Source organism: Nonomuraea sp. C10, assembly GCF_008017515.1.
Classification (GTDB): Bacteria; Actinomycetota; Actinomycetes; order Streptosporangiales; family Streptosporangiaceae; genus Nonomuraea; species Nonomuraea ferruginea.
In genome coordinates this window covers 3,284,742-3,400,084 of the sequence record NZ_VPFF01000001.1, presented here as the reverse complement: position 1 = coordinate 3,400,084, position 115,343 = coordinate 3,284,742, and the positions used below count along the sequence as shown (strand labels likewise).

Below are 115,343 nucleotides of genomic sequence, written 5' to 3'. Positions count from 1 at the left end.
ACCCATGACGTGCCCGTCGCCGACGGACGGCGAGGCGTCGCCTTCAGCCTCACCGACGCCGAGTCCCGCAGCTACCTCGTCCTGGACCCGGAGACCTACCGGTATCTGGGCACCAGCTCGACGCGGTTGAAGGACCGCACCTACGAGTGGTCCGACGGCACCGAGGAGACCTTCGAGGCGGGCACGGCGAGCCTGACCGCGCAGCTGGAGGCCGCGATCGTGGACCGGCCCGGCCTGCGTTCCTGATCGCGCGTCAGAGGACGACCGGCAGGGAGTCCGGCCGCCAGGTGCCGGGGTCGGGCATCCGCTCCGGCGCCTTGGCGGGCGCCAGGCCGGGGGATCGGCGCAGCGGGGCGGTCAGCGCGGTGCGGACCTGCAGCCGGGCCGGCCACGCGCCCAGGCAGAAGTGCGGGCCGTGCGCGTAACCCAGGTGGGCGGCCTCGTCGCGGGCCACGCCGCCGCCTCCCTCTGGATCGACCAGCCCGCCTGAGCCTCGGGACGGCCGGTCAGGCGCCTTCTCGCGAGGGTGGCGGCAGAGGGGCGGTGGCGGCTTGGGCGAAGCGGCGGGCCAGCTGGGCGAAGGCGTCCTTGAGCTCGGGCGGGCCGACGACCTCGATATCGGCGTCGAACCTGCCGACGCTCGCGGCGAGTCCGGCCCACGACCAGGAGCCCAGGACGAGCCGGCAGCGGTCCGTGCCGAGTTCCTCGACGACGCCGTCACGGAGATAGCGCGAGACGGTGGCGGCGGGCAGCCGGAGCACCACCTCACCACGGCAGGGCCAGTCACCGGAGCCACCCCCGCGGAACCGGCCCGCCACGAACGCGGCCACCTCGCCTCCGGGCACCTCACGCGGGGCGAAGCGGGGCCCGTTGGGCGTGCGCGGGCTGATGCGATCAACGCGAAAGGTCCGCCAGTCGTCGCGATCAAGATCCCAGGCGACGAGATACCACCGCCCACCCCAGGTGACAAGATGATGCGGCTCCACCCGGCGAGGCGACCGCATGCCGTCATCCGTCGGTGACGCGGGCACGTCGTCAGTCGGACACGCGGGAGCGCGATCGTCGGTCGGCGATGCGGGGGCGTACCGGCGGGGTGGGCGGATGTTGTCGTCAGTCGGAGACGCGGGTGCGTGATCGTCCGTTGGTGGCCGGGAGGCGGGGCTGATGATCAGGGAGGCGGGGGCGTAGTCGAAGCGGAGGACTTCGCGGGCGCGGACGGCGGCGCCTAGCGCAGCGAGTACGTCGCTGCCGACCTGTGGGAGCGGGTGGGGGGCGGGTCGCTCGACGGCGGTGATCTGGAGGGTGTCGATCCGGTGGCGCAGGCGGGCGGGCATGACCTGGCGGACGGTGGTCAGCGCGCGTGCCGCCGCTTCCCCGATGCCGGCGCCGCTGGCGGCGGCGGTCTGGAGCGCCACGGCCAGCGCGACGGCCTGCTCGTCGTCGAACAGCAACGGGGGCAGGTCGGCGCCGGCGTCGAGCCGGTACCCGCCGTCGGGACCTTTGGCGGCCACGATCGGGTAGCCGAGCTCGCGCAGGCGGTCGACGTCGCGGCGGACGGTGCGCGGGCTGACGTCCAGCCGCTCGGCCAGCACCGCTCCGGGCCAGTCGCGGCGCGCCTGGAGCAGCGAGAGCAACGCCAGCAGCCGTGCTGAGGTCTTCGGCATGTCCCCCATATTGCCGTGAATAGCGGCCACAACCTGACCGCTACCCCTGCGACTGTTGTCCCCGGAACACCACGAAACCCATGAAGAGGTCAGGAGCCGAAATGTCCGTCAAGTCCGTGACCCATCTGAACTTCCGCGGCGACGCCCGCCCGGCGCTCGAGTTCTACCGTTCCGTCTTCGGCGGTGAACTCACCGCCGTGACGTACGAGGACGCCGGGAACGTGCGGAACCCCGCCGAGGCGGACCAGGTGATGTGGGGCCAGGTGATCGCCGGCGACGGCTTCCACGTGATGGCCTACGACGTGCCCGCCGGGATGCCGTGGGACCGGGGTGAGAACTCGTTCTTCGTCTCACTCCGCGGTGAGACCGCCGAGGAGGTCACCACATATTGGGAGAAGCTCTCCGCCGGAGCGACCGTCGCGCGGCCGCTGGCGCCCGCGGAATGGGCGCCGCTCTACGGGATGCTCACGGACCGCTTCGGCGTCGTCTGGGTCCTGGACGTGGCGAGCGAATACAGCGGCTGAGCCACAGGCGCACGCCGCCCTCTCGCGACGACACCCCAGAATGACCACACCCCCCGGAAACGACCACATTCCCGGAAACGACGACGCCCCCGGAAGCACGACGAGGAAAGTGACCACCATGACGATGCGGCCCCCGGTGCGGACCGTTCTCGGTGAGCGGGCGCTGAACCGCGCGACGCTCGCCCGGCAGTTGCTGCTCGATCGCGCCGACCTGCCGGTCACCGGCGCCGTCGCGCACCTGTGCGGGCTGCAGGCGCAGGAGCCTCAGGAGCCGTTCGTCGGCCTCTGGTCGCGCCTGCGCGCGTTCGAACCGGCGGCGCTCTCCGGTCTGCTGGTCCGGCGGAGAGTGGTGCGGGTCCATCTGATGCGACGCACCGTCCACCTCGTCACCGCCGGTGACGTGCTGGCCTGGCGGGCGCGCCACGACGCCATGCTGCGCCAGCGCGTGCTCGGGGTCTACCGTCGCGAGCTCGCCGGGGTGGACCTGGACGAGTTGGCCGCGGCGGGCCGGGCGGTGATGGCCGACGGCGAGCCGCGTTCGATGGCCGAGGTCGTGGAGGCGCTCGCCGGGCGCTGGCCGGAGCCGGGACGGCGGGCCCTGGGCGAGATGGTGATCTCCGCCCTCGTCCCGGTGGCGCAGGCGCCCCCGCGCGGGCTCTGGCGCGCGAGGGCTGGGGTGCGCAACGTGCTGCTGTCGTCCTGGCTGGGGCGGGAGATCGACCCGCACGCCCCGGACGGCTCCGACCCGGTCGGCCAGGCGCTGGTGCGACGCTATCTCGCCGCGTTCGGCCCGGCCGCCACGGCCGATCTGCGCGCCTGGTCCGGCCTGGCCGGGCTGCCGGGTGCGGTGGCCGCGGTACGGGAGGAGCTGGTCTCCTTCCGTGACGAGCGGGGCCGGGAGCTGCTGGACCTGCCCGACGCGCCGCGCCCCGACCCCGACACGCCCGCCCCGGTGCGGTTCCTGCCGGCGTTCGACAACGCGATCCTGGGTTACCACGCCCGGGGCCGGATCATCGACGACGCGCACCGTGGCCTGTCGGTCGCCGGCGCCCGCGTCGTCCTGGTCGACGGCCGGGTCGCCGCGACCTGGACCGTCGAGTCGGGCACCGTGACGGTCACCCCGCTGCGCCGCCTCAGCCCGGCCGACCGGACAGCCGTGGCCGACCAGGGCCAGCAACTGGCGACGTTCCTGTCCGACGGCGACAGCGACGGCGTCCGGATCACCGCATCCCCCCACTGACCACCGGACGCCGTGGCGTCGGGTCTGGCGGTGCGGGCGGTCAGGTGCAGGCCGGAGACGTCATGGGGCGTTGGCGTTCAGGATCGGGATGAGGTTCTCCTCCTCGTAGTCCAGGTGTGCCTCCACCTGCGCGGTCAGCCGGTCCACCTCCGCCGACACCGCCGCCCGGTCGGTGTGCTCGCCCGCGACGAGCCGCTGCAGCTCCTCCAGGAGGCGGGCGATCTCCTCGTGCTCGCGGCGAAGCCGGGCCATGACGTCGGCGATCTCCGGGTACTGCTCGTCGAGGTGCGGGAACATGTGGGCGTCTTCCATCGTGTGGTGGTGGCTCAGCCCCTGGCAGACGGCCAGGCAGTTGATGCGCAGTTGCGCGCCCAGGCCGCCGCCGGACTCGGCGACCTCCTTGCGGACGATGGCCAGCTCCTTGCGGAAGGCGTCGTGGATGAGCTTGAGCCCGTCGCCCGGCCGCGCGGCGGCGGGGGCGGGCGGGCCCGCGGGGTCGAGTACCACCACGGGCAGGGTGCGGCCGGACGCGGTCTCGTACCGTGCCCATCCGGGGTCGGTCCCGGTGGCTCGGGCGAAGATCCGGTCGCGTTCGGCGCCTTCCAGGATGTGCGCGTCGGCCTCGTACGTGAACGCGCCGGTTTCGACGGTGACGCGCGGGTTCTTGCGGAGGTTGTGGAACCAGGCGGGGTGGCGGGGGGAGCCGCCGGCGGAGGCGATGACGTACAGCCGGCCCGGATCCTCGTCGAGCAGGTAGCCGAGCGGGGTGGTGTGGCGGGTGCCGGTCCTGGCGCCGGTGGTGGTCAGCAGGAGCAGGCGGGCGTCCTCGAAGGGCGGCCCGACCCGGCCCTGGCCGGCCCTGAACTGCTCGATGACGTGCTGGTTGAAGTCCATGGTCATGCGGTGCTTTCTCCGATCGGTGGGAAAGCCCGCACGCCGACCGCGCGGAAAAGCGCATAGCTGGCGGAGCTATGAAGCGAGAAAAGGGGAAGCGGGGACGGCGCGCAGGCGCGGTTCAGGTCAGGCGCGTCCGTGTGAAGTGGTCACGGTGTCGTCCCCTTGCGTCGCGGCCTCCATGCCGCCGCAGTCCTCCCATGCGGCGTCACGCGACCTGCCGATCATTCAACGCCGCCCGTTCGACGGCTGTCAAATCCCGTCCCGGTGTTTGCGGGCGGGGACGCGGCTCGGCTAATGTCGCCATCCCAGCGATGGACGAGGAGGTGAGACCGATTCCCGCACGTACCCGCCGGGTGCTCTCACCTCACGACATCTGCCCGGTCTAGCCGGCCGGGGGAGAGCGCCCGTGACATACCGAAAGGCGCTCATGTCCCTTGCCGCCATCGTCACCCGGCTCCGCGCCGCGGGCTGCGTCTTCGCCGAGGACGAGGCACGCCTGCTGGCCGCCGCCGCCCCCGATCCCGCCGAGCTGGCCCGCCTGGTGGAGCGCCGCGCCGCCGGCGAGCCGCTGGAGCACGTCCTGGGCTGGGCCCGTTTCCGCGGCCTGCGCGTCCAGGTCGATCCGGGCGTCTTCGTGCCGCGTCCCCGCACCGAGTTCCTGGCCGAGCAGGCGATCGCCGCCGCGCCCGGCCCGGCGGCGGTCGTGGTGGATCTGTGCTGCGGGTCCGGCGCGCTCGGCGCCGCCCTGGTGGCGGCGCTGGGCGAGGTCGAGTTGCACGCCTCCGACATCGACCCCGCCGCCGTCGCCTGCGCCCGCCGCAACCTGCCGGGCGCCCGGGTGTACGAGGGAGATCTGTTCGATCCGCTGCCCGCCGGGCTGCGCGGCCGGGTGGACCTGCTGCTGGCCAACGTCCCGTACGTGCCCACCGGCGAGATCCCGCTGCTGCCCGCGGAGGCCCGCCTGCACGAGGCCCGGGTGGCGCTGGACGGCGGCGGGGACGGGCTGGAGGTGCTGCGCCGGGTGGCCGCGTCCGCCGGGCGGTGGCTGGCCCCCGGCGGCCACCTCCTCTTCGAGACCGGCGGCCGGCAGGCGGCGCACGCGGTCGAGGCGATCGCCCGCCATGGCCTGACACCGCGCGTCGCCCACTCCGGCGACTGGGACGCCACCGTCCTCATCGCCACCCGGCAGGGCTGACCCCGATGAGTTTCCGGGCGGCCCGAGGTCTGCCCGGGGAAGTGACGGAAGGACGGGAGGCCCGCGATGGGCAAGCTGATCTACTCGATGATCACCTCGCTGGACGGCTACGTGAGCGACGAGAACGGCGACTACGGCTGGGGCGCGCCGGACGAGGAGTCGCACACGTTCGTCAACGAGCACATGCGGTCGATCGGCACCTACCTCTACGGCCGCCGGATGTACGAGACGATGGTCTTCTGGGAGACCGCGCACACGCTGCCGGACCAGCCGCCGTTCATCCTGGAGTGCGCGAAGGTCTGGCAGGCCGCCGACAAGGTCGTCTATTCGACGACGCTGGAGGAGGTGTCCAGCGGGCGGACCCGGATCGAGCGGGCTTTCGACCCGGAGCGGGTGCGTGAGCTGAAGGCGGCCTCCGACCGCGACCTCACCGTCGACGGGCCGAACCTGGCGGCGCAGGCGATCCGGGCGGGGCTGGTGGACGAGTTCCAGCTCTTCGTCGGGCCGGCGGTCGCCGGCGGCGGCGTCCCGTTCTTCCCTGCCGGGGTGCGCGCCGACCTGGAGTTGCTGGACGAGCGGCGCTTCGGCAACGGGGTGATCTTCCTGCGTTACGGGGTCGGGCGGTAGCCGCGGCCGTGTGGGGTAGGGGACGGCCATGGCATCGCTCATGGACCGGGTGCGCGCGTACATGCGCAGCCCGAAAGGCAGGCAGACGGTCGAATCGGCCAAGCGGATGGCCCGCGACCCCCGTAACCAACACAAGGCCAGGCACTTCCTGGACAAGTTCCGTTCCCGGCGGCACTGACGGCTCTTTCGTGACGGCGGCGCCCGGCGTGGCGCCGCCGTCGCCTTGCGCGGACACCCCAGGTATTTCACATTTGACTTATATAAGCGTTGCCTGAAACACTCTGTTCGTGCACGCGTTCGACATTCTCGGTGATCCGGTCCGGCGCCGGATCCTGGAGCTGCTCGCCGGCGGCGAGCTGAGCTCCGGTGAGGTCACCGCCGTCATCCAGCGTGAGCACGGCATCTCCCAGCCCGCGGTGTCGCAGCATCTGAAGGTGCTGCGCGACAACGGCTTCGCCACCGTGCGCGCCCAGGGCACCCGGCGTTTCTACGTCGTGAACCCGGCGCCCCTGCGCGAGGTCGACCAGTGGCTGGACCGCTTCCGCGGCTTCTGGGAGCAGCGCCTCGACGCGCTGTCCACGGAGATCGCCCGCGGCAAGCGGGAACGCCGTGCCCGCGACAGCCATCCGACAGAAAGCTGACTTCGATGGACATCATCGACGAGATCACCCGTACCCATCGCGAGGTGCGCGACACCGGCGAGGCCAAGGTCGTCGAGCTCACCCGCCACTACGACACCGGCCTGGAGGATCTCTGGGACGCCTGCACCAGCGCGGAGCGCATCTCGCGCTGGTTCCTGCCGATCACCGGCGACCTGCGGCTCGGCGGCAGCTACCAGCTGAAGGGCAACGCCGGCGGCGAGGTCCTGTCCTGCGAGCCGCCGAACCGGTTCAGGGTGTCGTGGGTGATGGGTGAGGCCCCGGCGTCGTACGTGGAGGTGCGCCTGGCGGCCGACGGCGACCGCACCCGCTTCGAGCTGCGCCACGAGGCCGTGGTGCCGCCCGAGTTCTGGGAGCAGTTCGGTCCCGGCTCGGTCGGCGTCGGCTGGGATCTCGGGCTGCTCGGCCTGGCGCTGCACCTGACCGGCGGCGAGAAGGTGGACGAGGAGCACTTCCACGAGACCGATGAGGGGCGGGAGTTCATCGTCCGCAGCAGCGGGTCCTGGGGCGAGGCGTTCCGGGCCTCCGGCGCCTCGCCCGAGCTGGCCGCCGCGGTGACCGCCGCGACCACCGCCTTCTACGCACCCCCCGCGGAGTGACGCGATGCCCAAGAAGATCACGCCGTTCCTCATGTTCGAGGGCAGGGCGCAGGAAGCGATCGACTTCTACCTGAAGGTGTTCGACGACGCGGAGGTGATCTCCGTGGTCCGCTACGGCCCTGGCGAGCCGGGGCCGGAGGGCAGCATCCAGCTCGCCCACCTGCGGGTCTGCGGCCAGGAGTTCCTCTGCAACGACAGCTATGTGTCGCACGCCTTCACGTTCACCCCGTCGCTGTCGCTGTTCGTGGAGTGCGAGTCGGAGGAGGAGATCGACCGGCTCTACCCGGTGCTGTCGGAGCAGGGCGGGGCGATGATGCCGCTCGGCCAGTACGGCTTCAGCGCCAAGTTCGCCTGGGTGGCCGACCGGTTCGGTGTCTCCTGGCAGCTCAACCTGCCCTGACGGTCAGCCGAGCAGCGCGGCCGGGTCGCGGGCGGGCGGGCCGGCGGGCCACCAGGTGTCGCCGCGCCGCTCGAAGGGGTACCACCGGCCGTCCCTGCCGTATCTGAGCTGGCGGTCGCCGATGGTCCAGCGGTTGCGGGCCGACTCCACCCCGGCGGGCGGCTCGCCCTCCCAGGCCGCGTCCAGCATGGCCTGGGCCCTGGCGAGGTCCGGCCGGGCGGGGGTCCACGCCGTCTCCAGCGCCTCCAGCCCGGCGGCGCCGCCGTGTCGCCAGGCCGCCACCTGGGCGTCGAGGCCGAGGTCGAGGCCGAACGCGGCGCTCATCCGTACCCGGTCCTGGTGTTCGGTCAGGGCCGGCAGGCGGCCGGAGACGAGCAGGTCGCGCGCCCGGGAGGCGGCGGAGGCGGCCAGCACCTCCAGCGCGGCCACGTCCACGCCGGGGGCGGGCTCCAGCCCGAGCGGCGCGTGGGGGGCGTCCAGAGGGGGCGGCTCGGGCAGCGGGGGCACCCCGCGCGCGAACGCCTCGCGCGCGGGCGTGCCCGGCAGCGTCCCGGCCCGCGCGCCCGCCGCGCCCTCAGCGCCCTCGGCGCTCTCGCTCCGCGCGCCGGTCGTGCCCGGGATGTCTCGTTGGTGGAGCGCCTCGATCAGCTCCTGCTCGCCCCGGCCGCGTAGCAGCAGCAGGACGAAGGGGTCGGCGTCGAGGAGCCAGGAGGCCTGGTAGCAGAGCGCGGCCGCGTGCCGGCACGCCCAGTCGGGGCACGAGCATTCCGGTTCCAGGTCGCCGACCGCGGGCAGCAGCGGCACGCCGGCGGCCTCGGCGGCCCGTACCAGGTCGTGGGGCATGTCGCGGTCGAGCAGGGCGGCGATGTGCCCGGCCTTGGCCGCCACCTGGTCCAGGAAGCGGTCCCATGCGGCGTCGGAGAGCTGCTCGACCCGCACGACCGTGTCGTGCTCGTGCTCGGCGACGGCGGCCAGCCGCCCGGGGCTGACGGTGATGGGGCCGAGCTGCCCGGTTTTGGCGTAGGCGCGGCCCCGCTGGAGGAGCCCTTGGTCGAGCGAGGTGTCGGCGAGGGCCTTGAGCCAGGCCTGGCCCCACCAGGTGGTGGCGAAGCGGGCGCCTGCGCGCTGGCGGGGGAAGGCGGGGAAGCCGCGGGCGGCGGTCATCTCAGCTCCACGAGGGTGGCGAGCTCGGCGTCGGTCAGTTCGGTCAGGGCCGCTTCGCCGGAGGCGAGCACGGCGTCGGCGAGTTCGCGTTTGGCGGCGAGCATCAGAGCGATCCGGTCCTCGATGGTGCCTTCGGTGATCAGCCGGTGGACCTGGACGGGCCGGGTCTGGCCGATGCGGTGGGCGCGGTCGGTGGCCTGGTCCTCGACGGCGGGGTTCCACCAGCGGTCGTAGTGGATGACGTGGTCGGCGCGGGTGAGGTTGAGCCCGGTGCCGGCGGCCTTGAGCGACAGCAGGAACACCGGCGTCTCGCCGTCCTGGAAGCGGCGGACCATCTCCTCGCGGCGGGCGACCGGGGTGCCGCCGTGCAGCAGCTGGTTGGGCACGCCGCGGGCGGTCAGGTGGTGGGCGATCAGCCTGGCCATGGTCACGTACTGGGTGAAGACCAGCACCGCGCCGTCCTCGGCGACGATGGTGTCGACCAGTTCGTCGAGCAGTTCGAGCTTGCCGGATCGGCCGGTCAGCCGGGGCGCGGTCTCGTGCAGGTACTGGGCGGGGTGGTTGCAGATCTGTTTGAGCCCGGTGAGCAGTTTGACGATCAGGCCGCGCCTGGCCATGCCGCCGGCGCCCTCGATCCGCGTCATCATCTCGCGTACGACGGCCTCGTACAGGCCGGCCTGCTCGGTGGTGAGGGCGACCGGCCGGTCGGTCTCGGTCTTGGGCGGCAGCTCGGGCGCGATGCCGGGGTCGGACTTGCGGCGGCGCAGCAGGAACGGCCGCACCAGCCGCGACAGCCGGTCGGCGGTCCCGGTGTCGCCGGACTCGATCGGCCCGGCCCAGCGGGCGCGGAACCGGGGCAGCGTGCCGAGCAAGCCGGGGGTGGTCCAGTCGAGGATGGCCCACAGCTCCGACAGGTTGTTCTCGACGGGGGTGCCGGTGAGGGCGACGCGGGCGGCGGCGGGGATCTCGCGCAGCGCGCCGGCGGTGCCGGAGGCGGGGTTCTTGACGTGCTGGGCCTCGTCGGCGACGACCAGGTCCCACGGGTGGGCGGCCAGGCGGGTGGCGTCGCGCCGCATGGTGGCGTACGTGGTGAGCACGAATCCCTCGTCGGCCAGGGTGCGGGCGGAGCCGTGGTAGCGGCGTACCGGCACGCCGGGGGCGAACCTGGTGATCTCCCGCTCCCAGTTGCCCAGCAGTGACGCCGGGCACACGACGAGTGTGGGCCCGCCGCCGCGGTGCAGATGGAGGGCGATGAGGGTGATGGTCTTGCCCAGACCCATGTCGTCGGCCAGGCAGGCGCCGAGCCCGAGTGAGGTCATCCTGGCCAGCCAGCGCAGGCCCTGCAGCTGGTAGTCGCGCAGCGTGGCGGCCAGGCCGGGCGGCGGGGCGAGGTCCTCCGGCTCGGCCAGCCGGTCGCGCAGCTCGCTCAGCCATGCGCCGGGTTCGACCGGCACCTGTTCGCCGTCGGCCTCGACGGTGCCGGTGAGCGCGGCGGCGAGCGCGTCCACGGGGGTGAGCGGCTTGAGCTCGCGCAGGCGTGCCTTGCGTGCCAGGTCGGGGTCGATGAGCACCCACTGGTCGCGCAGCCGTACGACGGGCCGGTGCGTCTCGGCGAGGTGGTCCATCTCTGCGGCGGTGAGCCGCTCGCCGCCGAGGGCGAGCTGCCAGTCGAAGGCGACCAGGTGGTGGCCGCCGAGGAACGAGGGCAGGTCGGACGGGGCCGCGTCGCGCTCGCCGATCGCGGCGCGGGCGCTCAGTCCGCGTACGAGGGAGCGCGGCCAGTGGACCTCGGCCCCGGCGGCGGTGAGCCGTTCGGCGGCTCCGGCCAGCAGGTCGCCGACGTCCTCGTCGGTCAGCGGCAGTTCGTCGGGGACGGGGCTGTCGAGCAGCGCCGCCAGGCGGGGCCAGGCGCGGGCGGCCCGGCGCAGGGCGATGGTCGTCTCGATCCTGGCCCGGCCGCCGAATCCGGGGTCGCGGCCCTGCCACAGGTCGGCGGCGTCCACCACGAGTGACGGGCCGGCCAGGCTGTGGATTTGCACCACGGCGCGGTACTCGCCCGCGGCCACGTCGTCGGCCTCGATCCGCAGCGACACCCGCACCCCGGCGTCGAGGTCGGCGGAGACGTCCTCGGCCCACCGGCGCAGCTTCGGCACCTTGACGGGGCGCACGGCGGCGAACGCGGTGGTGCCGGTCGCCTTGACGGCGCCGGGTGAGCGCGGCATGCCGTCGGCCACGGCGTCCAGGAACGCCCGCACCAGCGTCTCGGCGTCGGCCAGCACGGGTCCGGCGTCGCCGTGGTCCTCACCGAGGGGGACGGCGCGGGCCGAGGCCGGCATGGCGTCGGCGAGTTCGCGGATGCGCTGGACGTCGGCGGCGTCGAAAGGGCCGGCGCGCCAGGCGTCGTGGCCGGCCGCGGTCACCGTGGGGCGGATGCGGCCGCGGGTGACCAGCTGGAGCGCCACCAGCGCCGCCGCGCCCCAGAAGCGGGCCGCGGGGTGGGCCGAGGCGTCGGTGCGGGCTCTGGCCAGCGCGGCGACGGCCTCGGCCACGGGCGTCCTGGTGGCGGCCGCCTCGCGTACGCGGATGCCCTCGTCGTAGGGTTCGGCGACGGTGACGGTGTCCGCGCCCGCCGGTCCGAGGAAGGCCATGTGGCCCGCTCTGGGGGGTTCGCCGGGCTCGAAGACGACCGCGTTCCGTACCGATTCCTGTCCGCCTGTCACGACCGTACAGTGTACGGTACGCGGGGGTGTGGTTTCCCACACCTGAACACGGAAGCCCGCCTCATCAACGGGACCACCCGATCTTCCGTACCCTTGGCGCATGGTTGATTGGGTTGTGCAGTTGATGGAGCTCCTGGGCGCGCCGGGAGCCGGCATGGCGGTGGCGGCGGAGAACCTGTTCCCGCCGATTCCGAGTGAGGTGATCCTGCCGCTTGCGGGCTTCACGGCCAGCCGGGGCAACATGGGCCTGGTCGACGCTCTCGTCTGGACCACGGTCGGTTCGATCGTCGGCGCGCTGGCCCTCTACTGGGTGGGCGCGCTGCTCGGTCGCGAGCGGGTGCTGGCGATCGCCGCGAAGATGCCGCTGGTAAAGGTCTCCGACATCGAGAAGACGGAGTCGTGGTTCCTCAAGCACGGCAAGGCGACGGTGTTCTTCGGCCGGTTCATTCCGATCTTCCGCAGTCTGATCTCGGTGCCCGCCGGGGTGGAGCGGATGCCGGTGCTGCAGTTCACCCTGCTCACGGCGGCCGGCAGCGGCATCTGGAACACCACCTTCGTGCTGGCCGGCTACTACCTGGGCAAGCAGTGGCGTCTGGTCGAGACGTACATGGGGGTGGCCTCCAAGGTGGTGCTCGGCCTGGTCCTGCTCGCGGTGGTGGTCTTCGTGGTGGTGCGGCTGAGCGAGCGGCGCAAGGGACGCCATGCACTTCGCCGCTGAGGGGGCGCGGGTGCTCGGCGCGGTCGTGCTGGGTGCGCTGACCGCGCCGGTGGAGGCGGTGTTCCTGCTGGTGACGCTGCCGTTCGCCGGCGGCACGGCCGGGGCCGCGCGGTGGCTGGCCCGGTGGGAGGCGCGCCGCCTGCGGCTGGATCCCGCCGTCCTGGACCGCGCGAGCCTGGATCCCCCTGCCGGGGGCGGGGACGGCTCGCGGGCGCGGCTGTTCCTGGCCGCGCGGGTGCCGCTGGGGCTGCTCGGCGCGCTGGTGCTGGTGCTGCTGGTGTTCGGCGCCTGGCAGGCGGGCCGGCTGGTCTGGGCGTGGGTTCTGGACGAGGCGTACGACGGGATGTCGCGTTCGCTGCCGCTGGGGCTCTACATGTTCACGCTGGGCGGCGTGCTGCTGTTCCTGGCGCTGATGGGACTGGTGGGGGTGCGGACGCTGGAGCGGCGGCTGGCCGCGCGGATGCTGGGCCCCGACCGTACCGAGGCGCTGGAGCGCCGGATCGCCGAGCTGTCGGAGAGCCGGGCCGGCATCGTGGCGGCGGTCGACTCCGAGCGGCGCCGGATCGAGCGTGACCTGCACGACGGGCTGCAGCAGCGGCTGGTGGCGCTGTCGATGCTGATCGGCCGGGCGCGGCGCGGCCATCCGGATCTGATGGACCAGGCGCACGTCGAGGCGCAGCAGGCGCTGGGCGAGCTGCGCGAGGTGGCCTGGCGGGTGTATCCGAGCGGGCTGGACGCGCTCGGGCTGGACGAGGCGCTGGCCGGGGTGGCCGAGCGGTCCGAGGTGCCGGTCACCGTGTCGTGCGACCTGCCGGGGCGGCCGCCGCCCGCGGTGGAGACGGCGGCGTACTTCGTGGTGAGCGAGGCCGTCACGAACGCCAACAAGCACGCCGGGGCCGGTCGCGTCGAGGTCGCGGTGCGGATGGAGGATGCGACGCTGGTGGTGTCGGTGTGTGACGACGGGGTGGGCGGCGCGGGCGCGTCCGGTGGCGGGCTGTCGGGGCTGCGGCGCCGGGTGGCGGCGCTGGACGGCGGTTTTGCTGTGGACAGCCCGCCCGGCGGGCCGACGGTGATCAGGGCGGAGCTGCCGTGCGGGTGATCCTGGCGGAGGATTCGACGTTGCTGCGCGAAGGGCTGGTCCGGCTGCTGCTGGAGGAGGGGCACGAGGTGCCGGCGGCGGTGGGTGACGGTGAGGCGCTGGTGGCGGCGGTGGCCGCGCATCTGCCGGACGCGGTGGTGGTGGACGTGCGGATGCCGCCGACCCACACCGACGAGGGGCTGCGCGCGGCCCTGGAGATCAGGCGGCGCTGGCCGGGGGTGAAGGTGCTGGTGCTGTCGCAGTACGTGGAGAAGCGGTACGCGACCGAGCTGATGAGCTCGGACGTGTCGGGCGTCGGTTACCTGCTGAAGGACCGGGTGGCGCAGGTCGCCGACTTCCTGGACGCGCTGGAGCGGGTGGGCGCGGGCGGCGCGGCGTTCGATCCCGAGGTGGTGCGCCAGCTGCTGGCCCGCACCAGTCAGGTGGATCCGCTGGCCAGGCTGACGGCGCGGGAGCGCGAGGTGCTGGAGCTGATGGCGCAGGGGCTGACGAACGCCTCGATCGCGCAGGCGCTGCACGTGTCGCAGAGCGCGGTGGAGAAGCACGTGAACGCGCTGTTCGACAAGCTGGACCTGTCGCACGTCACCGGTTACAGCCGGCGGATGCTGGCGGTGCTCCGCTTCCTCGGTTCCTGATTTTTCTGGACGTATCACCTTCCTGTGGTGACCTGCGGCCCGCCTTGACAAATTTATTTGTCGGTGGGACGGTGGAGCCACACCCCGAAACGAGGAGTCAACGATGCGGAAGATCGTCGCAGGGCTGTTCATCTCGCTCGACGGCGTCGTGGAGTCGCCGGAGAAGTGGCATTTCCCGTACTACGACGAGGACATGGGCCGGTCGGTCGACACGCTCATGCGGCGCTGCGAGGCCATGCTGCTGGGCCGCAACACCTACGAGACGTTCGCCTCCCACTGGCCTCACCAGGATCCGGGCGACCCGCTGGCCGCCATGATGAACGGCCGCGCCAAGTACGTGGTCTCCTCCACGCTCACCGACCCCTCCTGGCAGAACACCACGGTGATCGCCGCCGGTGACGTGGCCGCGCTCAAGGAAGGGCCGGGCGGCGACCTGGGCATGAGCGGCAGCCCCACCCTGGTGGTGTCGCTGCTGCGGGAGGGCCTGCTGGACGAGCTGCACCTGCTGGTGCACCCGGTGGTCGTCGGCAGCGGGCAGCGGCTGTTCGAGGAGGGCGCGGGGCACATCCCGCTCGAGCTCACCAAGTCCGAGACGTTCGGCACCGGCGTGCTGGACCTGACCTACGGGAGGGCCTGACCATGGCCGCCAAGACCGTCGCCGAGAAGCTGCTCGTCAAGCCGGGCGGCACCGTGTGGATCTCCGCGGGGGAGCACCGGCCGCTCGTCGGCCCCCTGCCGGAGGGCGCGGACTACGTCGAGGACCTGGGCGAGGCTGCGGTGGGGGTGTTCTTCGCCGCCGACGCGGCCTCGGCCCGCGGCCTGCTGGACGGGCAGCGCGACCGGCTGACCGGCCCGCCGGTGCTCTGGGTCGCCTATCCGAAGGGCGGCAAGTCCGACGTCAACCGCGACACGCTCTGGCCCATCGTGGGCGAGTTCGGGCTGCGCCCGAACGGCCAGGTGGCGGTGGACGAGACGTGGTCGGCGCTGCGTTTCCGCCCGCTGAAGCAGGGCGAGCCGCCTTTCACCGGCGGCGCGTCCCGATAGACCGGGTCTCAACCGCCGGAAAGATACTCGTGCAGGCGTGCGGCGGCCGCCAGCATGGCGGTGGCGCGCTCGGTCAGCTCCTGGCGGCGGCGCGCGATGGCGGCGCGCAGGGCGTCGCTGCTGCCGGTGCGGCGCAGCCCGTCGAGGACGGGCCTGATCTGCGGGAACGGGTGGCGGGCCTGCCGCAGCATGAAGATCATCCGCGCGTCGCGTACGTCGGCCGGGCCGTAGAGTCGGTAGCCGGTGACGGGATCGCGGCGGGGCGCCAGCAGCCCCGCCGACTCCCACACGCGCAGGGCCGAGGTCCGCACCCCCAGCCGGGCGGCGACCTCGCCGATGCGCAGGCTGCCCCGGAAGGCGCCTTCCTCGTGGCCCGCCGTCTCCAGCGCCCGCCCTGCCGACTCCAGGGCCGCGCGCCGGCCGTGCAGCTCGGCGTGGCCGGCGTCGACGAGTTCGAGGGCGCGCGGCACGTCGCCGGCGTGCACGGCCCGCATGATCTGGCGGGCGGCGTCCCAGCCGTGGCCGGCGGCCAGCGCCCGGTAGGTGAGCAGCGCCTGCCGGTGGCGGGCGTCGAAGCGGCGGTAGCCGGCGGGCGTGCGCGGGGTGGGCGGCAGGACGCCGTCGTCGGCGTAGTTGCGGATCTGCTGGGTCGACAGGCCCGCGACGCGCGCCAGATCGATGGGCCGCACGGGCGCCCGCCTTCCAGGAACAGGGGTTACGTCGCACTTTAAGGTTAGCGACGCCTCCTCCAGGCCACGACCGCGAAACCTTACACTTGCAGCTTCAATGACAGACTTGATGGCATGACTACCGCCGACGATCTACGAAAGTCTGATTACCGCGCCGCCGACGGCCACGACCACATCCAGGTGCGCGGCGCCCGGGAGAACAACCTGGCCGGGATCTCCCTCGACATCCCGAAGCGGCGGCTCAGCGTGTTCACCGGGGTGTCCGGCTCCGGCAAGTCGTCGCTGGTCTTCGACACCATCGCCGCCGAGTCGCGGCGGCTGATCAACGAGACGTACACCGCGTTCATCCAGGGGTTCATGCCGCCGCTGAACCGGCCGGACGTGGACGCGCTGCACAACCTGAGCGCGGCGATCATCGTCGACCAGGAGCGGATGGGCGCCAACGCCCGCTCCACGGTCGGCACCGCGACCGACACGTACACGATGCTGCGGATCGTCTTCAGCCGGATCGGCACCCCGCACGTGGGCCCGGCCTACGCCTTCAGCTTCAACACCCCGCAGGGCATGTGCCCCGAGTGCGAGGGCCTGGGCCAGATCACCGACATCGACGTGGACGAGCTGGTGGACCGGGAGCTGTCGCTGAACGAGGGCGCGATCAAGGCGCCCGGGTTCCCGGTCGACTCCTGGTACTGGCAGGTGATGGCGAACTCGGGCTTCTACGACCCGGCGGTCAAGCTGAAGGACTTCACCCCCCAGCAGTGGCAGGACTTCCTGCACAAGCCGACCACCAAGGTGAAGGTCGGCTCCAGCAACCTCACCTACGAGGGGCTCGTGGTCCGGGTGCGCAAGCAGTACCTGGGCAAGGACCGCGAGTCGCTGAAGGGGCAGGCCCGCGCGTTCGCCGACCGGGCGGTCAAGCTGATGCGCTGCCAGGCCTGCGACGGCACCCGGATCAACGAGGCGGCCCGCTCGGCGCGGATCGGCGGGCGCAACATCGCCGAGTGCTCGGCCATGCAGATCAACGACCTGGCCGGCTTCCTGCGCGGCATCGGCGACCCCGCGGTGGGCCCGGTGCTGGACAACCTGCGGGCCACGCTCGACTCGCTGGTGGAGATCGGGCTTGGCTATCTGAGCCTGGACCGGGAGTCGGGCACGCTGTCCGGCGGCGAGGCGCAGCGGGTCAAGATGGTCCGCCACCTCAACTCCAGCCTGAGCGACGCCACCTACGTCTTCGACGAGCCGACCGCCGGGCTGCACCCGCACGACATCCAGCGGATGAACGAGCTGCTGATCAAACTGCGCGACAAGGGCAACACCGTGCTGGTGGTGGAGCACAAGCCGGAGATGATCGCCATCGCCGACTTCGTGGCAGACCTGGGGCCGGGCGCCGGCGCGCAGGGCGGCACGCTCTGCTACGCCGGCGACCTGGAAGGGCTGCGCGCCTCCGGCACCCTCACCGGCCGCTACCTGGACCACCGGGTGACGCTGCGGGAGAAGGTGCGCGAGCCGGCCGGGTGGCTGCCGATCCGCGGCGCGACCCTGCACAACCTGCAAGGTGTGGACGCCGACATCCCGCTGGGGGTGCTGACCGTGGTCACCGGGGTGGCCGGGTCGGGCAAGAGCTCGCTCATCCACGGCTACGTCGCCGGCCGCGAGGGCGTGGTGGTGGCCGACCAGTCGCCGATCCGCGGGTCGCGGCGGAGCAATCCGGCCACGTACACGGGGCTGCTCGACCCGATCCGGGCGGCGTTCGCCAAGGCCAACGGGGTCAAGCCGGCGCTGTTCTCGGCCAATTCCGAGGGCGCATGCCAGGCGTGCAAGGGCATCGGCCTGATCTACACCGACCTGGCGATGATGGCCGGGGTGGCGACGGTGTGCGAGGAGTGCGAGGGCAGGCGGTTCACGCCGCAGGTGCTGGCCTACCGGTTGCGCGGCAAGAACATCAGCGAGGTGCTGGAGATGCCGGTGGCCGAGGCGGCCGGGTTCTTCACCAGCGGCCCGGCCAAGGTCATCCTGGACCGGCTGGAGGCGGTCGGGCTGGGTTATCTGGGCCTGGGCCAGCCGCTGACGACGCTGTCGGGCGGTGAGCGGCAGCGCCTGAAGCTGGCGGTGCACATGGCCAGGAACGGCTCCACCTACGTGCTGGACGAGCCGACGACGGGCCTGCACCTGGCGGACGTCGACCATCTGCTGGGCCTGCTGGACCGGCTGGTGGACGACGGCAACACGGTGATCGTGATCGAGCACCACCAGGCGGTGATGGCGCACGCCGACTGGATCGTCGACCTGGGGCCGGGCGCCGGTCACGACGGCGGCCGGGTGGTCTTCGCGGGCACGCCCGCCGACCTGGTGGACTCGGGCGACACGCTGACGGCCCGCCACCTGCGCGCCTACGTGGGCCGGTAGCGCGTCACGTTCTCCCTCCGCGGCGTGTCATGGTGGTGACCGCATCAGGTGCCACATGTGACAGCAAAGGACTCGAGAATGCCTCGTACGCCGGCGGAACGGTTGAAGGACACCCTGTCCCGGCTGGAGAAGGACGTGGACGCGTGGGTGGCCACGGCGGGGGAGGGGCCGTGCATGGTGCCGCTGTCGTTCCTGTGGGACGGTGAGACGCTGCTGATCTCCACGGCGGCGAGGACTCCGACGGCGCGCAACCTGGTGGCCGACGGCCGGGTGCGCGTCGGCGTGGGGCTGACGCGTGACGTGGTGCTCATCGAGGGGACGGCCGCGGCGGTCCGGCCGCAGGAGCTGCCGGAGGCGACGGGTGACGCGTTCGCCGCCAAGACCGGCTTCGACCCGCGCGCGCTCTCGTCCCCGTACCTGTATTTCCGTATCCGCCCGGTCTGGGTGCAGGCGTGGCGGGAGGAGGACGAGCTGGCGGGCCGCGACCTCATGCGCGACGGCGAGTGGCTGGACGCCTAGCCGGTGTCACCGCGCGCGGAGCCGCGCCAGGTGGTAGTCGAGCAACGCGGTGACCTCTTCGGGGGTGTAGCGGCCGACCAGGGTGGCGTTCCGTGCAGGACTCTCGCCTCCTTGGCGGCGTCCAGCGTGAACGACCAGCCGTTCCGGGCCGCCGGGTGACGGCGCCGGGCGTGGCTCCGGCCGCGATCCCGTGGCGCCGCCTGACGCCCGCACGGCTGGCCGCCGCGCTCACCACCGCGGTCACCGACCGGGCCCATCGGCCCAGGCCCTGGCGGTCCGGGTCTCGGCGGAGGACGGCGCGGCGCCCGTCGTCGAGGGGGTGAACCGGCGCGGATGTTCGAGCCGGTGAGCGCGGGGCAGGACCTCTGAGGTGACCTGTCACGTGTACGCGGCCGCGCAGGTGTTCGTGCCGGCGCCGCCGGAGCGGGTGTTCGCGCTCGTGACGGACTGGCCGCGGCACCGGGAGTGGATGGTGCTGACGTCGGCGTGGGAGGCCGGCGACCGGGTGGAGGCGTTCACCGGAGTCGGCCGGCTGGGCTTCCTGGACGTGATGACGATCACCCGGTGGGAGCCGCCCCACGTGGTGGAGATGCGGCATGTGGGGCGGCTGGTGCGCGGCGACGGGGTGATCCGGGTGCGGGCGTGCGCGGGCGGCAGCCGGGTGATCTGGGCCGAGCGGCTGCGGCCGCCGCTGGGGCCGGTGGGGTGGCTGCTGTGGCCGGTGGCCCGGCCGGTGGTGAACGCGCTGGCCCGGTTGTCGCTGCGCCGGCTGGCCCGGCTGCTCACCTGACCACCCCGGCCCTGACGGCTCACCACCGGCCGGTGTTCAGGTGGCGGGCTCGCCGAACCAGCGGGACAGGTGGTCGTCCAGGTCCTGCTGGTCGTCGCCGATCCAGGCGACGTGGCCGTCGGGGCGTAGCAGGACGCACGGGACGTCCACGCCCGCGGAGGCGTCCGCGAGGTGATCGACCCGGTCCGCCCAGCCGCCGGCCATCAGGCGTCCGGTGCGGTCCAGCAGCAGGCCGCGGCCGTGATGCAGCAGAGCGTAGAGGCGGCCGTTCTTCACCTCGACGTCGGGCAGGCGGCGGCCGAGCAGGCCGGGCCCTTCGCCGAAGTCGTAGCGGACGCCGATCGCGGTGATCTTCTCGGTCAGATGGCGGTTCACCTCGTCGAAGTCCATCAGTTCGGTGAGCAGCCTGCGCACGGCCCGCGGGCCCGGTTCGGGGGACAGCAGTTCCATCTGGGCGCGGGTGTTGTCCAGCACGTCCGCGGCGACCGGGTGACGTTCGGCCTGGTAGGTGTCCAGCAGTGTCGCCGGGGCCCAGCCGCGGATCTGCGCGGCCAGTTTCCAGCCGAGGTTGAACGCGTCCTGGACGCCCAGGTTGAGGCCCTGCCCGCCGATGGGCGGATGGATGTGCGCGGCGTCGCCGGCCAGGAGCACCCGCCCGACGCGGTAGCGTTCGGCCAGCCGGGTGGCGTCCCCGAAGCGGGACATCCAGCGCGGGGAGTGCACGCCGAAGTCGGTTCCGGCGATGGCGCGCAACTGCTGCCGGAAATCCTCCAGGGTGGGAGGTTCCGCGCGGTCGCCGGCTCCCGCGGCGGGCACCACGACGCTGTAGACGGTTTCGCCGAAGGGCCGGAGCCAGAACGGCCGATGGGTCTGGCCGACTTCGGCCACCTTGGCGGCGATCTCCTCCCGCGGCACGCCCACTTCCATCTCGCCCATCAGCGTCTCGGTCCGCGAGGGCTCGCCGGGGAAGCCGACGCCGAGCAGTTTGCGCACCGTGCTGCGCGCGCCGTCACAGCCGACGAGGTAGCGCGAACGCAGCCGTTCCCCGCCGGCCAGCTCGACGGTCACGCCCTCGTCGTCCTGCTCGAATCCGGCCAGCGCGCGACCGCGCCGGACCTGCGCGCCCCGTTCGGCCGCGTGCTCCTCGAGCAGACGCTCGATGACCGGCTGCGGGATGCCCAGCAGATAGGCGTAGGCGGAATCCAGGCCCTGGGGCGGGGGTTTGGGGATGGCGGCGAAGAAGCCGCCGGCCGGACGCTGCCGCCCGTGCGGGAGGACGCGGTCCAGCAGTCCGCGCATCGCCATCAGTTCGAGACTGCGCATGTGCAGACCGACGACGCGGACGAACGACGCGGGCTCGGTCCTCTTGTCCAGGACGAGTACCCGTACGTCGTGCAGCCGCAGCTCGGCGGCCAGCATCGCGCCGGTCGGCCCGCACCCGGCGATGATCACATCGTGGGTGAGGGGCGCGCGCCCGGCGCCGGTGACCTGCTGAGAGTGCATAGGTGTCGCCTTTCGGGAGTGCCTTGTCAGCGAGGCGCTCCCGGCGGCCCCTACCTCGGTCGCCCGGCCGTGACGGGAAGGGGGAGCACCCACATCGCTACAGCGTTCATGGGTCTCACCTCCTCGGGCGGCGTCACGGTCAGCCGCAAACTACAAGCCCGGGCACCCTCCCGTCCAACCCTTTCCCCGATGGGCCGGAACTGTCGGCCGCGGTCCCTAGAGTCACTGTCCGCGGGCCCATCCCCGCGGGAAGCGGAGAGACCATGGCCATGACGCTGCGATCGTTCAGGGACACCGTGGACACCTATCACGGCGGTTTCCAGCTCGACGACCTGTACGGCGTCGTGGAAGGCCCGTCGCTGTCCGACGGCATCCTGGACACCGCGGGCGGCTGGATGCGCGTCGAGAGCGGCGTCCGCCACGGCAGAGCGGACGTCCGCCTGGAAATCTGGGACTCCGACCCGCCGCCCGCCCCCGCCCCGTGGACGGCGGCGGGGGAGAGCGCCTACCTGAGCGCCGGCGGCATCGTGACCATGGGCGACGACGAGGGCGAGCGTTCCCTCGGCGCGCTCGTGCTGGGCCCGCCCTGCTTCCTGTACGGTGTGCGCGCTCATCGCGTGCCCCCGGCCAGGGGCAGCGACGGCGACTTCTGGGAGGACCCCCGGCAGGCACACGTGCTGTTACGGTTCTGGCCGCTGCGCGACGTCTTCGACCCGGCACCGCACGCGCGCCCCGCGGGGCTGCGCGAGGACGCGGCGGCGCTGCCCTCCGGTTACGTCCCGTCGATGGACTGGCCCGTCCTGCGCGAGCGTACGGCCCCGCCGCCCCGGGACGGATCCGGGCCGGACGTGACCGGCGACCCCTACCCGTGGCGCACCCTCGCCCGGCACCGGTGCCGCACCCGGATCCGCCACGACCTCGACCCCGCGGGCGCGCCGGTCTCCACCGTCCGCAGGCAGGATCTGGCCGCCTCCCGGCCGCCGGACCCCGGGACGTCCCACCGTGTCACCGTTGCGGGCCGGGCGATCGTCACCGTCCTGGCCGCGGACGGCGATCTGCTCACCGTCCGCGACGCGACCCGCGCCGAGTCAGCCCGCGTCGTGGCCGCGGAGCGGGCCTGGCCGGCATGAGGGGCGACGACCGGAGGGTCAGGCGGCCCTGCTGTGGCGGTGGACGAAGCCGGTGATGAGGGCGGCGACCTCGGCGGGCCGTTCGGCGACCATGCCGTGCCCGGCGTCGATCTCGCGGACCTCGATGGTGGGCCGTTCGGCGGCCAGGGCGGCGAGGTCGCGGCGCAGCCCGGCCCGGTAGGCGTCCATGAGCGGGACCAGGGGCAGCGGGACGGGCGGGTTGCGGGTGGCGTTGACGATGAGGAACGGGCCGGTGAGGCGGCGGAAGACGGGCAGCGCGTCGGCGAACTCGGGCAGTTCGCGCAGCGCGGAGGTGACGCCGGGGCCGGGCCGCAGCAGGAAGCCGCCGTCGTGGGGGCGCAGGTTGCGCCGCACCGACTCCTCCCAGTCGTCGGGGTCGGCGTTCTGGGCGGCGGCGAAGGCGCGCTGCCCGTCGAGGAAGGCCTCGGCCTGCTCGGCGGTCATCGGCGAGGCCGCCGCCTCGGCCTGCCGGCTGAACATCTCGTGCAGCGTGGCCAGGCCGGCCGTCACCTGCCCGGCGTCCAGGCCGGCGTAGTTGGCGGGGTGGGTCTCGGCGGCGCGGTGGCCGTCGAGGCTGACGGCGGCGGGGCAGGCGGGGTGGCGGGCGGCCCACAGGCCGGCGAGCATGCCGCCCAGGCTGTGGCCCGCCACGGCGGGCTCGCCGAGGCCGAGCGCGGCCACGACGTGTTCCAGGTCGTCCAGGACGGCCTTCCACGTCCACGGGCCGTCGCCGGAGCGGCCGTGGCCGCGCAGGTCGACCGCCACCGCGCGCACCCCGCTCAGATGGGCGGCCACCTGCCGCCAGTTGAGCAGGTTGCCGCCGGCTCCGTGGAGCAGCAGCAGCGGCGGGCCGTCGCCGCCGTGGTCGTGGACGGCGATCGGGATGTCGCCGTCAAGGATGGTCTCCATGCGCCCCTCCGGGGTCGAGTCGTTCGCGGACCGAGCGCGTGGCGACACCCCCGTCCGGGTGCTGCTGGAGCTTCCCGCGCCGCACCAGGTCGTGGACGCCCTGGCGGGTGATGCCGAGCATCGCCCCGGCGACCGCGTACGGGACGCGGTCGGCGGAGGGATGGCCGACGCGCCGGGCGATCGCCCGGCCCAGAGGGGTGCGCCACCACTCGAGCGGCGGGTCGAAGGCGGCGTCGCCGGGGTAGAGGACCGCGATCAGCCGCGCGCCGATGTGGACGGCGCGCGGCCGGTCGGGCCCGAGCAGGTCGGCCGCCCAGGTGGCGGCGTCGTGCCGCGCCTTCGCGCGCAGCTCTTCCAGGGCCCCCGACGCGCCGTCGCCGAGCAGGATCTCCAGCGGGTCGAGCAGTCTGCTGCCGACCAGCCGGAGGATGTCCTGTTCGAGCGCGCCTTGCTCGTCGTGGGTCACGCCGCCTCCCGCCACTACTTGACGTACCATAGCAAGTACTTTACGCCCGACGTCAAGTAGTGGGGGTGTGCCAGTCCCCGACACCACCCGGCACCGGCGCCCCCGGATCGTACGGCTCACGCGTGAACACGAACGTGTTCAGATCCAGATGATCCGGCCCCACCCGCAACGTCTCGCCCGCGTAGTAACCGTCCAGCCCCAGCCACGTGCCGTCGTCCTGCGGCACGAACCGCGACGCCCGCCCGCCACCGGACACCGGCCCCAGCGCCAGCCCCCGATCGGGCAGCAGCCGCAGCGTGTACGGCGCCGGACCCCAGTGCCACAACCCGGTCAGCGCCAGCAGATCCGGGTCGGCGGCACCCGGCACCCACTCCCGCGGCATCCGCGGCTCATGCTCCTCCAGGATGTCGAGCAGATCGAACAGCAACGTCCGCCCCACCCCCGACGTGGCGTTGGCCAGGAACAGCACCCCCGTCGCGGCGGCCGGATCGGCCCACACCGTCGCCAGGAACCCCGGCATCGACCCGGTGTGCCCGGCCAACCGGCGCCCGGCATGCCGCGTCAGCTGCAGCCCGAGCCCGTAACCGCCGGTCCAGGCGTCACCGTCGTCGACCGTCGCCGGCTCCCGCATCTCCGCCAGCGTGCTCTCCGCCAGCACCCCGCCGGTGTCACCGGCCACGAACGCCGCCCACCGCGCCAGATCACCGGCCGTCGACCACAGCTGCCCCGCCGGCCCCATCGCCCCATGATCATGCTCCGGCTCGGCCAGCAGCACGTCGGCGTACGGATGGACGGCGTAACCGACGGCGTGCGGCGGCCGCGGCCGCGGCGTCGTGTCACCCATGCCGAGCGGCTCCAGCACCTCCTCCCGCACCGCCTCCAGCCACGGCACACCCCGCAACCGGGCGACCAGCTCGCCGAGCAGCCCGTAACCGAGATTGGAGTAGTGGTAGCGCCGCCCCGGCCGATGCTTGACATGCGCCGGCCCGAGCCTGCCCAGCAGCTCACCCGCCTCCACGCCCGGCGTGCGCTCCCACCAGTCGGTCGGCGGCTCGGCCGTCAGCCCGCCCGTGTGCGACAGCAGCTGCGCGACCGTGGCCTCCCCGGCCCGCACCCCCGGCAGATGCTTGCCGACCGGATCGGCCAGATCGAGCAGGCCCTCGTCACGCATCCGCATGACGACCACCGCCACCATGCTCTTGGTGATCGACCCCAGCCGGTACTGCGTGCCCGGCGTCGGCTCGCCTCCCGGCGGACCGGCCGTCCGGCCGCGACCGCCCTGCCAGGCCACCTGCCCCTCACGCACCACCGCCGCCATGATCGAGGGGATCCGCGACTCGCTCTGTTCGACGGCCAGGCGGCGCATCAGCGCGCGGGCCGTCACCTGTCCCACCTGAGTCATGAACAGCAAGCCTAGGGGGTCAGCGCGGCTCGGCGGCGTCGAAGGCGTCCAGGATCAGCGCGCTGGCGTCCAGCCCTCGCGCCGTGGCGCCCAGCCGCGGCACCTCGATGGGCCCCGGCCAGGTGTGACCGCCGCCGCCGACCGTGTACAACCGGACGTCCGCCCCCGCCGCGCACCCGTCCCAGGCACGCAGTTCGACCGACCGTACGGGAGAGCTCACCCGCGGCTCCGGGCAGCCGAGCGCCTCCGCCCACCCCTCGGCGCTCCGGCGTACCGGCGGCAGCTTCACCATCTCGGCCAGCTTGCGCAGGTCACCGGTGGCGTCCCGCAGCGGATGCCCGCCCCCGTACGGGACGGTCCGGTCGGCGGTGCCGTGGAAGGACACCAGCGTCACCGGCGGCGGCTCCGGGCACGGCCGCACCAGGCTCAGCCCGGCCACCGCCGCCACCCCGGCCAGCCGCCCCCGCATCGAGCACGCCAGCGCCGCCGCCATCCCGCCCCCGTACGACAGCCCGGCCGCGAACTGGCGCCGCCGGTCCACGCACAACTCCTGCTCCAGCCGGTCCAGCAGCGCCCCCAGGAACCCGGTGTCGTCGGGCCCGAACCCGTTCGGCAGCGTCCAGGCGAGCCTGCCCTTGGCCACCTGCGGGGTGGCCACGACGTAGCCGCGCTCGGCGCCCACCCGCGGCAGCCGGCTGTAGGCGGCCTGCTCACGCGCGTTGGAACCCAGCCCGTGCAGGTTCAGCAGCACCGGGTGCGGGCCGTCCCCCTCGGGCAGCGCCAGCAGGAACACCCGCTCCAGCCCGCCGAACTCGATCGTGTGCCGCCCCTCCGCGAGCCGCGGCCCGCCCGCGCAACCGTCCGGCGGGGGAGCGGCGGTGGGGACGGCGGTGGGGACGGCGGTGGGCGCGGCCGACGGCCGCTCCGGCGACTGGCCGGAACAGCCGGCGGCCGTCACCACCACCAGCATCGCCGTCAGCAGCGCCACGCCGACGCCCCGCCCCCCGCCCATGGCACCTCCCGCCCTCCCCAGGCAGTCCGCGGGAGATCCCGTCAGGACACCAACCTCAGCCCCACCACACCCGCGACGATCAGCATCAGGCACACCAGCCGGGCGGCCGTGACCGCCTCACCGAGGAACACCATCCCGTACACCGCGGTGCAGACCGCGCCGATCCCCACCCACACCGCGTAACCCGTGCCGACCGGGATCGTCCGCAGCGCGTACCCCAGCCCCGCCATGCTGACCGCCAGCGCCGCCACGAACAGCAGCGCGGGACGCAACCGCGACAACCCCTGCGACGAAGCCAGAGCCGCCGCCCACACCGCTTCCAGCACCCCGGACACGACCAGCACGACCCACGCCACGACACGCACCTCCGCAGGAGAACAGACCACGGTCCACGTCGTCTTGTCATGCCGGGTACGACGCGCTCGTCCGGGGCGTGACCCGCAGCGGGCAGCCACCCGCCACGCTACCAGCCACCCCCCGCCACGATCAGCCAGGTCCGGCGGAGCCGAACCCCCCGGACACCCCGCGGACCGCACCCAAGGAGCCGGCCCGCCGCCACCACCCGGAGACCCGCCCCACGCCAGTACGGGACCGGCTTACCATCAGGGCGGGCGCTCACGATCGGGCGCCCGTGCAGGTATCCGAATCAATGCCCGTTTGCACGAGGCGATCAGCGTGGCGGCGATCGGCGGCGTGGATACCGGAGCGAGGATCGCGGCCGAATTGATCGGTTCCCCACTCGCCGGCTTCCGCAAACCATGTCCGGGAGACTGCCCAGATGGTTGTGCGCGCGGTGCTGATGGACCAGCAGGCCCGACCTGCCGTGGGCAAGCTACAGATACTGCTCGCGGGGCGAGGGTAGCCACCCCACGACATATTGAGAAAGTCACGGCTTCGATAGCTTCACCAGCCTCAGGCAAGGTGCGATCATCACGGCATGACTCAGCCAGACGCCGCGCGCATCACTTTCACGGATAGCGCCGAGGACGCGCAGATCGCCCATCTTCGCCAAGAAATCGCCCGCCTGGCCGAGGAGGCTTATACACGCGCAGAAAAAGCTCGGAAACGCGCCAAGAAGTGGAATATCATCTACATCGTGCTAGGGCTGCCTGCCGCAGTGTTGGCAGGCATCTCAGGCGCAACAGGGCTTGCCTCGGCCGACGCCCGTATCCCGGCAGCTTTCCTTGCCCTGATAGCGGCAGGACTAGTAGCGGCTGCGGGATTTCTACAGGGAGAGACCCGCGTCATCACCAATAGGCGATGCCGAAGTGCATGGCAGGTCCTAGAAGGCCAAGCTCGCGTATTTGCCGCACGACACGGATACGGCAGTAGAGCGGACTTACGCGCCTCTCTTGAACGCCTATATGAAATGCGAAAAGCCATCATCGCGGGAGACTACGATACGATCATAGGAGCCCCGCTACCAGCTAGCGCTATCCGCGTATTCCATTACAACCACCCTAACGGAGTTGTGTCACCCACACCGCTCAAAACCCAGCCTCACTAACGAGAGTGAGAAGCGTGGTGGTGCTGAACGCGCAATCGCATCCGTGAGACGGCACGGGTATCCGTCGAGGAGTCCGCTCGTCCTCTGGCGACATGCGTCCCGCCGGGCGCGCCTCGGCAAGGACCCGCCCAGCGGTGAGCACGTCCTCACGGGATCTCACGCCGACCATCCACACACATGTCACACGAATGCACACTGGCGCACACAGTGGCTCCCTGGTTGCTTCCCCGCTGCTCTACTCTGGCCCCACATCCGGTCTGAGGAGAGGGTTGTTCGGTGAGCGAAGGTGCGACTAGTGTCTCCGCTACCCGTCTCGAAGCCGTGCTCGAACGCATCACCTACGCCGACGAGGACAGCGGCTACACCATCGCGCGCGTCGCCACCGGCCGCTCCGCCACCGAACTGCTCACCGTCGTCGGCCCCCTGCTCGGCGCCCAGGTGGGGGAGTCGCTCCGGCTGACCGGCCGCTGGACCTCCCACCCCCGCTACGGCCGCCAGTTCGAGGTCTGGTCCTACACCACCGTCCTGCCCGCCACCGTCCAGGGCATCCGCCGCTACCTCGGCTCCGGCCTCATCAAAGGCATCGGCCCCAAAATGGCCGAACGGATCGTCGACCACTTCGGCACCGCCACCCTCGACGTCATCGAGAAGGAACCCGCCCGCCTGGCCGAAGTGCCCGGCCTCGGCCCCAAACGCACCCGCATGATCGCCGACGCCTGGGAAGAACAGAAGATCATCAAAGAGGTGATGGTGTTCCTCCAGGGCGTCGGCGTGTCCACCTCCATCGCCGTGCGCATCTTCAAGCAGTACGGCGAACGCAGCGTCGAAGTCGTGCGCACCGAGCCGTACCGGCTGGCCGACGACGTGTGGGGGATCGGCTTCAAGACCGCCGACACCATCGCCCAGGCCGTCGGCATCCCGCACGACAGCCCCGAACGCGTCAAGGCCGGACTGCGCTACACCCTGTCCCAGGCCGCCGACGACGGCCACTGCTACCTGCCCGCCCCCAACCTGACCGCCGACGCCGTCAAGATCCTCGACGTGCCCGCCCCGCTCACCGCCACCTGCCTGGAAGAGCTCGCCGCCGCCGAAGGCGTCGTCCGCGAGCAGGTGCCCGCCGGCGACAACGACGTCCCCGCCGTCTACCTGCCGCCCTTCCACCGGGCCGAGCAGTCGCTGGCCGGCTCCCTGCTCACCCTCCTTCACCACGGCCACGACCGGCTCAAGGCGTTCGCCGACGTCGACTGGGCCAAGGCCGAGACCTGGCTGCGCGAACGCACCGGCGCCGACCTCGCCGGCGAGCAGCGCCAGGCCGTCCGCCTGGCCCTCACCCACAAGGTCGCCGTGCTGACCGGCGGCCCCGGCTGCGGCAAGAGCTTCACCGTCCGCTCCATCGTCACCCTGGCCCGCGCCAAACGCGCCAAGGTCATCCTCGCCGCCCCCACCGGCCGCGCCGCCAAACGCCTGTCCGAGCTGACCGGCCACGAGGCCACCACCGTCCACCGGCTGCTGCAGCTGCGCCCCGGCGGCGACGCCGCCTACGACCGCGACAACCCCCTGGACGCCGACCTCGTCGTCGTCGACGAAGCCTCCATGCTGGACGTGCTGCTCGCCAACCGCCTCGTCAAGGCCGTCGCCCCCGGCGCCCACCTGCTGTTCGTCGGCGACGTCGACCAGCTGCCGTCCGTCGGCGCCGGCGAGGTCCTCAAAGACCTGCTCGCCGCCGCCGACATCCCCCGCGTACGGCTCACCCAGGTGTTCCGGCAGGCCGCCGAGTCCGGCGTCGTCGTCAACGCCCACCGCGTCAACTCCGGCCTGCAGCCCCAGCTCGCCGGCCTCGACGACTTCTTCCTCTTCCCCTGCGAGGAACCCGACGACATCGCCGCCCTGACCGTCGACGTGGCCGCCCGCCGCATCCCGCGCCGCTTCGGCCTCGACCCCCGCCGCGACATCCAGGTCCTGGCCCCGATGCACCGCGGCGCGGCCGGCGCCGGCGCACTCAACGCCGCCCTGCAGGAAGCCCTCACCCCCGCCCGCGACGGCGCCCCCGAACGCCGCCACGGCGGCCGCGTCTTCCGCGTCGGCGACAAGGTCACCCAGCTGCGCAACAACTACGACAAGGGCGCCGCCGGCGTGTTCAACGGCACCGTCGGCGTCGTCGCCGACATCCGCCCCGACGACCACGCGCTCACCGTCCTGACCGACGAGGACGAACGCGTCGACTACGCCTTCGACGAACTCGACGAGCTCGCCCACGCCTACGCCGTGTCCATCCACCGCTCCCAGGGCAGCGAATACCCCGCCGTGGTCATCCCGCTGGCCACCAGCGCCTGGATGATGCTGCAGCGCAACCTCCTCTACACCGCCATCACCCGCGCCAAGAAGCTCGTCGTCATCGTCGGCTCACGCCGCGCCCTGGCCCAGGCCGTCCGCACCCGCGGCGCCGGCCGCCGCCACACCGGCCTCACCCACCGCCTCACCCGCCGCGACTGACCCCGTACGGCCCGGCCGCGAGTTTTTCCCCCACCCCGGCGGCGCGCTGACCAGCGACTCACCGCCAGAAGTGATCGAAATGTGACTGAACTCTCCGAAACCAACGCTCGTCTTACATGCAGGAGCATTAAGGTCTTTTAGTGCAGTGCATGTAAGTGGGGAGAGGTTCACTTGACCATCACAACACCCTGGAGGAAGACCGCCACAGGGGTCGCCCTGCTCGCCGCCGCGACCCTGACCGCCTCCTGCTCCGCCGCCGGCGGCACCACCCCGGCAGCCTCCGAGGCCACCACCTCCGCCACCCCCGAACCCCCCACCATCACCATCACCCCCGCCCAGGGCAGCACCAAGGTCAACCCCGGCAAACGCATCGTCGTCACCGCCGAAGGCGGCACCCTCGACGACGTCACCGTCCAAACCGGCGGCCAGCAGCTCGAAGGCACCTTCAACACCGACCGCACCAAATGGGTCTCCAAAACCGCGCTCAAGCCGGCCACCGACTACAACGTCGCCGCCACCGCCGGCGCGGCCACCGCCGCCAGCGCCTTCACCACCCGCAAACCTGACCGCGTCCTGCAGATCACCGACGTCACCCCCAACATCAAGGGCGAAACCGTCGGCATCGGCATGCCGATCATGGTCAGGTTCAACCAGCCCGTCGCCAACAAGGCCGCCGTCGAACGCGCCCTGACGGTCGAAGCCGAAAAACCCGTCGACGGCGCCTGGCGCTGGATCGACGACTCCTACGCCATCTACCGCCCCGCCAAATACTGGGCCCCCAACCAGACCGTCACCTTCAACGCCGCCCTCGACGGCGTCAAGGCCGGCAAAGACCTGTGGGGCATGAAGAACTACGACTACGCCATCGACATCGGCGACAAGGTCATCAGCAAGGTCGACGCCGCCAAGCACATGATGTACGTCTACCGCAACGGCAAACGCGTCCAGACCATGGCCATCAGCGCCGGCAAGGCCACCACCCGCGAATACACCACCACCAGCGGCGTCCACCTCACCATGGAACGCGTCAACCCCGTCCGCATGATCTCCCCAGGACGCAAGAAGGGCGACCCCGGCTACTACGACGTCATGGTCGACCATGCCGTCCGCATCTCCAACAGCGGCGAATACGTCCACGCCAAGAACAACGTCTGGGCCCAGGGCCGCCAGAACGTCAGCCACGGCTGCATCAACGCCCGCCCCGACCAGGCCAAGTGGTACTACGACAACTTCCAGCGCGGCGACATCGTCGAGATCAAGGGCACCGACCGCGAACTCGAATGGAACAACGGCTGGGGCTTCTGGCAGATGTCCTTCAAACAGTGGAAGCAAGGCAGCGCACTCAAGAACCAGACCTGAGCCCGGCCTGACACCCCCCGCACGACCCCACGCGCGGGGGAGCGGTCACACCAGCGCCAACTGCCCGAACCACGGATCACGCGGCTCCGGCTCACCCGGCCCGCACCGCATCCCGTACACCCGGCACAACTGCGCGATCTGCCCCAGAATCCGCTCCTCATAAGCGGGGGAGGGCAACCCGTCACGCCCGTACAACTCCTCATAACGCGCCACCAGCCCAGGATGCGCCTGCTCCAGCCACGCCCCGAACCACGACCGCGTCCCCGCCGGCAGCCGCAACACCACCGGCTCCACCGACCGCACCCCCGCCTGCCCGATCCGCCGCACCGTCGCCGCCAGCTGATCAGAACCATCACTCAGCAACGGCAGCACCGGCCCCATCAGCACCCGGCAATCCACCCCCGCCTCCACCAGCGACGCCACCAGCTCCAACCGCGCCTGCGCCCCCACCGCACCCGGCTCCACCGCCCGCCGGATCCGCTCGTCGACGAACGCGATCGACACCGCCACCCGCACCCCGCACTCCGCCAGCAACGCCGCATCCCGCAACACCAGCGGACTGCGCGTATAAACCGTCGCCGGCACCCCCGCCTCCGCCAGCGCCGTCACCACCCCCGGCATCAACCGGTACGTCTCCTCCGCCGGCTGATAACAGTCACCACTCACCCCCACCGCCAGCGGCTCACCACCCCACCGCGCCAGCTCCGCCCGCAACCGCGCCACCACATTCGGCTTCACCACGACCCGCGAGTCGAAATCACGCCCCGCGTCCAGCCCCAGCCGCCGATGCCCCCCACGCGCGCCACAACCCAGGCACGCGTGCGCACACCCCCGATACGGCGACACCGCCCACCGCTGCGCGATCCCCGCCGTGCGCGCCACCCGCTCGATCACCACGCGCGCCTGCAGCTCGTAGAAACCGTCACGCACCACGGCACGCCGCTCGATCAGCGGCCGCTCATCGGCCGCCTCCACCAGAGGCTGCGCGTCCCAACCCACCGACCAAGTGGAACACGCATTCGACACCCTTTTCAACCCGGCCCACCACCCCACCCGGACGCACACCCCCCATACGCTGGGACACCCGCACCGCCTCCCGGGGAGAAACACCATGGCCTGGCTCCTGCTCGCCCTCGCCATCATCTGCGAGGTCACCGCCACCACCGCACTCAAACTCAGCAACGGCTTCACCAACCCCGGCTGGACCGTCACCACCGCCCTCGGCTACATCGCCTCCTTCGCCCTCCTCGCCCAAGCACTCAAACTCCACCTCGAGATGGGCACCGCCTACGCCGTCTGGGCCGGAGCCGGCACCGCCGCCATCGCCCTCATCGGCGCCGCCTTCATGGGCGAAACCCTCACCCTGCACAAAATCGGCGGCATCCTCCTCATCATCACCGGCGTCGTCATCCTCAACCTCGCCGGCACCCACTGAAACCCCCCTAAAATGCCTTCGTGCTCAAACCCCAATACCCCATCACCACCCCGCGCCTCACCCTCCGCCCCTTCACCCCCGACGACCTCGACGCCCTCCACGCCTACGAATCCCGCCCCGACGTCACCCGCTACCTCTACTGGCACCCCCGCGACCGCGACGCCACCCGCACCTTCCTCGACAAAAAAACCACCCGCACCGCACTCCTCGACGAAGGCGACGCCATCGACCTCGCCATCACCCACGACGGCACCCTGATCGGCAACTGCCTGCTCATCTGGACCAGCAAAGCCCACCGCCAAGGCGAAATCGGCTATGTCCTGCACCCCGACCACCACGGCCACGGCTACGCCACCGAAGCCGCCCGCGAAATGCTCCGCCTCGGCTTCGACGGCCTCCACCTCCACCGCATCACCGGCCGCCTCGACGCCCGCAACACCGCCAGCGCCCGCGTCCTCGAAAAACTCGGCATGCGCCGCGAAGCCCACCTCATCGACAACGAACACGTCAAAGGCGAATGGTCCTCAGAACTCATCTACGCCATGCTCGACCACGAATGGACCCCATGATCCACCACCTCGCCCTCGCCACCGACTGGACCCACGCCCAGCACACAGGGGAGTACCGCATCTCCACCCTCGGCCGCACCCTCGACCAAGAAGGCTTCATCCACTGCAGCCGCGACCACGACCAACTCCGCACCGTCCACGCCACCTACTACAGCCACGTGACCGAACCCCTGCTCATCCTCGACATCGACCCCACCGGACTCGACATCCGCCACGAGAACGGCTACCCCCACCTGTACGGACCGCTCCCCACCACCGCCGTCACCCGCACCCGCCCCTACCACCCCTGACCCCGCACACACGAAAACGGCGAGCCCACCATCCTCAGCGGCACACCCGCCTCAGACCATGGACCCGCCGTACACAACACCCCGCCACCGGCACACCCCCGCACACCGGCAACCGGAACAATCAGCGCGGAACCCGCACCCCCGGCCCCACCACAGCCGCCTGCGGCCGCCGCACCGGAAGCTCCCCACCAGGCCCCGCGACCGGCTGAGACACCCCCTGCCCCATCGACGGCACCATGGACTGAGGCAACGCCTGAGGCGCCTGAGGCGCGCGCTGCCGCACCTGCTCCACATGCGCGGCACGCCGATCGGCACACCCACCCGGGCAGTAACCGTTCGTCAGGATCAACCGCCCACGCAGCGGCGTATACGCCTCGCGCCCGTCAGCGGGAAGAACCCCCTGACACACCGGACATAACACGGACTCGTTCCCCACGTGCTGCTCCTCTCGCGGCGCGATAGCAGAAGACCACCCTAAAGGCCACCCCTGCCCGAGGGCGAGGAATCAACGACAAGTCATGTCACCTGTCAACCACACACCGCATCCAGCCCGCACCCGCCGCCCACCGGGGGAGAGGTCCCAACCTGAACCCGCCACACCCCGCCACCAGCGACAACACCGGCACCACAAGATCACATCACACATCGATAACGCCCGACAGCCACAACGACGTCACTCACCGTCACGTAACGCATGTCACAACATATAAATCCCGCACCACCGAAACCACCCAATCTGACTAACCACCAACAGTGCACCACTCAGCACTACTTGACATAATGTCCATTATCAAGCAACCACAAGAGCGCCCGAGATACCATCCCAGCCATGCCCGCCACCGAGTTACTGATCATCGCCACAACCCTCGCCATCCTCGCCGCCGGCGCCACCATCCTCATCAGAAACAGAAACACCCGCGGCCGCATCACACCAGCGCCGTCACGCGTCCAGCTCACACGAGACCAGCTCGACACCCAGCTCCACACCCTCATCCAGCAGAACAAGATGATCCACGCCATCAAACTCCTGCGCGAACAGACCGGCATGGGCCTGCGAGAAGCCAAGGACGCCGTCGACGGCCTCGCCGCGGGCCGCCCCATCAGCCACCCCGCCTACACCGCCCTCGCCGGTACACCCGCCCAGCCCGACCTCGCCACCCGGGCCCGCCACCTCAAAGAAGCCGGCCACACCGAACAGGCCATCCTCCTCGTACGCGCAGAAACCGGCATGAACGAGGAAGACGCCGCCACCTTCGTCGGCACGCTCTGACTCCCGCGAGGCGATCTCTTTACGTACGATCGACTCATGGCCGTATCCACCGGGGGTCTGATCGCGCTGACCTTCGTCGTCACCGTCGCGATCATCTACCTGATCATCCTGGCCGTCCGCCTGACCAAGGCGCCCCGCAACCGTCCCTCCCCCCGGCAGGACGTCATCGACCAGGCCCGCGAGCTGAAGGCGATGGGTCAGATCCAGGAGGCGGTCTTCCTCGTACGCGGTGAGACCGGCATGAGTCACCGGGCCGCCACTCGCCTCGTCAACCGCCTCTAACCCGGACAAACCACCCGATACCAAACAGAAGCTGAATTCTGTTCGGTATCGGATCGGAACCGGTCAACGCGGAAAAACCGTCGCGGCTACGCGCGCTCCACCCTGCGCAGCCCATGCCCGGGCTTCCACCACTCGACGACGAGCACCGTCGCCTGGTCGTCGAGATGCGTGTGCACGACCTCGGCGATGTCGGCACGGAAACGATCACCGTCCGCTCCTCCCCCGCCGGCGAGCGCCCGCCCGGCGATCTTCGCCTCGCCGGGCCACTGCGCCTCGGAGCCCTCGACCGGGTCGACGGTGGCGCTGTGCAGGGCGAAGCGCGGGTCGCGGCGCAGGTCGGCGCCCTTGCGGGCGTTCGGCATGGAGCCGAAGACGAGTTCGCCGTCCTCGAAGGCGGCCTCGATGCCGGAGATGCGGGGTGATCCATCGGTGCGCAGGGTGGCGATGGTCTTGTGTCTGTGGGCGTCGAACAGCGCTCGTACGCGCCGGGCGAATGCGGGCTCTGCTTGTTCGACCTCGTGCCACGCCGTCATGGGCCCATGGTGGCACGGTCGTGTGGGGGTTGCTCCACTCCCCCGGATGTGGCGGGTTTTGCTGGGATCTGTCATCGACGTTTGCGTGGACGTGTCAGCATGCTTGCCTGTACGGGCCGGGTGGGGCTGTGCGCGTCCCTTCCGGCGGCACGTCCCACCGGTGAGGATGATCTTCCTGTGCGTATCCTGCTTGTCTGTTTCTCCTTCGACGGTCTGGTGCAGCGTGTCTGGCTGGCGTTGCGCCGGGCCGGGCACGAGGTCAGCGTGGAGCTGGCGCTGTCGGAGCGGTTGGTGATGGAGGCGGTCCGGCTGGCGAAGCCGGATCTGGTGATCTGCCCGTCGGCGGCGGGGCGGGCGCCGGCGCCGTTGTGGGAGGGGGCGCGGACGGTGGTGATCCGTCCGGGGCCGCCGGGTGATCGGGGTCCTTTCCCGCTGGAGCGGGCGATCGCGGGCGGGGTGGGTGAGTGGGGTGTGACGGCGTTGCAGGCCGGGCGGGAGATGGAGGGGGCGCCGGTGTGGGGGCATCGGATGTTCGCGATGCCTGCTGAGCCGCCGCGCAGGTCGGCGTTGTATCGGGGGCCGGTGGCGGAGGCGGCGGCGGAGCTGGTGCTGGAGGTGGCGGACAGGGCTGCCGATCCGGGGTTCGTGCCGGAGTCGCCGGTGCCGGGTGGGCCGGTGGTGCGGGTGCGGGAGCCGGGTGGGGTGCTGTCGTGGGAGGCGCCGACGGAGGAGGTGGTGCGGCGGGTGCGGGCGGCTGATGGGGAGCCGGGGTTGGTGGCGGAGTTGTGCGGGCTGGCGGTGCGGGTGTTCGACGTGTACCGGGGGCCGGTGTTGGGGGGTGCGCCGGGTGTGGTGGCGGGGCGGCGGGAGGGTGCGGTGCTGGTGCACACCGGTGACGGGACGGTGTGGGTGGGCCAGTTGCGGGCCGAGGAGCGGGGTGCGGTGACGTTGCCGGCGGCCTCGGTGCTGGGTGGGCGGTTGGACGGGGTGCGGGAGCGGCCGGGCTTCAGCGAGATCACCTATGACCGGGGTGACGGTGTGGGTGTGGTGGGGTTCGATTTCTACGAGGGGGCGATGTCGGCGGGTCAGTGCCGGCGGCTGGTGGCGGCGTTGCGGTATGCGGCGGCGCAGGATACGCGGGTGCTGGTGGTGCGGGGTGGTGAGGTGTTCTCCCGGGGTGTGCATCTGAAGGTGATCGAGGCGGCGCGGTATCCGGAGCTGGAGGCGTGGATGAACGTGACCGCGTTCGGTCTGCTGTGCCGGGAGCTGGTGGCGTGTACGGGGCAGCTGGTGGTGACGTCGGTGGGTGGTGACGCGTGGGCGGGCGGGGTGATGCTGGCGCTGGGCGGTGATCGGGTGATGGTGCGCTCAGGGGTGGTGCTGAATCCGCATTTCCGGACGTTGGGGTTGTCGGGGGGCGGGTTGTGGGCGTACGTGCTGCCGCGCCGGGTGGGGGCGCGGCAGGCGCGGCGGCTGGCCTGGCAGGCGTTGCCGGTGGGCGCGCAGGAGGCGGTGGAGCTGGGGCTGGCGGATCGGGTGGTGCCGGGGTCGCGGCCGGAGTTCGAGGGGGCGGTGCTGGAGTACGCTGACAGGCTCGCTTCCAGCCCGCGTTATGAGCGGTTGCTGGCGGCCAAGCGGGAGGCGCGGGAGGCCGATGAGCGGCGTAAGCCGTTGGAGGCTTATCGTGCGGAGGAGCTGGCGGAGCTGAGTCGTGACGTGTTCGGTGACCGTCGCGGGTTCGGGGAGGCCAGGAGGGCGTTCGTGCACGGGCGGCGGCCCGCGTGCACGCCGGCGCGTCTGGCCCTGCATAGGCGGGGGTCCGGCGCGTCGCCGGCACCTGACGCGGAGGCATCTCATATGTGAGATAGGTTGAGGTGTTGTGGGAGATGACTACCTTGTACGGATCGGTCGGCTGATCCGGGACGCGCGGCAGCACCGCGGATGGACGCAGCTCCAGCTGGCGGACGCGCTGGCGACCAGCCAGAGCGCTATCAACCGGATCGAGCGTGGCAACCAGAACATCAGCCTTGAGATGATCGCCCGGATCGGCGAGGCGCTCGACAGTGAGATCGTCTCTCTCGGTTACGCGGGGCCGATGCACCTGCGGGTCGTGGGCGGGCGGCGCCTGTCGGGCAGCATCGAGGTGAAGACGTCGAAGAACGCGTGTGTGGCGTTGCTGTGCGCGTCGTTGCTGAATTCCGGGCGGACGATCCTGCGCAAGGTGGCGCGGATCGAGGAGGTGTACCGGATCCTGGAGGTGCTGGCGTCGATCGGGGTGCGGGCGCGGTGGATCAACGAGGGCAACGATCTGGAGATCGTGCCGCCGGCCCGGCTGGAGCTGGAGTCGATGGACACCGAGGCGGCGCGGCGTACGCGGAGCGTCATCATGTTCCTGGGTCCGCTGATGCACCGCACGGACGTGTTCCGGATCCCGTACGCGGGGGGTTGTGATCTGGGCACGCGTACGGTGCAGCCGCACATGTCGGCGCTGCAGCATTTCGGGCTGCACATCACCGCGACCGGTGGGTTCTATCACGCCGAGGTGGAGCGGGGGGTGTCGCCGAAGCGGGCGATCGTGCTGACGGAGCGCGGTGACACGGTGACGGAGAACGCGCTGCTGGCCGCGGCCCGTCATGACGGGGTGACGGTGATCCGTAACGCCTCCTCCAACTACATGGTGCAGGATCTGTGCTTCTTCCTGGAGGAGCTGGGGGTCCGGGTCGAGGGGGTGGGCACGACGACGCTGACGGTGCACGGGGTGCCGGACATCGAGCGGGATGTGGACTATTCGCCGTCGGAGGATCCGGTGGAGGCGATGAGCCTGCTGGCCGCCGCGGTGGTGACGTCGTCGGAGCTGACGATCTGCCGGGTGCCGGTGGAGTTCCTGGAGATCGAGCTGGCGGTGCTGGAGGAGATGGGGCTCGACCATGACCGGGGTGAGGAGTACGCGGCGGCCAACGGCCGTACCCGGCTGGTGGATCTGACGGTGCGGCCGTCGAAGCTCGTCTCCCCCATCGACAAGATCCATCCGATGCCGTTCCCGGGTCTGAACATCGACAACGTGCCGTTCTTCGCGGCGATCGCGGCGGCGGCGGAGGGGTCGACGCTGATCCACGACTGGGTGTATGACAACCGGGCGATCTACTTGACGGAGCTGACCCGGCTGGGCGCTTCGGTGAAGCTGCTGGATCCGCATCGGGTGCTGGTGGAGGGGCCGACGCGGTGGCGGTCGGCGGAGATGATGTGCCCGCCGGCGTTGCGGCCCGCGGTGGTGGTGCTGCTGGCGATGATGGCGGCGGAGGGCACGTCGGTGCTGCGCAACGTGTACGTGATCAACCGTGGTTACGAGGATCTGGCGGAGCGGCTGAACGCGCTGGGGGCGCGGATCGAGACCTTCCGCGACATCTGAAAGTGTCGGTGGCGGCCGCTACCGTGTCCTTCTGCTGGATCTTGACGGGAGAAGGGGTGCACGGGTGCGGCCTGCGGAGCTCGACCGGGTGTCGGTGGCGGAGGCGGCGGACCGCTACGTGGAGCTGGTGCGGGCGAGGGTGCTGACGGGGGCGTTGTCGGCGGCGACGGCGGAGGTGTACGCGCGTGACATCGCGACGTTGGTGGAGCTGGCGGGCGCGGGCCGGGTGCTCGACGATCTGACGGGTGAGGATGTCGACGCGGTGCTGCTGGCGTTCGCCCGCAAGCCCGACGGCCGCCGGCCCGCCGGTGGGGAGGCTGGTGGGCGGGGCCGGCAGTCGGCGTCGTCGCAGGCGCGGTTCCGGCGGTCGATCTCGGCGTTGTTCAAGCATGCGGCGCTGGTGGGCTGGGTGCAGGTCAATCCGATGACGGTGGCGACGATCACGGCCAGGGAGCGGGGCGGGCTGCGGCCGGAGCGGCGGGCGCTGACGCGTGAGCAGGCGCAGGGTCTGGTGGGGGCGGCGCGGCGGCTGGGTGAGGAGCCGTCGGGGCCGGGCCGTCGTGATCAGCGGACGGAGTTGCGTGACGCGTTGATCGTGCTGTTGCTGGCCACGCTGGGGCCGCGGGTGTCGGAGCTGGTGCGGGCCAATGTGGAGGATTTCTTCACCAATGACGGTGTGCGTTATTGGCGGATCTTCGGCAAGGGCGGGCGGACGCGTGACGTGCCGTTGCCGTCGGATGTGGCGCGGGTGCTGGAGGCCTATCTGGAGCGGGGCCGTTCGGAGTCGGCGGACAAGGCGTTGCTGTTGTCGTGGCGTGGGCGGCGGCTGGCGCGGGGTGACGTGCAGGCGGTGATCGATCGGGTGCAGCGGCGGGTGGATCCGGATCGGCGGCGTACGGTCACGCCTCATGGGTTGCGTCATACGACGGCGACGCATCTGCTGGCGGACGCGGTCGACATGGACGCGGTGCGTCGGGTGCTGGGGCATGGTGATCTGTCGACGCTGGGGCGTTATCGTGACGAGTTGCCGGGTGAGCTGGAGGTGGCGATGCGGGCTCATCCGCTGTTGAAGGAGCCGCGTGCCGGTCGCGTCCGGGACGGGGTGGGGCCGGGCGGGGACGTTCACGACGGGCAGGGTTGACGGGTCCCCCTCGGACATGGGCTGCCGGAGCTGTGGGATCGGACCTTTTGCGGATCGCTGGCGTCCCGGTCTTGCGGCGCAGGTCCGGAAGGCGATGGCGGGTGTGCGGCGGCTGTGGTCCGCGCGGGGTTCGTTGACCGGTTCGGCGCCAGCGTGTTTCGCTCTCGGCCAGCGACACCGGCGCCGTGCGGGCGCCTGCTTTCCCGGGTCCTGCTGACAAGGAGACCAAGGTCATGCCTGACAGTTGGCCGTCGGCCGGCGCTGCGCTCGTGAACGTCCGGGCCGTGAGGCGGGTGCTCGTGGCCGCCGCTGCCGTGGCGCTGTCCGCCGTCGGGTTGACGGCTTCGCCGGCGGGGGCGGCGACGCCGGTGGCCGATGGCGTCTACACGCTGGTGTCGGCCTCCAGCGGTAAGTGCGTCAACGTCAGTGGCGCCGGGGCGCCCTGCTGACCCAGATCGCCTGTGATGCGTCCGCGGGCGCGCAGCGGTTCCGGGTCGTCGCCCAGAACGGCGCGTACGGTTTGGTCAACGTCGGCAGCGGCCGCTGCGTCGACGTGCCCGGCTACTCCACCGGGCCGGCGTCCAGTTGTGGCAGTGGACGTGCGGTGTGAGCGGCAACCAGACGTGGACCCTGACGCCGTCGGCGGTCGCCGACCGGTTCCTCGTCCGCAGCTCCCACAGCGGGCTGTGCGTCAGCAACAAGGACGGCTCCACTGCGGGCAACAACCCCGTCGTCCAGGAGGCCTGCTCCGACATCGCCCGGATGCAGTGGCGCTTCAACCCGGTCTCGACCGGCGGCAGGACGTGGCCGGGCACCGCGGACGGTTTCGCCGCCACCAGCGGCGGCGGCCTGTCCACCACCACGGGCGGCGCCGCGGGCCAGACGGTCACCGTGACGACCTACGCGGACCTGGTCCGCTACGCCACGGCGAGTCAGCCGTACGTGATCCGGGTCAACGGCACCCTGGCCGCCACCTGTACAACAACTATCTGCAGAACATCACCGGCTACGGCAACTACGCGCGCGGCGCCACCAGGATGGTGCTGGAGAACAGCTACTTCCAGAACGTGAAGGATCCGTACTACCGCGATGCCGCGGCTCAGCTGCGGCAGTCGGGCAGCGTCTGCTCCGGCTGCACGGGCCGGCAGGAGACCGGGGGTTCGGCGTTCACGCCCGGCTCGTTCTACTCCTACAGCCTGGACGCGGCCTCCCAGGTGCCGTCTCTGGTCCAGGCGTACGCGGGCCCGCAGGCGAACATCGGCGCGTGACGGGGTGCCGGTAAGAAACGTGTCATGAGCCCCACTGGACTACCTCCGGCCCGGCGACATCTTCGTCGTTCGCCTGTCACGCGCCGCACGATCCCTGCGGCATCTGCTCGACTTGGCCGCGCAACTCCGTGAGCGCGACGTCGACCTGCCGGTTGCGGTGACCGTACTCCATAGGTGATCCGGGAACCGTGAACCTTCTTGGCTTCTCGCCCGACTGTGCAAGATGACGGGAGGGCGAGATGACCGATGAGCTGCTGGTGGTGCGCGCTCAGCTGGGAGAGCGTGCGGTTGGCCGAACTGCTGGCTCGGTGGCGGAGACCGGTGTGGATCTATGTGCGCCGCATGCTGGATGCTGACCGGGCCGACGACGTTACGCAGGAGATCTGGCTGGCCGTCGTCCGCGGCCTGCCCCGGCTCAGGGCACCCGGCCGGTTCGCGCCGTGGCTGTTCACGATCGCCCGGCGGTCGGTCACCGACCGGCTGCGCGGCGAGTACGCCCAGGAGGAGAAAACGTCCGGATTCGGCGACATGGTCGTCGAAGACCCGGCTGAGGCCATGGTGGATCGTGCCGCGCTCGTGAGCGTGCTGTCAGCTCTGCCGGTGCTGGAGCGGGAGATCCTCGTCCTGTTCTACCTGGAGGACCTGCCGGTGGAGGAGTGCGCCGACATCTGCCAGATCCCGGCCGGAACAGTCAAGTCCCGGCTCAACCGCGCCCGTCGTCTGCTGCGTGAACACCTGGAGGAGAAGGGATACGGGCCATGACGGACGAACCACGCCTGTCGGCGCAGGACATGATCGAGCACCTGGCTCCGGTGCTGTCGCTGAGAGTCCGGATCCGGGCGGTGACGACACTGCTGGCCGGTGCAGCCGGCGCGGTGTTCGTGGGCACGTTGTGGTGGTCGGAGCCAGGGCCGCTGCCCGGGCGCACGCATGTGGCGTTCGCGTTGTTCACCGTGCTCTGCCTGGCCTGGGCAGCCTACGGTGGGTGGCTGCTGACGCGCCGGGTTCCGCTGTTCGCCACCGATCGGGTGATCGCCGCCTGGATCGGCCTGGCCGCCTCGCTGGCCACCACGGCACTCGTGACCGTCGTAGCCGTGCAGCGTGGCACCGGGGCGGGGCTCGCCCTGGCGGTCGGGGGCCTGTTCGCCGCAGTGGCCCTGGCACTGGCGCTGCGCGCCCATGCCCGGCGCGCAGCGCTGCTGCGCCGCATGCACGAGCTGACCGGCGGGGAAGAGCGGTGAACGCGCTGCGGACCAGCGGCCTGGGCAGGCGTTACCGGCAGCGGTGGGCGCTGCGCGAGGCCACCATCGCGGTGCCCGCCGGGGTCAGGGCCGCGTTGGTCGGGGCCGAACGGGGCAGGCAAGTCCACGCTGCTGAATCTGGTTTCCGGCCTGCTGACGCCCACCGCGGGACGGGTGGAGGTCTTCGGCCGTCCGCTGGGGACGGCCGCGGTCGCGTTCGTCGCCCAGGACACGCCACTGTATCGCCGGTGGAGCGTCGCCGACCTGCTGCGCTTCGGCTCCGCGGCCAACCCCCGCTGGGATCGTGCGGCTGCGCAGTATTCATCCGCCGGCGGCTCGGCACGACGGTCTTGGTCGTAGTGGCCGTGCTCGTCGCCGCGATACTCCTCGCTGGTGTGATCGCGCTGCTGGGCTGAAGCGCCTGCGTGGTGAGCCGGCCTCAGTTACGGTCTGAAGAACCCGCGGCGATGACCAGGCAAGTCACAGCAAGATCAACGCCGTTCGGGGCTCATGACACGTTTCTTGCCGACACCCGTGACGGGTTCGGGGGCCGCACTCCCCCGCTGCTTGCCGGAGCAGGTCAGGTGGGGACGGCGGGGGTGGTGTGGAGGGCGAGGTCGTCGAGGGAGATGCCGAGGACGTCGGTCAGGGCGGCGATGGTGAAGAAGGCGGGGGTGGCGATGCGGCCGGTCTCGATCTTGCGGAGGGTTTCGGCGGACATGCCGGCGGCGGTGGCGACCTCGGTGATGCTGCGCTCGCCTCTGGCCTGGCGCAGGAGGGTGCCGAGGCGCTCGCCGCGCAGGCGTTCTTCGGGAGTGAGCGGGGGACGGACCATGCCCGCAAGTCTATAACCCAATAGAAATACCGGTATAGTTATCGCCATGGTTGAGATCAAGACCACCGGCGAGCTCCAGGCCATGCGTGAAGCCGGCCGCGTCGTCGCCCGCACCCTCCAGGCCGTCGCCCGCCACGCCGCCCCCGGCACCCCCATAGCCGAGCTCGACGACCTGGCCGCCACCACCATCCGCGAAGCCGCCGCCACCTCCGCCTTCCTCGGCTACCAGCCGCACTTCGCCCCCACCCCTTATCCCGCCGTCATCTGCGTCTCCGTCAACGACGCCATCGTCCACGGCATCCCCGGCCGCGACCGCCTGCGCGACGGCGACCTGGTCAGCGTCGACTGCGGCGCCTACCTCGACGGCTGGGCCGGCGACGCCGCCATCAGCTTCACCGTCGGCACCGCGCATCCCGCCGACCGCGCCCTCATCGACACCACCCGCCAGGCCCTCGCCGCCGGCATCGCCGCCGCCGTGCCCGGCAACCGCATCGGCGACATCGGCCACGCCATCCAGACCGTCGCCGCCCGCGGCCGCTACGCCGGCCCCGCCGACTTCGGCGGCCACGGCATCGGCCGCCACATGCACGAGGACCCCCACGTCAGCAACCGAGGCCGCCCAGGCCGCGGCATGACCCTGCGCCCCGGCATGACCCTCGCCATCGAACCCATGCTCGCCCCCGGCAGCGGCCACTACCGCGTCGCCGCCGACGGCTGGACCCTGCGCACCACCGACGGCAGCCGCGCCGCCCACGCCGAGCACACCATCGCCATCACCGACGACGGCCCCGTCATCCTCACCGAACCCTGACCACCCAGGCCGGCACGTCCCCCGCCGTCCTTCTGGTGGCGAGCCGAACGCCGCGGCCCCACCCTGATCACCCCAGGGTCCTACGCCGAACTCTTGGAGGCGAGCCGCAGCCCGCGCACCGCCTCCAGGCCACCCGGCTGCGGGCCGCGCTGCCACGGCACGCCCTCCGCCGTAGGGGACGGCAGCCCGTCGTGGGAAACATCTCCCCCTGCGTCACCTCCGCCAGCCGCAGCCCCGCCACCGCTCCCCCACTGTCGTCGGCGTACGGCCGCCGGCCTCACTCCTCCGCCTCGAAGCGGACCAGCACATCCGTCACCAGCCGATCCGGCGCCGTCACCGCCGGATCCGACACGTACACCTCACGCACCTCCAGCGCCACCAGCCGCCGCTCCCCGCACCACGCCAGCACCGCACTCGCCGTCAGCGGGATCTGGTCGTACGGGCCCACATGCCGGGCAGCCGCGAACACCCCGCCCGCCAGCACCTCCGCAAGCACCCCCGCGCCCGCCTCCGTCGCCGCGCCGTCGCGCCACGCCCCGACCGGCACCTCCCGCGCCACCACCACCTCCACCACCCCGTCCAGATCCACCGGGAACACCCCCGTCAGCCGCACCTCCCCCTCCCCCGCCGAGACGGCCAGCACCCGCGCCACCGCCGCCGAGGTCGCCCGGCCGATCCCCTCCGGGCCGCCCGCCACCTCCCGTGCCACCAGCACCCGCCGCGCCGGCAGCCGCGCCACCGACACCTCCGGCGCAGGCAGGCCGCCGGCCATCACCCGCTCCAGCGACGCAAGCGTCCGCCGCCGCCGCGCCAGCTCCGCCTCCAGCCCTGCCCGGACGTCCTCCAGCGCACCCGCGTCGCCCTCCAGCACCCGCCCCACCACAGGCAGCGGCACGTCCAGCGACCGCAGCAACCCGATCGACAACGCCACCCGCGCCTGCGACGCCCGGTAATAGCGGTAGCCCGTCACCGGATCCACCCACGCCGGAACCAGCAGCCCCAGCTCGTCGTAATGCCGCAACTGCTTCACACTCAACCGGCCCAGCCGCGCGAACTGCCCGATCGGCAGCAGATCACCGTCCACGCCCCCAGCATGGGCCCTCCCGAGAGGGGGAGAGTCCAGCGGGTTGCGCCTCACCCGGCGTGAGGCTTCAGGCTGGTCCCATGAGCCTCACCGTCGGACACGTGGCCAGGCTGGCCGGCATCACCGTGCGCACCCTGCACCACTACGACGAGATCGGCCTGCTCACCCCCGGCGAGCGCACCCACGCCGGCTACCGCCGCTACACCGACGACGACCTCGTCCGCCTGCAGCAGATCCTCCTCTACCGCGAGCTCGGCTTCCCCCTCGACGAGATCGCCGTCATCCTCGACGACCCCGCCACCGACGAGCTCACCCAGCTGCGCCGCCAGCACGAACTCCTCGTCCGCAAGACCGAACGCCTGCGCGAGGTCATCACCGCCGTCGAACGCGCCATCGAAGCCCGCACCCGCGGCATCGCCCTCACCCCCCAAGAACGCCTCGAACTCTTCGGCGCCTTCACCCCCGAGGACCACGACGCCGAGGTGGAACGCCGCTGGGGCGGCAGCGCCGCCTACGAGCAGAGCCGCCGCCGCGTCGCCTCCTACACCAGGGCCGACTGGCTGGAGCTCAGAGCCGAAGCCGAGGCGATCAGCCGGGGCCTCGCCGCCGCCTGCGAGGCCGGCCTGCCCCCGGACGGCGAGCACGCCATGGACCTGGCCGAGCGGCACCGCGGCCACATCAGCCGCTGGTTCTACACGTGCACGTTCGAGATCCACCGCGGGCTCGGCGAGCTGTACGTGTCGGATCCGCGGTTCACCGCCACCTACGAGACGCTCACGCCCGGCCTGGCCGCTTTCCTGCGTTCGGCCATCGTGGCCAACGTTTGTCGGTCTGGTGTGTAGATCTCTGTACGAACCGGGCGAATTTACTTTGTAGATTAATAAGTCCGGATTTGATGCCGTTGCCGGTATATAACCATTGCGGTATGTTGGCTGGCATGCGTTTCGACGTGCTCGCCGAGCCCGCCCGGCGGCGGATCCTCGATCTGCTGCTGGAGCGGCCCCGCCCGGTCGCCGAGCTCACCGCGGAGCTCGGCCTGTCCCAGCCCGGCACCTCCAAGCACCTGCGGGTGCTGCGCGAGGCCGGGCTCGTCACCGTACGCAAGGAAGCGCAGCGCCGCTGGTACGAGCTGCGCCCCCAGCCGCTGGCCGAGATCGACGCCTGGCTCGCCCCGTACCGCAGCCTGTGGAGCGGCAGCCTCGACCGGCTGGAGCGGCACCTGGACACCATGCCCGACACGGCGCCCGACACGGCGCCCGATCCCATGCCCGACCACCGCGAGGAGGACCGGTGAACGACCACCTGATGATCCGTCCCGACGGCCGCACCGAGCTGCGCATGAGCCGCCGCCTGCCGCACCCGCCCGAGAAGGTGTGGCGGGCCGTCACCGAGCCCGGGCACCTCAAGCAGTGGTTCCCCGCCGAGCTCGTCATCGACGGCGACCACGTCCGCTACGGGTTCGGCCCCGACGGCCGCGTGCTGGAGCTGGACCCGCCCCGGGTGTTCGCCCACAGCTGGGGCGACGACGAGCTGCGCTGGGAGATCCGCCCCGACGGCGACGGCAGCCTGCTGACCCTCACCCACGTGTTCGGTGACCGGTTCGGCGCGGCCAGCTTCGCCTCCGGCTGGCACACCTGCATGGCCGCGCTCGCGGCCCTGCTCGACGGCCGCCCGCTCCCCCGCCCCGGCGACATGGGCCGGCTGCACGAGGACTACGTGGCCATCCTCGGCCTGACCTCCGGCGAGCTCTCCGGCGGCGCGGTCCGTCTCGAACGCCAGCTCACCCGTCCCGCCGACGAGGTCTGGCGCGCCCTGGAGGGCGGGCGCGCCGAGCCCGGGTCGCCGCCGCCGGCCCCGTTCACCGCCGCGGGCGTGACGGCGGGGCCGGTCTCACGCGCCGAACCGGGAAAGATCCTGGAGTACGCGACCGGCGGCGGCACCGTGCGCTGGGAGCTCGGCGAGGGCACCGGTCACGGCGCCCGCCTCACGCTCACCGGCCCCGGCGACGCCGCGACCCTGGCGGCCTGGCGCGCCCGCGTGGAGCAGCTGGCCGAGGCCCTGCTCGACGCCGGCTGAGGCGCCCATCAGTAGAAGTGCATCACCACGGCCAGGCCGACGAAGTGCATGAGCGCCACGGCGACCAGCAGGGCGACGAACACGAACTTGGCCGGGCCGTGCTCGAAGTGCTTGCCCTCCTTCAGCGGAGGCAGCTTGGCCTGGCGCTCGGCGATGCGCTCCTCCAGCGACTTGCGGTGAAACACGTGGCGTCCCCAAGATTTGCGTGTCAACTTTTTGTACAGTAATAGTTTGTACGCAAACTAATCTACCAGGGGCGACCGGAGGTGGGCACGCGTGAAGCCTGTGACAGAGGCGACTGACCTGCTCGCCCTCGACCGGCAGGTGTGCTTCGCCCTCAGCGTCGCCTCACGCGGAGTGATCGCCCTCTACCGGCCGCTGCTGCGGCCTCTCGGGCTCACCCACCCCCAGTATCTGGCCATGCTCGCCCTCTGGCAGCACGAGCCCCTGTCGGTCAAGGAGCTCGGCGAGCTGCTGCAGCTCGACGCCGGCACCCTGTCGCCGCTGCTCAAGCGGCTGCAGGCGCTCGGCTACATCCACCGCGAGCGCAGCAGCCTGGACGAGCGCGCCCTCTGCGTCACCCTCACCCCCGAAGGACGCCGGCTGCGGGCCGAGGCCGAGAAGATCCCCCCGGCCATCGTCGCCCGCCTCGGCATGGACCTCGACGAGCTGCAGGACCTGCACCAGGTCCTCACCCGCGTCATCGCGGCCGCCCGCAGCGCCCAGCCCTGACGTGAGCCGTCAGGCGGTGAGACGGTCCGGCGGCGCGGACAGGCCCAGGGCGGCGGCGGTCGCGGCACGCGCCCGGGGCGGCGACGTCAGCAGATCGGTCGAATCCGACAGCTGGTCGACGCAGCCCGCCACCGGCAGGCTCCGCACCACCGGATCCGACACCGCCCCCAGCAGCGCCGCCGCGAAGCGCTCCCCGCCGATCACCTCGAACGGCCGGTCATGGTATCCGCGCACCCCTTCGTCGAGCCGGCCCGCCAGGCCGACCCGGTTCTGCAGCGCGGCCAGCCGCCGGTAGGCCGCCGACAGCCCTTCCTGGCGCTGCCGCCACGACCGGGCGGCCAGGGCCGCGCCGAGAGCCTCCGCCAGCTCCGCCGACCCCGGCATCCGCGCCAGCGCGCTGCCCAGCCATTTGGCGTACGGGGGGTAGCGCCGCCGCAGCAGCAGCGCCAGCCGCATCACCTCCCGCACCAGCCGCGCGCCCTCCACCGCCGACCCGAGCTCGTCGCCCACCTCGCCGCACCGGCCCACGAACGCCTCCTCCTCGGCGATCCGCCGCCACTGGCAGGCCAGCACGTAGCGCCACACGTCCTGCGGATACCAGCGCAGCAGCCCGCGCACCGCCTCCAGGCCACCCGGCTGCGGGCCGCGCTGCCATGGCACGCCCTCCGCCGCCGGGGACGGCAGACCGTCGTGGAACACCTCCCCCTGCGTCACCTCCGCCAGCCGCTGCCACGGCACCGACAGCCAGTCCAGCAGCGTCACCCCACGCCGCGGATCGAACCCGAGCCGGCCGCTCAGCCACGACCCCAGCTCGGTCACCACCACGCCGGGCCGCCTCTCCCCCAGGTAGTCGAACACGGTCGGCTGGCCGCGGAACCGCTCCGGCAGCCCGGCGGCCACCCGGGCCTCCACCTCCGTCACCATCCCCGCGGGCGCGAAGACCAGCACGCGCGGCCCCCAGTCGTGGTCGGTCGAGCGGCTGGTGTCGAACGCCAGCACCTCCGACCCGGGACCGATCAGCGCGGCACTATGCGGAACACCGGCGACGAGCGGCGCCACGACCTCACCGTAGAAGGCGCGGGACAACTCGATACCGGGCATGAAATCGGACATCACGCCGTCCACTGTGCCTGACGCCGCCGCCTGCCACATCCGAATTATCCGCGCCCCCGGCAGGGCCGGGCCCCGGCCGGAAACCCGCTCCCGGCCGGGGCCCGCGCGCCGTCAGAAGGGGTAGCGGGGCGGCTCGCCCCGCATCGTGATCCAGCGGGTCTCGGTGAAGGCCTCGATGTTGGCCGCGGCCCCGCCGAACCGGGCGCCGGTGCCGGAGGCGCGCACCCCGCCGAAGGGCGCGTTCGCCTCGTCGTTCACGGTCTGGTCGTTGATGTGCACGATCCCGGTCGGGATCCGCTCGGCGACGGCCAGGCCGCGCATCACGTCGCGGGTGACGATGCCGAGCGACAGCCCGTACTCGCCGGCGGCGGCCAGTTCGGCGGCCTCCTGCGCCGAGGAGACGCGGGTCACCGGCGCGACCGGGCCGAAGACCTCCTCGGCGAAGGCCGGCGCGGTCAGCGGCACCCCGGCCAGCACGGTCGGCCGGTAGAACAGCCGCTCGTAGGTGCCGCCGGAGGCCAGCTGCGCGCCCTGCTCCACGCTGGCGGTGACCAGGCCGTGGATCTTGTCGCGCTGCCCGGCGTCGATCACCGGGCCGAGCGCGACGTCGCCGGCGGCCGGGTCGCCGACCGGCAGGGCGCCCGCCTTGGCGGCCAGGCCCTCCACGAACGCGTCGTAGAGCCGGTCGGCGACCAGGTGGCGGCCGGTGGTCATGCAGATCTGCCCCTGGTGGAAGAACGACCCCCAGGCGGCCAGGTTCACGGCCTCGTCCACGTCGGCGTCGTCCAGCACGAGCAGCGCCGAGTTGCCGCCGAGTTCCAGGTGGGCGCGCTTGAGGTGCCTGCCCGCCAGCTCGCCGATGCGCCGGCCCACCGGGGTGGAGCCGGTGAAGGAGATCACCCGCACGTGCGGGTCGGCGATCAGCGCCTCGCCCACGTCCGCGCCGCCGGGCAGCATCTGCAGCACGCCCGGCGGCAGCCCGGCCTCCTCCAGCACGCGCGCCATCAGGGTGCCGCCGGTGACGGCGGTGCGCGGGTCGGGCTTGAGGATGACCGCGTTGCCCAGCGCCAGCGCCGGCGCCACGGAGCGGATGCCGAGGATGATCGGCACGTTGAACGGCGAGATCACCGCCACCACCCCGGCCGGCATGCGGCGCGCCATCGACAGGCGCGGCTGCTCCGACGGCAGCACCTCGCCGATCGCGCGGCCGGGCAGCGTGGCCGCCTCGTAGCATTCCTCGGCCGCCACGTGCAGCGCGAACCCGGCCATGCCGGGCACCGCGCCGACCTCGCGGACGTTCCAGCCGCTGATCTCCTCGGCGTGCCGCTGCCACAGGTCGCCCGCCCGGCGCAGGACGGCGGCGCGGGCGGTGTGCGGCAGCGCGGCCCACTCCCGCTGCGCGGCCGCGGCGCTCGCGGCGGCCTCGGCCACGTCGGCGGGGGTCGCCAGCCCCATCCGGCCGAGTTCGGCGCCGGTGGCCGGTTCGACGACGGCGTAGTCGCCGCCGTGCCCGGCCGTCCACACGCCGTTCTTGAAGATCTTGCCCTGCCAGTCGATGGTGTCGAGCAGTGCCACGGCCGATTCGCCTTTCTCCATGTCGTCTCTTCCGATCGTCGTCAGTGGTTCATGCGCAGGACGGGTTTGAGCACCTCCCCGCGCCGGCTGTCGTCCAGTGCCCGGTCGATGTCGGCCAGGTCGTAGAAGCGGATCAGGCGGTCGAAGGGGAAGCGGCCCTGCCGGTGGAGTTCGGCCAGGGCGCCGATGAGGGCGCGGCTGCGGCCGCCGCCGCCCAGGACGCCGACGACGCGCTTGCCCCACAGGGTGCTCAGATGGTCGAGCCCGAACTCGGCCCCGGCCGGGGCGCCGCCGACGAGCACGCAGGTGCCGAGCATGCCGACGCTGTCGGCGGCCTGCCGCACCACGGGGATCACGCCGGTGCATTCGAGGGCGTAGTCGGCCGGGCCGCCGCAGATCCGGTGGACCTCCGCCACCGGGTCGGCGCCCGCCCGTCCGGCGTCGACGGTGTGGGTGGCGCCCAGTTCGGTGGCCAGCGCCAGCCTGGACGGGTGCCGGTCCACGGCCACGATGGTGGTGGCGGGTGACAGGCGGGCGGCCATGACGGCCGCCAGCCCGACGGCGCCGGCCCCGTACACGACCAGGCTCGACCCCGGCCGCGGTTGGAGGGTGTGGAACACCGCGCCGGCGCCGGTGGAGATGCCGCAGGCCAGCGGCCCCAGCAGGTCCAGCGGCGCCTGGCGCGGCACCACGACCAGCGCGTCCGCCCAGGTCAGCGCGTAGGTGGAGAAGGACGACTGGCCGAAGAAGTGGCTGTGCACGGGCGAGCCGCCGTCGCGGCGCAGCGCGCTTCGCCCGGCGAGGGGGCCGAGCAGCCGCCCGCCGCCGCACAGCGCCTCGCCGAGGCGGGCGCAGTAGCGGGGCTCGCCGTCCAGGCAGTTGCGGCAGGCGCCGCAGGACGGCCAGCCGATGACGACGTGGTCGCCGGGCCGCACGCCGCTCACGCCCGCACCGGTGGCGGCGACCACGCCGGCGCCCTCGTGGCCGAGCACGCACGGGAACGGCATCGGCAGGTCGCCGTGGCGGGTGATCTCGTCGGTGTGGCAGACGCCGGACGCCGTCACCTTCACCAGCGCCTCGCCGGGGCCGGGTTCGTCGAGTTCCAGCTCCTCGAGACGGAAGGGGCCGCCGAGCCGGTCGACGACGGCCGCGGTCACTCTCATGCCGGGTTCCTCCAGCGGGTGGGGGCGGGACGGGGCAGCGACGGGGTCAGGGCCTCGACGAGGCGGGCCGCGCCCAGGACGGTGTCGTCGCTCATGGCGGCCCCGGCGAGCTGGAGGCCCACGGGCAGCCCGCACTCCTGGTCCAGGGCCATCGGTACCGACACGGCGGGCAGCCCGGCGGCGTTGAAGACCGAGGTGAGCCTGGTCAGGACCAGCTCGATCGGCCAGTTCCGGCCTGCGACGGTGACGGTCATGTCGCCGATCGGCGGTGCGGTGATCGGCACGGTGGCGGCGGCCAGCACGTCGTGGCCGGCCAGGGCCCGGCGCAGCGCGGCCGTCATGCGGGCGATGGCGGCCTCGTCACGTTCTGCCTGCTGGGCGGTGGCGGCCGGCAGGCGCATCAGCTCGGCGATGTCGGGGCCGAACAGCTCGGGGTCGCGTTCGAAGGCGTCGCGGTGGAACCGGCTCGCCTCGGCGTGGATCCTGGCCAGCACCGCCCCGGGCATGAGCGGCTCGTCAGGGATGACCACGTCGTCCACCCGTACGCCGTGCTCCTCCAGCCGGGCGCGGGTGGCCGCCAGCGCCGCCCGCACCGGCGGGGCGAGCACGGCGTCGAACCAGCCGCCGAGCCAGCCCACCCGCAGCTCCCCCGGCTCGAACGCGGGGACGGCGGCGGGGCCGGTCGTGAGCGCCGCCGTCAGTGCCGCCGTCAGGGCGGCCGCGCCGTCCACCGTCGGCGCCAGGACGCCGAGATGGTCCAGGGACGGCGCCAGCGGCAGGACGCCGTCCAGGGGGATCCGCCCGCGGGTCGGCTTGAAACCGACGCAGCCGCTCAGCGCGGCCGGGATGCGCACGCTGCCCGCGGTGTCGGAGCCGACCGCGCCCAGGCAGCTGCCCGCCGCGACGGACGCCGCCGACCCGCCGGACGAGCCGCCCGGGATGTGCCCCGGCCGGTAGGGGTTGCGGGTGGGGCCGAGCAGCGGGCTGTCGGTGCGGCCGCCCCAGGCCAGCTCGTGCGTGGTGTGCTTGCCGAGGATCACCGCGCCCGCGTCCAGCAGGGCGCGGACCGCGGCGGCGTCCCGGGCCGGCACGTGCCCGGCGAACCGCGGCGACCCGTAACCGGTCGCCACGCCCGCGGTGTCGATCAGGTCCTTGACGCCGATCGGCAGGCCGTGCAGCGGGCCGCGGGCCGGCTCCCTGGCCAGGGCCGCGGCCCGCTCCCGGGCCCGGCCGGCCGTCACCGTGGCGTAGGCGTGCAGGTGAGGCTCGGTGGCCTCGATCGCGGCCAGCATCCGTTCGGTCAGCTCGACCGGGTCACGCGGAGCCATCGGACCTCCGTACCAGATAGCCGATCGGGAACAGGCTCGGGCCGGGCACCAGCCCCCACAGCCCGCGCGGCAGCCGCAGCGCGGCCACGATGCCGACGACGCCCAGCAGCACCAGATACCACGAGCCGAAGTCGGCGAGCAGCTGCTGCAGCGCGAAGAAGATCAGCGCGCCGATCAGCGGCCCCTCGATGAAGCCGATGCCGCCGATCACCACAATGAAGATCATGTACGCGGACCACTGCACGCTGAAGATCGAGTCCGGGTTGACGCTGAGCGAGCTCAGCGTGATCACCCCGCCCGCGGCGCCGCACCCGGCCGCCGAGACCAGGTAGACCAGCAGCTTGGCCCGCCGCACGTCGATCCCCGCCGAGGCGGCCGCCGTCTCCTCGTCGCGCACCGCCATCAGCGACAACCCCAGCCGGCCGCGCAGCAGCAGATAACAGCCCGCGATCGTGGCCAGCGCCAGCGCCAGCGCGATCCAGTACGTCAGCGCGCCGCGCAGCGTCGCGTCGATCCCCGACAACCCCGAAAGGCTCTTGCCGCTGGCCCCGCCCAGACTGTCCACCCGCACCACCAGCAGCCGGTACACCTCGGCGATCACCCAGGTGCCGACCGCGAAGTAGTCGCCGCGCAGCCGGAACGCCAGCCACGACGTCGGCAGCGCGAACACCGCGCAGGTCAGCGCCGCCAGCGGCACCGCCAGATAGGGCTGCACCCCGAGGTCGGCCAGCGCCACGAGACTGTAGGCGCCGATCCCGATGTAGGCCTGCTGCCCCACCGACACCAGGCCGCCGAAACCCGCGAGCAGGTTCCACATGCTCGCCAGCGCGATCAGCACGAACAGGTTGATCAGCGTGTCGGTGACCGTGCTGAACACCAGGAACGGCAGCGCCGCCAGCACCGCCGCGGCGGCCGCCAGCACCACGGCCGACAGCTTGGCCGAACGGGTGGCGCGCACCACGTGCACGTTCCGCGCCGCCCGCGCGCTCAGAAGATGGGAGATCGTCATGCCGTCCGTCCAGCGAGCAGGCCCTGCGGCCGGAAGGCCAGCACGGCGAGGAAGATCAGATGTCCGGCCAGCAGCGTCAGCGCCGGATCGACCTGCGCGCTCACCGACTGCGTCACCCCGAGCACCATGCCGCCCAGCAGCGTCCCCCACAGCGAGCCCAGCCCGCCGATGACGACCGCCTCGAACGCGAAGATCAGCCGCGACGGGCCGATCGCCGGGTCGAACGACGAACGGATCGCGAACATCAGCCCGGCCAGCGCCACCGTCGCGAACGCGATCACCGTCGCGATCCCGTACACGTGCCGGCTGTCGGCGCCCATCAGATTCGCCGTCTCCGGGTCGTCGGAGGAGGCCCGCAGCATCCTGCCCAGCCCCGTACGCGACAGGAACAGCTGGATGCCTGCCAGCGCCGCGCACGCCAGCAGGAACGTGGTCAGCGACAGATAACCGACCGAGACCGCGCCGCTCACCTCGAACGACCCGGTCGCGAACGCCCCGGCGTCGAGCGTGCGCGTGTCCGCCGAGAACACCTCCAGCAGCACGTTCTGCAGCACGATCGACAACCCGAACGTGACCAGCAGCGTGGCCAGCGGCCCCGACGACAGGCTCCGCTGCAGCAGCACCCGCTGCGTCAGATAACCGAGCGCGGCGAACAACGGCACCGTCACCACGATCACCACCCACAACGGCAGCCCCGTCCCGCTGACCAGAGCCAGCGCCAGGAACGACGCCACGACCGCCAGATCGCCGTGCGCCAGATTGACGATCCGCATCACCCCGAACATCAACGACAACCCAGTGGCGAACAGCGCATACAGGCCACCGAGCAGCAAACCCTGCACGACGGCGTTGACCCAGCCCATCAGTGACGTCCCTCCTGTGCGGGCTCCGCCGCCCCGATCCCGAAGTACGCGTGCTCGACCTGCTCACCGGTCAGCTCCGCCGGCCGGCCCTGCAGCACCGAACGGCCTTCGAGCAGACAGTGCACCCGATCGGCGACCCGCATCGCCTGCGAGACGTCCTGCTCGACGATCAGCGCCGTCGTGCCCGCGCCGACGATGCCCGGCAGCACCTCGTAGATGCGGCGCACCACCACCGGCGCCAGCCCCAGCGACAACTCGTCGATGAGCAGCAGGTCAGGATTGGACAGCAACGCCCGGCCGATCGCCACCGCCTGCTGCTCACCGCCCGACAACTGCCCGGCGTTCTGCCCGCGCCGCTCGGCCATCCACGGGAACAGCTCCAGAACCGCCGTCATCGTCCACGGCCCCGGCCGCCCCCGGTACGCGCCCGCCAGCAGGTTCTCCTCCACCGTCAACGAGCGGAACAGCCGCCTGCCCTCCGGCACCAGCGCGACGCCCGCCACCACCCGCCTGTGCGCGGGCATCCGGGTGATGTCACGCCCCGCCAGCTCCACCGTCCCCGACGACGGCGCGTTCAGCCCGGCCAGCGCGCGCAGCAACGTCGACTTGCCCGCGCCGTTGGCGCCGATGATCGCCAGCACCTCACCCTCGTCCACGGACAGACTCACACCGTCCACGGCGCGCAACTGCCCGTGATGGACGGTCAGATCCCGGACCGACAACAGCGTCACGACCCCTCCTCCGCACCGGCCTCGGGACCGGCGCCCAGGTAGAGCTCACGCACCCGCTGGTCGGCCAGCACCCGCAACGGCTCACCGTCGGCCACCACGTCACCCCCGGCCAGGCAGATCATCCGCCCGACCGTCTTGACCAGCGCGTGCACCACATGCTCGATCCACACCACACCGAGCCCGCCGGCGTGCAACTCCCTGACGACCGCCACCAGCTCGGCCACCTCGGGCTCCGTCAGCCCGCCCGCGACCTCGTCCAGCAGCAGCAGCCGCGGCCCGGTGCCCACCGCCCGCGCCACCTCCAGCCGCTTACGCTGCAACAACGCCAGCCGCCCCGCCGGAGTGTTCGCCAGCTCGGCCAGGCCGACGCGCTCCAGCACGCCCATCGCGTGCGCCTGCGCCTGCCTGCCCCGCAGCCCCGCCCCCTGATGCGCGCACACCAGCACGTTCTCGAACACCGTCAGATGCTCGAACGGCCGCGGCACCTGAAACGTACGGCCGATCCCGGCACGCGTGCGCGCATGCGGCGCCGCACCCGTGACATCCCGCCCGTCCAGCCACACCGTGCCGCCGTCCGGGCGCAGATCCCCCGAGATCATGGCGAACAGGCTCGACTTGCCGGCCCCGTTCGGGCCCACGATCCCCAACGCCTCACCCGGCTCCACCGACAAACTCAAGTCACGGGCGACGACCACCTGACCGAAACTCTTGGCGACGCCGTCCAGACGCAGCAGCGGCGCCGCCATCAGTCGCCCTGGTTCGTGGGCAGCAGGTCGCCGCCGACCGGCACATCCTTGTTCGGCGTGTTGTCGACGATCACCACATCCCACGGGAACTTCTCACCCTTGCGCCACTGCCCGCCCACCGGATGCTGGATCGCGATGCCCGGCTGCGGCCCCGCCGTGAAGTCGAGCTTCCCGCTCATGCACTCGATCTTCATCCCGCGCAGCTTCGACGCCACCTCGTCACGATCCTTCGGATCGCTCGCCTCCTTGAACGCCTGCACCGCGATCTCGAACAGCGAATACACCGACCCCAGCGCCTGCGTCCACTGCTTGCCCGTCGACGCCGCGAAGTCGTCGGCCAGCTGCTTGGCGCTCCTGCCGTCCAGCGTCGAGGTGTACGGATGCGCCGGGCTCCACCAGAAGTCCGTGGCGATGTTGGCCGCCAGCTGCCCCAGCGCCTCCGCCTCCGACGGGAACAACATCACCTTGGCCACCGTGGCCAGCTTCGGCCGGAAACCCTGCTGCCGCGCCTGCTTCCAGAACGTCTGGAAGTCCGGCGGGATCGGCGTGCAGGTGAACAGCTCAGCCCGCGACTCCTTGAACGTCGCGATCTGCGCCGTGAAGTCCGCCGCCCCGTTCTGATAGGCGCCACCGTCGACCGGCGTGTAACCGGACTCCTTCATCATCGCCCCCAGCCCCTGCCGGAAGGCGTTCGCATCGGTGTCGTTCGGCCACAACGCCGCCACGTTCTTGTTCGACGGATCCACCCGCTCCCACATCGGGATGAAACAGTCGGCGAACTCCCGCATACCGAAGAAGAACAGCGTCGTGTACGTGAACCCCTCACCATCCTTGCCGCCCCGGCCGTTGAACCACGCCTCCCACGGAGCGATCGTGGTCACGTTCGGGATCCCGTTCGCCTCACACTGGTCGGCGACCGGATTCGTGGTGTCCGGAGTGGAGGAACCGACGATCAGATCCACCTTGTCACTGTTGATCAGCTGACGCGTGACCTCGGTCGCCCGGTTCGGATTCGACTGCGTGTCCTTGACGACGATCTCGATCCGGCGCTTCTGCCCACCAGCGGTGAAACCGTTACGCAACGCGTCCTGAATCTGCTGCACCACGAAATTGTCCGCGGCGGCGAACCCCGCCAGCGGACCCGTCTGCGGACTCACATAACCGATCTTCAGCACATCCGACGACGAACTACCAGCGCCCTTCAGCCCGCCGCAGGCGCCCACCAAGGACGTACCGCCGAGAGCCGCCGCCGCCTTCAGGAAAGAACGCCGATCCAGGCCGCGTGTGGGGGTGTCACTCACGCCAAACTCCTCGTTTCGACGGCGCGCAGGCAGCACTGAACCTGGACACGCCGCAGTTGCTCTGGGGGATGTCTCACCCGGCCACCAGCTGGCCGGGGAACGGCACGGACCTCCGGTGGCGGAAGTTGAGCCGACCGTACGGTCCCGCCCACACCAGAGCAACACAGCGTTCGAACCACCCGAACGCGATTTGCCTCCCCCGAACGCCCCTACTCCGGCCGGTAACCCAACCGCCGCGAAATCTCCGCCGCCGTACGCCGCAACGGCCCCTCCAACCGCCCCGCCAGCGACTCCACCGCCGCCGGCGCCATCGTCAGATGCACCGCCACGTTCACCGCCGCCACCACCTCACCCGAACGATCACGCACCGGCGCCGCGAACGACCGCAACCCCGGCGCCAGCTCCTCGTCGTTCACCGCCCACCCGCTCTGCCGCACCTTCGCCAGCGCAGCCACCAACTGCTCCCTGTTCGTGATCGTCTTCGGGCCCCGCCGCGCCATGTCGATCCGATCCAGCGTCTGCCGCAACGCCACCGGATCCCGGAAAGCCAGCAACACCTTCCCCATCGACGTGCAGTACGCCGGCAACCGCGACCCCACATGCAAATTCAGATCCATCGCCAGCGAACTCCGCCGCGCACTACGCCGCCGATCCACATACACCACGTCCGGCCCGTCACACAGCCCCATGCTCGCCGTGAACCCCGTCTCATCGGCCAGCGCCTGCAACACCGGCCCCGCCACCTTCGTCAACTCCATCGAATCGATCGCCGCGAAACCCAGATCCACCACCCGCGGCCCCAGGAAATACTTCTTCGTCTCCGGGTCCTGCCGCAGATACTCCAGCTTCACCAACGTCGCCACATACCGATACGTCGTGCTCTTGTTCAGCCCCACCGCCCGCGCCAGATCCGCGATCCCCAGCACCGAACGATCACCACCGAACGCCGACAGCACACTCAGCCCCCGCTCCAAAGACACCGAGAACGCCGAAGAACCAGCCGCCGCACGACCACGAGAAGAACCATCATCAGCCACGCGTGCCAGAATACGACCCCAACGTTCTAACCATCCGAACCGCTGTGGACAGCCCGCCCCCACCACCGGAAAGCTAACGGCCGGCAACAACGAGCAAGAAGATCGGGGACTCGATGGCCGCGGCACACCCCTGGACCGCAAACACCACACACTTCATCGCCGGCACCTGGACACCCGCAACCACCGGCCGCACCTACCCCAACCGATCCCCCTGGTCAGGCCACATCCTCGGCCACGCCGCAGCCGGAGACGCCGAAGACACCGAACGCGCCATCACCGCCGCCCACCACGCCTTCCCCACCTGGAGCCGCACCCGCCCCGCCGAACGCCAGCGCGTCTTCCTCAACGCCGCCGACCTCCTCGAACAACGCGCCACCCACGTCCTCGCCGCACTCGCCGCAGAAACCGGCTGCGGCCACCACTTCAGCACCGTACAACTCGACTTCGCCGTCAAACTCCTCCGCCAAGCCGCCAACCTCGCCTACCGCCCCGCAGGCGAACTCCTCCCCTCCGACACCGACGGCACCCAAGCCATGGCCGTACGCAAACCCGTCGGCGTCGTCGCCGCCATCGCCCCCTGGAACGCCTCACTCACCCTCTCCGGCCGCGCCATCACCGGCCCCCTCGCCCTCGGCAACACCGTCGTACTCAAACCCTCCGAAGAAGCCCCCTACACCGGCGGCACCCTCTGGGCCGAAATCCTCCACCAAGCCGGACTCCCCGCCGGAGCACTCAACGTCATCACCCACGCACCCGGCGAAGCCGGCGCCGTCGGCGACACCCTCCTCGCCAGCCCCCTCGTCAAACGCCTCAACTTCACCGGCTCCACCCCCACCGGCAGACGCCTCGCCGAAAAAGCCGGCCGCCACCTCAAACGCGTCGTCCTGCAACTCAGCGGCCAGAACCCCCTCATCGTCGCCGCCGACGCCGACCTCACCCACGCCGTCGACGCCGCCGTCTACGGCGCCTTCATCCACCAGGGCCAGGTCTGCATGTGCGCCCGCCGCATCTACGTCGAACGCCCCCTCGCCGACGCCTTCACCGAACGCTTCGCCGCCCGCGCCGCCCGACTCCCCACCGGCGACCCCGCCGACCCCGCCACCGTCATCGGCCCCGTCATCAACGAATGGGCCCTCGCCCTGCTCGACCGGCGCGTCAAAGAAGCCGTCGGACTCGGCGCCCACGTCCTGGCAGGCGGCGAACCCGCACCCCCCTGCTACCCCGCCACCGTCCTCACCGACGTCCCCGACGAAGCCGAGATCGCCCAGAGCGAGACCTTCGGCGCCGTCGTCGTCGTGGAGACCGTCGACTCCGCCGAAGAAGCCGTCGCCCGCGCCAACCACACCGACCTCGGACTCGCCGCCTCCATCATCACCGGCGACAGCCGGCGCGGACTACGCCTGGCCGCCACCCTGGAAGCCGGCATCGTCCACGTCAACGACCAGCCCGTCAACGACGAACCACAGATGCCCTTCGGCGGCGTCAAGGACAGCGGCTGGGGACGGTTCGGCCTCGGCTTCGCCGCCGAGGAGTTCTGCGAGACCCAGTGGGTCACCGTACGGGACGAACCCCGCACCTACCCCTTCTGACCGTCGCAGGGTTGAAGGGTTGGTGACGTGCGGTTTCCGCACCCGCCCACGCCCTTTACATTGTAGATTTCATGTACGAGGACAGCACCGGCCTGATCCGATACCCGAGCCGCTCGTACACGGCGATGGCCGTGGCGTTGTCGTCGTCCACCATCAGCGCCGCCCGCCCGTACGACGCCACCAGCTCCCCCGACACCCACCCGCACACCCGCTCGGCCAGCCCCCGCCCCCGGAACGCGGCCGCCGTCGCCACCCCCGCCAGCACCCCCACCGACGGAGCCGGCCAGGCGTCGGCCGCCACCGACGCCAGCACCCCGTCCACCCGCACCCCCGCCCACCGGCGCACCCCCGGCATCCCGGGAGCCGCGTAGGAGTCCGGCGCGTCCACCGCCAGCAGCGCGGCAACCTCCCCCTCCGTGTGAGCCGGCAACCAGCCCACCTCCGTCGCGAAGGGCGGACCGGACGGAAAACCCGGACCAGGCCGGTCGGCCAGGCTCATCCAGGAGAACGCGCCGCCCACCTGCAGCCCGTCCAGCTTCGCCACCACCTGCGCCAGCAGCTCCCGCTCGCCCCACGGCCGGTAGGAGGGCCCCAGCTCGGCCAGCGCGTGCCGGACCAGCTCCACCGCGTCGGCGGCCTCCCCCCACACCGCCAGCCGGTCGTGGCGCGACACCCCGGGCGCGGCGGACACCACCGCGCCGCCTGACGCCCACGCCCGCGCCGGCCCGCCGCCGCCGAGGTCCTGCGCGTTCCACACCACCAGGTCGTCGTCACCGCACGCGGCCCGCAACCCGGCGAGCGAGGCCAGCTCGTGGATCACAGGATGGCGCCCGGACGGTACGCGGCCGCCTCCGGGTGCTCGGCCACCACACGGCCCACCTGCTCGACGACCTCCCGCACCTGGCCGGCGGCCGCGCCGGTGAACGACACCCGGTCGGCCAGCAGCGCATCCAGCGCCGCCCGGTCCAGCGGGAACCGCTCGTCCGCGGCCAGCCGGTCGAGCAGCTCGTTGGCGCCGCCGCTCCGGCGCATCGCCAGCGCGGACGCCACCGCGTGCTCCTTGATCAGCTCGTGCGCCCGCTCGCGCCCCATCCCGGCCCGGACCGCCGCCATGAGCATCTTGGTCGTCGCCAGGAACGGCAGGTAGCGGTCGAGCTCGGCGGAGATCACGGCGGGGAAGGCGCCGAACTCCTCCAGCACCGTCAGCATCGTCTCCACCAGGCCGTCGAAGGCGAAGAACGCGTCCGGCAGCGCCACCCGGCGCACCACCGAGCAGGACACGTCGCCCTCGTTCCACTGGTCGCCCGCCAGCTCCCCCACCATGGAGGCGTAACCCCGCAGCACCACGGCCAGGCCGTTGACCCGCTCGCACGAGCGGGTGTTCATCTTGTGCGGCATCGCCGACGAGCCGACCTGGCCCTCCTTGAAACCCTCGGTGACCAGCTCGTGACCGGCCATCAGCCGGATCGTCCTGGCCAGCGAGGACGGCGCGGCGGCCAATTGGACGAGCGCGGTGACGACCTCGAAGTCCAGCGAGCGCGGGTAGACCTGGCCGACGCTGGTCAGCCGGCGCTCGAAGCCCAGGTGGGCCGAGACGCGCTCCTCCAGCTCCGCCAGCTTGGCGTGGTCGCCGCCGAGCAGGTCGAGCATGTCCTGGGCGGTGCCGACCGGGCCCTTGATGCCGCGCAGCGGGTAGCGGGCGATCAGCTCCTCCAGCCGCCGGTAGGCCACCAGCAGCTCGTCGGCGGCGCCCGCGAAACGCTTGCCGAGGGTGGTGGCCTGGGCGGCGACGTTGTGGGACCGGCCGGCCAGCACGGTCGCCTCGTGACGGGCGGCGAGCTCGGCCAGGCGGGCCAGCAACGCCACCACGCGGCCGCGCACCAGCAGGAGACTGTCGCGGACCTGCAACTGCTCGACGTTCTCCGTCAGGTCGCGGGAGGTCATGCCCTTGTGGACCTGCTCGTGCCCGGCCAGCGCGTTGAACTCCTCGATGCGCGCCTTGACGTCATGACGGCTCACCCGCTCGCGCGCCGCGATCGACTCCAGGTCGACCCGGTCGACGACCTTCTCGTAGTCGGCGATCGCACCCTCCGGCACCGCCACGCCGAGCTCGGCCTGCGCGCGCAGCACCGCCAGCCACAGCCGCCGCTCGGCGATCACCTTGTGCTCGGGAGACCACAGGCGGGCCAGCTCCGGCGAGGCGTAACGGGCTGCCAGGACGTCAGGGATGCGAGGCTTGGAAGTCACGTTGGACAAGTGTATGGCCAGGTGCGCGGCCCGTACCGCACAGGCCGGTATCAGCGATCACATTCTTACGGTAGCGCCGATAACTTATCGGTGATATCGTCAGTTCTGTTAACAGTGAAAACATCTCGGGGAGACACCTCATGAACACGCGCACCCTCGGCGTCACCGGGCCGGTCGTGTCCGAGCTCGGGCTCGGCCTGATGGGCATGTCCGACCTCTACGGCCCCGCCGACGAGAAGGAGTCGCTGGCCACCATCCACGCCGCCCTCGAAGCGGGCGTCACACTGCTGGACACCGGCGACTTCTACGGCATGGGCCACAACGAGCTGCTCCTGCGCGACGCCCTGCGCGGCGCCGGCCGCGACCGCGTCGTGATCAGCGTCAAGTTCGGCGCGCTGCGCGGCCCCGACGGCGGCTGGCTCGGCTACGACACCAGCCCGGCCGCGACCAAGACCTTCCTCGCCTACAGCCTGCGGCGGCTCGGCACCGACCACATCGACGTCTACCGGCCCGCCCGGCTCGACCCCGAAGTGCCCATCGAGGAGACCGTCGGCGCGCTCGCCGAGCTGGTCCAGGCCGGATACATCCGCCACATCGGCCTGTCCGAGGTCGGCGCCGACACCCTGCGCAGGGCCGCCGCCGTGCACCCGATCAGCGACCTGCAGATCGAGTACTCACTGCTGTCACGCGGCATCGAGGCCGAGATCCTGCCCACCGCGCGAGAGCTCGGCATCGGCGTCACGGCCTACGGCGTGCTGTCGCGCGGCCTGCTGAGCGGCCACTGGACCCCGGACAGAAACCTCGCCGCCGGCGACTTCCGCACCGCCAGCCCGCGCTTCCAGGGCGGCAACCTGGAGCGCAACCTGGCACTGGCGGAGGCCCTGCGCGGCGTCGCCGAACGCAAGGGCGTGACCACCGCCCAGGCCGCGATCGCCTGGGTGAGCCGGCAGGGCCAGGACATCGTCCCGCTCGTCGGCGCCCGCACCCGGGCCCGGCTGGCCGAATCCCTCGCCGCCACCGGCGTCCACCTCACCGAGCAGGACCTGGCGGACATCGAGCGCGCGGTGCCCGCCGGCGCCGCCTCCGGCGCGCGCTACGCCGCGCCGGCGATGGCCCACCTGGACAGCGAACGATGACCGGCACGGGCCAAATCGATAACATCATCCTGTTACCATCGGAAACATGGCGAAGACGCACCGGGACCGCATCATCGAAGCCGCCTCGGCCCTGCTCACCGAGGGCGGGCGCGACGCGGTCTCGACCCGCGCCGTGAGCGCCGCCGCCGGGGTGCAGGCCCCGGCGATCTACCGCGTCTTCGGCGACAAACAGGGCCTGCTCGACGCCGTGGCCGGCCACGGCTTCCAGACCTACCTGCGCAGCAAGAAGGACAACCCCGTCACCGACGACCCGGTCGCCGACCTGCGCCGCGGCTGGGACCTGCACGTCGGCTTCGGCCTGGCGCACCCCGCCCTCTACAGCCTCATCTACGGCGACCCGCGCCCCGGCGAGTCACCCGCCGCCCGCCAGGCGTCGGAGATCCTCTCCGGCATGATCCACCGCATCGCCGAGGCCGGCCGGCTCGCCATGACCGAGGAACGCGCCGCCCTCCTCGTGCACGCCGCCGGCCGAGGGATCACCCTCACCCTCATCTCCATGCCCGAGGAGCAGCGCGACCCGGCCCTGTCCGCCACCGCCCGCGACTCGGTCATCGCCACCATCACCACCGGCCCGCCGCCCGGCGCGACGCCGGACGGCGGGCCGGTCGCAGCCGCCGTCGCGCTGCGCGCGGTGCTGCCCCGCACCACCGCGCTCAACGCGCCGGAACGCGCCCTGCTGGCCGACTGGCTCGACCGCATCGCCACGAGCGGCTAGCGGGGGCGTCCGCCCGCACGGCACCGGGCCGCACGGGCGGACACGCCCGTCAGGGCGCCGCCGTCTCCAGCACCTTCGGCTCCGGCTTCGCCTCCGGCGGGGTGCGCCGCATCCGCTCCTTGCCCCGCTCCACCATCGTGTACAGCGTCGGCACCAGCACCAGCGTCAGCAACGTCGAGCTGATCAGACCGCCGATCACCACGATCGCCAGCGGCTGCGAGATGAACCCGCCATGACCCGTCACGCCGAGCGCCATCGGCACCAGCGCGCAGATCGTCGCCACCGCCGTCATGAGGATCGGCCGCAACCGCCGCCGGCCGCCCTCCACGACCGCCTCCACGATCCCCATGCCCTGGGCGCGGTACTGGTTGATCAGGTCGATCAGCACGATCGCGTTCGTCACCACGATGCCGATGAGCATCAGCATGCCGATCAGCGCCGGCACGCCCATCGCCGTGTCCGTGGCCACCAGCAGCCCCACCGCGCCGGTCGCCGCGAACGGGATCGACACCAGCAGGATCAGCGGCTGCACGAAGCTGCGGAATGTCGCCACCATGATCATGAAGACGATGGCGATCGCCGCCAGCATCGCCATCCCCAGGTCCGCGAACGCCTCCTCCTGGTCCGCCGAAGCGCCGCCGATCTCGTACGCGGCGCCGGCCGACAGGCCCAGCCCGTCCAGCTCGCGCGTCAGCTCGGCGGTGACGCTGCCCAGGTCGGCGGCCGTGGCCTTCGCCGAGACGGTGGCCGAACGCTCGCCGTCGATCCGGGTGATCTGGGTGGGACCGTCCACCTTCTCCACCTCGGCCACCGACGACAGCTTCACCAGCCCGGACGCCGTCGGCAGCCGCAGGTCCCGCACCGCCTTGACGTCGTCGGGCGCGTCACCGACGCGCAGCACCAGGTCGCTCGCCCGGCCGTCCAGCGTGAGCTGGCCCAGCGGGGCGCCGCGGAACGCCTGCGCCACCGTCTGCCCGATCTGCGCCTCGGTCAGGCCGCGCGCGGCCGCCTTCTCCCGGTCCACCCGCACCTCGATCCGCGGGGCGCTCGTCTCCAGGTTCGAGGACACGTCCCGCAGCCCCTCCACCTGGCCCATGGCGCCCGTCACCGCGTCGGCGGCCGAGCGCAGCGCGCCGATGTCGGGAGCGCGCACGATCACCTGGACGCTGTCGGAGGAGAACCCCGCGGCCGACGCGCCGCCCACCGTCACCTCGCCGATGCCCGACACCTCGGCCAGCCGGTCACGCAGCTCCTGCTCCACCGCCGGAGTGTCGCTGCCGTCCTTGATCGTGATCGAGTAGGAGGCGCGGTCGGCGCCGCCCCCGGTCCCGCCCATCATGGCGTTGCCGCCGCCGACGTTCACCTGGTAGGACTCGACCGAGTCGACCTGCTCCAGCACCTCCTCGACCTTGGCCGCCGCCTTGTCGGTGGTCTTCAGGTCGGCGCCCACCGGCATCCGCTGGCTCATCGAGATCGTGTCCTGGCCCGAGGAGTCCAGGAAGTTCGTCTGCAGGCTGCCCGCCAGCCCCATCGTGCCGGCGAACACCACCACGCCGATCAGCAGCGTCACGACCTTGAAACGGGTGGCGAAACGCAGCACCGGCAGGTAGGCGCGCTGCAGCGGCGAGCGCAGCTCCTTGGCCTCTGCCTTCTCCCTCTGCGCCCTGGCCTCCTCCGGCGTCAGCCCGCGCGTCCCGAGGAACCAGTAGGCCAGCACCGGCACCACCGTCAGCGACACCACCAGCGAGGCCAGCAGCGCCACCGTCACCGTGATCGCGAACGGCGCGAACAGCTCGCCCACCATGCCGCCGACGATCGCGATCGGCGCGAACACCGCCACCGTGGTCAGCGTCGACGCCGTCACCGCGCCCGCCACCTCGCGCACGCCCGTCAGGATGGCCGACCGCCTGGCCTCGCCATAGCTGAGATGCCGCTTGATGTTCTCCAGCACCACGATCGAGTCGTCCACCACCCGGCCGATCGCGATCGTCAGCGCGCCCAGCGTCAGCATGTTGAGCGAGTAGTCGCCCAGCCACAGCACCAGCAGCGCGATCACCACCGACAGCGGGATCGACACCGCCGTCACCAGCGTGGAGCGCACCGACAGCAGGAACACCAGGATGACCAGCACCGCGAACACCAGACCGAGGATGCCCTCGGTGGTGAGGTTCTCGATCGACTCCTCCACGTACGGGGCCTGGTCGAAGACCACCTCGATCGCGGTGTCGGAGCCGTCGCCGAGCGCGCGGGTCAGCTCGGGCAGCTTCTCGCGCACCTCGTGGGAGATCGCCACCGCGTTGCCGTCGGGCACCATGGTGACCGACACGCCCAGGCTGGTGTGGCCGTCGGTGCGGGTGATCGTGGTGGCGTCGGACAGGCCGCGCTCCACGGTCGCCACGTCACCGAGCTTGACCGGCTTCGGCGCGCGCTGCTGGACGGCCTGCTGCGGCGCCTGCGGCTGGGCCTGCCGCGCCTGCTGCGCGTTCTGAGCCTGCTGTTGCTGCTGCGGCTGGGCCTGGGGCTGCGGCTGGGCGGGCGTGAGATAGAGGTCGCGGATGTCCTCGACCGACTCGACGCGCGTGCCGACCTGGACGGTCAGCGACGTGCCGTCCTCCACCAGCGAACCGGCCGGGACCGGCGTGCCGTTGGCGCGCAGCACCTCGGGGATCTGCGCCGCCGACACCCCGGCCAGCGCCATCTTCCCCAGATCCGGCGTGATCGTCACGACCTCGTCGCGGGTGCCGGTCACCTGCGCCTCGCGCACGCCGTCGACGGCCCGCAGCTCCGGCAGCACGATGCCGCGCAGCTTGTCGGCCATCTCCCGCGGGTCGCCGCCGTCGCCCACCGCCAGCACCAGCACCGGGATGTCGTCGGTGCTGCCCGCCACGACCTGCGGCTCCACGTTCGCCGGGAGCTGGCCGCCGATCCGGTTGACCGCCTGCTGCATCCGGCTGATCGCCGCGTCGACGTCGGTGCCGTACTCGAAGGCGACCTGGATCTGCGCCAGCCCCTCCTTCGACGTCGAGGTCATCGACTCCATGCCGTCGAGCCCCTGGAAGGAGTCCTCCAGGGGCTCGGTGACCTGTTCTTCCACGATGTCCGGCGACGCGCCCGGATAAGCCGCCACCACGAAGGCGCCGGGAAAGCTCAGCGACGGCAGCAACTGCTGCTTCAGCTGCGGGATCGTGAACAGGCCGAAGGCGCTGAGCACGACCGCGATCAAGATCACTAGACTGCGGTTGGCAAGGCTCAACCGGGCGAGTGCGGTCATGGAGTCGGTTCCCTTCAAGATTTCGGCCCCAGACTAACACTTCGCCTTGGACGAATATTTAACGTCGCACGACGTTCCTGATAACCTTCTCAGGAAAGCGAGAGGTGTACGTGAACGACGAACGCGACGATCTGATCCACCAGATCATGGAGATCCAGCGCGACCTCGGCCGGGCCCTCGCCCGCCACCAGTCGCCGCTGTTCTCCTCCAACCTCACGATGCGCCAGCTCAAGGTCATCATGCTCGTCGCCGCCAACGGCTCGGCCACCGGCCAGGACCTCTCCCACAACCTCGGCGTCACCCTCGGCACCGTCACCGGCCTCGTCGACCGCCTGGTCGCCCACGGCCTGGTCAGCCGCCACGAGGACCCGCACGACCGGCGCGTACGCCGGGTCGAGCTCACCCCCGCCGGCCGCACCCTCATCGAGGAGATCAACGACGCCGGCCTCAAGCAGTACCGCCGGATCATGAACCACCTCGACACCGAGACGCTCCGCTGCCTGCACCACGTGACCGTCCGCCTCCACGAAGCCGCCGCCGAGCTGCATCGGGCGTCGTAGCGGGGGTTCCCTCCGTACGGGAGATCGCGACCCCCGCCCGGCGCCTTTACAATGTAGATCAGCTGGTCAGGCGGGACAGCGACGACGGCAGCTCACCCTCGCAGGCCACCGTCAGCCGGCGCGTCGCCCGCGTGATCGCCACGTACAGGTCCTGCGCCCCGTTCGGCGACTGGGCCAGGATCGCGGCGGGATCCGCCACGATCACCGCGTCGAACTCCAGCCCCTTGGCCCTCGTCACCGTCAGCACCGTCACCGGCGCGTCCAGGTCCTGCCCGGGGAACAGCGCCGCCGCCCGCCCGTACAGCGCGTCCGGGACCACCACGCCCACCCGGCCCTCGCCGATCGCCGCCAGCTCCTCGCGGGCCAGCTCCGGCAGGTCCGCGAGCCCTGCCCGCACCGATCGGGGAGGCGCGCCGCCGTCGCGCACCGAGCGCGGCGGCGTCAGCGACGGGTCGATCGCCGCCAGCACGTCCGCCGCCACCTCCATGATCTCGGCCGGGGTGCGGTAGTTCACCTCCAGCCGCTCCTCCCGCCAGCGGCCCTCCAGGTACGGATCCAGCACCTCGCCCCACGAGCGGGCCCCGGCCGCCGAACCCGTCTGCGCGAGGTCGCCGACCACCGTGAGCGACTTGGCCGGCACCCGGCGCATCACCAGCCGCCAGGCCATCGCCGACAGCTCCTGCGCCTCGTCCACGATCACGTGCCCGTACGCCCAGGTGCGGTCCCGCGCCGCCCGGTCGGCCGTCGTCAGCTCGGACCCGTCGTCGGCGTGCCGCTCGGCCAGCACGTCGGCCCGTTCGAAGATGCCCTCCTCCAGCACGCCGGTGGTCTGCAGCACCTCCCGGGCGAACAGGTGACGCTCGCGCAGGTCCTCCTCAGCGCGGCGGCCCGCCGCCCGCGCCGCCGAGTCGTCCTGGCCCAGCAGCTCGGCCGCCTCGTCGAGCAGCGGCACGTCACCGGCCGTCCAGGCGGCGCCGGCGGGCCGCACCAGCGCCCGCCAGTCCAGGTCCGGCGGGCACAGCGCCTCCAGCGTGTCCGGCGAGGACAGCAGCTCGCCGATCAGCCGCGACGGCGTCAGCTCCGGCCACAGCGCGTCGAGCGCCTCCCGCACCTCCGGCTGCGCCCACAGCCGCTCCGAGGCCACCGCCAGGTCGATCTCGTCCAGGTCGGACTCCAGGTCCAGCGGCCCGGCCAGCTCCGGGTCCTCCAGCTCCATCTCCGCCAGGCGCAGCCCCTCCTCCAGCGCCCGCGCCTCGGCCCTGGCCAGCTCCTTGAGCATCTCCGTCACGTACAGCTTGCGTGCCATGTTGTGCGTCAGCCGCACCGCGCGCGCCCGCGCCCGGTGCCGGGCGCAGGTCTCGTGCGGGACCCGCAGCCGCAACCCGTCGAGCTCCACCACCAGCTCGCCGTCCGGCACCCGCTGGCGATCGCGCACCGCCGCGGCCACCACCCCGGCCATCCGGATGTCGCCCTTGACGACCGCGGCCGCCGGCGGGTCGGCGGCCGTCGCGCGCACCCCCGGGAACAGCTCGCCGAGCGTCGCCATCACCACCTGCGTCTCCCCCAGCGACGGCAGCACCTGGCCGATGTAACGCAGGAACATCGCGTTCGGGCCGACCACCAGCACGCCGCGCCGCTCCAGCGTGTCGCGGTGGGTGTAGAGCAGGTAGGCGGCGCGGTGCAGCGCCGCCACCGTCTTGCCGGTGCCCGGCCCGCCCTGCACCACCAGCGCGCCCTGCAGCGAGGCGCGGATCACCCGGTCCTGCTCGGTCTGGATGGTGGCCACCACGTCGCCCATGCGGCCGGTGCGGCCCCGGCGCAGCGCCGCCAGCAGCGCCGCCTCCCCCACCAGCGTGCGGCGCTCGCCGTCGCTCATCCCCTCCAGGTCGAACACCTCGTCGTCCAGCCCCGTGACCGTGCGGCCCCGCAGGTGCAGGTGGCGGCGGCGCACCAGCGAGCCGGGGTCGGTGGCGGTGGCCAGGTAGAACGCGCGCGCGGCGGGGGCCCGCCAGTCGATGAGCACCGCCGAGCCCTCTTCGTCGCGCAGGCCGATCCTGCCGACGTAGACGCTCCGGCCGTCGCGGTCGTCGACCCGGCCGAAGCACAGCCCGCGCTCCACCCCGTTGAGCTGCGCCAGGCGGCGGGCCTGCGACGTGGCCAGGGCCTCGCGCTCGACCATGGCCTGGCGGGTGCCGCCGCCCCGGGCGTGCACGGCGCGCAGCGCCGACTCCGCCCGCTCCCTGGCGGAGTCGAGCCTGCCGTAGAGGCCCGACACGACCCGCTGTTCAGTGTCAAGGGCCGCGGCGAGAGCATCTTGACGATTATCCATCAAGTGGTATACTCCTCATGGGATACGTGTGAAGACTGCCTTAGATGTCAAGCAGTCGAGCTTACCTCCCGTCGGCGTGCGCGGCAACGCCTCCCTGCCGACCGCCTCCGCCGGGCCGCGTGCTAGCTTGCCGATCATGCCTGACTACCTGCAGAGCCTGTTCTCCCTCGCCGGGCGGCGCGCGCTGGTCACCGGCGGCAGCTCCGGCATCGGCTACGCCATCGCCGAGGCGCTCGGCCGCGCCGGCGCCGAAGTGGTGATCGTCGCCCGCGGCAAGGCCGGGCTCGACCGGGCCGCCGAACGGCTGCGCGGACACGGCGTCACCGCCGCCACGATCGTGGCCGACCTCGGCGACCGCGAGGCCGTGCGCCGCGTGTGTGAGCAGGCCGGCCACATCGACGTGCTGGTCAACGACGCGGCCAACAACATCCGCAAGCCCATGGCCGAGCTGACCGAGGACGACTACGCGCAGACCATCGCGGTCAACCTGACCGCCCCCTACCTGCTCGGGCAGCACTACGGGCCGCTCATGGCCGCACGCGGCTGGGGCCGCGTCATCAACATCGGCTCCCAGCAGAGCGTCCGCGCCTTCGGCGACAGCGGCGTCTACGGCGCCGCCAAGGCCGCGCTCGCCGGCCTCACCCGCTCCCAGGCCGAGGCATGGTCCGCCCAGGGAGTGTCGGTCAACACGATCATCCCCGGATTCGTCCTCACCCCGCTGACCGAGCCCGCCCAGGCCATCCCCGGCCGCGTCGAGCAGATGGCCGCCCGTCACATGGCCGGCCGCAACGGCGTCCCCCAGGACTTCGCGGGCGCCGCGGTGTTCCTGGCGAGCGACGCCGCCGCGTTCGTCACCGGCCACCTGCTGTACGTCGACGGCGGCTTCTCGGTGCACTGACCCGGCACCTTTACAAAGTAAATCATTCAGTGCCCCCGCCACCGACGTGCCCCCGCCACCGACGTGCCCCCGCCACCGACGTGCCCCCGCCACCGACGTGCCCGCGCCGGCCCGCGCCGTGCAGGTCGCCTACAACGGGGCGCTCATCCTGCGGGCCCTGACCGGTGACGGCACCCTCAGCCCGCTGGAGGAGGACGTCGCGCTGACCCACTGGTCCACGCGGGTGCTCGGCGCGGGCGTCGTCCAGTCGACCTACGCCGTCGACCGGTGACTTCCTTCACCGGCCGGCCGCGCGGGAACATCCGCGGCCTCCCGGTGGTTACATGACTCGTGGCCGGTGTGCCCAGTGTCCCCGGGCCTCACCTATCGCCTTCGCGGACTACCGTACGGCTGGAGCCGCGTTGAGCCTTTCGCCGAGAGGCGACACGCACACCGGTACGCAGACGTATGGCTGAAGGCCCCCGCCGACCCGGCGGGGGCCTTCGCCGTTCCACGACCGTCACAGGGGACTGGCATCCTGTACGGATGCGACAGGTGACCGTCCTCGGCAGTTGTGGTGCGTTCCCCGAGCCGGGCCGTGCCTGCAGCGGGTTCGCGGTGGACTGGGACGGTTACCGGCTGCTGCTCGACCTCGGCTACGCCACGCTGCCGCGGTTGCTCGCGCACTGGCCGGACGGCGCGGTTGACGCGGTCGTCGTCACCCACGAGCACCCCGACCACTGCGTCGACCTGCACGGGTTGTTCCGGATGCGTTTCTACGGCGACCCCGGTGGCCCGCGGCTGCCGTTGTACTGCCCGGCGGGCGTGCTCGACCGGATCGGCGGGCTGGAGCCCGACGCCGACCTCCACGCGGTCTTCGACGTGCGTCCGCTGCCAGGCGGTCACCGGGTGGGGCCGTTCGCCCTCACGGGATTGTCGCTGCCGCACTATGTGCCCAACGCCGGCGTCCGCCTGGAGGCCGACGGGGTCGTCCTGGCCTACACCGGCGACACCGGTCCGACTCCCGCGCTCGCCGAGCTCGGGCGCGACGCCGACCTGTTCATCGTCGAGGCCACCGACCGCGACGGCGAGGCCGACCGCCCCACCCGCAATCTGCTCGCCTCCACAGAGGCCGGTCACTGGGCCCGACGCGCACGCGCACGCCGGTTGATGCTCACCCACTTCTGGCCGGGCAACGACCGGGCCGCCGCCGTGGCCGCCGCCCGCGAGGAGTTCGGCGGTGAGGTGCTGGCGGCCGAGGAAGGACTCACTGTCCCACTCGGGTGGAACTGATCAACGAGCGAGGGCCGGCGTCCGGTGCTTTCAACCGAAGACGCCCGTCCGCAGGGCTCAGGCCGGAGTGACCGCGGAGTCCGCCGGACGATCGGAGCGCGGGCCGGGCTCGGTCAGCGGGGCGAACAGGGCGCCCAGTTTGTTCACCGTCTCGGGGATGATCCAGTAGTAGACCCAGGTGCCGCGCCGCTCGCTGCCGATCAGGCCGGCGGTGCGCAGCACCTTCAGGTGGTGGCTGATGGTGGGCGCGGTCAGGTCGAAGGCGTCGGTCAGGTCGCACACGCAGGCTTCGCCGCCGGCGTGGGAGCCGATCATGGACAGCAGGCGCAGCCGGACCGGATCGGCCACCGCCTTGAGCAGGACGGCCAGCTCGGCGGCGTCGCCTTCGCTGAGCGGCCGGCGGGCGATCGGCGCGCAGCACGTCCCGGCCTGAGCGTCCTGGCTGCTTCGGGCGAGGGGCAGGGTGGTGGCGGTCATGCGGGAGCCTCCGGGCCTGACTGGTGTTTCGATGTTCGTCTAAATGATAGGCGGTGGTAGAGGGTCAGCGCCGCGGCGGCGGTCAGGCAGGTGAGGGCGACGCCGGCCATGACCCATCCGTAGCCGGCGGCCTGGGCCAGGGCCAGGGCTGCGGCCGGGCTCACGGCCTTGGCCAGGGTGGCGGGCAGGGCCAGGCGGCCGGACAGGCTGGCGTAGGCGGTGGTGCCGTGGCGTTCGGTCAGCAGGTGCGGCTTGGTGATGGTGGCCACGCCGAAGCCGAGCCCGAACATCAGCACCGCGGCGACGGCGCCCGCGGTGGTGGCGCCGATCAGCGGCAGCGCGGCGGCGCCCACGGCTTGCAGGGCGAAGATGGCGGCGGCGATCAGCGCGGCGGGCAGGCGGCGCTGCAGCCCGGTGGTGATCAGCCGTCCGGTGACCGACAGCACGCCGAGCAGCCCGGCCACGCCGGCGGCCAGCAGCGGCGGGTGGCCGAGGTGGATCAGATAGGTGATGAGCAGGACCGAGATGGTGGCCGTGCCGGCGCTGTGCAGGGTGAAGGCGGCGGCCAGCAACGAGAAGGCCGCCTGGCGGGTGGCGGCGCGCACCAGCGCCGCCCGCTCGCCGGCCCCGGACTGGGCCGAGTCACTCGTGTCCGACGCCGAAGGCTTCCCCGTCCGGGGACGGCCCACGGCCAGGAGGTGCAGCGGAATGGCCGCCGCGCCGTAGACGACGCCGAGGATGATCAGGGCCTGGCGCCAGCCGTACGCCTGGACCAGCGCGCCGGTCACCGGCATGAAGATGGAGGAGGCGAACCCGGCCACCACGGTGACCGCGAGCAGCGCCATGGCGCGGGCCGGGGCGGCGAAGCGGGCGACGATCACGGCGAAGGCCGCCTCGTACAGCACCATGGCCGCGGCGACGCCGATGAGGACGAACACCGCGTACAACTGGGCCACGGTCCGCACCTGCGACCAGGCCAGCAGCGAGACGGCGCCCAGCACCGAGCCCGCCGTCATCAGGGCGCGGCCGCCGCGCGCGTCCAGCCAGCGGCCCGCCACCGGCGCGCCCAGCGCCGCGATGAGCACCGAGACCGTCAGCGCGAGCGAGACCTGCGAGGGGTCGGCGGCCAGGTCGCGGCTCATCGGCGTGAGCAGCACCGGGAAGCTGTAGTACAGCACGCCGAACCCGAGGGTCTGGGTGAGGGCCAGCGCCGCCACCAGGGGCCACCCCCTGCCCAGGCCGCGGCCGGGCGCGGGGCGGGCACCGCTCTCTCCGCCGGCCGAGGCGGCGGAGAGAGGATCGACGGCCGGCATAAGCGCTCCTTGGAAAAAGGCGGTCGTCGGGGATCAGCCGCAGCAGCCGCCGCCCTGCGAGGCTCCGGCGGTCGCCAGCGGCAGCGGGCTGCCCAGCAGGCCGCCGCTGATCCCGGTGGCCAGGCCGAGGCGCTGCTCCTGGGCCTCGGCCAGGCTGGAGGAGCACACGCCGGTCTCGGGCAGGTCGAGCCGCACGTCCCGGGCGGCCTCCCAGTCGCCGGCCAGCGCGGCGACGACCGAGCGGGCCTGCTCATAGCCGGTGGCCAGCAGGAAGGTGGGGGCGCGGCCGTAACTCTTGACCCCCACCGCGTAGTAGCCGTCCTCCGGGTGCGCGAGCTCGTCGGCGCCGTGCGGCGGCACGGTGCCGCAGGAGTGCGCGTTCGGGTCGATCAGCGGCGCCAGCGCCCGGGTGGAGCCGAGGACCGCGTCCAGGTCCAGGCGCAGCTCGCTCGCGATGGCGTGGTCGGGGCGGTAGCCGGTGGCGGCCACGATCCGGTCGGCGGTGACGGCCTGCTCGGCGCCGGACGGATCGCGGCTGATCACCCGCGCCCGCGCGCCGTCGCGTTCGACGGCGTGCGTGAAGAAGCCGGTCAGCAGGCGGATGCGGCCGGAGCTGACGTGGGCGTGCAGGCGGGTGCCGAGCGCGCCGCGGGCGGGCAGCGCGTCCGCCTCGCCGCCGCCGTAGGTACGGCCGGCGTCGCCTGCGCGGATGGCCCAGGTGATCGGGGTGTCGTCGAGCTGGGCGAGCGCGAGCAGCGTGGTGGCGGCCGAGTGCCCGGCGCCGACCACCAGGACATGCTTGCCGGCGTACCGGTCGCGATCGGCGCCGAGCACGTCAGGCAGCGCGTGGTCGACCAGGTCCGCCGCGTCGGCCTCGCCGTGGGCGGGCAGGCCGGACGCGCCGAGCACGTTCGGGGTGGCGTAGGTGCCGGAGGCGTCGACGACCGCGCGGGCGTGCAGCTCGCCGCCGCCGGCCAGCCGGATCAGGAACGGCGCCCGCTCGCGGCCCGCCGTGCGGACCCGGTCGTAGCCGAGTCTGCTGATCGCGCTCACCTTCGCGCCCGTACGGATCCGGTCGCCGAAGAGCTTGGCCAGCGGCGCGAGATAGTCGTCGATCAGCTCGGTCCCGGTGGGCAGCCACTCGGGGTCGGGGGCGCTCCAGCCATCGGCTTCCAGCAGGCGGCGGGCGGCTGGGTCGATGTCGTACTTCCACGGGCTGAACACCCGCACGTGTCCCCACTGGGCCACCGAGGCGCCCGCCTGCTCACCGGCCTCCAGCACCACGAAATCGAGGCCCCGTTCGGCCAGGTGGGCCGCCGCGGCCAGCCCGACCGGGCCCGCGCCGACGACCGCGACGGGCAGGTCGTCGGACCGCACGGCCTGCGCACTCGGCTGGAGTTCGACGGCGGTGGGACCGCAGCATCCGCTCATGGTGCTTCTCCTCATGGTTCCGCGGGCCGCGACGGTCCGCGCTGTTTCGACAGTTGTCGAAGTAGCTTCTCCGACAGGATGGCCGACAACTTAGAGACATGTCAAATTAGAGGCACATCTAATCAGTACGTACCCGGAAGCGGTCCGTTCACGCGCCCGGCAGCGCTGGCGTCACCCGCCTGGATGGGAGAAAGTGGGGCAAGATCGGCATTCTTGGAGGAGGCGACTGTGCGACTCGGATTCAGCATCGGCACCCTCGGGCCCGTCGCGGCCACCCACGAGGCCCAGCTCTCGCTCGTCCGGGAGGCCGAGCGGCTCGGCTACGACTCGGTGTGGGCGTCGGAGGGGTACGGGGTGGACCCGGCCACCACGCTGGCCTGGCTCGCGGCCGGGACCGAGCGGATCCGCCTGGGCACCGGGGTGCTCCAGGCGACCGGCCGCACCGCCATCGCCGCCGCCATGGCCGCGGCCACCGTGGACCGCCTGTCGGACGGCCGGTTCCTGCTCGGGCTCGGCGCCTCGGGACCGCAGGTGGCCGAGGGCTGGCACGGCCACCCCTACCGGCGCCCGCTGGCCCACCTGCGCGACTACGTCGCCGTGGTCCGCACCGCGCTCGACGGCCGCCCCGTACGGCACGACGGGCCGGAGATCACGCTGCCGCTGCCCGGCAGCCGCGGCAAGGAGCTGACCATGCAGGCGGCGCCGGTGCAGCGGCCGCTGCCGATCCACCTGGCCGCCATGGGTCCCAAGGCGGCCGGGCTGGCGGGCGAGATCGCCGACGGCTGGCTGCCCATCCACTTCCCGCCGGAGCACGTGGCCGAGACCCTGGAGCACGTCCGTGCCGGGGCGGCCCGCGCCGGGCGCGACGCCTCCCGCGTCGAGGTCTCGCCCATGGTGATGGCCATGGTCGACGACGACGCCGACTACGCCCGCGACATGGTGCGGCCCATGCTGGCGCTGTACCTGGGCGGGATGGGCACGCGCGGGGTGAACTTCTACAACCGGCTGGCGCACCGGCTCGGCTTCGGGCCGGCCGCCGGGCGGGTCCAGGACGCCTACTTCGACGGCGACCTGGGTGCGGCCGTGGAGGAGCTGCCGGATGACCTGGTCGACGCCCTCACCCTGTGCGGCACCCCGGAGCGGGTGCGCGAGCGGCTGACCGCCTACCGCAAGGCGGGCGCGACCAGGCTGATCGTCGGCCTGAACGCGCCCACCCTGGAGGACCGCGCCGAGCAGCTCGCCTGGCTGGCGGAACTCGCCGCGTGACCCTCAGCTCCCGGCGGGAGCCGAGGGCAGCTCGCGCATCTTCGGGATCGGCGACCGCCACAGCACCACCATCGGCACCAGCGCCCCGATCACCGCCGCCACCAGCACCACCGGCCGCATCCCGAACGCCTCCCCGAGCAGCCCGGCCACCAGCGCGCCCACCGGCGCCGGCACCAGCCCCATCGCCCAGATGGTGGCGATCACCCGGCCGACCAGCTCGCGCGGCGCGGCCGACTGCAGCACCGTGATGTTGTTGACCACGAAGATCTGCGTGCAGAGCCCCACCAGCAGCTGCGACAGGCCCAGCGTGCCGAGCGCCAGCCACAGCGGCCCGCCGGCCAGCGGCACCAGGATGAGCGCGCTGTTGCCGATCACCGTGGACCAGAACATGGTCGGCCCCGGCCCGAACCCCTTCATCAGCCGCACCGACAGCCACGCCCCGGCCACCGCGCCGATCCCGCCGACCGCGAGCACCCCGCCGACCACCGCCGCCGGCAGGTCCACGACACCGAGCACGTACGGGATGTAGAGGGTCTGCAGGATGCCGATGTCGAAGAAGGAGTAGACGGCACTCGCGATCGCCAGCGGCCGGATGATCGGCTGGCTCATCACGAAACCGAACCCGGCCCGGATCGCCGAGATCATGCTGCCGCCGCTGTCCGGCGGGGGCGGGTCCTCCTTCTTGCGGATGAAGATCAGGCACAGCGCCGAGGCGACGTAGCTGATGACGTCGACCAGGATGATCAGCGGCGCGGAGCGGGCCGCCAGCAGGACCCCGGCCAGGCTGGGCCCGACCGCCTTGGACACCGAGTCGCTCAGCTGCAGCTTGCTGTTGCCGTCGCCCAGATGCTCGGGCGCCACCAGCAGCGGCAGGTACGACCGGTAGGCGATCTCGAACAGCACGCCGAACACGCCCATCACCAGGACGACCACGTACAGCCACCAGAGCGTGAGCATGTCCATCACGAACAGCAGCGGCACGGTGCAGAGCATGGCGGCGCGGATCACGTCGCTCCAGATCAGCACGGGCCGGCGCCGCATCCGGTCCACCCAGACGCCGACGACGAAGAACAGCACCATCGGCAGGCGGGCCAGCGCGCCGAGCACGCCCATCTCGGCGACGGAGGCGTTCAGCAGGAGGTAGGCGACGATGGGCATGGCCAGCACCGTCACCTGAGAGCCGACCAGGGACAGGCTCTCACCCGCCCATAACTTCAGGAAGTCCGGATTGCGCCACAGGGTGCCGGCGCGGTCAGTCGTCGGTGAGGCCATTGTCGATGCTGCTCCTTACCTCGGCGGCCGCCCGCGCGACCCGCGGCTCGTACATGACGGTGAAGCGCTCGCCGTGGATGGGCGAGATGCGCAGCCGCCCGGTCACGACGTCGCGCCAGCCCATGTCGTCGGGCGGCACGCCCTCGGCGGCGGGCGAGAACAGCAGCACGTCACCGTCGTAGGGGGCGTGCCGGTAGTAGCCGACGGCGTGCGCGTTGGCGCGGAAGACGGAGACGAAGCGGCGCGCCTGGCGCAGGTCGGCCGCGTCGGGCTGGAGGGTGTCGGCGCGGGCGGCGGCGTCGATGACGGCCAGCAGCCGCTCGTCGGGGTCCAGCCGGTGCAACTCGTCCAGGTCGACCTGGACCCTGCCGCCCGCCAGGGCGTGGGTGAGCAGCACGGCGTCGTCCTCCAGCGAGGCGCGCAGCACCGGCTCGGCGGCGTCGGAGTAGAACAGCACCACCAGCGGCACCCGCTCGCCGCGCTCGCGCAGCCGGCGGGCGGTCTCCAGCGCGATGTTGCCGCCGATGCAGTAGCCGCCGAGCACGTAGGGGCCCTGAGGGCGGACCCGCAGCAGGTGCTCGGTGTAGTCGTCGACCATCTCCTCCAGCGTCTTGTGCGGCTCCTCGCCGGGGGCGAGCCCGGCGGCCTGGACGGCGAGCACGGGCTGGTCGGCGCCGAGGTGGCGGGCGAGCGGCAGGTAGCGGAACACCTGGCCGCCCAGCGCGTGGAACAGGAAGATCGGGATCCGGTCGCCGGTGGGGCGCAGCGGCACGATCCGCTCGGGGACGCCGTCGTTGTCGTGCGGGCGGCGCAGCTCGGCGGCCAGCAGGGCCACGGTGGGGGCGGTGAGCACGGCCTGCAGCGGCACCTCGCGGCCCAGCTCCTTGCGCAGCCGCATGGTCAGCCGCAGCGCCAGGAGCGAGTGTCCGCCGAGGGCGAAGAAGTCGTCGTGCACGCCGACGGAGTCCACGCCGAGCGTCTCCTCCCAGGCGGTGGCCAGCCGGGCCTCGAACGGGTCGCGCGGCGGCAGGTACGGGGGCCGCCCGGCCTCGCCGGGCTCGGGCAGCGCGGCCCGGTCGAGCTTGCCGCTGGTGGTGACGGGCAGCTCGGCCAGCCGCACCCACGCCGACGGGATCATGTGATCGGGCAGGTGCCGCCGTAACGCGGCAGCCAGCTCGGCACCGGGATCCTCGGGCTGCGCGGGGTCGGCGGGGGTGTAGGGGACGACGTAGCCGACGAGGCGTTCGCCGCGCAGGACGACGGCGGCGGCGCGTACGGATGGGTGGGCGGTCAGCAGGGACTCGATCTCGCCCAGTTCGACCCGCTGGCCGCGGATCTTCACCTGGAAGTCGGTGCGGCCCAGGTACTGGATCTCGCCGGTGGGCAGCCAGCGGGCCACGTCCCCGGTGCGGTACAGGCGCGTGCCGGGCGGGCCGTACTGGTCGGGTACGAAGCGTTCGGCGGTCAGCGCGGGCCGGTTGACGTAGCCGCGGGCGAGCTGGACGCCGCCCAGGCACAGCTCGCCCGGCGTGCCGACCGGCACCCGGCGGCCCTCGGCGTCGAGCACCTCCAGGCGGGTGTTGGCGACCGGCCCGCCGATGGGGATCACGGTCTCGCCCGGCTCGCAGGCGTGCCAGGTCACGTCCACGGCCGCCTCTGTCGGGCCGTACAGGTTGTGCAGCTCCGTGCCGGGCATCCGCTCGTGGAAACGCGCGGCCAGCTCCGGGGAGAGCGCCTCGCCCGAGCAGATGACCCGCCGCAGCGGCGGCAGCTCGGGCTCGTCCAGGAACACCTCCAGCATCGACGGCACGAAATGCGCCACACTGGCGCGGTGCCCGGCGGCGAGGGCGGCCAGGCGGGCGCTGTCGCGGTGGGCGCCGGGCTCGGCGACGACCATCCCGGCGCCGGTGATGAGCGGCCAGAACAGCTCCCACACCGACACGTCGAACGACAGCGGCGTCTTGTGCAGGACCCGGTCCTCGCCGGTGAGCGGGAAGGTCTCCTGCATCCACCGCAGCCGGTTGGCGATCGCCCGGTGCGACACCCCCACCCCCTTCGGACGTCCCGTCGACCCCGACGTGAAGATCACGTACGCGAGCGCGTCCGGATGGACGGCGACCTCAGGAGTCGTGTCGGGGGCGGGACCGTCGAGAGGCAGCACCACCACCCCGGCAGGCAGACCGGCGTCGGACGACGGCGGGTCGCCGTCGGTGAGGACGATGCGGGCGCCGGCGTCCTCGATCATGTGGGCCAGCCGTTCCGGCGGCAGGCCGGGCTCCAGCGGGAGGTAAGCGGCGCCCGCGCCGAGCACGCCGAGCAGCGCGGGCAGGAGGCCGGGGCCGCGGTCCAGGTGGAGGCCGACCACGTCGCCGGGGCGGGCGCCGGCGGCGGCCAGCCGGGCGGTGACGGCGCGGGCGCGGGCGGCCAGCTCGCGGTAGGTGATCCAGGTGCCGTCGTAGCAGACGGCCGGCGCGGTGGGGGTGCGTGCGGCCTGCGCGGCGAGCAGCTCCGGCAGGGTCGCCTCCGGGTACGGCCGCGCGGTGGCGTTCCACCGGCCGATCTCCCCGACGTCCGCCGTCAGGAACGGGTCCGCCCGGCGCGGATCGGCGGCGCTCGTGGTGGCCAGGCGCAGGGCCGTCAGGTAATGGCCGCCGATACGGGCGATCTGCGCGGCGCCGAACTGGGCCCGGTCGTAGGTGATGACCAGGTCGAACCCGCCGTGCTCGCGCGAGCGGGTGAACGCGGCGGTGAACGGCAGGTCGGTCTGCTCGAAGAACTCCTGGCCGACGATCTCGGCGCCGGGCATGCCGCGGTAGACATGGAAGTCGCGGTAGTCGAAGAGCGCGTCCAGCATCGGCGAGCGCCCGGACAGCCGCTGGATCTCGAAGAGCGGGAACTGCCGGTGCGGCAGCAGCGCCACCTCGGCGTCGAACACCCGGCGCACCAGCTCGCCCCAGGTGGGCGCGGCCGTGTCGAGGCGCAGCGGCACCGTGTTGAGGAACAGGCCGAGCACCTCCTCGCCCGCCTCGCTCTCCGGCCGGCTGTGCGTGACCAGGCCGGTCATCACCTCGTCCTCGCCGGTGACCAGCGCCAGCACCCGCAGGTGGGCGGCCAGCATGACGGTGCGCACCGGGACGGCGAGCTCGCGGGCCACCTCGGTCACGCGGGCGAGCAGGGCGGGCTCCAGCGGCAGCCGCAGCACCTCGACGCCGTCGCCGTCCCGGTGCTCGGGCAGCCGCGGCAGCCGCGTGTCCGGCGCGTCGTCCACCCGGGCCTGCCAGAAGTCACGGGTCTGGGCGCAGGCGACGACGGCGCGCTCGCGGGCCACCAGGTCGCGGAAGGCCGCGGCGGGCGGGGTCACCGGCAGCGGCTCCCCGGCCAGGCGGGCGTGGTAGCGGCGGAACAGCTCGGTGACGAGCGTGGCCACGCTCCACCCGTCGAGGATGGCGTGGTGGAAGCTCAGGCTGAACGCGAACAGCTCGCCGGGCAGCAGGTGCGCGTGCGCGCGGGCCAGCGGCGGCCGCGACCAGTCGAACGGGCGCCGTTTCTCCTCCTCCGCCCAGCGCGCCACCCGTTCGTCCGCGTCCGGGACGCCCGACAGGTCGGTCACGGCGAACGGCAGTGTGGCCGAGCGGTGCACGAACTGCAGCGGCTCGCTGAACCCGGTCATGTCGATCGAGGTGCGCAGCACCGGGTGCCGGGCGGTCACCTCGGCCAGGGCGGCCTCGAACGCCTCCCGGTCGAACCGGCCGCGCAGCGTGATCGTGGTCAGGTCGTGGTAGGTGGCCGCGTCCGGCTCGTAGGCGCTGTGGTAGAGCATGCCCGCCTGGAGAGCGGCCAGGGGGTAGGCGTCCTCCAGGCCCCGGGCCCCGGTCGTGACAGTCATCGCGCCTCGCCTTCCAGCATCCGTGCCAGGTCCTCGGGGTCGAGCAGGCCGAACGGCGCCGCGGCCCGCGGTTCGGCGGCCGGCGTGGCCGGTTCCAGCCGGGCGGCCAGCTCTCTGACCGTCTGGTGCAGGAACAGCTGTTCCAGCCGTACGGCGTAGCCCGCCTCGCGCAGCCGGGAGACCACCTTGAGGCTGCGGATGGAGTCGCCGCCGACGGCGAAGAAGTTGTCGTGCGCCGACACCCGCGCCAGGCCGAGCACGCCCTGCCAGGCGGCGGCGACGGCCAGTTCAGCGTCGCCCTCCGGGTCGGCGTGGGCGGCCGGGTCGGGGGCGGACGGGTCGGGCAGCGCGTCGCGGTCGAGCTTGCCGCTGCGGTTGAGCGGCAGCGCGTCCAGGATCGTCAGGGTGGCGGGGACCAGGTGGCCGGGCAGCCGCTCGCGCAGCAGGGCGTGCCACCGCGCCGGGTCGTGCTCGCCGACGTCCGGCACCACGTATCCGGCCAGCCGCAGCCCGGCCCCGTCGGCGACGGCCCGCGCGGCGGCGGCGCGCACGCCGGGCAGCGCCGACAGCGCGGCGTCGATCTCGCCCAGTTCGACCCGCATGCCGCGGATCTTGACCTGGTGGTCGGCGCGGCCCAGGTACTCGATCTCGCCGTCGGGCCGCCATCTGGCCAGGTCGCCGGTGTCGTACAGCCTGCCGCCAGGAGGGCCGTGCGGGTCGGGCGCGAACCGTTCGGCGGTCAGGGCGGGCCGGTCGACGTAGCCGCGGGCGAGCTGGACGCCGCCGATCCACAGCGTGCCGGGGACGCCGACGGGCACCCGGTTCATGCGCTCGTCGAGGATCTCCAGGCGGGTGTTGGCGACCGGCCCGCCGATGGGGATCACGGTCTCCCCCGGCTCGCAGGCGTGCCGGGTGACGTCCACGGCCGCCTCCGTGGGGCCGTACAGGTTGTGCAGCTCCGTACCGGGCATCCGCTCGTGGAAGCGCGCGGCCAGCTCCGGGGGCAGCGCCTCGCCGGAGCAGATGACGCGCCGCAGCGGCGGCAGGCCGGGTTCGTCGAGGTAGGCGTCGAGCATGGACGGCACGAAGTGGACGGTGCTGACGTCCCCGGCGCCGAACAGGCGGGTCAGGTAGCCGGGGTCGGCGTGCCCGCCGGGGTCGGCGACCACCATTCCGGCGCCGGTGATGAGCGGCCAGAACAGCTCCCACACCGACACGTCGAACGAGAACGGCGTCTTGAACGCCACCCGGTCCTCGCCGGTCAGCGGGAAGGCGTCCTGCATCCACCGCAGCCGGTTGACGATCGCCCGGTGCGACACCCCCACACCCTTCGGACGTCCCGTCGACCCCGACGTGAAGATCACGTACGCGAGCGCGTCCGGATGGACCTCAGGAGTCGTGTCGGGGGCCGGCTCCGTGAGGGGGGCCGCGTCGAGGAGGACGGGGGTGATGCCGGAGGGCAGGAGGGCGTGGTGGGTGGTGCTCGTGATCGCGAGGCGGGCGCCGGAGTCGGACAGCATGGCGGCGAGCCGGGCCGGCGGGTGGTCCGGCTCCAGCGGCAGGTAGGCGGCGCCGGCGGCGATCACCGCGTGCACGGCGACCACCAGGTCCGGCCCGCGTTCCAGGCACACGCCGACGACCCGGTCGGGTCCGGCGCCGAGCGCGCGCAGCGTGCGGGCCAGCCGGTCGACCCGGGCGGTGAACTGCTCGTAGGTGAGCCACTCCTCCCCGTGGCGCACGGCGGGGGCGTGCGGGGTGCGCGCCGCCTGGTCCGCCAGCAGGCCGGCGAGCGTCGCGCTCTCGTACGGGGCGGCCGTGTCGTTGGCCCGCAGGACCGTCTCCAGCTCTCCGGGCGTGAGCAGCGGCACCTCGCTCACGGGACGCCCGGGCGCGGCCACCGCCCGGGTGAGGAAGGCGCGGAAGTGGTCCGCGAACCGCTCCATCCGGTCGTGGTCGAACACGTCGGTGGCGTAGTGCAGCACCCCTGTCAGCCCGTCACCGGCCTCCTCGATCACCAGGTGCAGGTCCGCCTGGGTGACGCCGGGGTCGATGTCCAGGGTGCGCAGCGACACCCCGGCCGCCTCCGGCGGGGCGGGCGGCACGTTCTGGTAGGCGAGCATCACCTGGAACAGCGGGTTGCGGGCCAGGTCGCGCTCCTCGGCCAGCTCCCGCACCAGCACCTCGAACGGCAGCTCGGCGTGGTCGTGCGCGTCCAGCACCCGTTCCCTGGTGCGCCGGACCAGCTCGCCGAAGCCGGGGTCGCCGGACAGGTCGCCGCGCAGCACCAGCGTGTTGAGGAACAGTCCGGCCAGCTCCTCGACGTCCGGGTGCGCCCGGCCGGACACCGGCGTGCCGATCGGGATGTCGTCGCGTCCGGTGTAGCGGGCCAGCACCGCCTGCAGCGCCGCCAGCAGCACCATGAACGGCGTCGCCTGCCGCTCCGCCGCGAACTCCCGGACCGCGGCGACGGTGTCCGCGTCGATCCCGAACGTCAGCCTGCGGCCCGCCATGCCCGCCGGCCCGTGCCGCTGCCGGTCCGCGGGCAGGTCCAGAGTGGCGGGCAGGCCGGCGAGGATGTCCTTCCAGTACGCGAGATCGTCCGTACGTTCGCCGGCCCGGCGGCGGTGCCAGGCGGCGAAGTCGCGATAGCCGGTGGGCAGGGCGGGCAGGTCCGGCGGGGTGCCGGTGACGCGGGCCCGGTAGAGCTCCATGAGGTCGCGCAGCAGGATCGACAGGCTCCACCGGTCGGCGCTCACGTGGTGCAGGGTCAGGAACAGGTCATGCTCCTCGCGGCTCCGCCTGACGAGGACGGCTCTGGCGAGGGGGCCGGTGGCGAGGTCGAACCGGTGGCGGGCCTCCCGGCGCCCGATCTCGTCCTCGTCCGTCCCGCCGGGAGCGGGGAGGGGGCGGACGGCCAGGCGGGGTCTGCGGGTGCCCTCCTGGAGGTGCGGTTCGCCGTCGGCGCCGGTGATGACGAGGCGGAGGGCGTCGTGCCGGTCCACCAGGTCGTCGAAGGCGGCGGCCAGCGCCTCGACGTCGAGCGGCCCGGTCAGGCGTTCGGCCCAGGCCACGTTGTAGGCGGGGTTGCCGGGATCGAGCTGGTCCAGGAACCACAGGCGGGCCTGGGCGTGCGACGGCTCCACCGGCCCTTCGGCGGCGGGTATGGAGGCGGCGTGCGCCGAGGTCAGCAGGGGGGCCAGCCCGGCGATGGTCGGCGTCTCGAAGCAGCGGCGCAGCGTCACCCGCGCGCCGAACTCCTCCCGCATCCTGACCACGAGCCGCATCGCCAGCAGGGAGTGGCCGCCGAGGGTGAAGAAGTCGTCGTCCACGCCGATCCGGTCCCTGCCGAGCAGGCCGGTCCAGACGGCGTGCAAGGTGTGCTCCTCCGGCGTGCGCGGCGGCCGCTGCTCGCGGGCCTCTTCCGGCGGGGGCGGCGGGAGGGCCTTGCGGTCGAGCTTGCCGCTGGGCAGCACCGGGAAACCGTCCACCGTCACGAACGCCGCCGGGACCATCGCCTCCGGCAACCGCGCACGCAAGAACCCCCTCAACGAACCAGGATCAACCCCCGAACCCGCACCAGGCTGGACATACGCCACCAGACCACGACCACCCGGAGCATCATCACGCACCACCACCACCGCACGACCCACCCCCGGACACTCCCCCAGCACCGCCGCAACCTCATCAGGCTCGACCCGCACCCCCCGCACCTTCACCTGATCATCAACACGCCCCAGATACTCCAACTCCCCCGACCCACACCACCGCACCAGATCACCCGTCCGATACAACCGCCCCCCACCACCACCGAACGGATCCGGAACAAACCGCTCCCCCGTCAACCCCGCACGACCGTGATAACCCCGAGAAACCCCCACCCCACCCAGCAACAACTCACCCGGCACCCCCACCGGAACCGGACACAACCCCCCATCCACCACATACACCGACGTATTCGCCACCGGCGTGCCGATGGAGCCGCCTGCGTCGCCCGTGACCCGGTGCCCGGTGGACCACACGGTCGTCTCGGTCGGCCCGTACAGGTCCCACAGCTCGTCCGTCACCTTCAGGAGCCGGGCGGCGAGCCCGGCGGGCAGCGCCTCGCCCGTGGAGATGATCCGGGGGACACGGGCGGCGAGCGCGGGCAGCAGGCCCTCCAGCATGGACGGGGTGGCCTGGACGGTGTGCACGTCGCCGACCAGCCGGTGCACCCGCTCGATCTCGGCGGAGGAGGCCACCACGACGGTCCCGCCGGTGACCAGCGGGCCGAAGATCTCGATCATCGCGATGTCGAACGACACCGACGTCAGGAACAGGTACCGCTCCCCCGCCGCCGGGCCGGGCTCCTCGCGCACGTGTCCCAGCAGGCTGACCAGGCCGCGGTGCGGCACCACGACGCCCTTGGCCCGGCCGGTCGAGCCGGAGGTGTAGATCAGGTAGGCGGCCTGGTCCGGGTGCGCGCCCGTACCGAACTCCTCCCCGTCCGCGGGGAGGTCTTCGAGCAGCAGGCGGCCGGGCCGGTCGGGGAGGCGGGCCTGGAGTGCGGCGGTGGTGACGGCGAGCGCGGCCCCGGAGTCGGCGAGGATCCCGGCGAGCCGCTCCGGCGGGTAGCCGGGGTCCAAGGGGACGTAGCAGCCGCCGGCCTTGAGCACCCCGAGCAGGGCGGCGACCAGGTCCGGGGTGCGGGGCAGGCACACGCCCACCCGGGTCTCGGGGCCGACGCCGAGCCGCCGCAGCCGCGCGGCCAGGCGGGCCGCTTTCGCCTCCAGCTCCGCGTACGTCAGGACGCGGCCGTGCGCGTCGGCCACGGCGGGCGCGTCCGGGGTGCGGGCGGCCTGCTCGGCGACCAGCTCGTGCACGCCGCGTTCCGGGTACGGGAGAGCCGGGCCGTCGCCTGCCCGCAGGGTGCGCTCCTGTTCGTCGGCGGGCATGAGCGGCAGCTCCGACAGGCGCAGGCCGGGATCGGCGACGGCGGCCGCGAGCAGGGTGCGCAGGTGGCCGGCCAGGCGGGCCATCCGGTCGTCGTCGAACAGGTCGGTGGGGTAGTCGAGCACGCACAGCAGCCGGCCGTCGGGGCGCTCCTCGACGATGAGGTCCAGGTCGAACATGGCGGTGCCGGGCCGCACGTCCAGCCGTTCCAGGCGCAGGCCGCGCGCGCCGCCGGGCAGCGGCGGGGTGTTCTGGTAGGCGAGCATCACCTGGAACAGCGGGTTCCTGGACAGGTCGCGGCCCGCCGACAGCTCCTCCACCAGGGTCTCGAACGGCAGCGCCGCGTGTTCGAACGCGCCCAGCGCCCGCTCCCGGGTGCGCTCCACCAGCTCGGTGAAGCTCGGGTCGCCGGACAGGTCGCCGCGCAGCACCACGGTGTTGAGGAACAGGCCGACGGTGTCGTCGAGCGACGGGTCGGGGCGGGCCGAGACGGGCGTGCCGATCGGGATGTCGGTCTGGCCGGTGTAGCGGGCCAGCAGCGCCTGCACGGCGGCGGCCAGCACCATGAACGGGGTGGCCCGGTGTCCGGCCGCCAGCGCGCGCACCCCGTCGGCGGTCGGCCGGTCCAGGTCGAACGGCAGCCTGCGCCCCGCGTTGTGGCGGACGGGCGGGCGGGGCCGGTCGGCGGGCAGGTCGAGCACGTCGGGCAGCCCGGCGAGGGTCTCGCGCCAGTGGGCGAGGTCGCCGTCCCCGCCGGCGGGGCGGGACCGCTGCCAGGTGGCGTAGGCGGCGTAGCCGGTCGGCGCCGCAGGGAGCGGGTCGCCGGCGTGCAGCGCCAGCAGGTCGCGCAGCAGGATCGCCACGGACCAGCGGTCGGCCAGGATGTGGTGCAGGGTCAGGATCAGGCGGTGCTCCCGCTCGGCGACCCGCAGCAGGCGGGCCCTGGTGAGGGGGCCCGTCTCCAGGGCGAACCGGTGCCCGGCCTCGCCGAGGGCCGCCGCGTCCGCCTCGGCGGGGGTGACGTCTTCGACGGTGAGCGCGGGCCTGACGGGGCCGGGCGCCTGCCAGGGCTCGCCGTCCTTGAGCGTGACCACGTACCCGAGTACGGGGTGGCGCTCCACGAGCGCGTCGAACGCCGCCGCCAGCGCGGCGGCGTCCAGCGGGCCGTCGATCCGGTACGCCCAGGACAGGGTGTAGGCGGGGTTGCCGGGGTCGAGCTGGTCGACGACCCAGAGCCGGCGCTGCGCCTCGGTCAGCGGGGCGCCCAGCTGGGGGTCGGCGTGCGGGATCGCCGGAGTGGGCGGGCTCGGCCGGCGGCGGCCGAGGAGGCGGGCCTCGAGTGCGGCCCGCTGGTCCGGGCTGAGCGCGGCCAGGCGCTCGCGGATCCCTTCGGCGTCGCTCACCGCTCCTCCTCAAGAAGCTCCAGATCGGTCCCGAGCGCGTGCTCGAGTACGGCCAGCGCCTGCTCCTCGACGGTGGTGGCGTCGAAGCAGCGGCGCAGCGGCAGTTCCACGCCCAGTTCGTCGGAGATCCGGGCAATGAGGCGGACCACGAGCAGGGAGTGGCCGCCCAGCTCGAAGAAGTCGTCGCGCGCTCCGACGCGGTCCCGTCCGAGCAGGTCGGACCAGATGGCGGCCAGCGTCTCCTCCGCGGGGGTGGCCGGGGGCACGAAGGCGGGGGCGGTATCGGGGTGCGGCGGTGGGAGTGCGTTGCGGTCGAGCTTGCCGCTCGGCAGCACCGGGAAACCCTCCACCGTCACGAACGCCGCCGGGACCATCGCCTCCGGCAACCGCGCACGCAAGAACGCCCTCAACGAACCGGCATCAGCACCTGGATCGAGCTGGACATAGGCCACCAGCCCACGACCACCCGGAGCGTCATCACGCACCACCACCACCGCACGACCCACCCCCGGACACTCCCCCAGCACCGCCGCAACCTCATCAGGCTCGACCCGCACCCCCCGCACCTTCACCTGATCATCAACACGCCCCAGATACTCCAACTCCCCCGACACACACCACCGCACCAAATCCCCCGTCCGATACAACCGCCCCCCACCACCACCGAACGGATCCGGAACAAACCGCTCCCCCGTCAACCCCGCACGACCGTGATAACCCCGAGAAACCCCCACCCCACCCAGCAACAACTCACCCGGCACCCCCACCGGAACCGGACACAACCCCCCATCCACCACATACACCGACGTGTTCGCCACCGGCGTGCCGATGAGGATCGTGGTGGCGTCACGCGGCACCCGGTAGGCGGTGGACCAGATGGTGGTCTCCGTCGGGCCGTAGAAGTTCCACAGCTCCCCGGCCACCTTCAGCAGCCGCGCCGCCAGGTCGGGCGGCAGGGGCTCGCCGCCGAGGATGACCCGCGGCAGGCCGGGCGGCAGGTGCCCGGCGACCAGGCCGGCCACCGAGGGGGTGAGCTGCACCAGGTCCACCCCTTCGGCCGCGCGACCGGCCTGACGGGGCACGCGGGAGGTGTCGTCTGGGGCGACGACGAGGGTGCCGCCGGACAGCAGCGGCGTGAAGATCTCCAGCGCGGCGATGTCGAAGGACAGCGACGTCATGAGCAGCGCGCTGCCGCCGCCGACCCGGCGGATCACGTCGGTGACCAGGTTGACGACCCCCCGGTGCGGCACCTCGACGCCCTTGGGCCGCCCGGTCGAGCCGGAGGTGTAGATCAGGTAGGCCAGGTTGTCCGGACCCACCCGTACCGGCGTCGCGGACGGCCCTTCCGGCGGCCGGTCCAGCAGGAACACCGGCGGCCGGTCGGCGGGCAGGTCGCCGGCCAGGCGCGAGGTGGTGATCAGCAGCCGCGCGCCGGAGTCGGCCAGGATGTACGACAGCCGTTCCGCCGGGTACGCCGGGTCCAGCGGCAGGTAGTGGCCGCCCGCCCGCAGGACCGCCAGCAGCGCCACCACTAGTTCGGCGTCGCGGGGCAGGCACAGCGCCACGCAGGTCTCGGCGCCCACGCCGGCCGCCGCCAGCCGCCCGGCCAGCGCGCGGACGCGCTCGTCCAGCTCGGCGTAGGTGAGCGTGCCGCCGGCGAGGTCGCGGAGCGCGACCGCGTCCGGCGTGCGCGCGGCCTGCTCGGCGACCAGCTCGTGCAGGGTTCCTGCGGGGTACGGTGCGGCGGTGGCGTTCCAGCCGGTGAGCAGCCTCCGTTCCCGTTCCGGCGTCATCAGCGGCAGCCGCGACACCCGGATCCCCGGGTCGGCGACGGCGGCCTCCAGGACGAGCCGGTACGCCTCGGCCAGCCGCGCCACCGTGTCCGCGTCGTACAGCTCGGTGCTGTACTCGAAGTAGAGGCCCGCGCCGGAAGGGGTCCTGACCACGTCGAGGCCGAGGTCGTGCTGGGCGGTGCCGTTGGGGAACTGGCCGCGCGAGTCCATCGGCAGCAGGTTGAAGCCCACCTGGTACAGCGGGGTGCGGCTGGGGTCGCGGGCCGGCCGCAGCGCCTCCACCAGCCGGTCGAACGGCACGTCGGCGTGGTCCAGCGCTTCCAGGACGGTGCCGCGCACCCGGTCCAGCAGCTCGTCGAAGGACGGGTCGCCGGACAGGTCCGTGCGCAGCACCAGCGTGTTGACGAACATGCCGATGACCGGCTCGAACTCGGGCAGGTCCCGGCCGGCGACCGGCGAGCCGACCACGACGTCGTCCTGGCCGCCGTAGCGGGCGAGCAGCGCCTTGAACCCGGCCAGCAGCACCATGAACAGGGTGGCGCCGCGCCGCCTGGCCAGCTCCTCCAGCGCGTCGACGAGATCCCCGGGCAGGGTGCGGGCGTACTCGTCGCCGGCGTGGCCGCGGGTGGCCGGGCGCGGCCTGTCGGTGGGCAGGCCGGTGTCGCCGGGCAGCCCGGCCAGGCGTTCGCGCCAGTAGCCGAGCTGGCCGGCGAGCACGCCCCCGGCGAGGTGCTCGCGCTGCCAGGCGGCGTAGTCGGCGTACTGGATGGGCAGTTCGGGCAGGTCCGGCTCGCGGCCCTGGCCGAGCGCGTCGTGGATCTCCTTCAGCTCACTGGTGAAGACGACGCCGGAGCGGGCGTCGAACACCGCGTGGTGCACGACCAGCACGATCCGCTGCAGCTCGTCGCTCATGCGGACCAGCCGCGCCCGCCACAGCGGCGGCCGGTCCAGGGCGAACGGCCTGCGCGCCTCGGCCAGGGCCAGGGCGCGGAACTCGCGTTCGGCCCGCTCGGGCGGCAGGCCGCGCAGGTCGGTGCAGGGCAGCGTGACCGGCAGGTCCACCTGGACGACCTGGACCAGGTCGCCGTCCTCGGTCGCCAGCGACGTGCGCAGCGTCTCGTGCCGCCCGACGACCTGGCGCAGCGCGTCCAGGCACCGCTCCGGGTCGCTGCGGCCGGGCAGCTCGATCACCGCGTTGACGTGGTGCGCGGGCGCGTCCGGGTCGAGCCGGGCGAGGAACCACAGGCGTTCCTGGGCGTACGAGGCAGGCAAGACGTAGGTGCCGGTCACGGCCGGTGTCCTCCTAGTGGTGGTCCATGGCCTCGCGCAGGCTGCGCGGGCGCATGTCGGTCCAGACCTGCTCGATGTGGTCGAGGCAGCTCTGCTTGGCGCCCTCGAACCCGGTCTCCCGCCAGCCGTCGGGGACGGGGCGTCCGGCGAACCAGATCGAGTACTGCTCCTCGTCGTTGACCACGACCTTGTACTGGCCGTCCCGCATGTCAGCGCCTTTCCGTCCGGGGGAGCCTGCTGATGGTGGTGGTGCCGGTGGCGGGGGCCTGCTGCTTGCCGCGCAGCTCCTCCACGAGCGCGGCCATGCCGGCCACGGTCGGCACCTGGAAGAGGCTGCGCATCGGCAGCCGGACCCCGACCTTCTTCCTGATGAGGGCGATGAGCTGGACGGCGACGAGCGAGTTGCCGCCCAGGTCGAAGAAGTCCTGCTCGACGCTGACCCGGCGGGCGCCGAGCACCTCGCCCCACAGGCCGGCGAGCGCGCTCTCCAGCTCGTTGCGCGGCGCGACGTGGTCGTCGGGGAGCTCGTCCGCGCCACCCGCCGCGGCGGCCGCGTCCAGCTCGCCGGCGACCGTGTCCTGGGTCAGCTCGCGCACGCCGGCGACGTACTCGGCCAGGTCGGTGGCGTTGACCACGACCTGCGGGCCGAGGTTCGCGGCGAGCAGCCGGCGGAACGCCTCGGCGCCTTCTGCCGGGCTGATGCCGCGCTTGGCGCCGTCCACGTCGAGCGCCTGACCGGCGGCGGCCGACTCCTCGTCGACGGCGGTGTCCTCGGCCTGCCGGCGGGCGCCCTCGCCGACGGTCCGCGTGACGGCGTCCTTGTCGATGCGGCGCAGCACGAAGTCGGCGATGGTGACCACCGGTTCGCCGGCGTCGTCGTACAGGGTGAGGTCCGCGGCGAGCACCTCGCCGCCGCCGGTGTCGCGGTGGCGGGCGTGGCTCCACAGGCGGGCCGGGAGCGGCGCGTGCACGGTGACGCGGCCGTAGCCGAGCGGCAGGTAGCTGTGGCCGCCGGAGACGGAGCTTGACGCGACAGAGATGAACGCCGTCGCCTCGTCCAGCAGCGCGGGGTGGAGCGGCAGCCGGTCCAGGTCGGCGGCCACGTCGGGGCCCGCCTCCAGGCGGGCGAGCCGCTCGTCCCCGCCCTGGCTCACCGAGCGCAGGCTGTTCCAGCGGGGGCCGAAAGTGACCAGGCCGGAGGCGGAGGCGAACGGGCTCGGCCCGTCCTCGCCGCCGTACACGCATCGCTGCCGGGCGCCCGCCAGGTCCGACGGCGGCGGCTCCCCGGCGACCCAGGCGGCCGAGCCGCGGGCGTGCTGCGTGGCCTCGCCGCCGGTCACGCTGACCACCTCGAAGTCCATGCCGTCGCCCGCCGGGGTGAGCAGCACCCGCAGCTCGGCGGCTGCGCCGTCGGCGACGGGCAGCGGGGCGACGAACGCGACGTCGCGCAGCTCGATCGCGTGGCCGGGGCCCGGGCTCGGCACGGCGGCCTCGAACGCGGCCCGCGCCGTCTCCAGGTAGCCGGTGCCGGGCATGACGGGCACGCCCGCCACCCGGTGCTCGTCGAGCAGCCAGTGCGTGGACGGGGAGAGCGTGGCCGCGTACCAGGGCCGGCGGCCGGCGCTCTCGTGGCGGTGGCCGAGCACCGGGTGGTCGATCCTGGTCACCCGGTCGCCGCGCTGCAGCGCCCGGAACGCGGCCGGGGCCGCGACCTCGGCCGCCATGCCGACCTCCAGCCAGGCGCCCCAGTTGACCGAGACCGCCCGGCCTGGCCAGGCGTGCGCGCAGGCGTCCATGAAGGCGTTGGCGCCGCAGTAGTCGACCTGGCCGAAGCCGCCGGCCACGGCGGTGACCGACGAGCACAGCATGACGAAGTCGAGCGGCAGGTCGCCGAAGACCTCGCGCACCGCCAGCGTGCCGGCGAGCTTCGGGGCGAGCACGGCCTCGGCCGCCGCCCGCTCCTTGACCTCGGCCATGCCGCCGCCGGGAACCCCGGCCGCGTGCACCACGCCGTCGATGCGGCCGAACCGGTCGAGCGCCTCGGTCCTGGCGCGGCGCAGCGCCCCGGGGTCCGCGGCGTCCGCGGCCAGCACGACCACCTCGGCGCCGGCCCGCTCCATGCGGCGCACGGCGGCGACGGCGCGGCGGACCCGGTCGGGGGCGCCGTCGAGGGTGTCCCACTCCTCCCGGGGCGGCAGCCCCGACCGGCCGAGCAGGACGAGCCGGGCCTGCGCCCGACCGGCCAGGTCCTCGGCGAGGGTGAGTCCGATGCCGCCGAGCCCGCCGGTGATGACGTACACGCCGTGCCGGCGCAGCGGGTCGGCCTGCGGCGGCAGCGGCACCCGGGTGTACCCGCGCAGCCAGCGGCGGCCGGCGCGCAGCGCGACCGGCGACGGCGGCTCGCCCTCGGGCGGCTCGCCGGGCTCGGCGGCCAGCTCGGCGAGCACGGCGGCCGGGTCGTACGGTCCCTCCTCCAGGTCGACGTGGCGGGCCGTCAGCCAGCGGGCTTCCAGCGGGACGACGGCGGTGAAGCCGGCGACGGTGGCGTGCTCGGGCCTGGTGACGTCCCCGCCGACGACTCCCTGGGTGCCCCTGGTGACGATGTCGAGATGGACGCCGCCGTCCCGGTCGGCCTGGGCGAGCGCCTGGACGAGGCCGAGCAGGCTGAAGAATCCCAGGTCCTGGGCGGCGTCGGTGGCGGCGATGTCCCCGGCGGGGGTGCCGTCGAGCGGCCAGGCGTGCACGATCCTGGCGGGGACGCCGGTCTGCGCGATCAGCGCCTCGTAGTCCTCGCGCTCGGCGGGCCGGATGGTGACCGTGCCGTCGGGGGCGACCCCGTACGCGGTGCCGGGGACGACCTGGACCGCGTCGGCGCCGGCGGCGCGCAGGGCGTCGAGGAGCGGCACCCCGCCGGGCCCGGCGAAGACCAGGCAGCGGGCGCCGGCGAGGGAGTCCGCCGGGACGGGGGTGACGGGGGCCTGCCGCCAGGCGGGCACCGAGAAGCGCTCCTCCTGCGGCAGCGCCCCGGTCCGCGCGGCTCTCGGGTAGATCAGCTCGGGGTCGACCGCGGTCGGCACCCAGTGGCGGGTCCGCTCGTACGGGTAGGCGGGCAGCGGGACGCGCCGCGCGGGCTCGGTGATCGCGGTGACGTCGAGCGGCGCGCCCGCGGCCCACAGCGTGCCCGCGGCCGCGTACAGGACCTCGAGGTCGGACTTGGTGTCGGCGGGTCCTGGCAGGCTGGGCAGCGGGGCGGGGGCGGTGCGCGGCAGCTGTGTCCTGGCCAGGCCGGCGAGCTGGCGTCCTGGGCCGCATTCGAGCATCCGCCACTCGCCCTCCGCTGCGAGCGCGGCCACGCAGTCGCCGAACCGGACCGCCTCGCGCAGGTGGCGGGTCCAGTAGCCGGGGTCGGTGGCTTCCTCGGGCGTGATCCAGGTGCCGGTGACGTTCGACAGGAACGGGATCCTGGGCGCGTCGCGGGTGGCGGCGGCGACGGCGGCGTGGAAGTCGCCCAGGATCGGGTCCATCATCGCCGAGTGGAAGGCGTGCGACGTGCGCAGCGCGGTGTGCTGGACCTCGGCCTCGTCCAGCGTGGCCGCGTACCGCTCGACCAGCTCGGCGGGGCCGGCGACGACGCAGGTGCCCGGGCCGTTCACGGTGGCGACGGACAGCCCGTCCGGCAGGGTGCGGCGGACCTCCTCGTGGTCCTGGCGCACGGCCAGCATCGAGCCGGGCGGCATCGACTGCATGAGGCGGCCGCGGGTGGCGACCAGGCGCAGCGCGTCCGGCAGCGGGAAGACGCCGGCGACGGCGGCGGCCACGTACTCGCCGATGCTGTGGCCGATCATGGCGGCCGGTTCGATCCCCCACGACGACCACAGGCGGGCCAGCGCCCACTCGACGGTGAACAGCGCGGGCTGGGCCAGCTCCGTCTGGCGCAGCCGCTCGTCGGCGGCCTCCCGCTCGTCGTCGCCGGGGAACAGCAGCGTCCGCAGGTCCAGGCCGAGCTCGTCGCGGAGCAGCGCGGCGCACTCGTCCACGGCGGCGGCGAACACCGGCTCGGTGCGGTAGAGACCGGCGCCCATGCCGGCGTACTGGGCGCCCTGGCCGGAGAACAGCCACGCCACCCGGGGCGTGCCCGCCTTGGCCTTGGTCACCCGGCGTGAGTCGCGCAGGGCGGCGACCGCGTCGGCGGGGTCGGCGGCGACCACGGCCGCCCGGTGCTTGTGCTGCTTGCGCCCGGTGCGCAGCGTGTGCGCCACGTCGGCGAGGGAGACCTCCCGGTCCTCCAGGTGGCCGGCCAGCCGCCGCACGGCGGCGTCGAGCGCGGCCGGGGTGCGGGCCGACAGCTGCAGCAGGTGGGCGGGGCGCGGCCGGGCGGTCGGCAGCGGGGCGGGCGGCGCCTGCTCGACGACGACGTGCGCGTTGGTGCCGCCGATGCCGAAGGAGCTGACGCCGGCGCGGCGCGGGTGGCCGTTCGTCTCCCACTTGGTCAGGGTGGCGTTGACCCGGAACGGCCCGGACTCGAAGTCGATGCGCGGGTTGGGCCGCTCGTAGTTGAGGCTGGGCGGGATCATGCCGTGCTCCAGCGCGAGCACGGTCTTGATGAAGCCGGCGATGCCCGCGGCCGGGCCGAGATGGCCGATGTTGGTCTTGACCGAGCCGATGCCGCACCAGCCGGTCTCCTCCGAGGCCGCGCCGAGCACCCCGGCCAGGGCGGCGACCTCGATCGGGTCGCCGAGCGAGGTCCCGGTGCCGTGCGCCTCGACGTAGGTGACGGTGCGCGGGTCGATCTGGGCGACGCCGAGCGCCTGCGAGACCGCCGCGGCCTGGCCCTCGGCGCTGGGCGCGGAGAAGCCGACCTTCGTGGCGCCGTCGTTGTTGATCGCGTTGCCGATGACGACGGCGCGGACGTGGTCGCCGTCGGCGATCGCGTCGGACAGCCGCTTGAGCACGGCCATGCCGCCGCCACCGCCCCAGATCGTGCCCTGCGCGGACGCGTCGAAGGCCCGGCAGTGCCCGTCCGGGGAGTAGATGCCGTCCTGGTGGTACAGGTAGCCCCACTCGGCGGGCAGCTCCAGCGACGCGCCGCCGGTCAGCGCCATGTCGCACTCGCCGGCGCGCAGCGCCTCGCAGGCGACGTGCAGCGCCACCAGCGAGGACGAGCAGGCCGTGTGCAGGGTGAGCGACGGGCCGCGCAGGTCGAGCTTGTACGACACGAGCGTGGCCAGGTAGTCGGGGTGGTTGCCGGTGTAGACGGCCAGGTTGCCCACGGAGGCGAACACCTCGGTGTTGGGCCGCACGTACAGCCACTGGTACTCGTCGGAGCCGATCGCCCCGTACACGCCGATCTCGCCGGGGTAGCGCGCCGGGTCGTAGCCGGCGTCCTCCAGCGCGGTGTTGGCCAGCTCCAGGAACATGCGCTGCTGCGGGTCGCGCAGCTCCGCCTCGCGCGGCGACATGCCGAAGAAGGCGGCGTCCAGCGCGCCGTAGTCGTCGGCGACGGAGGCCGCCGGGACGAACATCGGATCGTCGAGCAGGTGGGCGGGCACGCCCATCGCCTCCTGCTCGGCCCGGGTGTGGAACTTCACGGACTCCACCCCGTCCACCAGGTTGCGCCAGAACGCGGGCACGTCCTCGGCGCCCGGCAGGCGGCAGGCCAGCCCGACGACCGCGATCGGCTCGACCCCGTTGCCTTCTTCGTGGTTCATTCGTTGCTCTCCTGTCTGGGCTGCTGTGGCCGGTGGGGTGAGGATCGTGCCCGCCGCGCGGCGACCCGCCGGGCGGCTCGGTCCCAGCCGGCCGGACGGCGTTCGCCGTCGAGGTGCGCGGCCAGATCTCGTACGGTCGGGAAGCGGAAGAGGTCGACGATCGGCACCTCACGGCCGAGCGAGGCGGCCAGGCGGGCCTGGACCTGCGCGGTGGCCAGCGAGTGCCCGCCGATCTCGAAGAAGTTCGCGCCGGCGGAGATGCTGGGCAGGCCGAGCACCTCGCGCCAGACGCCGGCGACCAGGCGTTCGGTGCCGGTGGCGGGCTCCTGGCCGCTCGCCGGCGCGGGGCGGGGCGGCGGGGCGGGCAGCCGGGCGCGGTCCACCTTGCCGTTGGGGGTGAGCGGGAGCGCGGGCAGCAGGACGAGCTCGGCCGGCAGCGCGTAGCCGGGCAGGCTCGCGGCCAGGTGGCGGCGCAGCTCGGCCTGGCCGACGGCGGGCCCGTCGGTGACCGCGTACGCGAGCGGCACCCTGCCGCCCGGCCGCTCGGCGACCGTGGCCGCGGCGGCCCGCACGCCGGGGTGGGCCAGGAGCGCGGCCTCGACCTCGCCGAGCTCCACCCGGTAGCCGCGGATCTTCACCTGCCCGTCGGCCCGGCCGGCGAGCACGACGCGGCCGTCCGGGTCGTAGCGGCCGAGGTCGCCGGTGCGGTAGCGGGCCGTCTCGCCGTCCCGCTCGCGGGCGAACCGCTCCCGGGTGAGGGTCTCGTCCAGGTACGACTCCGCCAGGCGGCGGCTCCTGACCACGACCTCGCCCAGCTCGCCGACGGCCGCGGGCGCGCCGGCCGCGTCGAGGACGAGCAGCTCGGCGCCGTCCACGCCGTGCCCGGCGGGAACCGGGTCGCCGTGGTCGGGCGGGTCGCCGATCTCGTGCACGGCCTGCGCCTGCGGAGTCTCGGTGGTGCCGTAGGCGTTGACCAGGCGGGCGTCCGGGGCGACGCGGCGGAACCGGGCGGCGTCGGCGTAGGTGAGCCGGTCGCCGCCGAACAGCACCAGCCGCAGATCAGGCAGCCGGACCCCGGCGGCCGCGATGAGCGCGGCGAGCTGCGGGGTGAGGTGGGCGACGGTGATCCTTCGCCCGCGCAGCCATCCGGCCAGCTTGGCGGGGTCCCGCACCAGGTCCGGGCCCGGCACGTGCAGGGTGGCGCCGAGCACCAGCGGGGTGAACGCGTCCCGCAGCAGCGGGTCGTGCGCCAGCCCGGCCAGGAGCGCGAACCGGTCATCCCCGGTGAGGCCGTACGCGCGCGGGTACCAGTCGAGGAACCGGGCCAGCGGGCGCTCCGGCGTCCGCACGGGCTTGGGCTCCCCCGTGGTCCCCGACGTGAACGCCAGATACCCCCGCTCCTCCATCGGCACCACCCGACAGGCCGTCCCACCCTGCTCTGAACCCACCTCCGCCCTGTCACCACTCCCGTTCGTGACCGCTTCCGCCCCGTCACCACTCCCGCCTAAGAGCACCCCTGTCCGGTCCCCACTGCCGTTCGTGGCCGCTACTGCCCGGTCACCACTCCCGTTCAGGACGCCGGGACCCGCGGTCTCTCCCTCACCGAGCAGCTTCCGAGCGGCAAGATCGACCGACTCCCCGTCACCGCTCCCGCCAAGGACGCCGGGACCCGCGGCGCCTTCCTCACCGGTCAGATTCCGGGCTGCCAGGTCGGCTGGCCCCTCGTCACCGTTCGCGGGGGTACGGGGTTCTCCTGCTGGAGGGAGCCATGCCAGGTCGGGCGGGATCTGGATGCCGGGGCAGGCGATGATGCTGGTCGCGCCGGCCGCGCGGGCTTGGGCCGCGAGCCGGGCGGGCGGCAGCGCCGTGTCGAGCACCGCCCAGCGGGCTCCCGCCGCCAGCACGCCCAGCATCAGGGCCGGCAGCTCGCGCGTACGCTCGGCGAGGATCGCCACCGTCTCCCCCGCCCGCACGGCCGCGCCCGCCGCATCGGCCAGCCGGGAGAGGTCCGCGTACGTCAGCTCGCCGTCCTCGCCGCTGACCGCCACCCGCTCGGGCCCACCGGCCACCTGCATGAGCACCCGCTCCACCACCCCGGCCCCGTCCCATCCGGACAGCACCGCAGTCCCGTCCGGCAGCCGGACCGCCCCGGATGCATCCATGAGCCCCGTACTCACATCCGGCGAAGCACCGCCCCACACCCCGCGCCCCACCGACGCTCCGCCGTCGCGGAAGACTTCCCCGCCCTGAACCTCGGCCGCCCCGGCCACATCACCGACGCCCACCACCCCGGCCTGGGCCCCCGCCGTCGCCGCCACCTCCACGCCACCGGCGCTGGCCGCCCCGGCAAGGGTCAGCGGCTTGACCTCGGCCGGGTCGGGGAGCGGCCCGTCGTCACCTCGTCGAGGACGGGGGCGCAGGCGTGACTCGCGTACGGGACGGGCCGGGTCGGCGGTGAGGTCGGTGAGGAGGCGCAAGTAGCCGTGCAGCAGAGCGTCGACGCGCGACCGGCGGAACAGTCTGGGGTTGTAGACGGCCTGCAGCACATAGCACCCGTCGCGTTCCCCCACGTACAGGGTGAGGTCGAACAAGGACCCGGGCAGCCCGGGAGGCAGCGGGGCCGCCGCGACGCCGGGCAGGTCCAGCCGCGGCTCGGTGAAGTCGTACATGTTGAACAACACCTGCACGAGCGGGTTGCGCGACAGGTCGCGGCCCGGCCCGAGCCGGTCCACCAGCCGCTCCAGCCGCACGTCCAGATGGGCCAGCGCACCCGACAGCGCCTCCTGGCAGCGGGCGACGTGCGCGGCGAACGGCGCGCCGTCGTCCACCCGCAGCCGCACCGGCAGCACCTGCACCAGGCACCCGGCCACCGGGTCGAGCGCCGGGTCGCGGCGGTCCGCGACGGGGGTGCCGACGATCAGGTCGGGCTGGCCGGACAGCCGCCGCAGGACCTGCCCGTAGGCGGCGAGCAGCACCGCGTACGGGGTGCCGCCGAGCCGCACGGCCAGCTCCCGCACGGCGGCGCTGACCCCGGCGCCCGCCTCGGCGGTGACGGACTCGCCGTCGAACGTCTGCACCGGCGGGCGCGGATGGTCGCGCGGCAGGTCCAGCACCGTGGGCGCGCCGTCGAGGTGCCCGCTCCACCAGGCCAGGTCCGCCTCGCCGTCGCGCCGGCCGAGCCAGTCCACGTACCCGCCGTAGGTGGCGCGCAGCGGCGGGAACGCCTCCTGCCGGTACGCGCGCGAGATGTCCTCGTACAGCACCTTCTGTGACCAGCCGTCGAACACCAGGTGGTGGACGGTGACGACGAGCACGTGCTCCTCCACGTGCTCGTCCCGGGCGAGCCGCAGCAGCCTGGCCCGCCACAGCGGCCCCTCGGCCAGGTCGAACGCCAGCCGCGCCTCGGCCTGCAGCCGTTCGCGCAGCTCCGCGTCGGTCACGTCCTCGACGGGCAGCGGCACCGGGCCGGGCGGCGTGACCGTCACGGAAGGGACGCCGCCCGCCTGGGGCACCCGCCAGCGCAGCACCTCGTGCCGTTCGGCCACCGACGCCAGCGCCCGGCGCAGCGCCGCCACGTCCAGCGGGCCGGTGAGCCGCTGGGCCATGGCGATGTTGTGCGCCGGCGTGCCGGGGGCCAGCCGTTCCACGAACCACATCCGCCGTTGCACCGCCGACAGCGCCGCCGGTCCGTCGCCGGGCGGCTCCTCCCGCAGCGGAGGCGCCGCCGCGGCCCGGCGGGCGATCCCGGCCACGGTCCTGCCCGCCAGCACGTCCTCGACGGCCAGTTCCCGGCCCAGCCGGGTCCGCAGCAGCGCGGTCAGCCGCATGGCCAGCAGCGAGTGGCCCCCACGGGCGAAGAAGTCGTCGTCCGCCAGCGGCTCCGCACCCCCGAACGCCTCCCCCCAGGCCGCGGCCACCTCCCGCACCATCACCTCACCCCCGCCCAGGTGATCGCTCTCGCGGGCCGCAGACGAACCGGCCCCCTGCTCGCCGTCGCGAGGAGTCGTCTGCTGGTCGGCCGTGGGCGGGGCCGTCCGATGGGTGCTGGTGGTTTCCTCGTGGGCGAGCCGGTGGCCGGATTCCTCCGTGGTGACCTCGGGGCCGGAGGGGTGGGCGTGCTGGTCGCCGAGGGTGCGCAGGGCGGCCAGGTCGACCTTGCCTGCCGGTGTCAGCGGGAGTGCGGGCAGGCGCAGCACCCGGGTGGGGACCATGTACGCGGGCACGCTGTCCAGGCAGTGGGCGCGCACCCCTTCCAGGTCCGGGGCCTCCTGCGGGGTCAGGTACGCGACCAGTTCCGTCAGCCCGCCCGCTCCGGTGCCGGCGTCCACGACGGCCTGGCGGATCTCGGGGTGGGCGCGCAGCACCACCTCGATCTCGCCGATCTCCACCCGCTGCCCCTGGACCTTCACCTGCCGGTCCAGCCGGCCGATGAAGCCGATCCGGCCGTCCGCGTCCAGCACCACCCGGTCCCCGGTCCGGTACAGCCGCGCACCGGGCTCGCCGTACGGGTCCGGCACGAACCTCTCGGCCGTCAGCCCAGGCCGGTGCAGGTAGCCGCGGGCGAGCTGCGGCCCGCCGACGCACAGCTCGCCGGGCGTGCCCGGCGGGACCGGCCGGAGCAGGTCGTCGAGGATGTACGCGGTGCAGCCCGGCAGCGGGTGCCCGATCGGCAACGGCCGGTCCCAGTCGCCGTCGAGCTCGGTGCCGACCACGCACACGGTCGTCTCGGTCGGCCCGTACCAGTTGTGGAACCGCCTGCGGCCCGGCCGCGACCACCGCGCCACCTGCTCGGGCCCGGCCGGCTCCCCCGCGGTGAGCAGGTCGCGCAGCGCCGGCAGCCGGTCGGGGTCGAGCAGCGGCAGCAGCGCGGGCGGGATCGTGCCCCAGGTGACCCGGTGCCGTTCCAGGAACCGCTGCAGCCGTACGGGATCGACCCGGTCCTCGTCGGCGGTGAGCATGACGCACCCGCCCCGCGCGAGCGGCGCGAAGATGTCGAGCACGGACACGTCGAACCCGAGCGCCGCGAACCCGATGGAGCGGCACGACGCGTCCAGGCCGAAGTACGCGCCCGCCATGGTCACGAACGCCACCGCCGACGCGTGGCTCACCACGACCCCCTTGGGCCGCCCGGTGGATCCGGAGGTGTAGAGCACGTACGCCGCGGAGCCCTCCGCGGCGGCGGCCGGTTCCGGGGGCGGGAGCTCGCCCTGGGCGGGGGCGACGAGGCGGAGGGGGAGGTCGCGCAGGACGCCGCGGCCCGCCTGGTCGGCGACCACCAGGGTGATCCCGGCGTCGCCGATGACGGTCTCCAGCCGCTTGCGCGGGTGCGACGGGTCGAGCGGGACGTACGCGGCGCCGGACATCAGGACTCCCAGCACCGACACCAGCAGTTCCGGCGTGCGCCGCCCGCACACGCCGACCCGCGTCTCCGGACCGGCGCCCAGCTCGCGCAGCCGGTGTGCCAGCGCTCCCGCCGCGGCGGTGAGCCCGCGGTAGGTCAGGCTCGTGTCCCACTGCCGCACCGCGGGCGCGTCAGGAGTGCGGGCGGCCTGGGCGGTGACGAGTTCGTGGAGCAGCGTCGCGGTGGTCACGTTCACCCCGTCATCCGGCCCGGTCGGGCAGCGTGTCGAATCTCAGCCGCACCCGGTCGTACGGCACGGCCACGGCGGCCGGCGCCTCGCCCCGGGCGGTGGGCACCGGCAGGTGGACGACCCACCAGCCGGACAGCCGGCCTTCCGAGGCCCGCCACGGCGCCGGATCGGCCAGATCGGGGAACCCGGCGGCCGTCGGGTCGGCGCCGGGACCCGCCGCGGCGGCGAGCGCCCGCTTCGCGGTGACGGCCCGCAGTTCGAGCCACCGCCGGTCCTCTTCCGCGGCCCCTTCGACCTGCTCCCGCTCCCCGGCGCTCAGCCACCTCGCCGCGTCGACCGGCCCGGCCGGGTGCGTGAGGGCCACGCCCACGGTCGGGGCGCGGGTTGCCGCTGTCAGGACGAGGCCGGCCGCCTGGCAGGTGGCGACGGTCAGCCCGGCGTCTCCGTGTTCGCCGTACGGAAGCGGTCCGCTGCCCAGCCAGAGGTGGACCTCGCCCAGGTCAGGGAGGGGGTGGACGCCGGCGAGGTCGGCGGCGATGAGGGCCGCCAGGTCGCCGGGCCGGTCCTTGACGAACAGGTGGCCGCCCGCGAGGGTGCGCAGGCGGAAGCCGGCCGTCGTGTGGCGGGCCCAGCCGAGCATGTCCGCCGCGCCCACCTCGCCGTCGTCCAGGCCGGTGAAGGCGACGATCGGGGTGTCGACGGGCGGCTCCGGCTCGTACCGGTAGCTCTTGATCCAGGCGAAGTCGGCGCGGAGCACGGGCAGCAGCAGCTCGCGCAGCTCGGGCACGTGCTTGAGCTCGGGCAGCGCGCCCGAGCGGCGGACGAGCTGGTCGATGAACGCCTCGTCGGGCAGGTCGGCGGTGGCGGCGAGCGGGACCTTGCGGTGCGGCGGGTGGGCGCCGCCCACGTACAGGCGCGAGGGCGGCGGCAGGCCGCGCCGGCGCAGCTCGCGCACCACCTCGAAGGCGAGCCGCGCGCCCATGCTGTGCCCGTACAGCGCGTACGGGGCGCCGGTGGCGGGCTCGATCTCGTCGGCGATCTCGCCCACGGTGAAGGCCGGCGGCTCGGCGATGCGGTTCTCGCGGCCGGGGAGCTGGATGGGGGTCACCGTGAGGCCGGCGAGCTCGCGGAGGAGACCTCCGTAAGCGCTCGCGCCTCCTCCGGCGTAGGGCAGGCAGAACAGCGTGCGGGCGGGAGCGGGCACCGTGGGATGGGGGGTCCGCTGCGCCGCCGTCAAGAAGCCGGCGATCGTCCAGCACCTCCCCGGCGGGGAGCGGCGCAAGTTGTCGGAGTGTGATGGATTCGTCGCTCGATGTGCAGGCCGTCAATCGCCATGTTACGGCGCTCCTCGACAAATGCCTCGGAACAACTAAGCAAATGGGGAATTACTACGAAGGGTCACTACATTTCGTGCGATGTAACGCGGTAGTGCGACAAGAACTCTTATATCCAGGTTGAGAGGAGGAGTCAACGCCGCGATTAACGCTCTTCCGCCATGCGACGCGACAAAAATCAGACCCGGGGAAATATTGCCCAGGCAGCCCTGGGATGATAGGCGCGCGTGCGAGGCGGCCGAATGCGACCGAAACCAAATACGGCGGACCGATTCCGAGCCTCGCTGTCCGCTATGTCCGCCTTTATCTCCAAATCTGCCTCTATAGGGTGATTCACTGCTGCGCCCAGCCGCCGGTGAGCTTCCGCACGGCGAGCCGCAGGCACCCCCGAGCCTCAGGGCGGCCGGCCCCGTGACAAGAATTCCCGGCTCGCGCGTTTTTTCGTCAGATCCCGCCCCCGGCGACCACGGTCCGGCGATCCGGCCACCACCATCGGCGCGATTCCACACCGCTTTCCGGCCCACATGAATAGGAGCTTGTCAAGGCGAGAAAGCTGTTCGAGCAATATCGGCCGTAGTCGCTACGAGCAGGCCGACGGCACCGTTCCCCGGGGACCGGAAACACGGGGAACCGCGACGGGGCACGACATCATGACAAGGACGGCCCTTGGTTGCAACACATCCAGTAAGAAAGCCTCGAAATCCCTCCCCCGCATTTCCCCGAGAAAAATCCCTATCAATATGAATGCGCTCGGCCTCGGAGCCGCCGGAAAACAATTCGCCCACGTTTGAACGGGCTCGATTCCGGTAGGGCGTCGCGTGTGGGTGGATTGCGGATGCGCGAGCGCTGGGACGACGTGGGTGGCCGCCGGATGCGGAGCCTGGAGGTGGGGCGCCGCGGCGAGACGGTCGTGCTGCTGCCCGGCCTGGGCGCCGTCGGCTACATGAAGGACACGCTGGCCGGTTGCGCCTCGTGGGCGCACGCGTTCCTGCTGGACGTGCCGGGGTTCGGGCACCGGCCGCCGAGGCCGTGCGCGGCCGAGGTGCCGGCCGTGGCGGAGGCCGTGGGCGACTGGCTGGAGGCGGTGCCCGACGGGCCGGTGGTGCTCGCGGGGCACTCCAGCGGCGCCCAGGTCGCGCTGCGGGTCGCGGCCGCACACCCGGCGCGGGTGAGGTCGCTGGTGCTGCTCGGGCCGACGTTCCCGCCGCGCCAGCGGACGCTGCGGCGGATGGCGCGGCCCTTCCTGCGCACGGTGGTGCGCGAGCCGCTGAGCGTGCTGCCCGTCACGCTGCCGTACTACCTGCGGGGCGGGCCGGCCGAGGTGCTGCGGTGCGTCCGCTCGGCGCAGTCAGACTTCCCCGAGTACCTGATCGGCAAGATCTCCTGCCCGGTGCTGGTCGTCCGCGGCGCGCGCGACCACATGTGCCCGAAGGCCTGGGCCGACGGCCTGGCCATCACGGCCCCGCTGGGGCGGTCGGTGACGGTGCCGGGGGCGCACGTGTTCCCGTTCCAGCACGGCGGGATGACGGCCTCGCTGATCGCGGAGGCGGCCGCCCTCGCCGACTCCTACGCGCCCATGCGGCCTTCTTACCGGCGGGCGGAACCGCCGGCCGTGGTGCTGCCGTCTTCGGAGGAGCCCCGGTCGGCCTCGCCGGGCGTGTAGTAGCGGCGCAGCCAGGCGGCCAGCCCGTCCAGGCCGGGCAGCAGCACCCGCTCGGTGATGCCCGCCTGGTCCAGCCGGTTCCTGATCTCCAGTTTGACCCGGGCGGGGAGCAGCCAGCCCCGCCACAGGTCCGGATGCCCGGCCAGCCATTCCTGCACCTGGTAGGCGGGGGAAGAGGTCGCCGACAGCACTGACGACTGGTTGACGACCCGCTCGTCCAGCGACGGCGGCTCGAAGAACGTCAGGAACGGCCGGTCGCCGGCCAGCCGGCCGAACCCGTCCAGGTCGCCCGCCACCCGGGCGAGCATCTCGGTGGTGAACACCAGCGCCCCCTCCCGCTCCAGTTCCTCGCGCAGCGGCCCGGGCAGCAGCCGGTGCGCGCGCTCGCAGTCGACGGCCAGCAGCGCCCCGTCCTCCTCGGGCCAGGACGCGGTCGCGAAGTGCAGGGCCACCAGCGGCGAGAACGTCCAGTCCAGCAGCCGGGTCGGCAGCCCGTGGTGCTGGCCGAGCGCCAGCCAGTCCCACACGGTCTCCCCCGGCGTGGCGCGGTGGGCGTACTTGCGGAAGTTGCGCACCAGGTGCCGCTCGAGGGCGGCGTAGTCGCCGCGCAGCCGCGACAGGCTGGACACGTGCGCGTCCGTGCTCCGGGCCAGCCCGCGGAAGACCAGCGTCGGATGCACGTGGGCGCTGCCGCGCGGCCTGCTGGCCTCGCAGATCGCGTCGTCCAGCTCCCGCCACGACGACACCTCGTGCGACCTCATCCCCGCACCGCTGCCCCGAGGCAGCCGGTTGACACCGATGACCTGCGACGTTACGCGCCGGCGCGGCCGTGCCACTCGGTGAGCAGGACCGTGGCGTCGTCCTGGAGCCGGCCCTCGTGGTGGTCCATGACGTCCTTGATGAGCCGGCGGAGCGTCTCCGGCACCGGCAGCCGGGCGCAGGAGTGCCGCAGGATGAAGTCGACGAACCGCTCCATCCCGAACTGCTCGCCGCGGTGGCGTCCCGCCTCGACGATCCCGTCGGTGTACATGAGCAGCCGGTCGCCGGGTTCGAGCTGCTCGTGGCAGACCTGCGCGGGAAGCTCCAGGCCGAGCCCGAACGGGGCCGTCGGCGGGCAGTCCAGCGTGGTGACCCACCGGCCGGCCCTGATGAGCACCGGCGGGTGGTGGCCGCGGTTCACCCACGACAGCATGCCGGTGCGCAGGTCGAAGTCGGCCATGATCGCGGTGACGAACCGGGCCGTCTCCCCGAACTCGCGCAGCAGCAGGTTCTCGATGCCCTCGCTGGTCGCGTCCAGGCAGGCGCCGTCGCGCCGCAGGTTGCGGCTGGCGGCCATGACCAGGTTGGCGGCCAGCCCGGCGGCCACGTCGTGGCCCATCGCGTCGAAGATGGCCAGGTGGACGATCTCGTCGCCGAGCGCGTAGTCGAAGGCGTCCCCGCCGATCTCGTAGGCGGGCTCCAGCACTCCCGCGATGGTCACCTCGGCGTTGGCGAAGGTGAGCGGCGGCATCAGATGCCAGAGCATCTCGGCGGCGACGTTCATCCGCCGCGAGCGCACCAGGCGCGTGTACGAGTCGCTGAAGGAGCGCCGGCCGGCGACCAGGAGAGCCAGCAGCTGGGCCAGGTCGAGCACGTCCTCCTCGGCCACGGCGCTCGGGCGCTCGACGAGGACACGGAGCGCGCCGAGGCGCTCGGCGCCGTTCAGCAGCGGCACCCACCAGCATTCCATGCCGCGCTCGGCGGGCTTGCGCAGGATGCGCACCTCCTGGAAGGCCCGGCCGCCGTAGGTGGCGTCGATGCGCAGGTCGTCGGGCGGCTTGTCCTCGGTGACGTCGTCCGGCGCGCCGGGGTGGCCGTACGGCCCGTCCCGCTCGGCGAGCAGCCGCAACGTGCTCTGCTGCAGGTCGGCCAGGTAGATCAGGCACTGCCGGACACCCACCTGCGGAGCGTGGCGGGCGGCCAGGTTCGGCAGGTCCTCCAGCGTGGCCTGCTGCCCGTCCCGCAGCAGGCCGCTCAGCGCATTCCGGACATCACGAGGGCCGCTCATCGGATTTCGCCCCCCATTTCGCCTTTATGGTTGCTGGCCATTATTCGCGGTTGCCGTGTCCCACCGGTCAAAGGCGGCGGCAAACATCCGCAAACGCGTCGCATGGAGGGCGTGGCCGGGCTCTGACCTGCGTCATCACCCCGGAAAGCAAGAGACGCGCCGGCGAACCGCCGTCGCGTCTCTTGTCCTCACGGGCTCGTCACAGCACCGCGCCCGAGCCCTCGCGGGCTCGTTTGACACGCGGCTGCGGCGGCTCCGGCGGCGGCTGCTTGTCGAACCGGCCCAGCGTGATGGCCAGCGGCCCGGCCACGAACGACGACGACAGCGTGCCGACGATGATGCCCGTCACCAGGGCGATGGCGAAGTCGCGCAGCGAGTCGCCGCCGAACACCGCCAGCGCCATCAGGATGAACAGCGCGCCCAGACCGGTGTTGATCGTCCGGGGCAGCGTCTGCAGGATCGCCCCGTTCACCGACTTGGCCAGGGGCTCCTTGCGGTTGAGCGCCCACAGCTCCCGGACCCGGTCGAAGACCACCACCTTGTCGTTGACCGAGTAACCCACGACGGTGAGCATCGCGGCCAGGAACACGCCGTCGATCGGCTTGCCCAGCCAGGCGAACAGCCCGATCACCACCGACACGTCCACCACCAGCGCGGAGACCGCGGCGGTGCCGAACGTCCAGCGGAACCGGTACGCCAGGTAGGCGAGCTGGGCGGCGATCGCCACGCCGAGCGCGATCAGCGCGTTGCGGCGCAGTTCCTCGCCGAGGCTCGGGCCGATGAACTCGTCGCGGCTCTTGTTCACCTCACCGCCGACCTCGCCCAGCGCCTCCTGGATCCGGTTGACCTCGGCGATCTCCAGCTCGCCCGCCCGTACGGAGACGTCCGGGCCGGAAGCCTGCACCACCGCGTTCGGGAAGCCGGCGTCCGCGACCGCCTGCCTGGCCGTGTCGGCCGTGATGGGGGTGGAGGTGGAGAACTCGACCAGCCGGCCGCCGGTGAACTCGACGCCGAAGTTGAGCCCGCGGGCGAACAAGCCGGCGAGCGAGACCACGGTCACCACCACCGCCATGCCCAGCCAGAGCGTCTTGTGGGCCATGACCTGCGGGTCGCGCTTGGTCAGCCAGGTCCTGACCCGCCCGACCGAGCCGAGGCCGGACACGCGCGGGCCCATCCGGTCGATGATCAGCGAGGTGAACACGCGGGTGATGAGCATGGCCGACACGAGCGAGGCCAGCACACCGATGCCGAGGGTCACGCCGAAGCCCTTGACCGGCCCGGAGGCCAGCCAGAACAGCAGCCCGGCGGCGATCAGGGTGGTGATGTTGGAGTCGGCGATGGCGCTCCAGGCCATCTTGAACCCGCGGTCGAGCGCATGGCGCAGGCCCCGCTTGGGCGCTCCCGCGTACTCCTCCCTGGCGCGTTCGAACACCAGCACGTTGGCGTCCACGGCCATGCCGATCGCCAGCACGAAACCGGCCAGGCCCGGCAAGGTCAGGGTGGCGCCCATCGCCACCAGCGCCGCGTACGAGATCAGCCCGTAACAGGCCAGCGCGAGGGCGGCCGCGAGGCCGACCATCCGGTAGATGACGACGATGAACAGCGTGGTGAGAAGCAGACCCACCACGCCGGCCTTGGCGCTGGCCTCGATGGCGTCGGCGCCCAGCGTGGGGCCGACCGTGCGCTGCTCGACCAGCTCCATCGGAACGGGCAGCGCGCCGCCCTTGATCAGCACGCCCAGCTCGCGGGCTTCCTCAAGGGTGAAGTCGCCGGTGATGTCGGTGCCGCCGCCGGGGATGCCGGCCCTGCACGCGATGGACGGGTCGAGCTGCGGGGAGGAGATGATCTCGTTGTCGAGCAGGATCGCGAGCCGCCGGCGCGGGTCGCCCGCCTCGAAGCAGGCGACCTCCCCGGTGAGTTTTTGCCAGGCGGCGGCGTCGCGGAACTGGACGCTCACCCACCAGCCCGGCCCCTGCTGGGGGTCGCTGCGCTCGTTGGCGTCGCTGACGCCGTCGCCGCTGATGACCGGCGGGCCGAGCCTGAGACGCTGGCCGCTCTCGTCGGCGACCACGATCTCGCCGTTCTCCGCCTTCTCGCCCTCCTGGGCCACTCCCTTCACGGCGTGGAAGGACAGCTGGGCGGTCTTGCCGATGACCTCGGCCGCCTGCTCCGGGTCGAGCACGCCGGGCAGCTCGACGATGATGCGCTGCTCGCCGGAGCGGACCAGGGTGGGGTCGACGACGCCGAGCGCGTCGGCCCGCCGGCGGAGCACGTCGAGGGCGCGGTCGGTGGCCTCGGAGTCGGCCTTCATCGTGGGCGAGTCGCGCGTCTCGAACACGAGCTGGGTGCCGCCGCGCAGGTCGAGGCCGAGCCGCGGCGCCATGGTGAGGGCGAGGACCAATGAGGTCGCGATGACGGCGAAAGCCGCCAGTGCGCGCCAGAGCGGCGCACGTGACATGGGAAGCCTCCACGGGCTTGAGAGGAAAGAAGGGACCGGGTGTTCTCAGAGCGCCGTGGAGGAAGGGGGCGCGCGAGCGGGGGTGGTCTCCTGGCAGGCGGCGGTGAACCCCGCGCAGGCGTGCGGCCGCTCGGCGGCTGCGGCGTGCAGCGACGGACGCGGCGGGCCGGGCGGGAGCAGGGCGGCGCCGCCGCTCATCTCGTACGAGATCGTCCGGGCCTGGGCGGTGGACGGCGGGAGCGGCGACTTGCGCGCGCCCGGGTGGTGACTGCCCTGCTGGGCCTGCTGGGTCACCCCCTGCGCGGTGACGACCTGGACGACCTGTCCGTGGGCGGGGGCGGGCAGGAACCACGACAGCATGAGGAGGAGCGCTGCGGGCACCCTGGTGCGCACGGTCCCTCCTCGTCGCTGCCTTGATCTTGACGTGCTTGCGGTGTGGACGCCGGAGATCCGGCCGGGCCGCACGGAACGCGGTTTCCCCGCTGCGCAGCCGCCGCCATCGGTGACGATGATCTTACCGGGACGATCAGCGGGATCGTCCCGTCCACCGGCGGTACGCGACCGGACGGCTGGATCCGATCTCCATGCTGGCACACGCGCGCCGCGAAGGCACTCACGCGCGTAAGCCTCCACCCTACGGCGTGCCCGCCCCAGCACCGGACGCCTCGCCGGTATCGGCGCCTTTCAGGGGTGCTTTCCCGGGCCCGTTCCAGAGTGCGGACGCCACCCTGATCAGGCGACTTTGACCGGTGCTTCCACCAGGAAAGTGAGCTATGGTCGGCCTCATGGCGACCCGGAGCATCACACGTGGCTCCACCCCGTTTCTCGCGGTGGTGGGCCTGCTGCTGCTTGCCCTGGTCATGGTCGCCTCCACGCCTCGCTGGGCCGGGGTCCACCCGGTGCAGCAGCGCGTCCAGACCGCGGGGGTGATGACGCCCGGGTCGGAGGTGACGGCGGTGTCGACGCTGCCGCACCAGCAGGTCAGGGCCGAGCACCTGCCCCGCCTGTGGCCGGCGCGCCAGCGTGCCGAGACGGTGTCCGTCAGGCACGCCCCGTCCTGGCCGGAAGCGGGCTCGGCCGCCATCCGCGGCCCCCAGCAGCCGGGTCATCGCGCGGCCGGCTCCCGGAGCCCGCCGCCCGTCTAGAGATCCTCCCTCCCCGTGCTGTCGCGGCGCGGGGCCTCCTCGGCGTACGCGCCGGATCTCTCAGGCTAGGAGCGATGCCTCATGGCTTCATTGCAGACACTCATGCAGGACTACGACCAGCACCGTGCGCGGCTTGAGGAGCTGCGCGACCTGCTGGAGGAGCGGCTCGCCGCCGCTCGCGCCGACCTGTCGGCCGCCGTGACGGCGGGTTCCGCGGCGCTGGCCGGGCTCGCCCGCCGGGAGAGCGACGCGATCGAGTCGGCGCTCGCCCGGATGGACCGCGGCCTGTACGGCACCTGTGTGCGTTGCGGCGCCTTCATTCCGTACGGTGTGCTGCGCCGCATCCCGCACGAGCAGCTCTGCCTCGCTTGCGCCGGCACCAGGGAGCAGCAGGGGCACTCCGGCGCCACCGAGATCCCGGCGCCGCGCCCGGCCCCCGCGGGAGTCCCGGAGCGGAGCCGGCCCGAGGCGGCCGTCCCGCCGGGACCTGGAGCCGGAGACGAGGCGGGGAACAAGACGTGACCGGGAACGGCCGCGTTTCCTGGCTGGACGACAGGGCCGCGGTCGATCTCGGCACCGCGCGGATCCGCCTGATCGGTTTCGGCCACCCTTCGATCGTCGACGAGCCGTCCGGCGTGCCCGGCTCCGCCCGGCCGGTCAGGCACGGCCTGGTCGCCGACGTCGCCGCCTGCGCGCGGCTGGTCGACCAGGTGCTGCGCACCGCGCTGCCCGAGGGCGCGCGGACGCCCGGCCGGGTGCTGGTGGGCGTGCCGGTGACCGCCTCGCCCGCCGAGCGGGCCACGGTCACCGGCATCGTCGAGCGGGCCGCCGGCTGTGCGGCGACCGTGGTGGAGGAGCCGCTGGCCGCCGCGCTCGGCAGCGGCCTGGACATCACCGGCCCGCGCCCGCGGCTTCTGATGGACGTCGGCGCGGGCATCATCGAGGCGGTGGTCATCAGGGACGCCGCCGTCACCGACGCCGTCGCCGTCCAGCTGCCCGCCGATGGCGACGGGTCGCTGCCCGCGCACGTCCAGGACCGCGTCACCGAGATGGCGGCCGAACTCCTGGCCCGCCTGCCGGCCCGGCTGCGCCCGGCGGCGCGCGAGGGCGGGCTGATGCTCACCGGCGGCGGCGCGGCGGAAGCCGGGCTGGCGGGGCGCCTGTGCTCCAGGCTGCGCATGACGGTGAGCAGCGCCCCCGAACCCGCGCACGCCACCGTGCGCGGGCTGGCGCGGCTGTGCCTGCCTCCCATGGCGGCACTGCTCGCCCTTCCCACGGCCTGAGCGCCGTCCCCTCTTCCGCAGCTACGAACACCTCTCTCTCACGTAAGGACGCATTCCATGACCCAGCACGACGAGCACGTCATGCTCAGCGAAGTCCAGGTCCAGACCATCAGCGAGAACCTGCAGAGCCAGCTCATGTGGCGCGCCTCCAGGCTGGACGAGCTCCGGGCACTGGTGGAGGGAGGCGGTGGCACGGACGACGGCTCCAAGCAGGGCGTGCTGGCCGACCTGGCCGCCACCGAGCGGACCATCACCGAGATCCGCGACGCCCTGGAGCGGCTGGCGGACGGCAGCTACAGCCGCTGCGCCGACTGCGGCACCAGCATCCCGTTCGAGCGGTTGAAGATCAGGCCGCTGACCCGGCACTGCGTGCCCTGCCGTCAGCGGCACGAAGCCCGCTGAGCATCCGGTCCAGATAGCCGCGCGTCTTTCCCGGGGCGCGCGGCAGGCAAGACTTACGATTGGGAAACGGTCGGTAACGAAACCGCCTTGATCGGCCATGATTGTCTCGGCGCGCCGTTGACGTCTCACGGCCGGGAGTTCGTGCACGCTCGGGGAGGAAAGTGCTGGGAGCGCGGGTCGGGACTGGGCGGCGACGGGGCGAGGGGCTCCGGTGAGATCGCAGGTCGTGCTGCGCTACCTGCCGTTCGCCGTGCTGCTCGCGGTGGCGGTGACCGACCTGATGGCCGGCCGCGATCTGGGTTTCCTCCCGCTGCTGACGCTGGGCCCGACGTTCGCCTCCGTGTACGGGAGCGTGCGCAGGACCGCTTTCGTGGGCGTGGCCGCGCTGGCGCTGTGCGTGCCCCTGGCTCAATACCAGGGCACGCTGCTGACCCGGCAGAACAACATCACCATCGCCACGGTCGCGGGCGTCACCGCGGCCAGCATGATCGTCAGCCGGCTGCGGCTGCGGCGCGAGCGCGAGCTGGCCAACGTGCGCCTGGTCGCCGAGGCCGCCCAGCGGGTGCTGCTGCGGCCGGTGCCGCGCCGGGCCGCCGACCTGCGGATCGCGCTGTCGTACACGTCGGCGGCGGCGGAGGCGCAGATCGGCGGTGACCTGTACGAGGTGGTCACGACACCGCACGGGGTGCGGCTGCTGATCGGCGACGTGCAGGGCAAAGGGCTGACCGCGGTGGAGACCGCCGCGTGGGTGCTCGGCGCCTTCCGCGAGGCCGCGTACGACATGAGCGAGCTGACCGAGGTGGGCGAGCGGCTGGAGGCCAGCCTGGGCCGCCACCTGAGCGCGGAGACGTTCGTGACGGCGATCCTGGCCGAGGTGCACGACGAGGAGATCTCGCTGCTGAACTTCGGGCATCCCGCGCCGCTGCTGATCCGCGGCGGGGGGAAGATCATCACGGTGGATCCGCCGGAGGAGAGCCTGCCGCTGGGGCTCGGAGCGCTCGCGACCGACCGGCCCAAGCCGCATCGGGTGGCGTTCGGCGTGGGCGACCAGATCCTGCTGTTCACCGACGGGGTGATCGAGGCGCGCAACCGCGGCGGCGACTTCTACCCGCTGACCGACCGCACCGGGCTCCTGCTGGCCGGTGAGCCGCAGGAGGCCCTCGACGCGCTGCGCGCCGACCTGATCCAGCACGTCGGCGGCCCGCTGCCGGACGACGCCGCGATGCTGCTGCTGCGCCGCCATCTCTCCTGAGTGGATCCCTCCGCTGGACCCTTCCGGGCCTTCGCGCGTAGTGTGTTGGACAGTCGTCCAAGGCGTTCGTCCAAAAGGAGGGTGTATGACAGCGGTTCCGACACGGCGGCGGCTGCTCGACGCGGCCGT

At 72.8% G+C, this 115,343-nt stretch carries 103 protein-coding genes and 1 riboswitch (2 of these 104 cut by a window edge); of the genes, 57 read left to right on the top strand and 46 right to left on the bottom strand.

Going from position 1 to position 115,343, the window contains the following annotated elements:
- Positions 1-246, top strand: partial view of a CU044_5270 family protein gene (locus tag FR742_RS44560; protein WP_187281161.1) — the 3' portion only. 672 nt of this gene lie to the left of the window's left edge; only the last 246 of its 918 coding nucleotides appear in the window; the start codon falls outside the window, past its left edge; its stop codon occupies positions 244-246.
- A gap of 7 nt (positions 247-253) precedes the next feature.
- On the opposite strand, the gene FR742_RS15435 is transcribed toward FR742_RS44560, so the two are convergent.
- The gene (locus FR742_RS15435; protein ID WP_148031601.1) at positions 254-454 is read right to left on the bottom strand and encodes a hypothetical protein; all 201 of its coding nucleotides are present in this window, start codon (positions 452-454) and stop codon (positions 254-256) included.
- Between the two features lie 52 nt (positions 455-506).
- Positions 507-1,664 carry a YafY family protein gene (locus FR742_RS45805; protein WP_148031600.1) on the bottom strand — a complete coding sequence of 386 codons (1,158 nt, stop codon included), beginning with the start codon at positions 1,662-1,664 and terminating at the stop codon, positions 507-509.
- Positions 1,665-1,765: 101 nt separating this feature from the next.
- On the opposite strand from FR742_RS45805, the gene FR742_RS15425 reads away from it, so the two are divergent.
- Entirely contained in the window at positions 1,766-2,188 is a 423-nt protein-coding gene (locus FR742_RS15425; protein ID WP_148031599.1) for a VOC family protein, read from the top strand.
- A gap of 118 nt (positions 2,189-2,306) precedes the next feature.
- Positions 2,307-3,428, top strand: coding sequence for a winged helix DNA-binding domain-containing protein (locus FR742_RS15420; protein WP_261808551.1), 1,122 nt, complete (start codon positions 2,307-2,309; stop codon positions 3,426-3,428).
- A 60-nt stretch (positions 3,429-3,488) separates the two neighbouring features.
- On the opposite strand, the gene FR742_RS15415 is transcribed toward FR742_RS15420, so the two are convergent.
- Positions 3,489-4,328 (bottom strand): nitroreductase/quinone reductase family protein, encoded by an 840-nt coding sequence (locus FR742_RS15415; protein ID WP_148031598.1) that lies wholly within the window; start codon positions 4,326-4,328, stop codon positions 3,489-3,491.
- Between the two features lie 424 nt (positions 4,329-4,752).
- Here FR742_RS15415 and FR742_RS15410 point away from each other — a divergent pair, with 424 nt between their 5' ends.
- From FR742_RS15410 to FR742_RS15390, 6 genes are all read left to right on the top strand, one after another.
- Positions 4,753-5,520 (top strand): putative protein N(5)-glutamine methyltransferase, encoded by a 768-nt coding sequence (locus FR742_RS15410; protein WP_148034580.1) that lies wholly within the window; start codon positions 4,753-4,755, stop codon positions 5,518-5,520.
- A gap of 66 nt (positions 5,521-5,586) precedes the next feature.
- Positions 5,587-6,147: a dihydrofolate reductase family protein gene (locus tag FR742_RS15405; RefSeq protein ID WP_148031597.1), complete on the top strand. Its 561-nt coding sequence runs from the start codon at positions 5,587-5,589 to the stop codon at positions 6,145-6,147.
- 28 nt (positions 6,148-6,175) lie between these two features.
- Positions 6,176-6,325, top strand: a complete 150-nt coding sequence (locus FR742_RS44555; RefSeq protein WP_187281160.1) for a hypothetical protein — start codon at positions 6,176-6,178, stop codon at positions 6,323-6,325.
- A gap of 109 nt (positions 6,326-6,434) precedes the next feature.
- Positions 6,435-6,788 (top strand): helix-turn-helix transcriptional regulator, encoded by a 354-nt coding sequence (locus tag FR742_RS15400; protein ID WP_148031596.1) that lies wholly within the window; start codon positions 6,435-6,437, stop codon positions 6,786-6,788.
- A 5-nt stretch (positions 6,789-6,793) separates the two neighbouring features.
- Positions 6,794-7,405 (top strand): SRPBCC domain-containing protein, encoded by a 612-nt coding sequence (locus FR742_RS15395; RefSeq protein WP_148031595.1) that lies wholly within the window; start codon positions 6,794-6,796, stop codon positions 7,403-7,405.
- Positions 7,406-7,409: 4 nt separating this feature from the next.
- Complete coding sequence (locus tag FR742_RS15390) at positions 7,410-7,805, top strand: VOC family protein (protein WP_148031594.1); 396 nt, start codon at positions 7,410-7,412, stop codon at positions 7,803-7,805.
- Positions 7,806-7,808: 3 nt separating this feature from the next.
- On the opposite strand, the gene FR742_RS15385 is transcribed toward FR742_RS15390, so the two are convergent.
- Complete coding sequence (locus tag FR742_RS15385; RefSeq protein ID WP_148031593.1) at positions 7,809-8,969, bottom strand: SWF/SNF family helicase; 1,161 nt, start codon at positions 8,967-8,969, stop codon at positions 7,809-7,811.
- The gene (locus tag FR742_RS15380; protein WP_261808550.1) at positions 8,966-11,689 is read right to left on the bottom strand and encodes a DEAD/DEAH box helicase; all 2,724 of its coding nucleotides are present in this window, start codon (positions 11,687-11,689) and stop codon (positions 8,966-8,968) included. The genes FR742_RS15385 and FR742_RS15380 overlap by 4 nt, the downstream gene beginning before the upstream one ends.
- 100 nt (positions 11,690-11,789) lie before the next feature.
- Between FR742_RS15380 and FR742_RS15375 the strand changes: the two genes are divergently transcribed.
- From FR742_RS15375 to FR742_RS15355, 5 genes are all read left to right on the top strand, one after another.
- Positions 11,790-12,407 (top strand): DedA family protein, encoded by a 618-nt coding sequence (locus FR742_RS15375; protein ID WP_222708935.1) that lies wholly within the window; start codon positions 11,790-11,792, stop codon positions 12,405-12,407.
- Positions 12,391-13,506: a sensor histidine kinase gene (locus FR742_RS15370; protein WP_148031592.1), complete on the top strand. Its 1,116-nt coding sequence runs from the start codon at positions 12,391-12,393 to the stop codon at positions 13,504-13,506. Before FR742_RS15375 ends, FR742_RS15370 begins: the two co-directional genes overlap by 17 nt.
- Positions 13,497-14,141 (top strand): response regulator transcription factor, encoded by a 645-nt coding sequence (locus FR742_RS15365; RefSeq protein ID WP_148031591.1) that lies wholly within the window; start codon positions 13,497-13,499, stop codon positions 14,139-14,141. Before FR742_RS15370 ends, FR742_RS15365 begins: the two co-directional genes overlap by 10 nt.
- 103 nt (positions 14,142-14,244) lie before the next feature.
- The gene (locus tag FR742_RS15360; RefSeq protein ID WP_148031590.1) at positions 14,245-14,778 is read left to right on the top strand and encodes a dihydrofolate reductase family protein; all 534 of its coding nucleotides are present in this window, start codon (positions 14,245-14,247) and stop codon (positions 14,776-14,778) included.
- A 2-nt stretch (positions 14,779-14,780) separates the two neighbouring features.
- Positions 14,781-15,185, top strand: a complete 405-nt coding sequence (locus tag FR742_RS15355) for a hypothetical protein (protein WP_148031589.1) — start codon at positions 14,781-14,783, stop codon at positions 15,183-15,185.
- Between the two features lie 8 nt (positions 15,186-15,193).
- Here FR742_RS15355 and FR742_RS15350 read toward each other — a convergent pair whose 3' ends face one another.
- Positions 15,194-15,874 (bottom strand): MerR family transcriptional regulator, encoded by a 681-nt coding sequence (locus FR742_RS15350; RefSeq protein WP_222708934.1) that lies wholly within the window; start codon positions 15,872-15,874, stop codon positions 15,194-15,196.
- Positions 15,875-15,988: 114 nt separating this feature from the next.
- On the opposite strand from FR742_RS15350, the gene FR742_RS15345 reads away from it, so the two are divergent.
- The 3 genes from FR742_RS15345 to FR742_RS15335 all read left to right on the top strand — a co-directional run bounded on the left by FR742_RS15345 (position 15,989) and on the right by FR742_RS15335 (position 19,589).
- Positions 15,989-18,280: an excinuclease ABC subunit UvrA gene (locus FR742_RS15345; protein ID WP_148031587.1), complete on the top strand. Its 2,292-nt coding sequence runs from the start codon at positions 15,989-15,991 to the stop codon at positions 18,278-18,280.
- Positions 18,281-18,358: 78 nt separating this feature from the next.
- Positions 18,359-18,799 (top strand): pyridoxamine 5'-phosphate oxidase family protein, encoded by a 441-nt coding sequence (locus FR742_RS15340; RefSeq protein ID WP_148031586.1) that lies wholly within the window; start codon positions 18,359-18,361, stop codon positions 18,797-18,799.
- A 370-nt stretch (positions 18,800-19,169) separates the two neighbouring features.
- Positions 19,170-19,589, top strand: a complete 420-nt coding sequence (locus FR742_RS15335) for an SRPBCC family protein (protein WP_148031585.1) — start codon at positions 19,170-19,172, stop codon at positions 19,587-19,589.
- Positions 19,590-19,625: 36 nt separating this feature from the next.
- Here FR742_RS15335 and rox read toward each other — a convergent pair whose 3' ends face one another.
- Positions 19,626-21,092 carry a rifampin monooxygenase gene (gene rox / locus FR742_RS15330; protein ID WP_148031584.1) on the bottom strand — a complete coding sequence of 489 codons (1,467 nt, stop codon included), beginning with the start codon at positions 21,090-21,092 and terminating at the stop codon, positions 19,626-19,628.
- 269 nt (positions 21,093-21,361) lie between these two features.
- Here rox and FR742_RS15325 point away from each other — a divergent pair, with 269 nt between their 5' ends.
- Positions 21,362-22,222 (top strand): hypothetical protein, encoded by an 861-nt coding sequence (locus tag FR742_RS15325; RefSeq protein WP_148031583.1) that lies wholly within the window; start codon positions 21,362-21,364, stop codon positions 22,220-22,222.
- 18 nt (positions 22,223-22,240) lie between these two features.
- Here FR742_RS15325 and FR742_RS15320 read toward each other — a convergent pair whose 3' ends face one another.
- From FR742_RS15320 to FR742_RS15300, 5 genes are read right to left on the bottom strand one after another with little or no spacing between them, the layout of a single operon-like run.
- Positions 22,241-23,152 (bottom strand): alpha/beta fold hydrolase, encoded by a 912-nt coding sequence (locus FR742_RS15320; protein WP_148031582.1) that lies wholly within the window; start codon positions 23,150-23,152, stop codon positions 22,241-22,243.
- Complete coding sequence (locus tag FR742_RS15315; RefSeq protein WP_261808549.1) at positions 23,136-23,648, bottom strand: hypothetical protein; 513 nt, start codon at positions 23,646-23,648, stop codon at positions 23,136-23,138. The genes FR742_RS15320 and FR742_RS15315 overlap by 17 nt, the downstream gene beginning before the upstream one ends.
- Before the next feature lie 22 nt (positions 23,649-23,670).
- Positions 23,671-25,020 carry a serine hydrolase gene (locus FR742_RS15310; protein WP_148031581.1) on the bottom strand — a complete coding sequence of 450 codons (1,350 nt, stop codon included), beginning with the start codon at positions 25,018-25,020 and terminating at the stop codon, positions 23,671-23,673.
- A 19-nt stretch (positions 25,021-25,039) separates the two neighbouring features.
- A complete protein-coding gene (locus tag FR742_RS15305) occupies positions 25,040-26,032 on the bottom strand; it encodes a PHB depolymerase family esterase (protein WP_148031580.1) in 993 nt (330 codons plus the stop codon).
- A gap of 41 nt (positions 26,033-26,073) precedes the next feature.
- Positions 26,074-26,388, bottom strand: coding sequence for a multidrug efflux SMR transporter (locus FR742_RS15300; protein ID WP_148031579.1), 315 nt, complete (start codon positions 26,386-26,388; stop codon positions 26,074-26,076).
- Between the two features lie 32 nt (positions 26,389-26,420).
- Positions 26,421-26,486: riboswitch (guanidine-III (ykkC-III) riboswitch) on the bottom strand.
- Positions 26,487-26,969: 483 nt separating this feature from the next.
- Here FR742_RS15300 and FR742_RS15295 point away from each other — a divergent pair.
- The 3 genes from FR742_RS15295 (at position 26,970) to FR742_RS15285 (ending at position 31,391) form a co-directional block, all read left to right on the top strand.
- The gene (locus FR742_RS15295; RefSeq protein WP_148031578.1) at positions 26,970-27,539 is read left to right on the top strand and encodes a hypothetical protein; all 570 of its coding nucleotides are present in this window, start codon (positions 26,970-26,972) and stop codon (positions 27,537-27,539) included.
- Positions 27,540-27,860: 321 nt separating this feature from the next.
- Positions 27,861-30,032, top strand: coding sequence for an ATP-dependent RecD-like DNA helicase (locus FR742_RS15290; RefSeq protein ID WP_315970614.1), 2,172 nt, complete (start codon positions 27,861-27,863; stop codon positions 30,030-30,032).
- A gap of 171 nt (positions 30,033-30,203) precedes the next feature.
- Positions 30,204-31,391 carry an Ig-like domain-containing protein gene (locus FR742_RS15285; RefSeq protein WP_148031576.1) on the top strand — a complete coding sequence of 396 codons (1,188 nt, stop codon included), beginning with the start codon at positions 30,204-30,206 and terminating at the stop codon, positions 31,389-31,391.
- Between the two features lie 45 nt (positions 31,392-31,436).
- Here FR742_RS15285 and FR742_RS15280 read toward each other — a convergent pair whose 3' ends face one another.
- Complete coding sequence (locus tag FR742_RS15280; protein ID WP_261808548.1) at positions 31,437-32,390, bottom strand: radical SAM protein; 954 nt, start codon at positions 32,388-32,390, stop codon at positions 31,437-31,439.
- 112 nt (positions 32,391-32,502) lie between these two features.
- On the opposite strand from FR742_RS15280, the gene FR742_RS15275 reads away from it, so the two are divergent.
- From FR742_RS15275 to FR742_RS15255, 5 genes are all read left to right on the top strand, one after another.
- Positions 32,503-32,826: a multidrug efflux SMR transporter gene (locus FR742_RS15275; protein ID WP_148031575.1), complete on the top strand. Its 324-nt coding sequence runs from the start codon at positions 32,503-32,505 to the stop codon at positions 32,824-32,826.
- Positions 32,827-32,846: 20 nt separating this feature from the next.
- On the top strand, positions 32,847-33,395 hold the full coding sequence (locus FR742_RS15270; protein ID WP_148031574.1) for a GNAT family N-acetyltransferase: 549 nt from the start codon (positions 32,847-32,849) through the stop codon (positions 33,393-33,395).
- A complete protein-coding gene (locus FR742_RS15265; RefSeq protein ID WP_187281159.1) occupies positions 33,383-33,685 on the top strand; it encodes a DUF952 domain-containing protein in 303 nt (100 codons plus the stop codon). Before FR742_RS15270 ends, FR742_RS15265 begins: the two co-directional genes overlap by 13 nt.
- An 829-nt stretch (positions 33,686-34,514) precedes the next feature.
- Positions 34,515-34,955: a ribosomal protein L7/L12 gene (locus FR742_RS15260; RefSeq protein ID WP_148031572.1), complete on the top strand. Its 441-nt coding sequence runs from the start codon at positions 34,515-34,517 to the stop codon at positions 34,953-34,955.
- A gap of 36 nt (positions 34,956-34,991) precedes the next feature.
- Positions 34,992-35,237 (top strand): hypothetical protein, encoded by a 246-nt coding sequence (locus tag FR742_RS15255; RefSeq protein WP_148031571.1) that lies wholly within the window; start codon positions 34,992-34,994, stop codon positions 35,235-35,237.
- Positions 35,238-35,323: 86 nt separating this feature from the next.
- Here FR742_RS15255 and FR742_RS15250 read toward each other — a convergent pair whose 3' ends face one another.
- Positions 35,324-35,770 (bottom strand): pyridoxamine 5'-phosphate oxidase family protein, encoded by a 447-nt coding sequence (locus tag FR742_RS15250; RefSeq protein WP_148031570.1) that lies wholly within the window; start codon positions 35,768-35,770, stop codon positions 35,324-35,326.
- A gap of 177 nt (positions 35,771-35,947) precedes the next feature.
- Here FR742_RS15250 and FR742_RS15245 point away from each other — a divergent pair, with 177 nt between their 5' ends.
- The 11 genes from FR742_RS15245 to FR742_RS15210 all read left to right on the top strand — a co-directional run bounded on the left by FR742_RS15245 (position 35,948) and on the right by FR742_RS15210 (position 43,189).
- Entirely contained in the window at positions 35,948-37,633 is a 1,686-nt protein-coding gene (locus FR742_RS15245; protein ID WP_148031569.1) for an enoyl-CoA hydratase-related protein, read from the top strand.
- Positions 37,634-37,649: 16 nt separating this feature from the next.
- On the top strand, positions 37,650-39,179 hold the full coding sequence (locus tag FR742_RS15240; protein WP_148031568.1) for a UDP-N-acetylglucosamine 1-carboxyvinyltransferase: 1,530 nt from the start codon (positions 37,650-37,652) through the stop codon (positions 39,177-39,179).
- A 64-nt stretch (positions 39,180-39,243) separates the two neighbouring features.
- A complete protein-coding gene (locus tag FR742_RS15235) occupies positions 39,244-40,320 on the top strand; it encodes a tyrosine-type recombinase/integrase (RefSeq protein ID WP_148031567.1) in 1,077 nt (358 codons plus the stop codon).
- Between the two features lie 233 nt (positions 40,321-40,553).
- Positions 40,554-40,769, top strand: a complete 216-nt coding sequence (locus tag FR742_RS15230) for an RICIN domain-containing protein (protein ID WP_148031566.1) — start codon at positions 40,554-40,556, stop codon at positions 40,767-40,769.
- Positions 40,733-40,930: an RICIN domain-containing protein gene (locus FR742_RS45170; RefSeq protein WP_222708933.1), complete on the top strand. Its 198-nt coding sequence runs from the start codon at positions 40,733-40,735 to the stop codon at positions 40,928-40,930. Before FR742_RS15230 ends, FR742_RS45170 begins: the two co-directional genes overlap by 37 nt.
- Positions 40,927-41,391, top strand: a complete 465-nt coding sequence (locus FR742_RS45165; RefSeq protein WP_222708932.1) for an RICIN domain-containing protein — start codon at positions 40,927-40,929, stop codon at positions 41,389-41,391. Before FR742_RS45170 ends, FR742_RS45165 begins: the two co-directional genes overlap by 4 nt.
- On the top strand, positions 41,388-41,588 hold the full coding sequence (locus FR742_RS45160) for a hypothetical protein (protein ID WP_222708931.1): 201 nt from the start codon (positions 41,388-41,390) through the stop codon (positions 41,586-41,588). Before FR742_RS45165 ends, FR742_RS45160 begins: the two co-directional genes overlap by 4 nt.
- 34 nt (positions 41,589-41,622) lie before the next feature.
- Positions 41,623-41,766 carry a recombinase family protein gene (locus FR742_RS46535; RefSeq protein ID WP_396990181.1) on the top strand — a complete coding sequence of 48 codons (144 nt, stop codon included), beginning with the start codon at positions 41,623-41,625 and terminating at the stop codon, positions 41,764-41,766.
- A 68-nt stretch (positions 41,767-41,834) separates the two neighbouring features.
- Positions 41,835-42,350: an RNA polymerase sigma factor gene (locus FR742_RS15220; RefSeq protein ID WP_261808547.1), complete on the top strand. Its 516-nt coding sequence runs from the start codon at positions 41,835-41,837 to the stop codon at positions 42,348-42,350.
- Positions 42,347-42,829, top strand: a complete 483-nt coding sequence (locus tag FR742_RS15215) for a hypothetical protein (protein WP_148031564.1) — start codon at positions 42,347-42,349, stop codon at positions 42,827-42,829. Before FR742_RS15220 ends, FR742_RS15215 begins: the two co-directional genes overlap by 4 nt.
- Positions 42,830-42,958: 129 nt before the next feature.
- Positions 42,959-43,189, top strand: coding sequence for a hypothetical protein (locus tag FR742_RS15210; RefSeq protein WP_315970645.1), 231 nt, complete (start codon positions 42,959-42,961; stop codon positions 43,187-43,189).
- 220 nt (positions 43,190-43,409) lie between these two features.
- On the opposite strand, the gene FR742_RS15205 is transcribed toward FR742_RS15210, so the two are convergent.
- Positions 43,410-43,664 carry a helix-turn-helix domain-containing protein gene (locus FR742_RS15205; protein ID WP_148031563.1) on the bottom strand — a complete coding sequence of 85 codons (255 nt, stop codon included), beginning with the start codon at positions 43,662-43,664 and terminating at the stop codon, positions 43,410-43,412.
- Positions 43,665-43,710: 46 nt separating this feature from the next.
- Between FR742_RS15205 and map the strand changes: the two genes are divergently transcribed.
- Complete coding sequence (map, locus tag FR742_RS15200; RefSeq protein ID WP_148031562.1) at positions 43,711-44,475, top strand: type I methionyl aminopeptidase; 765 nt, start codon at positions 43,711-43,713, stop codon at positions 44,473-44,475.
- Positions 44,476-44,752: 277 nt separating this feature from the next.
- Here the strand turns inward: map and FR742_RS15195 are convergent, their stop codons facing one another.
- Complete coding sequence (locus FR742_RS15195; RefSeq protein WP_148031561.1) at positions 44,753-45,559, bottom strand: MerR family transcriptional regulator; 807 nt, start codon at positions 45,557-45,559, stop codon at positions 44,753-44,755.
- 80 nt (positions 45,560-45,639) lie between these two features.
- Between FR742_RS15195 and FR742_RS15190 the strand changes: the two genes are divergently transcribed.
- The 3 genes from FR742_RS15190 (at position 45,640) to FR742_RS15180 (ending at position 47,635) form a co-directional block, all read left to right on the top strand.
- Entirely contained in the window at positions 45,640-46,401 is a 762-nt protein-coding gene (locus FR742_RS15190; RefSeq protein ID WP_148031560.1) for a MerR family transcriptional regulator, read from the top strand.
- A 95-nt stretch (positions 46,402-46,496) separates the two neighbouring features.
- Entirely contained in the window at positions 46,497-46,853 is a 357-nt protein-coding gene (locus FR742_RS15185; protein WP_148031559.1) for a helix-turn-helix transcriptional regulator, read from the top strand.
- Positions 46,850-47,635, top strand: coding sequence for an SRPBCC family protein (locus FR742_RS15180; RefSeq protein WP_261808546.1), 786 nt, complete (start codon positions 46,850-46,852; stop codon positions 47,633-47,635). Before FR742_RS15185 ends, FR742_RS15180 begins: the two co-directional genes overlap by 4 nt.
- Before the next feature lie 8 nt (positions 47,636-47,643).
- Here the strand turns inward: FR742_RS15180 and FR742_RS44550 are convergent, their stop codons facing one another.
- Entirely contained in the window at positions 47,644-47,820 is a 177-nt protein-coding gene (locus FR742_RS44550) for a hypothetical protein (RefSeq protein WP_187281158.1), read from the bottom strand.
- Between the two features lie 100 nt (positions 47,821-47,920).
- On the opposite strand from FR742_RS44550, the gene FR742_RS15175 reads away from it, so the two are divergent.
- Positions 47,921-48,367 carry a MarR family winged helix-turn-helix transcriptional regulator gene (locus FR742_RS15175; protein ID WP_148034574.1) on the top strand — a complete coding sequence of 149 codons (447 nt, stop codon included), beginning with the start codon at positions 47,921-47,923 and terminating at the stop codon, positions 48,365-48,367.
- Positions 48,368-48,376: 9 nt separating this feature from the next.
- On the opposite strand, the gene FR742_RS15170 is transcribed toward FR742_RS15175, so the two are convergent.
- The 10 genes from FR742_RS15170 to FR742_RS15125 form a co-directional block, all read right to left on the bottom strand.
- The gene (locus FR742_RS15170) at positions 48,377-49,480 is read right to left on the bottom strand and encodes a DUF4037 domain-containing protein (RefSeq protein WP_148034573.1); all 1,104 of its coding nucleotides are present in this window, start codon (positions 49,478-49,480) and stop codon (positions 48,377-48,379) included.
- A 111-nt stretch (positions 49,481-49,591) separates the two neighbouring features.
- Complete coding sequence (locus tag FR742_RS15165) at positions 49,592-51,055, bottom strand: aldehyde dehydrogenase family protein (protein ID WP_148034572.1); 1,464 nt, start codon at positions 51,053-51,055, stop codon at positions 49,592-49,594.
- Positions 51,056-51,096: 41 nt separating this feature from the next.
- A complete protein-coding gene (locus FR742_RS15160) occupies positions 51,097-52,218 on the bottom strand; it encodes an NAD(P)-dependent alcohol dehydrogenase (RefSeq protein WP_148031558.1) in 1,122 nt (373 codons plus the stop codon).
- A complete protein-coding gene (locus FR742_RS15155) occupies positions 52,215-53,546 on the bottom strand; it encodes an amidase (RefSeq protein ID WP_148031557.1) in 1,332 nt (443 codons plus the stop codon). The genes FR742_RS15160 and FR742_RS15155 overlap by 4 nt, the downstream gene beginning before the upstream one ends.
- Positions 53,533-54,555 (bottom strand): branched-chain amino acid ABC transporter permease, encoded by a 1,023-nt coding sequence (locus FR742_RS15150; protein ID WP_148031556.1) that lies wholly within the window; start codon positions 54,553-54,555, stop codon positions 53,533-53,535. The genes FR742_RS15155 and FR742_RS15150 overlap by 14 nt, the downstream gene beginning before the upstream one ends.
- Positions 54,552-55,418: a branched-chain amino acid ABC transporter permease gene (locus tag FR742_RS15145; protein ID WP_148031555.1), complete on the bottom strand. Its 867-nt coding sequence runs from the start codon at positions 55,416-55,418 to the stop codon at positions 54,552-54,554. Before FR742_RS15145 ends, FR742_RS15150 begins: the two co-directional genes overlap by 4 nt.
- A complete protein-coding gene (locus FR742_RS15140) occupies positions 55,418-56,149 on the bottom strand; it encodes an ABC transporter ATP-binding protein (protein ID WP_148031554.1) in 732 nt (243 codons plus the stop codon). Before FR742_RS15140 ends, FR742_RS15145 begins: the two co-directional genes overlap by 1 nt.
- On the bottom strand, positions 56,146-56,895 hold the full coding sequence (locus tag FR742_RS15135; RefSeq protein WP_148031553.1) for an ABC transporter ATP-binding protein: 750 nt from the start codon (positions 56,893-56,895) through the stop codon (positions 56,146-56,148). Before FR742_RS15135 ends, FR742_RS15140 begins: the two co-directional genes overlap by 4 nt.
- Positions 56,895-58,196, bottom strand: coding sequence for an ABC transporter substrate-binding protein (locus tag FR742_RS15130; protein ID WP_187281157.1), 1,302 nt, complete (start codon positions 58,194-58,196; stop codon positions 56,895-56,897). The genes FR742_RS15135 and FR742_RS15130 overlap by 1 nt, the downstream gene beginning before the upstream one ends.
- Positions 58,197-58,405: 209 nt before the next feature.
- Positions 58,406-59,233 (bottom strand): IclR family transcriptional regulator, encoded by an 828-nt coding sequence (locus FR742_RS15125; protein WP_261808545.1) that lies wholly within the window; start codon positions 59,231-59,233, stop codon positions 58,406-58,408.
- A 113-nt stretch (positions 59,234-59,346) separates the two neighbouring features.
- Between FR742_RS15125 and FR742_RS15120 the strand changes: the two genes are divergently transcribed.
- Positions 59,347-60,822, top strand: coding sequence for an aldehyde dehydrogenase family protein (locus tag FR742_RS15120; RefSeq protein ID WP_148031551.1), 1,476 nt, complete (start codon positions 59,347-59,349; stop codon positions 60,820-60,822).
- Positions 60,823-60,877: 55 nt separating this feature from the next.
- Here the strand turns inward: FR742_RS15120 and FR742_RS15115 are convergent, their stop codons facing one another.
- A complete protein-coding gene (locus tag FR742_RS15115) occupies positions 60,878-61,642 on the bottom strand; it encodes a GNAT family N-acetyltransferase (RefSeq protein WP_148031550.1) in 765 nt (254 codons plus the stop codon).
- Positions 61,639-63,069 carry an adenylosuccinate lyase gene (gene purB / locus FR742_RS15110; RefSeq protein WP_148031549.1) on the bottom strand — a complete coding sequence of 477 codons (1,431 nt, stop codon included), beginning with the start codon at positions 63,067-63,069 and terminating at the stop codon, positions 61,639-61,641. Before purB ends, FR742_RS15115 begins: the two co-directional genes overlap by 4 nt.
- A gap of 140 nt (positions 63,070-63,209) precedes the next feature.
- On the opposite strand from purB, the gene FR742_RS15105 reads away from it, so the two are divergent.
- Complete coding sequence (locus FR742_RS15105; protein WP_148031548.1) at positions 63,210-64,205, top strand: aldo/keto reductase; 996 nt, start codon at positions 63,210-63,212, stop codon at positions 64,203-64,205.
- 46 nt (positions 64,206-64,251) lie between these two features.
- Positions 64,252-64,941, top strand: coding sequence for a TetR/AcrR family transcriptional regulator (locus FR742_RS15100; protein ID WP_148031547.1), 690 nt, complete (start codon positions 64,252-64,254; stop codon positions 64,939-64,941).
- 49 nt (positions 64,942-64,990) lie between these two features.
- On the opposite strand, the gene FR742_RS15095 is transcribed toward FR742_RS15100, so the two are convergent.
- The gene (locus tag FR742_RS15095; protein ID WP_148031546.1) at positions 64,991-68,212 is read right to left on the bottom strand and encodes an efflux RND transporter permease subunit; all 3,222 of its coding nucleotides are present in this window, start codon (positions 68,210-68,212) and stop codon (positions 64,991-64,993) included.
- 110 nt (positions 68,213-68,322) lie between these two features.
- Here FR742_RS15095 and FR742_RS15090 point away from each other — a divergent pair, with 110 nt between their 5' ends.
- Entirely contained in the window at positions 68,323-68,772 is a 450-nt protein-coding gene (locus tag FR742_RS15090) for a MarR family winged helix-turn-helix transcriptional regulator (RefSeq protein ID WP_261808544.1), read from the top strand.
- Between the two features lie 58 nt (positions 68,773-68,830).
- Here the strand turns inward: FR742_RS15090 and FR742_RS15085 are convergent, their stop codons facing one another.
- Positions 68,831-71,101, bottom strand: a complete 2,271-nt coding sequence (locus FR742_RS15085) for an ATP-binding domain-containing protein (protein WP_148031544.1) — start codon at positions 71,099-71,101, stop codon at positions 68,831-68,833.
- 136 nt (positions 71,102-71,237) lie between these two features.
- On the opposite strand from FR742_RS15085, the gene FR742_RS15080 reads away from it, so the two are divergent.
- The 3 genes from FR742_RS15080 (at position 71,238) to FR742_RS15070 (ending at position 73,271) form a co-directional block, all read left to right on the top strand.
- Positions 71,238-71,999: an SDR family NAD(P)-dependent oxidoreductase gene (locus FR742_RS15080; protein WP_148031543.1), complete on the top strand. Its 762-nt coding sequence runs from the start codon at positions 71,238-71,240 to the stop codon at positions 71,997-71,999.
- A 97-nt stretch (positions 72,000-72,096) separates the two neighbouring features.
- Positions 72,097-72,270 carry a hypothetical protein gene (locus FR742_RS44545; RefSeq protein ID WP_187281156.1) on the top strand — a complete coding sequence of 58 codons (174 nt, stop codon included), beginning with the start codon at positions 72,097-72,099 and terminating at the stop codon, positions 72,268-72,270.
- 254 nt (positions 72,271-72,524) lie between these two features.
- Complete coding sequence (locus FR742_RS15070) at positions 72,525-73,271, top strand: MBL fold metallo-hydrolase (RefSeq protein WP_148031542.1); 747 nt, start codon at positions 72,525-72,527, stop codon at positions 73,269-73,271.
- Positions 73,272-73,328: 57 nt separating this feature from the next.
- Here the strand turns inward: FR742_RS15070 and FR742_RS15065 are convergent, their stop codons facing one another.
- The 3 genes from FR742_RS15065 to FR742_RS15055 are packed head-to-tail and all read right to left on the bottom strand — an operon-like array spanning position 73,329 to position 76,492.
- Positions 73,329-73,748 (bottom strand): metalloregulator ArsR/SmtB family transcription factor, encoded by a 420-nt coding sequence (locus tag FR742_RS15065; protein ID WP_148031541.1) that lies wholly within the window; start codon positions 73,746-73,748, stop codon positions 73,329-73,331.
- A complete protein-coding gene (locus FR742_RS15060) occupies positions 73,745-75,061 on the bottom strand; it encodes an MFS transporter (RefSeq protein WP_148031540.1) in 1,317 nt (438 codons plus the stop codon). Before FR742_RS15060 ends, FR742_RS15065 begins: the two co-directional genes overlap by 4 nt.
- A gap of 33 nt (positions 75,062-75,094) precedes the next feature.
- The gene (locus tag FR742_RS15055) at positions 75,095-76,492 is read right to left on the bottom strand and encodes an FAD-dependent oxidoreductase (protein WP_187281155.1); all 1,398 of its coding nucleotides are present in this window, start codon (positions 76,490-76,492) and stop codon (positions 75,095-75,097) included.
- A gap of 228 nt (positions 76,493-76,720) precedes the next feature.
- Between FR742_RS15055 and FR742_RS15050 the strand changes: the two genes are divergently transcribed.
- Entirely contained in the window at positions 76,721-77,758 is a 1,038-nt protein-coding gene (locus FR742_RS15050) for an LLM class flavin-dependent oxidoreductase (RefSeq protein ID WP_148031539.1), read from the top strand.
- 3 nt (positions 77,759-77,761) lie between these two features.
- On the opposite strand, the gene FR742_RS15045 is transcribed toward FR742_RS15050, so the two are convergent.
- The 8 genes from FR742_RS15045 to FR742_RS15000 are packed head-to-tail and all read right to left on the bottom strand — an operon-like array spanning position 77,762 to position 104,912.
- Complete coding sequence (locus FR742_RS15045; RefSeq protein ID WP_148031538.1) at positions 77,762-79,030, bottom strand: MFS transporter; 1,269 nt, start codon at positions 79,028-79,030, stop codon at positions 77,762-77,764.
- Positions 79,011-82,916, bottom strand: a complete 3,906-nt coding sequence (locus FR742_RS15040) for a non-ribosomal peptide synthetase (protein WP_148031537.1) — start codon at positions 82,914-82,916, stop codon at positions 79,011-79,013. The genes FR742_RS15045 and FR742_RS15040 overlap by 20 nt, the downstream gene beginning before the upstream one ends.
- Positions 82,913-89,248 carry a non-ribosomal peptide synthetase gene (locus tag FR742_RS15035; RefSeq protein WP_148031536.1) on the bottom strand — a complete coding sequence of 2,112 codons (6,336 nt, stop codon included), beginning with the start codon at positions 89,246-89,248 and terminating at the stop codon, positions 82,913-82,915. The genes FR742_RS15040 and FR742_RS15035 overlap by 4 nt, the downstream gene beginning before the upstream one ends.
- Positions 89,245-92,331, bottom strand: coding sequence for a non-ribosomal peptide synthetase (locus FR742_RS15030; protein WP_148031535.1), 3,087 nt, complete (start codon positions 92,329-92,331; stop codon positions 89,245-89,247). Before FR742_RS15030 ends, FR742_RS15035 begins: the two co-directional genes overlap by 4 nt.
- A gap of 13 nt (positions 92,332-92,344) precedes the next feature.
- Complete coding sequence (locus FR742_RS15025; RefSeq protein WP_148031534.1) at positions 92,345-92,539, bottom strand: MbtH family NRPS accessory protein; 195 nt, start codon at positions 92,537-92,539, stop codon at positions 92,345-92,347.
- 1 nt (position 92,540) lies between these two features.
- A complete protein-coding gene (locus tag FR742_RS15020; protein WP_148031533.1) occupies positions 92,541-98,039 on the bottom strand; it encodes a type I polyketide synthase in 5,499 nt (1,832 codons plus the stop codon).
- Positions 98,036-103,636 carry a non-ribosomal peptide synthetase gene (locus tag FR742_RS45800; protein WP_261808543.1) on the bottom strand — a complete coding sequence of 1,867 codons (5,601 nt, stop codon included), beginning with the start codon at positions 103,634-103,636 and terminating at the stop codon, positions 98,036-98,038. The genes FR742_RS15020 and FR742_RS45800 overlap by 4 nt, the downstream gene beginning before the upstream one ends.
- 4 nt (positions 103,637-103,640) lie before the next feature.
- Positions 103,641-104,912 carry a thioesterase II family protein gene (locus FR742_RS15000; protein ID WP_148031532.1) on the bottom strand — a complete coding sequence of 424 codons (1,272 nt, stop codon included), beginning with the start codon at positions 104,910-104,912 and terminating at the stop codon, positions 103,641-103,643.
- Positions 104,913-105,799: 887 nt separating this feature from the next.
- On the opposite strand from FR742_RS15000, the gene FR742_RS14995 reads away from it, so the two are divergent.
- Positions 105,800-106,627 (top strand): alpha/beta fold hydrolase, encoded by an 828-nt coding sequence (locus FR742_RS14995; RefSeq protein WP_148031531.1) that lies wholly within the window; start codon positions 105,800-105,802, stop codon positions 106,625-106,627.
- On the opposite strand, the gene FR742_RS14990 is transcribed toward FR742_RS14995, so the two are convergent.
- The 4 genes from FR742_RS14990 to FR742_RS14975 form a co-directional block, all read right to left on the bottom strand.
- The gene (locus FR742_RS14990; protein WP_148031530.1) at positions 106,552-107,388 is read right to left on the bottom strand and encodes an FRG domain-containing protein; all 837 of its coding nucleotides are present in this window, start codon (positions 107,386-107,388) and stop codon (positions 106,552-106,554) included. The genes FR742_RS14995 and FR742_RS14990 overlap by 76 nt on opposite strands.
- 50 nt (positions 107,389-107,438) lie before the next feature.
- On the bottom strand, positions 107,439-108,674 hold the full coding sequence (locus FR742_RS14985) for a PP2C family protein-serine/threonine phosphatase (RefSeq protein WP_148031529.1): 1,236 nt from the start codon (positions 108,672-108,674) through the stop codon (positions 107,439-107,441).
- Between the two features lie 199 nt (positions 108,675-108,873).
- Positions 108,874-111,132 carry a protein translocase subunit SecD gene (secD, locus tag FR742_RS14980; protein WP_148031528.1) on the bottom strand — a complete coding sequence of 753 codons (2,259 nt, stop codon included), beginning with the start codon at positions 111,130-111,132 and terminating at the stop codon, positions 108,874-108,876.
- Positions 111,133-111,177: 45 nt separating this feature from the next.
- Complete coding sequence (locus tag FR742_RS14975) at positions 111,178-111,525, bottom strand: hypothetical protein (protein WP_148031527.1); 348 nt, start codon at positions 111,523-111,525, stop codon at positions 111,178-111,180.
- 392 nt (positions 111,526-111,917) lie between these two features.
- On the opposite strand from FR742_RS14975, the gene FR742_RS14970 reads away from it, so the two are divergent.
- The 6 genes from FR742_RS14970 to FR742_RS14945 form a co-directional block, all read left to right on the top strand.
- Complete coding sequence (locus tag FR742_RS14970) at positions 111,918-112,277, top strand: hypothetical protein (RefSeq protein ID WP_148031526.1); 360 nt, start codon at positions 111,918-111,920, stop codon at positions 112,275-112,277.
- A gap of 81 nt (positions 112,278-112,358) precedes the next feature.
- Positions 112,359-112,799, top strand: coding sequence for a TraR/DksA C4-type zinc finger protein (locus FR742_RS14965; protein ID WP_148031525.1), 441 nt, complete (start codon positions 112,359-112,361; stop codon positions 112,797-112,799).
- On the top strand, positions 112,796-113,560 hold the full coding sequence (locus FR742_RS14960) for a rod shape-determining protein (protein WP_148031524.1): 765 nt from the start codon (positions 112,796-112,798) through the stop codon (positions 113,558-113,560). Before FR742_RS14965 ends, FR742_RS14960 begins: the two co-directional genes overlap by 4 nt.
- Positions 113,561-113,617: 57 nt before the next feature.
- The gene (locus tag FR742_RS14955; RefSeq protein WP_148031523.1) at positions 113,618-113,962 is read left to right on the top strand and encodes a TraR/DksA C4-type zinc finger protein; all 345 of its coding nucleotides are present in this window, start codon (positions 113,618-113,620) and stop codon (positions 113,960-113,962) included.
- A gap of 211 nt (positions 113,963-114,173) precedes the next feature.
- Positions 114,174-115,214, top strand: a complete 1,041-nt coding sequence (locus tag FR742_RS14950) for a PP2C family protein-serine/threonine phosphatase (protein WP_261808542.1) — start codon at positions 114,174-114,176, stop codon at positions 115,212-115,214.
- Positions 115,215-115,299: 85 nt separating this feature from the next.
- Positions 115,300-115,343 carry the 5' end (the start) of a TetR/AcrR family transcriptional regulator gene (locus tag FR742_RS14945; protein ID WP_148031522.1) on the top strand. It continues 514 nt past the right edge of the window, so only the first 44 of its 558 coding nucleotides appear in the window; its start codon is at positions 115,300-115,302; its stop codon lies off the right edge, out of view.

Bases quoted from the DNA above. Each gene is read 5' to 3' on its own strand.
- FR742_RS45805 (WP_148031600.1), bottom strand. From the start codon at position 1,664: ATGCCGAAGACCTCAGCACGGCTGCTGGCGTTGCTCTCGCTGCTCCAG.
- FR742_RS15425 (WP_148031599.1), top strand. From the start codon at position 1,766: ATGTCCGTCAAGTCCGTGACCCATCTGAACTTCCGCGGCGACGCCCGC.
- FR742_RS15420 (WP_261808551.1), top strand. From the start codon at position 2,307: ATGACGATGCGGCCCCCGGTGCGGACCGTTCTCGGTGAGCGGGCGCTG.
- FR742_RS15415 (WP_148031598.1), bottom strand. From the start codon at position 4,328: ATGACCATGGACTTCAACCAGCACGTCATCGAGCAGTTCAGGGCCGGC.
- FR742_RS15410 (WP_148034580.1), top strand. From the start codon at position 4,753: ATGTCCCTTGCCGCCATCGTCACCCGGCTCCGCGCCGCGGGCTGCGTC.
- FR742_RS15405 (WP_148031597.1), top strand. From the start codon at position 5,587: ATGGGCAAGCTGATCTACTCGATGATCACCTCGCTGGACGGCTACGTG.
- FR742_RS44555 (WP_187281160.1), top strand. From the start codon at position 6,176: ATGGCATCGCTCATGGACCGGGTGCGCGCGTACATGCGCAGCCCGAAA.
- FR742_RS15395 (WP_148031595.1), top strand. From the start codon at position 6,794: ATGGACATCATCGACGAGATCACCCGTACCCATCGCGAGGTGCGCGAC.
- FR742_RS15390 (WP_148031594.1), top strand. From the start codon at position 7,410: ATGCCCAAGAAGATCACGCCGTTCCTCATGTTCGAGGGCAGGGCGCAG.
- FR742_RS15385 (WP_148031593.1), bottom strand. From the start codon at position 8,969: ATGACCGCCGCCCGCGGCTTCCCCGCCTTCCCCCGCCAGCGCGCAGGC.
- FR742_RS15375 (WP_222708935.1), top strand. From the start codon at position 11,790: ATGGTTGATTGGGTTGTGCAGTTGATGGAGCTCCTGGGCGCGCCGGGA.
- FR742_RS15370 (WP_148031592.1), top strand. From the start codon at position 12,391: ATGCACTTCGCCGCTGAGGGGGCGCGGGTGCTCGGCGCGGTCGTGCTG.
- FR742_RS15360 (WP_148031590.1), top strand. From the start codon at position 14,245: ATGCGGAAGATCGTCGCAGGGCTGTTCATCTCGCTCGACGGCGTCGTG.
- FR742_RS15355 (WP_148031589.1), top strand. From the start codon at position 14,781: ATGGCCGCCAAGACCGTCGCCGAGAAGCTGCTCGTCAAGCCGGGCGGC.
- FR742_RS15345 (WP_148031587.1), top strand. From the start codon at position 15,989: ATGACTACCGCCGACGATCTACGAAAGTCTGATTACCGCGCCGCCGAC.
- FR742_RS15340 (WP_148031586.1), top strand. From the start codon at position 18,359: ATGCCTCGTACGCCGGCGGAACGGTTGAAGGACACCCTGTCCCGGCTG.
- rox (WP_148031584.1), bottom strand. From the start codon at position 21,092: ATGCACTCTCAGCAGGTCACCGGCGCCGGGCGCGCGCCCCTCACCCAC.
- FR742_RS15325 (WP_148031583.1), top strand. From the start codon at position 21,362: ATGACGCTGCGATCGTTCAGGGACACCGTGGACACCTATCACGGCGGT.
- FR742_RS15320 (WP_148031582.1), bottom strand. From the start codon at position 23,152: ATGGAGACCATCCTTGACGGCGACATCCCGATCGCCGTCCACGACCAC.
- FR742_RS15315 (WP_261808549.1), bottom strand. From the start codon at position 23,648: ATGGTACGTCAAGTAGTGGCGGGAGGCGGCGTGACCCACGACGAGCAA.
- FR742_RS15310 (WP_148031581.1), bottom strand. From the start codon at position 25,020: ATGACTCAGGTGGGACAGGTGACGGCCCGCGCGCTGATGCGCCGCCTG.
- FR742_RS15305 (WP_148031580.1), bottom strand. From the start codon at position 26,032: ATGGGCGGGGGGCGGGGCGTCGGCGTGGCGCTGCTGACGGCGATGCTG.
- FR742_RS15295 (WP_148031578.1), top strand. From the start codon at position 26,970: ATGACTCAGCCAGACGCCGCGCGCATCACTTTCACGGATAGCGCCGAG.
- FR742_RS15275 (WP_148031575.1), top strand. From the start codon at position 32,503: ATGGCCTGGCTCCTGCTCGCCCTCGCCATCATCTGCGAGGTCACCGCC.
- FR742_RS15265 (WP_187281159.1), top strand. From the start codon at position 33,383: ATGGACCCCATGATCCACCACCTCGCCCTCGCCACCGACTGGACCCAC.
- FR742_RS15260 (WP_148031572.1), top strand. From the start codon at position 34,515: ATGCCCGCCACCGAGTTACTGATCATCGCCACAACCCTCGCCATCCTC.
- FR742_RS15255 (WP_148031571.1), top strand. From the start codon at position 34,992: ATGGCCGTATCCACCGGGGGTCTGATCGCGCTGACCTTCGTCGTCACC.
- FR742_RS15250 (WP_148031570.1), bottom strand. From the start codon at position 35,770: ATGACGGCGTGGCACGAGGTCGAACAAGCAGAGCCCGCATTCGCCCGG.
- FR742_RS15230 (WP_148031566.1), top strand. From the start codon at position 40,554: ATGCCTGACAGTTGGCCGTCGGCCGGCGCTGCGCTCGTGAACGTCCGG.
- FR742_RS15220 (WP_261808547.1), top strand. From the start codon at position 41,835: ATGAGCTGCTGGTGGTGCGCGCTCAGCTGGGAGAGCGTGCGGTTGGCC.
- FR742_RS15215 (WP_148031564.1), top strand. From the start codon at position 42,347: ATGACGGACGAACCACGCCTGTCGGCGCAGGACATGATCGAGCACCTG.
- FR742_RS15205 (WP_148031563.1), bottom strand. From the start codon at position 43,664: ATGGTCCGTCCCCCGCTCACTCCCGAAGAACGCCTGCGCGGCGAGCGC.
- map (WP_148031562.1), top strand. From the start codon at position 43,711: ATGGTTGAGATCAAGACCACCGGCGAGCTCCAGGCCATGCGTGAAGCC.
- FR742_RS15190 (WP_148031560.1), top strand. From the start codon at position 45,640: ATGAGCCTCACCGTCGGACACGTGGCCAGGCTGGCCGGCATCACCGTG.
- FR742_RS15185 (WP_148031559.1), top strand. From the start codon at position 46,497: ATGCGTTTCGACGTGCTCGCCGAGCCCGCCCGGCGGCGGATCCTCGAT.
- FR742_RS15170 (WP_148034573.1), bottom strand. From the start codon at position 49,480: ATGTCCGATTTCATGCCCGGTATCGAGTTGTCCCGCGCCTTCTACGGT.
- FR742_RS15160 (WP_148031558.1), bottom strand. From the start codon at position 52,218: ATGAGAGTGACCGCGGCCGTCGTCGACCGGCTCGGCGGCCCCTTCCGT.
- FR742_RS15155 (WP_148031557.1), bottom strand. From the start codon at position 53,546: ATGGCTCCGCGTGACCCGGTCGAGCTGACCGAACGGATGCTGGCCGCG.
- FR742_RS15150 (WP_148031556.1), bottom strand. From the start codon at position 54,555: ATGACGATCTCCCATCTTCTGAGCGCGCGGGCGGCGCGGAACGTGCAC.
- FR742_RS15145 (WP_148031555.1), bottom strand. From the start codon at position 55,418: ATGGGCTGGGTCAACGCCGTCGTGCAGGGTTTGCTGCTCGGTGGCCTG.
- FR742_RS15135 (WP_148031553.1), bottom strand. From the start codon at position 56,895: ATGGCGGCGCCGCTGCTGCGTCTGGACGGCGTCGCCAAGAGTTTCGGT.
- FR742_RS15120 (WP_148031551.1), top strand. From the start codon at position 59,347: ATGGCCGCGGCACACCCCTGGACCGCAAACACCACACACTTCATCGCC.
- FR742_RS15105 (WP_148031548.1), top strand. From the start codon at position 63,210: ATGAACACGCGCACCCTCGGCGTCACCGGGCCGGTCGTGTCCGAGCTC.
- FR742_RS15100 (WP_148031547.1), top strand. From the start codon at position 64,252: ATGGCGAAGACGCACCGGGACCGCATCATCGAAGCCGCCTCGGCCCTG.
- FR742_RS15095 (WP_148031546.1), bottom strand. From the start codon at position 68,212: ATGACCGCACTCGCCCGGTTGAGCCTTGCCAACCGCAGTCTAGTGATC.
- FR742_RS15085 (WP_148031544.1), bottom strand. From the start codon at position 71,101: ATGGATAATCGTCAAGATGCTCTCGCCGCGGCCCTTGACACTGAACAG.
- FR742_RS15080 (WP_148031543.1), top strand. From the start codon at position 71,238: ATGCCTGACTACCTGCAGAGCCTGTTCTCCCTCGCCGGGCGGCGCGCG.
- FR742_RS15070 (WP_148031542.1), top strand. From the start codon at position 72,525: ATGCGACAGGTGACCGTCCTCGGCAGTTGTGGTGCGTTCCCCGAGCCG.
- FR742_RS15065 (WP_148031541.1), bottom strand. From the start codon at position 73,748: ATGACCGCCACCACCCTGCCCCTCGCCCGAAGCAGCCAGGACGCTCAG.
- FR742_RS15060 (WP_148031540.1), bottom strand. From the start codon at position 75,061: ATGCCGGCCGTCGATCCTCTCTCCGCCGCCTCGGCCGGCGGAGAGAGC.
- FR742_RS15055 (WP_187281155.1), bottom strand. From the start codon at position 76,492: ATGAGCGGATGCTGCGGTCCCACCGCCGTCGAACTCCAGCCGAGTGCG.
- FR742_RS15045 (WP_148031538.1), bottom strand. From the start codon at position 79,030: ATGGCCTCACCGACGACTGACCGCGCCGGCACCCTGTGGCGCAATCCG.
- FR742_RS15040 (WP_148031537.1), bottom strand. From the start codon at position 82,916: ATGACTGTCACGACCGGGGCCCGGGGCCTGGAGGACGCCTACCCCCTG.
- FR742_RS15025 (WP_148031534.1), bottom strand. From the start codon at position 92,539: ATGCGGGACGGCCAGTACAAGGTCGTGGTCAACGACGAGGAGCAGTAC.
- FR742_RS15020 (WP_148031533.1), bottom strand. From the start codon at position 98,039: ATGAACCACGAAGAAGGCAACGGGGTCGAGCCGATCGCGGTCGTCGGG.
- FR742_RS14995 (WP_148031531.1), top strand. From the start codon at position 105,800: ATGCGCGAGCGCTGGGACGACGTGGGTGGCCGCCGGATGCGGAGCCTG.
- FR742_RS14990 (WP_148031530.1), bottom strand. From the start codon at position 107,388: ATGAGGTCGCACGAGGTGTCGTCGTGGCGGGAGCTGGACGACGCGATC.
- FR742_RS14985 (WP_148031529.1), bottom strand. From the start codon at position 108,674: ATGAGCGGCCCTCGTGATGTCCGGAATGCGCTGAGCGGCCTGCTGCGG.
- secD (WP_148031528.1), bottom strand. From the start codon at position 111,132: ATGTCACGTGCGCCGCTCTGGCGCGCACTGGCGGCTTTCGCCGTCATC.
- FR742_RS14970 (WP_148031526.1), top strand. From the start codon at position 111,918: ATGGCGACCCGGAGCATCACACGTGGCTCCACCCCGTTTCTCGCGGTG.
- FR742_RS14965 (WP_148031525.1), top strand. From the start codon at position 112,359: ATGGCTTCATTGCAGACACTCATGCAGGACTACGACCAGCACCGTGCG.
- FR742_RS14955 (WP_148031523.1), top strand. From the start codon at position 113,618: ATGACCCAGCACGACGAGCACGTCATGCTCAGCGAAGTCCAGGTCCAG.